Below are 115,343 nucleotides of genomic sequence, written 5' to 3'. Positions count from 1 at the left end.
CCAACCGGGTGAGGAAGGCCACCCGGACCCCGGTCTCCTCCTGGAGGCGGCTCACCTTGTGGCCCACCCACGCGGGCGAGGTGTGCACCTCCGCGAGCTGCACGCCGCCGCTCGGGTCGCGCCACAGCGTCTCGGCCCCCGACGGCAGCAGCCGGCGCAGCATCTGGTCGGCCGTCCAGCGGACGGTGGCCACGGTGGGGATGCCCAGGCGCTGGTAGACCTCGGCGCGGCGGGGGTCGTAGATGCGGGCGGCGACGTTCTCGACGCTGAACATCTCGCGGGCCACCCGGGCGGCGATGATGTTGGAGTTGTCACCGCTGCTGACCGCGGCGAACGCCCCGGCCTCCTCGATGCCCGCCTCGCGCAGCGTGTCCTGGTCGAAGCCCACGCCGGTCACCCGGCGCCCGCTGAAGCCCGCGCCGAGCCGCCGGAAGGCCGTCGGGTCCTGGTCCACGACGGCGACCGTGTGCCCCTGTCGCTCCAGGGTCTGGGCGAGCGCGGCCCCCACCCGACCGCAGCCCATGATGACGATGTGCATCGGCCCTTACCCCGCACTCCTGGTCGGCGCGCTGTCCTGCGTGAAAACCCTGCTCATATCTTCCTTCCAGGCATCCGGGGCGACAACGAGGCGGCTGGCCCCGGCGATGACGGTACGCGGCAGGAGCGAGTGTCGTCCGGCCAGGCGTCCGGCACAACGGTAGCCGCACCGCCGAGGGCCCCGGCGCTGCCCCCGCGCCCGGCCACCGCGCGCGCCCGCGCGGCGCGACCCGGCCCGCGCGGGCGCCGCCCGGCCGAGCCCGCCGCGCGCCGCCCCGTCTGCCGCGCGCCGCCCCGCCCGTACCGCCCCAGCCGCCGCCGCTCCCACCCGCCGGCGCGGGTCGCCCGCCACCTCGCGACGGGCGCCCCCGGCCGCCGCGGGCGGACGGGCCGGACGAGGGCGGGCGGCCCCGTCACCCGACGGGGGGCGCGGCCCGCTCCCGCGCCCGTGTCGAGGGCGGCCCAGCCGGGTACGCGATCCCAGCAATTCCCGTGCCCTATCCCGTCAGAAGGCCACCTTGCCGGAGATCGTTCTGGCTAGGATGATCGCCCGTATTCCGCTTCGGCGGACGCGTTACCCACCCCCGTCGCATGAGGACTTGATGACACAACACATATCGGAGGTGGTGTTCTGGTGTGTGGCCGCCGTGCTGCTGATCGTCGCCGTGCTGCTGCTCCGCCAGCGGCAGATCACGACCGGCCTGCGTAAGCACAACGCCGCCCTGGAAGCCAGCCTGCGGGCCCGGGACGAGGAGGCGCGCCACCTGGTCGAGGTCAGACTGCCGGCAGCCGAGGACTCGGGGCACCAGTCGCTGCCGGCGCCCGGCCTCCTGGACGAGCAGTTGACCGGCACCGCCTACGCCTGGCACCTCCAGCAGGCCACCGAGCAGTTCGCCGGGGCCGTGGAGAAGGCACAGACCCGCGCCGACCAGGCCGCGAAGGCCGCGCTCAAGGCGTCCATGCGGGCCCTGCAGGGCCTCGCGCACGAGCAGCAGCTCTCCATCTCCCGCATGCAGGACCGGCACGACAATCCCGACGTGCTGCGTGACCTACTGGAGATCGACCACGCCAACTCCCAGTTCGGCCGCCGGGCCCAGGCCATCGCCGTCCTGTGCGGCTCCTGGCCGGGCCGCCAGCGCGCGGCGTCGCCACTGCTCGACGTGGTGCGCGGAGCCACGTCGCGGATCAGGGACTACCGACGGGTGCGCGTGCACGCCCAGGTTGACATCGCTGTCGCCAGCCGGGCGGTCGAGCCCGTCGTGCTCGCCGTGGCCGAGCTCCTGGACAACGCGGCGCGCCACTCGCAGCCCAACACCGCCGTCGAGGTCAACCTCCAGCCCGCGCACAACGGCGCCTGCGTCGTCATCGACGACGCCGGGGTCGGCATGGACGGCCAGGACATCGAGCGCGCCACCCGGCTGCTGTCCGGCCGCCAGTCCGTGGACGTCTCCCGGCTCGGTGACCCGCCGCAGTTCGGCTTCGCCGCCATCGGCATCCTCGCCGCCCGCTACGGCTTCAACGTCTCGGTGGACACCCGTTCCCCGTACGGTGGCGTGCGCGCGGTGCTCTTCCTGCCGAGCGTGCTGCTCACCCACATCACCGAGGACGGGCCGAGCACGGTAGCGGCGGCCACCCCGCCCGCCGTCCCCTCGATCACCACCGGGGCGGCCCCCACCCACACCCGCACCCCCACCCAGGCCGGCCCGCAGACCGCCGCGGCGCGACCCGCCGCACCGCGTACGCCGACCGACCACGAGGACGGAGAGCCGGTCATCCACGGTTCGACGGCGGGCGGCCTCCCCAAGCGCCGCCGCCGACAGCCGGCCCCTGGCCGCGCGACCGCCGCCGCCACGCCCGCCGCCCCGCTGCCCCCAGCCGAGCAGGCACCGGCGCGCACGGCGGAGGAGACGGCGCGCCGCATGGGTGCCTTCGCCCGCGGTACCAGGTCAGGGCGCGCCACCAACCCCAACGACGAGGAAGGGAACTCCCCGGCATGACCAGCGTGAACGATCACATGACCAACGACCTGGGCTGGATGCTCGACGAGGCCGTGCGAATGCCGGAGGCGAGCCACGCGATCCTGCTCTCGTCCGACGGCATGCTGCGCGCGCACTCGCAGGGCATCGGCAGGGACGAGGCGGAGCGACAGGCCGCCGCGCTGTCCGGGCTCCAGTCGATCAGCCGCAGCACCGCCGAGTTCTGCGCCGAGGAGAACACCCCCTGGCAGCAGACCCTGGTCGAGTTCGCCGACGGCTACGTCTTCCTGGTGGCCGCCGGGCAGGGCGCCTACCTGGCGGTCTCGGCCACGGCCGAGGTCGACATGGAGGCCGTGACGTACCGCATGCAGAAGCTGGTGGACCGGCTCGGCAAGGAGCTCACCAGCCCGCCCCGGCTTGGTAGTTCGGCATGACCCCGCCTCGGCGCGAGCGGGGTTTAGTACGGCCCTACGTCGTCACCGGCGGCCGGGCCTACCCGACCCGCAACACCTTCGACCTGGTCACGCTCGTCATCGCGCAGCACGACCGGCCGCTCAGCGAGCTGAACCCGGAGCAGCGGCGGCTCGTGGAGCTGTGCCGGGGCGGCGCCCTGTCGGTGGCCGAGGTCGCGGGACACCTGGAGCTGGCGGTCAGCGTCACCAAGGTGCTCCTCGGCGATCTGGTCGACAGCGGGCACATCGTCACCCGGGCCCCCATCCCCAAGGCCCAACTCCCCGAATCCCAGCTCTTGCAGGAGGTGCTCGATGGGCTCCGCGCCAGCCTCTGACGACGTCTACTTGCGGCAGACGGTCCGTACCGCGGCCAAGCTCCTGGTCGTGGGCCACTTCGCGGTCGGCAAGACCACGTTCGTCGGGTCCCTCTCGGAGATCAAGCCGCTGCGCACCGAGGAGACCATGACGCAGGCCGGCGCCCTGGTGGACGACCTGGCCGGGATCGACGGCAAGTCCACGACCACCGTCGCCATGGACTTCGGCCGGCTGACCCTCAGCGACCAACTCGTGCTCTACCTGTTCGGCGCGCCCGGCCAGAAGCGGTTCACCCGCCTGTGGCAGGACATGACGCAGGGGGCGCTCGGCGCCCTGGTGCTCGCCGACACCCGCCGCCTCGACCAGTCCTTCGACGTCATGGGCCTGCTGGAGGAGCACGACCTGCCGTACGCGGTCGCCGTCAACCACTTCGACGGCGCGCCCAGCTACGCCGAGGAGGAGATACGCGAGGCGCTCGACCTGCTGCCCGACACGCCGCTGGTCACCTGCGACGCCCGGGACCGCATCTCCTCCACCCACGCGCTGATCGCCCTCGTGCAGTACCTCCAGGCCCGCAACGCGCACCAGATGCACGTCTGAACCCCGTAGCGGCGACCATCCGGCGCCGGGCCGCCCGGCGGACGCGCACCCCCACCGCGCGCCCACCGCGGCGACCCACACCGCCGGCCCCGCGCCGCGCCCACCCCCCCACTGCCGCCCGTACCCGACCGCTCACCCCCGCGTCCGCGCCGAGCGGTCGGCCGGCGCCGCCCACCGGGCCCCGCCCCGCCACCCCGCCCCCTTTCCGTTCCACCCGCCCCTCCCGTTCCGATCAGGAGCACGAGTGACCTCTCACCCCGATGTCGGCACCGGGCCGCCGCCAGGCTGCCCCGCGCACACCGGCCGGCCCAGCGGCGAGCCGATCTACGGACCCGACTTCGCCACCGACCCGTCCGCCGCCTACGAACGGATGCGCCGCTTCGGCTCGGCGGCCCCGGTTCAGCTCGCCCCCGGCGTGGACGCCACGCTGGTCATCGGCTACCAGGCGGCCCTGAGCGTGCTGCGCAGCCCGGAGACCTTCGTCAAGGACCCGCGCCGCTGGCGGGCCCTGGCCGACGGCACGGTGCCGATGGACAGCCCGGTCGTGCCGATGATGATGTACCGGCCCAACTGCCTGTTCGCCGACGGCGAGGAGCACCGTCGGCTGCGCCAGGCCGTCACCGACTCCCTGGAGCGCGTGGACCCCAACGCGCTGCGCGGCTACGTCGAGGAGAGCGCGGACACCCTCATCGACCGGTTCTGCGCGCGCGGCGAGGCGGACCTGCTGGTCGAGTACGCGCGGGTCATCCCGATGCTCGTCTCCAACCGCATGTTCGGCTGCCCGCCCGAGATCGGCGAGCGACTGCTCGCCGGCATGTCCGGCATCTTCGACGGGATCAACGCCGAGCAGGCCAACGCCCAGCTCACCGAGGCGCTCGTCGAGCTGGTGGCGCTCAAGCGCGCCAAGCCCGGCGCGGACGTCATCTCCTGGATGATGGCCCACCCCGCGCGGCTGACCGACGAGGAGATGCTCCACCAGTTGGTGGTGCTCATGGGCGCGGGCACCGAGCCGGAGCAGAACCTGATCGCCAACGGGTTGCGGCTGCTGCTGTCCGACGACCGGTTCGCGGGCAGCCTGGCCGGCGGCAGCCTGCCGGTGGACGACGCCCTGGACGAGGTCCTGTGGACCGACCCGCCGATGGCCAACTACGCCGTCCACTACCCGGTGCACGACGTGGACCTGGACGGGCTGCGGCTGCGCGAGGGCGAGCCGGTCGTCATCAGCTTCGCCGCCGCCAACACCGACTCCTCCCTCGCCTCCGACCAGCGCGCGGGCAACCGCGCGCACCTGGCCTGGAGCGCGGGCCCGCACGCCTGCCCGGCGCAGAGCAGCGCCCGACTGGCCGCCTCGGTCGCCGTCGAGAAGCTGCTCGACCGGCTGCCCGACATCGAACTCGCCGTTCCCGTCGAGGCTTTGGAGTGGCGGCCGGGGCCGTTCCACCGCGCGCTCAGCGCGCTGCCCGTCCGCTTCCCGCCGGTCCCCGTGGCCACCTCGCACGCACCTGTCAGTTCAGCGCCCGCCACATTCGACGCGACCTCTGGAGACACCTCATGGAAGCCCAGTCCTGCCCCGTCGCCATCGACCCCACCGGCCGCGACATCCACGGGGAGGGAGCCCGGCTCCGCGCCCGGGGGCCGGCGACGCTGGTGGAACTCCCTGGCGGGGTGGTGGCGTGGGCAGTAACGCAGCAGGCCATGCTCAAGGACCTGCTGGCCGACCCCCGCGTCTCCAAGGACCCGCGCCAGCACTGGCCCGCGTGGATCAACGGTGAGATATCCCAGGAGTGGCCGCTGTTCACCTGGGTCGCGGTGCAGAACATGTTCACCGCGTACGGCAGCGACCACACGCGGCTGCGCACACTGGTCTCCAAGGCGTTCACGCTGCGCCGCTCCAACGCGCTGCGCCCGCGCATCGAGCAGATCACCACGGACCTGCTCGACGGGTTCGCCGACACCCCGCCGGGCGGCGTCGTGAACCTGCGCGAGGGTTACGCGTACCCGATCCCGATCCAGGTCATCTGCGAGCTGTTCGGCGTCACGGACACCGGCATGCGCGATCGCCTGCACGCCTGCGTGGACTCCATCTTCCACACCTCGGCCGACCCCGAGGAGGTGACCCGCACCTACGGCGAGATCTACCAGTTGCTCGGCGAGCTGATCACCGCCAAGCGCGCCGCGCCCGCCGACGACATGACCAGCGGGCTGATCGCGGCCCGCGACGAGGACGGCGACTCGCGGCTGAGCGAGCAGGAACTGCTCGACACCCTGCTGCTGATGCTCAGCGCCGGGCACGAGACGACCGTCAACCTGCTCGACAACGCGTTGCACGCGCTGCTCACCCACCCCAAGCAGCTCGCCCTCGTCCGCTCCGGCGAGGTGAGCTGGGACGACATCATCGACGAGACGCTGCGCGTCCAGGCCCCGGTCGCCAACCTTCCGCTGCGCTACGCGGTGGAGGACATCGAGCTGGCCGGAGTGACCATCCGCAAGGGCGAGGCCATCCTCGTCTCGTACGCCGCCGCCGGGCGCGACCCGGAGGTGCACGGTCCGGACGCCGACCAGTTCGACGCGACCCGGCCCAACAAGGACCACGTCTCCTTCGGGCACGGCGTGCACTTCTGCGTGGGCATGTCGCTGGCCCGCCTGGAGGCGACCATCGCGCTGCCCGCGCTCTTCGAGCGCTACCCGGACGTGGAGCTGGCCGTGGCCCCGGAGGAGCTGCTCCCGGTGGACTCGTTCATCTCCAACGGCCACCGCAGCCTCCCGGTGCGACTGCGCCGCCACCCCTAGGAAAGTCAGGGGGACCGCTGTACGGGTGGCGGGTGGGCGGCCCGCGAGCCGACCGCCTACGATCCTCTGCGTGTCCAAACTGACCGACCTGCCAAAACGGATCCTGATCGGCAGGGCGCTGCGCAGCGACAAACTGGGGGAGACCCTTCTCCCCAAGCGCATCGCCCTGCCGGTCTTCGCCTCCGATCCGCTCTCCTCCGTCGCCTACGCGCCGGGCGAGGTCCTCCTCGTGCTGTCGGTGGCAGGCGTGTCGGCCTACCACTTCAGCCCGTGGATCGCCGCCGCCGTCGTCGTGCTGATGTTCACGGTGGTCGCCTCGTACCGCCAGAACGTGCGCGCCTACCCGAGCGGCGGTGGGGACTACGAGGTGGCCAACACCAACCTCGGTCCCAAGGCCGGCCTCACCGTGGCCAGCGCACTCCTGGTCGACTACGTCCTCACGGTCGCGGTGTCGATCTCCTCCGGCGTGGAGAACCTCGGCTCCGCGGTGCCGTTCGTCATCGAGCACAAGACGCTGTGCGCGGTGGGCACCATCGTGCTGCTGACGCTGATGAACCTGCGCGGCGTCAAGGAGTCGGGCAAGCTCTTCGCGATCCCCACCTACGTCTTCGTCGCGGGCGTCTTCCTGCTGATCGCCTGGGGCGCCTTCCGCGGCCTGGTGCTCGGCGACACCATGCACGCGCCCACCTCCGACTACGAGATCCACGCGGAGAAGACCGGCCTCGCCGGCTTCGCGCTGATCTTCCTGCTGCTGCGCGCGTTCTCCTCCGGCTGCGCGGCGCTCACCGGCGTCGAGGCCATCAGCAACGGCGTGCCCGCCTTCCGCAAGCCCAAGAGCAAGAACGCGGCCACCACGCTGCTGCTGATGGGCACCCTGGCGGTCACCATGTTCTGCGGCATCATCGGCCTGGCCATGGCCACCGACGTGAAAATGGCGGAGAACCCGGCCAAGGACCTGCTGCACAACGGCGAGCCGGTCGGCGCCGCCTTCACCCAGGACCCGGTCATCTCACAGGTCGCGGCGGCCGTCTTCGGCGACGGGTCGTTCCTGTTCGTGGTGCTCGCGGCGGCGACCGCGCTCGTGCTGTTCCTGGCCGCCAACACCGCGTACAACGGCTTCCCGCTGCTCGGCTCGATCCTGGCCCAGGACCGCTACCTGCCGCGCCAGCTCCACACCCGCGGCGACCGCCTCGCCTTCTCCAACGGCATCGTGCTGCTGGCGCTCGCGGCGGCGATACTCGTCTACATCTACGGGGCCGACTCCACCAAGCTCATCCAGCTCTACATCGTCGGCGTCTTCGTGTCCTTCACGCTCAGCCAGATCGGCATGGTCCGGCACTGGAACCGCCACCTGGCCAGCGAGAAGGACCCGGCCAAGCGCCGCCACATGATCCGCTCCCGCGCGATCAACACCTTCGGCGCCTCCTTCACCGGCCTGGTCCTGATCGTGGTGCTGGTCACCAAGTTCACCCACGGCGCCTGGGTCGCCCTGCTCGGCATGGTCATCTTCTACGTGACGATGAGCGCGATCCGCCGCCACTACGACCGGGTCGCCGAGGAGCTGGCCACCGACGAGGAGCCCGAGGACTCCGCGCGCCCCTCCCGGGTGCACTCCATCGTCCTCGTCTCCAAGATCCACAAGCCCACGCTGCGGGCCCTGGCCTACGCGAAGCTGATGCGTTCGGACCGGTTGGAGGCCCTGAGTATCAGCGTGGACCCGGCCGAGACCAAGGCGCTCCAGGCCGAGTGGAGCGAGCGCGGCATCGACGTACCACTGAAGATCCTCGACTCGCCCTACCGCGAGATCACCCGCCCGGTGATCGACTACGTCAAGGGCCTGCGCCGGGAGAGCCCGCGCGAGGTGATCAGCGTCTACATCCCCGAGTACGTGGTCGGCCGCTGGTACGAGCAACTGCTGCACAACCAGAGCGCCCTGCGCCTCAAGGGCCGCCTGCTGTTCACCCCCGGCGTCATGGTCACCTCGGTCCCCTGGCAGCTCGACTCCTCCGAGGCGGCCAAGCTGCGGGCCCGCAAGCGCGCCGAGTGGAACCCGCCGGGGGCGGTACGGCGCGGCCCCGCGCCCCGCGTCTCGCGCCGCGAGAAGGCGGGCAGCGAGAAGTAGCCACCCGGCGCCGGCGGACACCCGGCGCCGGCGCGGCGGTGCCGGGCCAGAGCCTGCCGGCACCGCCGCGCCGCGTGTGGGCGTGGCCTGGGTTCGGTGTGGGTGGGGCGTGGGTGTGGGTGGGGCGTGATGCGTGCGTGGCCTGGGCATGACGGGGGCCCGGCTCTGGCGGCGGGCGTCCGGAGCCGGCGCTGGCACGTAAACTGGTGAACTTGGCGTTCTTCCGCCGCCCCGCCAGCCGCTCCGGGCGGACCCGGAAACCGCCCCGGCGACCCGCTCGCCCCGCACCCGCCCACTCCGACCACCCCCATCCCCACCTCGCCCGACCACGAGCCCGCCCCCCGTATTCCTCTTCCGTCAGGAGCCCGTCCGCCGTGACACACCGCACGAACCGTACGCACCGGCCGAGCGCGAGCCACGCGCGGCAGCGAGCCGCCGGCGCCGACACCGGGCACGGGGGCGCCGCGGGCGCCGGCGAGCCCGCCTCGCTGGTCGGCGAGCGCTACGAGGTGGAGATCGGCCCCGTCGCGCACGGCGGGCACTGCGTCGCCCGGACCACCCTGGCCGGCGAGGAGCGCCCCCGGGTGCTGTTCGTCCGCCACACCCTGCCGGGGGAGCGGGTCGTGGCACAGGTCACCGAGGGCGACGCGGCCTCCCGCTTCCTGCGGGCCGACGCCGTCGAGGTGCTGGAGCCCTCACCGGACCGGGTGCCGGCGCCCTGTCCGTTCTCCGGCCCCGGCGCCTGCGGCGGCTGCGACTGGCAACACGTGGCGCCCGGCGCACAGCGCCGCCTGAAGGTCGAGGTGATCACCGAACAGCTCGCCAGGCTGGCCGGCCTCACCCCGCAGGAGGCGGGCTGGAACGGCACGGTCGAGCCGGCCCCCGGCGACAAACTGCCCAAGGGCGAGGTGCCCGCGTGGCGCACCCGGGTGCAGTACGCGGTGGACCAGGACGGCTACGCCGGCCTGCGCCGCCACCGCTCGCACGAGGTCCAGCGCATCGACCGCTGCCTGATCGCGGCGCCCGGCGTCAGCGAACTGGGCATCGAGTCCCGCGAGTGGCCCGGCGTGGCCGGCGTGCAGGCCATCGCCGCCACCGGCTCGTCGGACCGACAGGTCCTGGTGGAGCCGGAGCCGGGCGAGCGGCTGCCGATCGTGGAGCTGGACAAGCCGGTGTCGGTGCTGCGGATCGACGAGCACGACGGCGGGGTCCACCGCGTCCACGGCCGCGGCTTCGTCCGCGAACGCGCCGACGGCCGCACCTACCGCGTCGGCTCCGGCGGCTTCTGGCAGATCCACCCGAAGGCCCCCGACGTGCTGGTCGAGGCCGTGATGCAGGGCCTGACCCCGCGCAAGGGCGAGATGGCGCTCGACCTGTACTGCGGGGTCGGCCTCTTCGCCGGCGCGATCGCCGAACGGGTCGGGGAACGCGGCGCCGTGCTCGGCATCGAGTCGGGCAAGCGCGCGGTCGAGGACGCCCGCCACAACCTGCGCGACCTGGAGCGGGTCCGCGTCGAACACGGCAAGGTCGAGACCGTGCTGCCGCGCACCGGCATCACGGAGGTCGACATCGTCGTCCTCGACCCACCCCGCGCCGGCGCCGGCCAACAGACGGTGACCCACCTCGCCTCCCTGTCCCCCCGCCGCATCGCCTACGTCGCCTGCGACCCAGCCGCCCTGGCCCGCGACCTCGCCTACTTCAGGGAAGCGGGCTACCGCCCGCGGTTCCTGCGGGCGTTCGACCTGTTCCCGATGACGCAGCATGTGGAGTGCGTGGCGATTTTGGAGCCGGTGAAGCAGGGCGCCTGACCCGGGGAACGGTGATCGACGCATACCGTTCCCCCGCTCCCGTGATTTCCCGTAGCTCACGTCATTCAATGGGCCGAGCGGGCGGGCGACGGGGGCTCGTGCGAGGCGGCGTGCTCTGCGCGGCCATGGTGAGGATGCGCTCGGGCTGGCGATAGTGCACCGTGCGCTTCAGGAGGCTCGACACGCTCCGGCGGCCCCCGTCGGGCTGACGGCCAGGCAGCATGGTGTTCGTCGAGAGCGCATGAAACTGTGCGTTTCCTGCCCAAGTGAATCGACGCGTAGTTACAGTGCCTGCTGTGCGTGGTGAATTGGTTGAGTCATCCGTGAACATGCCGGATGACGGGCTCGTCCGCAGGGTGAAGGCACTGGCTTGCACGGCGCCGCTCCAGGCTCTGGAAGACAACAAGGGGAGCCTGGGGCGCGTCGACGCCCGCCCATACCACATGGTGGAGCTCGCGCTGCACACCATCGACCAGGTGGCGATGGCCATGGACTTCGACAGAGGGGCGGAGCACGCCAAGGTCATTGACCAAGTCAGTCATTTCGCCGCTGTCCAAGTGCCGGAGCAGCGGGGGCACGAGCATCGTGCTGTGGCCGAGTGGGTGCTTCACAAACTTATCAACATCGGCACCCTCGACCGGGGGTTCACCTGGACGTACGGACGGGTGGACGCGGAGGGGGACTACAGCCGCTATGACTTTGACTTCAAGTTGCTCGTGGAGCACTCCACCTCCGACGGGCAGGTGTACTTGCGGGTTACCGACGAAGCCATCAATGTCCTGGTCGGTGCACTTGACACGGACGTGGAGTCGGCGCAGGTAGCAGCCGAGTACAAGCTCGAACACCTCATCACTCGCGGGCGCCTGGAGGACGCGAAACTCGCTGCGGAGCAGGCTAGGTACCGGACCGTTCAATACGGGGAGTACCTGCGGCAGTATCTGGACGCGACCCGGCGGGATGTGCGGACAGTCGACTGGGAGCAGCAGGTCCCCACCCTCCTCGAGGAGGCGCTGGAGCATATCGAGGCTCGCTACCGGCACGAGAGCGCCATCCTGACCAACATCACCGAACATCGAGACGGCGCCCGTGATGCGCGGAAGAAGCAGCAGGCAGCGGGACTTGTCGACATCGTTCGGGACTGCATCCATCGGCACATGCAGTTGCAAACCCGGATACAGGGTGCGGGAGCGCTGTTCCGGGAAGAGCAGGATCGCCAGCAATTCTCCGGCCCACCCCAACGTGCGGCCGTCGATGTCTTCAATCAGGTTCTGGTGCCGCTTCTCGGCATGCCTATCGGTGCTGCCGTGGTACCGGTGGCCGACTTCTTCCGACTCGGGGTGGCGCCCGCGCCGCCAGCGGTGACCTCGTTGAACACGCTCGCGGCAAGGCTGTTGACGGTGCGTACGGAACACAGCGTGTACGCCGGGGCTGTGCCCGTGCCCGATGTGCGACAGGACGCGGACCCCCCGCGATTCAGCGAAGAAGACCAACGCATCGCAAGAAAACTCATCGACCTGGCTGTGGACGAGACCCGCGCCTTGAGCGCCTTGCTGAGCGAGGCGCGCGCTTACGGATCAGCGGTAGAGCGGCTGGTGTTGCGCGACGCCGTGCACGCGTTCAGCCCGGCACTCAGTGAAACCATGCTCCGCGGCGACAGCAGCGTGCTGCTCGCGGTGCCGGTGGCTGAGGAAATCGACAGTCCGTCGTTGGCTGGCGATGAACTACTCGTCTCTCGGGTGCGCTTGGCGGCGCCAGAGGGTGAGTGGGATGACGACGGTTCGGGAGACGAGGAGTTCGACGAGTGACGTCGACCATCACCATGGACGACGCCGAGGACGCCGCGAAGCTCATCGCCTTTGGCATGCGTCCGCGGCAGCGGCCTGCCAAGGATCGGGCCTACCGGGACCTGGTGATCAAGTATCGAACCGAGAGCGACTTCCAGAGGCTGGTGGAACGCACGGCGCGGGGCCTGGGGCTGAAGGTCCTTGGCGCGACCGAGGACATCGGTGTGGCCTTGGCAGCATTGCCGAACTCGGTTTTCGAAACGAAAATCGAGGACTATGTGCGGCTCGGCAAACAGCGTGGCGAGGGCGAGAGGCTGTTGCACGGCATCATCCACCTGGCCGTCGCCGCTCTGGCCTTTCCGCGCCCCGACGACTTGGCCAACGACGGCTACACGGGGCGGGTCAGCGTCGAGGCCGTGGACAGGGCCGTACGCGACACCTGCGACCGGCTGCGCGAGAAGGTGGCGGCAGCGGAGGCTGGCGAGGACACACCCACTGACTCGCCTGAGTTGGAGAAGGTGTGGAGCGCGTATACCCGCCGGCCGGAAGCGGCACTGACCAAGGACGGCAGGCTGGCGATGAACTCGACCAAGGGCATGATCGCCAGGGCGCTCAACTTCCTTACGGATCAGGGGTTTCTGGCGGTCGCGGGCGCGGGGGAGGACGGCTGGTACCGGACAACCCCGCGTTATCAACTCCAGGTCCGCGAGTTGGCAGCGACCAGCGCTTTCGAGGAGTTGCTCGCTCTCGGGATCGTACCGATCTCCTCGCGTGGCACTCTACGTACCGCCCGGCAGGACTCCGCGGACCGGGCCACCGATACAGCAGCCTCCGATGCGGCGGACGAAGGGCTCTTTCATGTATGAGCTGTCCCGTGTCCTGCTACGAGGGGTGGGGCCACAGTCCGCACGATACGAGGACGTCCTCCTCGATTTCAGTGGGGTCGGTGCACCAGTGGCCAACAGTCGGCAGGGTGACATCTTCGACATCGCGGAGCGACCACGCCGTCCCTCGCCGGCGAGTGTGCTGTTCCTGGAGAACGGTGGAGGCAAATCGGTACTGATCAAGCTCATATTCTCGGTTGTGCTTCCCGGGCGGCGAAACACCGTGGGTACCCGCAACCCCCGCACACTGGAGGGCTTCGTACGACGCGGGGATGTGGCGCACGTCGTGTTGGAGTGGACCCACGTGGCAAGCGGCAAACGGCTGGTGACCGGAAAGGTGAGCCAGTGGAAGGAACGCCGGACATCCGACGAATCCGATCTGGTCGAGCGCTGGTACCACTTCCGCCCGGGACTCACGCTCGACCTGGAAACCCTCCCGGTTGAGGAGGACGGCAACTACATAGGCCTCACCGAGTATTGCGAGCGGCTCAGGCTCGCCGACATCGAGGAACCCGCGCTTGGCTACCGCAACTTCCAACTCCACGGGGAGTGGACGGATCGCCTCATGGCCCTGGGCCTCGACCCTGAGCTTTTCCGCTACCAGCGGGCGATGAACGACGACGAGGGCGAGGCGGCGGACGCGTTCTCACTCGGCAGCGACCAGGCGTTCGTCAATTTCCTGCTGAGTGCGGTGTTGCCGCTCCAGCCAGCCCGGGACCTCGCCGAAGTGCTGGGTACGTACGCCGACAAACTGGCGGACCGCGGCGTCATGGAATTGGAGAAGACGTTCGTCGAGGAAGCCTTGGCGGTGTTGGTACCCCTGAGCGAGGCGCGTGAGAAAAGCATCGCTGCCGCTGCGAAACAGCGGGGAACTCGGGTCGCACTGGACCGCTTTATCCATCAGGTCAGGGCGCGTGCTACGCAGGAGAAGCAGGCGTTCGCAGATCGCGCCCAGGGTGTCGTGCAACTGAAAGACGAGGTCCGTCGGGCACAGGACCGTCACCAGCACGCCACGGCCGTCGCCGCGGAACTGTCGCGGTCGGTCGCCGAGTTGAGGCTGGCGGAGGCTGAGCGGGACCACCACGCGGCCGAGCGGGAGTGGGAGAAGGCTGTAGCGGTCGAGACAGGTTGGCAGGCCGTCCCCGCTGTGCTCCGGGACCTGGAGGCCGTGGCGGTGGCCCAGCGGCTGCGGGCCCGGGTTACCGAGACGGAGGCAGCGGCACGCCCCGCGCTCGATGCGCGCGACGAGGCCGCGCGTGTGCTGTGGCACGCACTACGCGGCATGGTGCGGAACCTGACCGATGAGGCGGATGGGCTCGGTGAGCGTGCCACCGAGTGCGACGGGGAAGCTCGTAGCGCGCAGTCGGAGTACGAAGCGGCTGTCGCCGCGGCAGCGGAGGGGGAAGCGAAGGCCGGGGCCCTGGATGGACGGGTCACCGAGGTGCAGGAGGCGGTCGCGGGCGCGGTTCGCGAAGGCTTGGTCCCCGACGGGCTGGAAGTGGCGGACGCCGCTGCCCAGGCCGAGTCCGAAGCCGCAGCGCACCGTGAGCGAGTAGGCGAAGGCGCGCGAGCGGTGGAGCGCCTGGAACGCGAGTACCAAGAGGCGGAGAAACAGGACGAGGTGACGCGCGGCGAGCTTGCCAGTGCCCACCACGCCCACGACATCGCTCGCCGCGAGTACAAGGCCGCTGACGACACCATGCGACGGCTCGCAGAGGACCTCCAACACGCGGGTATCTACAGCGGTGAGGTGGGCGAACTCGACATCGAGGCCGCCGGGCTCGCAGACCGGTTGGCCCACGCGCAGGGGGATGCCGAAACCGCCCGAATCGACGTCCGCATCGCCATGGTGGCCGATGAGCGTGCACTCACCTCGTTGGAGACGAACGACCTGCTGCCCTCGTCGCTGGAGGCGGTGCGGGTCTGTGAAATGTTGCACGAGCGGCAGATTCCCGCCTGTACTGGTTGGGAGTACCTCGCCTCCATCCCCGACGTGCAGCGTCGCGCGGAGCTTGTCGACCAGTTTCCCCAGTTGGCGACTGGTGTGCTTTGCAACGATGCCGAGCAGCTTGAGCTGGCTGCCGAGATCCTCGGGGACGCGGGCGTCACCGTGACCGGCTTCATCGCCCTGGGGACTACGACCTCGCTCCACGGAGAGGGCGGCCTGCCTCCGGGCGCCTCCTTCGTCGTGCCGCCTCATCCCGCGCTGTACGACGAGCGGGTCGGCGAATCGGAACGCCTTGTGCTGACGGCTCGACGGGACGATCACCGCCGGCGGCTAGCCGAGCTGGATGAGACACTCCGTACCCATGGGCGCTTCGCGGCCAGGCTTGCGCAGTGGAGGGACGCCTGTCCGCCGGGGCGCCTCGCCGCACTGCATGACGCGATGGTGAGTGCGGAAGAAGTGGCCCACACTGCCCGCGGCGCGGCAGCCGTCGCGAGGGGCCTCAAGGAGACCAAAGCCGAGGCGTTGCGGACGGCACGCGATGAGCTTTCCGGACTGCGGGACGGCCAGCCGCGTCTGGACCGCCGGGTGGAAGCACTGCGAGTGCTCGTTCGTTCGACGGCACGCGTGCCGGGCTGGCAAGCTGAAGCGCTGCGGATGCGGGGGTCGGCCCGCGAGCACCGGCAGGTCGCGGTCGCGGCCCGGGCACGCATGGAGGCCGCCCAGCAAGCCGCTGCGGACGCCCGGCGCGCGGCCGACGTCCTGCGGGGCACGGTGGTCCGTGCGGAGGAGGAACTGGCCGGGCTGCCGATTCGAGAATCCGAATACGATGCTGACGAGCCGCACACCACGCTGGACCAGCCGTTGGAAGTGCTGCGCCGCCTTTACCGCAGCGCCGCCGACGAGTACGAGCGACTGGCCGTGGGCGCGAGTCTCAAGGCCGACCTTGACCAGGCCGAACGGGAGGAAAGGGCCGCGGGAAAGGCCTTGGCCTCCATTGGCGAGAGCGAGCGCGCCATGGCGCGCGAGCTACTCACGGGGGCCGAGGGGGTAGACAGCGCTGCCTTGGATGCTGGCCGGTCGCGCGCCAAACGGCAGGTGGCCTCGGCGCGCGCGCGACTGGACGCGGTGTACGAGGTCGTGGTGCGATGCCGGACCGCGCTGGACGCCATCGGAGAGGCTCCCCCCGGCGCGGGAACCGTCGACCTGGCACCGTTCGAGTCACCGCGTGATGCCGCACACGGTGAACGCATGACCGCCGCGGCAGAGCAGGCACGGGACGAGGCTGCGGCGCTCGCCGACGAACTGCGTCATCTGCTGGACAAACTCGTTGAGGAGCAAGCCGAGGCTCGTCAGACCGCGCGCGCCTTCACGACCCTGGTCGATCTCCTCGGGAAACCGTCCGAGGAAGACGTCAAGCAGCGCACTGAAGTGATCGAGGCGGTTCCGGTGTACGAGGGCGACGCGGCTGGCGCTCGTGAACGTCACGACGCGTTGCTCGCCGACCACACCGATGCCCAGCGGGCCGCAGCGGATGCGGAGAGCGCCGAGCGGACACTCGCCGACCGTCTCGCCGCACGCGCGGCGGACTCCCGCTTCGAGGAACTCCAGTCGCCAAGCCGCCGCATCATGCTTAGTACGCCCCGGGAGGACCTGCCTGACCGAGCCGGGACATGGGCCGCGGACCTACGGCCTCGACTGCGGACGTTGGAGATCGACCTGGACTCCATCGACCGGCATCGTCAGCAGATAGTGCTCCAGTTCGTCCAACAGGTACGGGACGCGCTCCGCACCCTGAAACGGGCCCAGAGGTTGTCTCAACTGCCGGAAGGTCTCGGTAGCTGGTCCGGCCAGCAGTTCCTGCAAATCACCTTCCCCGAGGTCACCGACGAGGTGCTCGCGGAACTCCTGGGTCGGGTCGTCGACACCGCCGCGGTGGAAGGACTAGCCCGCCGGGGGAGCAGGGACGCTCGTCAACTCGTGTTGAAGGGCGTCGAGGCCGCGGTCGCGCCGAAAGGCTTCCGCGTGACCGTGCTCAAGCCGGACATCGGGCTGGCCGTGGAGCGGGTCCGGGTAGCGGAGAGCAAGGACATCTTCTCCGGGGGACAGATCCTTACCGCTGCCATCGTCCTGTACTGCACGATGGCAGCGCTCCGCGCCAACGATCGGGGACAGGCACGGCGCCAGTACTCCGGGGTGCTCTTCCTCGACAACCCGATCGGCCGCGCCTCGGCCCTCTACCTGCTCCGACTCCAGCAAGCGGTGGCCAAGGCGCTCGGCGTTCAGCTGGTGTACACCACGGGACTGTATGACAAGGTCGCTTTGGACGTCTTTCCGCTCGTCATCAGGATGCGCAACGACGCCGACCTCCGGGCACGGCGGCGATACCTCTCGGTGGCGGACCGGTCCGTGGGGCAGCACATCGACTCCCTGCGGGACGGTGCGGGAGGGGACATCACGGTCGTCCGCCACTTCCAGCGCCCGACCGACGAGGCGGTGGCCGGGTGACGCCGGGCATAGAGCGCCTGTCTACAGACCTCCTGGAGAGCCTGTACCGGTGGGCCGAGTCGAGAAGGTGGAACGGTTATCAGGCGAAGCAAGTCCGAGGGCCTGAACTGCTCGAAGCGTTTCGAGCTGTCTACCGGGCAGGCCCAGACAGCGACCCGGAGGAGGAGACGTTGCGTCGATGCCTGGCCACCCTCGCCTCCTCGGGTCGGGTTCGGCTCATGCGAGAGAAGGCGGGCGAGCCACCGGGGGCCCACCTGCTTCCCGTACGTGGGGCACCGGAGCCCAAGGCAAGGCGCCGGGGCCTCTACCACCCCGCCCTCCATGCGCTGATCAAGGAACAGAGAAGGGCCACTCCGCGCCAGGAACTCGCCTATACGGCCGTCAGTAACTGGCTGCACGCACTGCGTGGCCCGGTGCTCAAGGTTCCGCTGCGGGAGCGAGCCCTGGAGATCTTTGGGAGGCGCGAGTACACCGCGGAGTTCCCGGAGCCCGAGAAGTGCCTGGACCACAAAGGGTTCGGTGGTCCACTGTTCGAGAAACGCGCTGACTTCTATGACCTGATCAGAGCTTTTCCCACTGACCCACCTCTCCTCAACGCCCGTTTCTCCGAGTTCAGCCCTGTCGCTCAGAGCACCTCACTGAGCGACGGCGACCTTCTCCTCGTCGTCGAGAACTCGGCCACGTACACCTCCCTCGTACGTCGGCTGCGCGAGCTTGAGCACCACCACCGCATCGGTTGTGTGGCCTGGGGGGTGGGGCGTTCCTTCACGGCGTCGGTGCGCACCATCAGTGACCACCATGGCGCTGATGGGCAGGGCAGAGCGCGGTTCAGGGAGATCCGATACTTCGGTGACCTCGACGTCAGTGGTCTGGAGATCCCACTCAAGGCGCGGGATGCGGCTGCCGACCTAGGGCTGAGGGTGGTTCCCACGCCTGTGCTCTACCGGGACTTGGTCACCATGGGCACTCCCCTTCCGGGCAAGGAGCGCAGCCGCACGCGTGAGGAGGCGGAGACCTTGGCGAACTGGTTGGGCGGAGGCCATCACTTCGAACCTGTCGTGGACGTTCTTATGAAAGGAGAGCGCTGGGCTCAGGAAGGCGTGGGTTTGCGTCATCTGAGCACGACCAGCGACTGGTTGACTGACATGCGATGACGGCGGGGGCCCGAGTGAGCAACGAGACGGCTGCGCCGTGGGTGCGCGCGCCTGGAGCAGGGGCGCGGCCTGGGACGGGGGCCATACCGCCGCGCAACCCGCGCTTCCGGGGACGGCGACGCCAGTTGGACATGCTTGATCAGCGCCTGTCTCAGACTTCTTGGGGGACGACCGTCCTCGTTGGCCCCTTCGGTGTCGGTAAGCGCCACATCGCTGCTGAGTGGGTGCACCGCAATGCCTTGAGATTTGGTTCTGTCTGCTGGGTCAGGGCCGCGGACATCGACTTGGCCCAGGGGCATCCGGCGACGGAGCCAAAGTCCGCCGCAGCCCATGACGGCCGGCCCACTCTGATGGTGATCGACGGCTTACGCCACTGGTCCGACTACGAGCGATGGCACAGTCACTGCGCAACCGGGCACGTACTGATCACGTCCCCTGGATCGGCGGCCGAGTGGGGTGGGTGGGCGGAGGTCGTGCCCGTTCCTCCTTGGAACACACAGGAGGCAATCGACTACCTCCGTACGAACATCGACTCGCTCGGCGCTGAGGACGCCGCGCAGATCGCGGCTGCCTTGGGTAATCTCCCCCTGGCACTCGCCTATGCGGAAGCTTGGCTAAAGCGGGGTTACACGGCCGACGGATTTCTGAATGCGCTGCGCGCCAACCCCCGCGCGGTCCTCGGTGCGGGCGGCCCAGATCGCTACCCCGGGTCCCTTATCGACCGAATCGACGAGGCGCGCGAAACCCTTGCCGCCACGGACCGATGGATAGCCCACCTGCTGAACGGGGCAGCCTTACTCGGCCCCACCCCCCTGCCTGCCCGCTCTATCAGGCCGCGCCCCCTATATCGGCCCGTCGATGACACGTTGAGCACGGAGATCGTCCTCGGCCCTGGCGAGTTGAGCAAGGCGTTTCCCGTCTTGGGCAAGAGTGGTTTGAGTTCCTTCTGTGACGCTCGCCTGCGTGTGAGTCCGGTGTACTGCGCGACCGTACGTGGCCTGCTTTCCCAGGAGGAGATGCGCCAGGCCGCCCGCTCGGCCGATGTCTTGCTGATGGCGTTGGACCCCCGCGGCACTCGGCTGGACCGACGCGTGATGGTGGAGCGATGGAAGCCCGTACTGTCGTCCTTCCTCGCCCGTGACCCGCATGAGGCCACCACCGGCGAGGTTCTGGGCGCGCTGGCTGCGGCTTACGACCATATGACCGACCTCGGGCGCTGGCGAGAGGTTCTGGCGAGGATGGAGACGCTGTACCGGCGCGGGCTGGAACTGTTCACGCAGGACAATGCGGCCGTCCTGGGCGTTGGTGACGTCCTCCAGCGCGCATACACGTCCGCACGCCGCTATGCCGATGCGGTGCAATTGGGGACGGCGCTGCGAGAGTGTCGCCTGTCACTGCATGGGGCCGTGGGGATCGACACGCTGAGGTGCTCCTCCGCCCTGATCATCCCGCTGGGGAGTGGTGGACACATCGCGGACGCGGTGGAACTCGCCCAGGAAACCCTCCTGGCGCAGACCACTCGGCTGGGCGCCGACAATCCAGACACCTTGCTCACCCAGAGTCGTCGTGCTGTTGCCGAGCGCATGGCCGGGCGTTGGCGGGATGCCGTGGCGATTGGCGAAGCTGTCCGCATGGCTCAGCAGCGCGTCTTGGGGCGAGAGCACCCGGACGTTCTCTCCACCGGCTACGAGCTGGCGTGCGCTTATCGGAACTCGGTGGTGCATACCGAGGACGCCCTTCATTTGTTCACCGAGACACTCCATTCGCAAGGCCAGGTGCTCGGTGATGACCACCCTGCTACGGCACGTACGGCCGTGAGCTTGGAACTCATGCATGTCGATGTATACGGGACATTGCGGGACGCCGAGCGTTGCGGGGCCGCGTTGGAGCGGCTTCGGCGTGAGTTCGGGGCGGAGGACAGGGACGTGGACCGGCTTGAGCAGATACGCCAGGCCTGGCGGCTGAGCTGACGAAGAAGCGGTCCGCGAGTAGGGAGGGGCAGGTGCGCTGTCAAGGCGGGGCGTGCGTGCAAGGACCCGGGCCCCCGCCCGCCCCGAACCCCTATCTGGCTGAATCGCGCACTCCGCTACCCCGGCCGTCTCCGTCACACTTGGCCCGTACGACACGCGCGCCACCCCCGCCACCTTTCGCGGTGGCCCGTGATCGGGAGGCTCAGGCATGGTGCCGGATGTGAGGTCGGAAGGGGCCGAGGTCACCGCTTCGCGCGTACGTGATCGGCGGGCGGCCGATCGCGTCGGGTTGTGGGGGGATCTGAGGGCCGCCGTGCCCGATGCCGCCGCCGCGTTGGTGGTGACGGCGGGGGTGTTCGTCTTCCTCTACGTTCGCATGGACTCGGGGGCCTCGTCGACGGTCGCGGTCATGCCGTTCATGGACGATCCCCGCACCTACTGGATGTACCTGCTCAGCCAGGCGTTCGGCTGGTCGGGGCTGTTGTGGGCGTGGGGCACCGTCATGCTCGGGCTGCTGTTGTCAGGGCCCGGGGTGGCGCGGTTGCCGGTCTCCCGGCAGGTGTTGGAGCGGTGGCACCGCACCACGAGCCTGACCACGATGGCCCTCATGGCGGCGCACGCGATCATGTTCGCGGCGGAACTCGTGCGCTACGAGACCAAACTGGGGTGGATCGACCGGCTGTGGGCCGGGTTCGCCGACAGCTTCGTGCCCGGCTGGTACGACTCCGGGACCGGCCGGACGGCCATTCCGATCGGACAGGGCGCCCTCTACCTGGCCGTTCCGCTGGGTCTGCTGTTCTACGTGCGGCACCGCATCGGGCCGAACACCTGGCGGCGACTGCATCGCTTCGTGATCGTGGTGTACGTGCTGAGCGTGTGGCACACGCTGCTGTACGGCACCAACGTCTGGTACGACGAGTGGCCGCGCACCGTGCTGTGGCTGCTGCAACTGCCCATCGCCGCCCTGTTCCTGCTGCGGCTGGTGCGGCCCGCGCGGCGCGCCGAGCGGCTGGGCGTCGCTGAGCGGCGGGCGGCGGGATCGCCCCGGCAGGGTTGGGCGGGGCGGGCCGCGGGTCGGGTCGCCGTCGCGCTGGTCGGCGCCACCGTCGTCGGGGTGATCGCGGTGGTGGTCTCCGGGCACGACGGCGGGCGCGCCCGGCCAGCTGATCCGCCCGCGACGGTGCCCCACGAGCAGGAGGGGACGCCGTAGCCCGCACTGCCGGAGCGAACCCGCACCGCCCGGGCAAGCACGCACCCACGGAGCGAGCCCGGAGCAGCCGGCGCCCCCGGGCGGTGCGGGTCCTGGGCCCGCCGCTACTCCTCCCGGGTCGCCCGCAGGATGAGCCGTTGGGCGTCCTGGTCGTAGGGGCGGCCGTCGAAGTCGCCGAAGACCTCGACGCGGCCGAAGCCCGCCTCCCGTGCCATCCGCCGCAGCTCCACCGCGCTGTAGACGAACCACACCAGCGAGGCCCGGGTGACCCGGTCGCCGCGGACCAGTACCCAGTCGCTGCGCAGCCTGGCCCAGTCGTCGAGGACCGTGTCGGTCTGGACGAGCAGGTCGTCGCCGCGCCGCACCACCTTCGGTGGCGTGACCCGGCCGGCCAGCAACTCCTTGCCCGCCAGGTCCAGGAGCAGGGTGCCGCCGGGGACCAGGCTGTCGTGCATGGTGCGCAGGGCCCGCGCGTTGTCGGCGGGGTCCTCGAAGTAGCCGAACGAGGTGAACATGTTCAGCACCACGTCGAATGCGCCGGGTTGGGCGTACGCGCGTACGTCGGCCTCCACGTACGTGGCCGGCGCCGAGCGCTCGGCCGACAGCGCGCGGGCCCGTTCCAGCATGGCCGGGCTGCGGTCCACGCCGGTCACGGCGTAGCCGCGGCGGGCCAGCGGCACGGTGAACACGCCCGGCCCGCAGCACAGGTCGAGCACGCGTGCCCCGGCGGGCAGGTTCAGCAGCGGTGAGGTGTCCAGGAGGTCCTCGGCCTGGGTGAACCGCTGGTCGGAGAAGAGGAAGTCGTAGAACTCGGTCCAGAAGTCATCGTCCTGGAACCCGCCCGTGTGTGTCATGGGGCTTCGGTGCTCCTTCGGTGTCGCCGGGTTGGTCGGGGGACGTCGCCGTACGGCCGCGCAGCGCGAGCAGCAGCGGGGGGAGCAGCAGGCACTGGGCCGAGGCCAGGAGCCAGAACCAGCCGGTGTCGCCGGCGCGTTCGCCGAGGCCGTACAACTGGCCGCCCAGGACGCCGCTCGCGCAGGCGCCCAGGCCCGCGGCGAGCCGTTGCTGGCCGAAGACGACCGCGTCGGAGCGGTCGCCGCGGCGCAGGGCCTCCAGGTCGTTCTTGAGGAAGAGCACGATGTCGCCGAGGGTGATCAGCGCCCCGCCGGCCAGCAGCGCCGGCCGGGTGCCAACGGCCAGCACGGCCAGGCCCACGGCCAGGCCGGCGAAGCCGACGGCGAGCGCCAGGGCGTACGGCATGCGCCGGATGAGCCCGGAGGCGAGCGGCTGGACGACGATGACCAGCGCGAAACAGAGCAGCAGCACCAGGCTGTAGAACTCGCTCGAAGCCCGTTCGACCGCGTAGACGGCCAGATAGTGCTGGAAGTGGAAGTAGAGGTAGAAGGAGAGGGCGCACGCGGCGAACGGCAGGACGGGCAGGCCGGACAGCAGGCCACGCGGGGTGGCCTCGGTGGCCGGTCGCCGCTCGCCGTCGGGGGCGGGCAGCCGGGCGTGGCCCGCCGTGACCGCGACGAACAGCGCCGTGACGGCCAGGAAGAGCCACCCGGGCGAGGAGAGCACGAACGGCCCGGCGATCAGTGGGCCCACGGCCATGCCCGCGTTCAGCGCCGCGTTGCCCGCCGACAGGTACGCCGGGCGCCGCTCCTCGGCCACGCCGTGCACCAGGTACGCCTTGTTCGCCGGCAGGTAGAGCGCCGCGCCGCAGCAGGTGAGGATGAGCGCCGCGACGGCCAGCGGCGGCCACCGCAGCGCGAGCAGCAGGCCCACGAACCCGGCTGTGCGCACTACCAGCGCGCACAGCATGGTGCGCCGCAGCCCGATGCGCTCCGCGAGCGCCCCGCCCACGATCCCGCCGGAGAACTGCACGAGGGACGCCACGGCCAGCACAAGGCCGACGGCGCCAAGGCCCATGCCCAGCCGTTCGTGCAGGAACACCGACATGAACGGCAGCACCATGAAGCTGCCGAGGGGGATCAGGAAGGAGCTGAGCAGCAGGAAGCGCAGCGGGCCGTTGAGCGCGGCCAGCGCGGCGCGCGGGCCCTCGCGCGGGGGCTCAGCCATCGCCGGGCGGGTTCCCCGCCTGGTCGGGCAGGGGCGTCGTGCGTACGCGCAGGGTGTTGGCGGCGGCCACGGCCCGGTGCGTGGCGAGTTCGGCGGTCTCGGCCTCCGCGTAGACGATGCCCGCGTAGCCCCGGCTGTCCGTGAGGTGCTCGATCCGGTCGCCGGGACGCTTGGTCGGGTACCAGGCCGGCGCGCCCGGCATGTCCGCCAGCCGTTCCACGCCCGTGACCTCGGTGAACACGCCGGGCTCGGCCGGGTAGCCGAGGACGAAGGCGACGGCGGGCCCGCCGGGGAGTTCGGCGTCGAGCAGGCGGGGGCGACGGCCGACGGCCGCCTCGACCATCGCCTCGTACACGTTGGTGCCAAGCGCCCGGCACAGGCCCTCGCCGACCAGGGCGCCCCCGATGCGCGGGTTGACCTCCACCACCTCCGGGCCGTCGGTGGTGAGCACGAACTCCAGGTGGGCGAAGCGGTCGGTGTAGCCGATCGCGGCCAGCACCTGGTCCAGCCACCGTTCGAGGGCGTCCAGCTGCTCGGTGGGGAAGGCGACGGGGAACGCGGTGATCTCCTCGCGGAAGGACGGTTCCGCCGACATCAGCCGGCTGGAGACGCCGAGCAGTCGGGTGTGGCCGGCCCAGGTAAGGGTCTCGGCGCTGTAGACGGGGCCGCTGAAGTACGGTTCGGCGAACAGGCGGCCCATCAACTGACCGTCGGCGGCCCTGTCCAGCGCGGCCTGCCACTCGCTCTCGTCCCGGACCAGGTACACGTTCTGGCTGCCGGTGCCCGCCGTGTCCTTGAGCACGGCCGGCAGCCCCACCTCCTTCAGCAGCGCGGCCCGTAGCGCCCGGTCGCGCGCGGCCTCGCCGGCCTCCACGGCCCGCCCTCGGGTGAGGCCCGCCGCGTGCAGCCGGTTGCGCACGGCGGCCTTGTCGCGGGTCAGCCGCAACGCCGCGGCGTCGAGCCCCGGCAGGCCGAAGCGGGCGGTCAGCTCCGCGCCGACCAGCGTCCAGGTGTCGGTGGAGCTGATCAGGCCGCGCAGCCCGGGGGTGGCGGCCAACTCGGCGGCCACCCGCTCGGTGTCGAACGTGTCGACCTCCATGACGTCGAGCGCGCCGGCGGGTAGCCGGCCCAACTCGTACGCGTAGTACGACGGGTCGCGGGTCAGCAGCCGCAGCCGCTCGCCCAGCGCGTCGGCGGCGCGTACCAGGTGGCCCAGGCCGAAGGTGAGTGATTCCAGGCAGACCACGCTCATGCCGCCCGCTCCTTCCAGTGGGCCGGGCACGCGCCACGGTTCCAGGCCATCGCGGACCAGGGCATGGACATCTGCGCGGGGTCGGCGATCTCCACGGGTCCCAGCGAGGCGACGTCGAGGGCCTCGGCGTGCCGGGCGAAGACGCGCTCGACGTAGCGGTGTCCGGTGTCGGCGGCGATGATCAGGTGCAGCCGGTCCGGGTGGCGGCGGGCGTCGTCCGTGGCGGCCAGGTAGGCGGCGCCGGTGGACAGGCCGGCGAAGACGGCGTGTTCGCGCAGCAGGGCGACGGCGCCGGACAGGGCGTGTCGGAAGTCCATCCAGTGGATGGCGTCGTACAGGTCGTGCCGGACGTTGTCGAAGACGATCGAGGAGCCGATGCCCGCGATGATGGCCTCCGGGTCGTGGTGGTCCTGGCTGCCGAAGGTGACGCTGCCGAACGGCTGCACCCCCACCAGGCGCACCGACGGGTCCGTGCGCCGCAGGTGCGCCACGAGGCCGCCGGTCGAGGCACCCGAGCCGACGCCGCCGACCACGGTCAGCGGCTGGTCGGGGAAGGCCGCCGCGAGGGTGTCGGCGACCTCGCGGTAGCCGAGGTAGTGGATGGCGTCGTGGTACTGGCGCATCCAGTGCACGTCGGGGCGCTCGGCGATGATCTCGCGCACCCGCCGCACCCGCAGTTCCTGGTCGAGCTTGAGGTCGGCCGAGGGCCGCACCTGTTCCACGGTGGCGCCCAGTATTTCCAGTTGGGCGCGGGTGGTGGCGTCCACGGTGGTGGAGGCCACGATGTGGCAGCGCAGGTGGTAGCGGTGGCAGGCCAGCGCGAGGGCGTACGCGTAGATGCCGCTTGAGCTGTCGATGAGCGTCTGTCCCGGGCGCACCGTGCCCTGGTCCAGGAGGTGGCGGACGGCCGCGAGGGCCGAGTAGATCTTCATCGACTCGAAGCGGATGAGGACCGTGTCATCGGTGAGTCGGACGAGGTCGGGGACCTTCAGGGCGTCGGCGATGTGGGGGTGGATCACCCGTAGCCTCCTTGGGCGAATGAGCACTGGTGGCCGAGCGAGTGGAAGAAGGCGGACAGTTCGGACTTCGCTTCGGCGTGGGGACGGTGGGCGAAGAGGTAACCGATCAGGGAGCCGGTGTGGGCGACGAAGACCCCGTCGGCCCCGAAGCGCTCACGGTGGGCCAGCACGCGCTCGAACGTCCGCTTGGGCAGGACCTGTTGGGAGAGCGTGGCGCTGGTGGTCGCCGCCCGGGCGACGGCGGCCGGGTCGGCGGACTCGAATCCCTTGAGCAGGTCGGCCAGGCACCGCTCGTACTCGCTCGCCCGCCGCGCGTAGTGCCGCAGCAGCGGCGCGGTGACGGCGCTGGTGTCCACGGTGCCGGGCTCGGTGACGAACGCGGTGTGGAAGCCGATGTCGGTGCCCAGCGTGCGCACCACCTGGTGGCGGGCGCTGAGGTGGAGCGCGAACTCGTCGAGGAAGACGCTGTCGGCCCGCTCGATCGCCGCCAGCACGCCGGTCACCACGCCTTGGTCGTAGGGCAGGCCGAAGAGGCGGAACAGGCAGCGCAGCGTCGCCACGATGTCGGCGGTGGAGCTGGCCATCCCCACGCCGACGCGCAGTTCGGAGTGGGTGCGCCAGTGGCCGGGCGGCAGGCGCAGGCCGAAGTGGTCCAGGAAGAGACGGACCGCGCGCGCCGCTTTCTCGCCCGGCGGCAGCGCCCCCGGGCGACCGGCGCCCGGCGTGAAGTACGCCCAGGAGTGCCGGTCCACGGGGAACGAGACGAGGGCGATGTCCGGGGCGCCGCCGGCGCGCAGCGGCCCCTGGTACAACTCGCCCAGCGTGCCGTGACAGACGCCGGCGGCGGTGCGGGGGCCGGGAACGGCGCCGGGGCCGGGGACAGTGCCGGCGGCCGACGGGCCGCCCAGGGTGGCGGGGGGCGCCGACGGCGCGGGTCTGGGCGCGGCCGGGTGTGGCTCGGCCGGTGGCTGGCCCGGGCGCGGACTTCCGTGACCATGCACGCGTCCTCCCTCGTCGTCCCGCGCCCCGAGCGCCGACCGGAAGGGAGGGGGCGGTTCGGCGGGCGCGACGCCCGGTCAACCGCCTGTACCGCCGACCCAGTCCTCGAGGTCACCGTGCACAGCACGCGCGACAAGAGCGCGTGCGCAGTTGGCAGGTCTTCGGACTCGTGGAACACCTGCCGGACTTCCGACGGGCACCTACTGACCGCCGCGCACCGAGACCCTGGGGCCGGGCGCGCCGACGGCGTTCGCTCACACTCACCGTTGCGGGACAGTCCCGGACTCACACCGGGTTCCCTCTTGCGCCACGCCACTGGACGTGGCGCGAACCGACTGCGCGTATCAGCGTAGGGGCGCTCGCGCCACTTGCGACAGGGTGTGTTCCAGCCTTGTCCTGATGCGGCTGGGTGATGTGAGGCGAGTGGTGTGCGAGGTACGCGAGGGGGTTGGCCCGTCGGTGCCCTGGTCATCGGCGACCGCGTCGTGGCCGGTCAGCCGCGTCCGCCCGGGCGCGTACGGGACGTTGGCCGTACGCGCCGGGGGCGGGACGTGCCTCCTGGCGCGCGGCGCACGGCCTCGCAGGCGCCCGCCAACTGCGGTATCGCGCCGGGCCCGTGGGCACCCTGGGGCGCTCGGGCCCTGCGGGTCAAGCGGGTCGATTGAGCCGTGACCGAAAGGAAGCGGCCGCTGTGCCCGTGCGGGCACTCGCCGGACGGCCCTCGCGCTCGCGGTGCCCTCGATCCCGTGGCGGCTTCGCTCTCGCGGGAGCCGGCGCCGACCTCGCGGGCGGGCCGCCCGCGCCGCCTGGCGTCACCCCCTTGGCGCCGCGCCGTCCATGATCGATAGTTGCGCGGAACCGGTTGCCCCGCGACCGCCCCGCCACCCCTCGCCCTTCGGAGGCCCACCCATGGAAACGTCCACCCGCACGCGCGTGTCGGCCTACGCCATCGCCACCACGGCCGACCAACTGCTGTTGACGCGCCTCTCCGACGTCTCGCCCGTCTTCGCCCCCGGGCTGTGGCACCTGCCGGGCGGCGGCATCGACCCGGGCGAGCAGCCACAGCAGGCACTGGCGCGGGAGGTGTACGAGGAGACCGGCCTGGAACTGCTGGACGCACACCTGGTGGGCGCCCGGAGCTACGCGGCCGACCGACTCGGCGTGCGCTGGCACCTGGTGGGCCTCTTCTACGTCGTCACCCTGGCACCGGGCCCGTTGCGCGTCACGGAGCGGGACGGGGCGACCGGCGCGGTGCGCTGGCTGCCACGTTCCGGCCTCGCCCCCGCGACCCTGTCCCCGGCCGCGCGCGACGGCCTGGCCCTGCTCGCGACACCGGACGGGCCCGGTGGCCCGACCGGCCCGGCCGACCCGACGCCGGACGGGCACCCCGCGCCTCGGGACGCCTCAGCGCCGCGTCCCTGACCTCCGCCCCACGCCTCACGCCGCGCGTCCGCGCGCACCGCCCGGCCGGCCCGTCACTCAGGCCGCACCCTGGCCGGGCAGGTCGCTGTCGTCGATCCACGAGCCGTGGATGCCGCCCGGAACGCGGTGCGGGAGCTCGACGGTCGCCAGCGGGCGCGCCCCCAGGTCGGCGGCGTCGAGGACCAGGAGGCGCGAGGTGTCGTCGGCGAGGTCGCTGACGAGGGTCAGCAGATAGCCGTCGTCCTCACCGGTGCTCCCGTCGGCCGGTACGAACACCGCCTCGCCCGGCATCTGCCCCGGCCCCAGGCGCGCCAACTCCCGGGCGCCAGCGGCGTGGTCGTACTTGACGACGGCGTACCCGGTCAGCTCCGGCCCGGGGAACGCGACCCCGTACGTGAACCGGTTCGCGCTCCCGGCGAACTCCTCGTTGATCGTCGGGAACTCGCTGACCAACCCGTCCAGCGGCTGTTCCGTGGCGCGCCCGGTGGCCGGATCGAGGACCCAGCGGTGGGCGGTGGCGCCGACGACCGGATCGGGCGCGTGGCCGGGCGCCCCGGTCCACCACTTCCAGGACTGCTCCCACCCGGCGCGGTCGTAGCGCGGCCCCGTCAGGACGACGCGCCCCCGCTCGTCCTCGTACGCGTTGGCCACGTGCAGCAACGCCCCGGGCGCCACCTCGTACCACCGCACCACCGCCGGTCCTGAGCGGGGCATCACGCCGATGCGCGGCGGGTGGTCGTCGCTCCAGCGGTACGGGATGCCCGACGGCTCGGCGGGGTCGAAGACCACGGGGAGGTCGAGCCAGACGACGTGTCGCGCGGTGAGCCCGAAGTCGTGCATCAGGGTCGGACCGGCGCCGGGGACGACCTCGCTGCGCACGATCCGCCCCTGCGCGTCGGCGACGTGGTAGACGAGGTACGGCGGCACCGGGCCGTAGCCGAAGAAGTGCAGTTCGCCGGTGGCCGGGTCGGTCTTGGGGTGCGCGGTCATGGCCGTGGTCAGCGCGCCACCGAAGTCGAAGGCCCCGACCGTGTCGAGCTGGGGCGTGACCTCGTAAGGGAGGTTCGCCTCCTGGAGGGCGAGGATGCGGCCGGCGTGCTCGACCACGTGCGTGGCGGCGCTGCTGACCCGGGGGTCGGGGACGCCGTCCGGGCCCTTCTCGGGGGCGCCTTCGAGGGCGGGGGTGCGCACCCAGCGGTTGCGGTACCACTCCGCGCGCCCGTCGCGCAGCCGCAGCCCGTGGAGCATGCCACTGCCCCGGAACCAGTGTGTGGGCGTGTGGCCGGGCTTGGGGTTGTGACCGTTGCGGAAGTACCGGCCGTTCAGCTCGGGCGGCAGGGTGCCGTGCACGGTGAGGCCGTGCGCGGTGACCTCGTCGACCAACGGCGTGTAGTGCCCGCTGACGTACGGCCTGGGTGGTGTGGGGGTGGCTGGGGTGAACATGACGGTTCCCCTTCGCTGTGAGTGTGTGATTGATAAGTCACTGATGGAGGTGTGGTTGAGTGCTGGCAGTGGCGTGAGGCGGCGTTAAGTGCTCACCGGATCCGTGTGGTGCGGGGGTGGTCGTTCGCCGTGCTACGAGTCGGGCGGTCGGCTCTGCTCGCGGGTGTTGGCTGTGGCGAAGTGTGGCTAAATCGCCTGCGAAACTGCGGTGTTGAGTTCGTCCGCCGGGTGTGCTTCTGGTGGCGTGCCGTCTTGCGTAGGTGAGGGAGGTGCGGCGGTTGTCGACCTCCGTCGGCTCGGCCGTCCGTCACGAAGAGTGCGTGACGGGCCGGTCGAGATTATGAGAGTAATAAACCACTCACACTTTGCGTGGTCAAGCGTCATCTGCTGATCGGCGGGCGGAATGCGCGATCCGCCGTTGTGGGTTGGGGCTGACATGACTGTGGGACTCGCACTCAACGCGGCGGACGCCGCCAACCAGATCGACGCCACCGTGGAACTCGCCAGGGAGGCCGCCGCCGCGGGGCTGCGGTCGGCCTGGTTCGGCCAGACCTTCGGCGCCGACTCACCCCAACTGGCCGCCATCGTCGGGCGCGAGGTGCCGGAGTTGCAGGTCGGCACCTCGGCGATCCCCGTCTTCGGGCGACACCCGCTGCCGGTCGCGAGCCAGGCCCTCACGGCCCAGGCCGCCACCCACGGCCGCTACCACCTCGGGCTCGCGCTCGGCACCAAGCTGTTGGCCGAGGGCGGTTTCGGCATCCCCTTCGAGCGGCCGGTGGCCCGGCTGCGGGAGTTCCTGACTGCCATCCGCCCCCTGTTGGAGACCGGTAGCGCGGAGTTCCGCGGCGAGTTGCTCTCGGTCAGCAGCCCGATCCCGTCGCGGGTCGCGGGCGCCGAGAACGGCGTGCCGCTGCTGGTCGCGGCCATGGGCCCGCAGGCGCTGCGGGTCAGCGGCGAACTGGCGGACGGCATCCTGCCGTTCCTGGCCGGCCCGCGCGCGCTGGCCGAGCACATCGTTCCGGCCGTGACCAGGGCGGCGGAGGCGGCCGGCCGCCCGGCGCCACGGATCGTGGCGATCGCGCACGGCGTGGTCACCGACGACGTCGACGGCGTGCGTGAGACGGTCGCCGAGCAACTCGCCTTCTACGAGCAGATCCCGTCCTACGCGCGGGTGATCGAACTGTCCGGCGCGCGGCGCGCCGTGGACGTGTCGGTGATCGGCGACGAGTCGGCGCTCGCCGCCGAGGTGCGCCGCTACCGGGACGCGGGCGCGACGGAGGTGGTGTTCTCCGGTACGGAACTCGCGGGCCCGGCCAGCCGCCGCCGCACCTGGGCGGTGCTCGGGGAACTCGCGGGCTGACGGTCCCCGTACGGCTGTTTCGTCTGCTTCGCCGGGTTACCGCGCCCGCCTAAGCCCGTTGCGCCAGCCACCACGCGTCGTAGGCCCGGCTGCACCCGAGCCGGTCGTCGTAGGCGGCGGTGAGGTGGTGCAGGATCTCGTCGAGGTGCTGGTGGGCGATGCTGTGCCGCCGGTAGAGCAGGCGCAGCTCCAGGCGGAGCGGGTCGCCGGCGAGCGCGCGGATGGCGATGGTGCCGGGGTGGTCGGTGCTGGTGCTGAACGCCGGCGCGACGGCCCCCTGGTCGGTGATCAGCTCCAGGACGGTGAACAGGCTGACCGTGCTGTGCCGTTGGTCGAGCGAGACGGCCGCCTCGTGGCACACCCGCCGCAGGTAGCTGGTCCACATGGTGTGGCCGGGCGGCTCGTCGACCCAGGGGTGGCCGGCGAGCCGCTCCAGCGGCACCGGCCCGTCGCCTTCGGCGAGCGGGTGGTCGTGGGCGAGGGCGATGAAGACGGGCTCGCTGGCGTGCACCGTCACACCGGCCACGGGCTCGGGCACGGTGAGTTGTCCGGTCGGCGGTACGTAGACCAGGGCCAGGTCGCACGCCCCGACCGCCAGCCCGTCCACGGCGGTCTGGGCGTTGAGGTCCTCGCGGAGTTGGACCTCGGGGCACCACGGCAGGCCGCGCAGCCGGCGAGCGAGCGCGACGTGGGGGTAGCCGCAGTGGCCGCCGATGGTGAGCGGTTCCCGCGCCCCGCGCCGCGCGCCCCACGCCTGGGCCCGCTCGCGGATGCCGCTCATGCCCCGCAGCACGCTGTGCGCCTCGGCGAGCACGTCCGCGCCGAACGGGGTGGGCACCGACCCGTGCTTGCTCCGTACGAACAGCGTGTCGCCCACGCACCGCTCGATCCGCTGGAGCAGCTTGGACAGCGCCGGTTGGGACATGCCGAGCTGACGCGCGGCCAGGGTGAGGCTGCCGGTGTCGCTGATGGCGGCGATGACGCGCAAGTGCCGGACTTCCAGTTCCACGCGAACCTCCCGTGCGACCGCGGCCCGTCTGCCAGGCCCCGGCCCGTGGCCGACGTGGGGCCGGTCAGCCACTGTGCGCGACCGGGGGCCGCGCGGGGTAATCCCATGTCGCCATCAGGAATGCCTATACATCCCGTCGGCCGCCGTGACGCGACCCGCGGCGGCCGAGCTCGAACCCCCATCGCACTGTGCGCGGACCACGGCCTGCTCGGCGACGCGCGCTGCCACCGCCACGCGGGCCCGCCCCGACAGGTGGACGACGGAAGCCAGGGCGCGACGAAAGCCGGTGGACGACGAAAGCCGGGGCACGGACCGCGTGTGCGGTCGCGTGCCCCGGCGGGGGGATTGGGCCCTGCGCGCTTTTCAGGCGTGGCGCGAGGCGGTGGACGAGGAGTAGGACTCGCTGGGGGAGGAGCCCTCGGTGGTGCGGTCGCTGAGATCGCCGAGTGCCTCGGACTGGCTCAGCGCCTTGCCCCAATCGATGCCTGGCAGATCGCTGTGGACCAACGGAGCGCCCACAGCCGTGGCCGCACCCGCGACCACAGATGCCACGGTGAACAGATCGAGCATCTTCATGTCCGGACCAACGGTCGACGGCACGGCAAGGTCACGCCCATTTAGCACCCGATAGGACTGGTTTACCCACGTCGACATGTCCTCTTCGGCCGCTGTGTCCCACCCGTCCCACTCGCCCCAGCCTGTCGGTGGGCGGCCTGCGGCGCGGCGTACGACGCGCGGCGGGCACCCGGCCGGGGGAAGGTCGGGTGGCGGGCCCGGCCGGGTGTTTGGCCGGGGCCCGGTCGCGGTACTCGGCGCCCGTGTTGTCCTCTCCGTGTCACTCGCCCGTACGCCGCCCGTGCCCCCGACCCCGGTCGCGTGCCGCGCCCGCCCTCGCGGGTCCCTGCCTGTCGGGTGGTGGGCCGCGATGACGGGCGCGCCCGGGGGCGACGGCGAGGGGCGCGCCTCGCGCGGTGGGGCGCCGGCGACACCGCGCGCGGCAGCGTCCGCCGCCCCGACGGCCGACCGGTGCGGACCGCTCGGCGCGGGCACGTCGGATGAGGCGGTTGCCGCATCCGCCACCCCGCCCTCACCCGTGCGAGAGGCGTCCTCGCCCGGGCGGGAGGCGCGGCCGACGCGTGTCGTGGTCGTCCCGGAGGGGCCGCTGCTCGTTGACGGGCCGGTCGAGGTGGAGCTGGGTGACGGCCGTGTCGTGCGCTCGGACCGCCCGCAGGTGGCGCTGTGTGTCTGCCGGCGCAGCCGGTCCTACCCCTGGTGCGACACCAGCCACCGCCGGCGCGGCCCACACCGGCGGGCCACGCCCGAAGACTGACCGCCGGGCACGGACCCCACCGGAGCCGGAGCCGCCGCACCACCCTCGGCCTCGCGACGTGCGGACCGCCGCCCGCGCGACGCGGGGCGGCGGTCCGCCGGCCGGTGGCCCGTCAGCGCGCCCCGGAGGGCGTGAGGGGCCAGCGGAGTGAGGAGGCGCCGGCCTGCCAGCGGTCGCGTATCCACGCAGAGAACCGGCCGTCCACGAAGTTCGCCGCCTGGATGCCGAAGACGACCTCGCCGCGCAGTTCGGGCTCCTCGTCGAGCAGCCCGCCGATCACCTCGCGGCGCATGAGCTGCTCGTGCACGGCGTCGGCCTCGACGTGCTCGCTGTAGAAGGTGCGGCACGCCTGCGGGGCGCCCAGCCGGTCGAGCACCTGGAGCATCCGGCGCGCGCCGGGCGACGAGGCGATCTCGCCCGCCGCGAAGTGCCCGACCAGCGCGGCCCGGTGGGTGCGGTGCAGGCCGAAGTAGGACATCAGGTTGACCACGGCGAGCGTGCTGCCGGGCACGGCCTCCACGTACCCGCCGTACCGGGCGTCGAGACCGGCCGCCGCCAGCAGGTCGGCGAAGAGCCGGGAGTGCACGCGCTCGGCCCGGCCCGCGCCGAACTCGTCGTACTCGACCGCCACCAGCGCCGCCTTGGCCCGCCCCGTCAGCCGGGGGATCACCCACGCCTGCGGGTCGGACTCCTTGAGCTGGTAGATGGAGCGGTGCGCGAACAGCTCCCGCACCTGCTCCCAGGTGCCCTCGCGGCGCAGTTGGTGCGAGAGGCCCGAGCCGTCCACCGGCTCGACGAGCAGCGCCTCCAACTCCGCGTCGAGGTCCGTGCCGCCCGCCACCCCGTCCCGTACCCGGTCCAGGAAGACGCGCTCCAGCGCCCCGCGCAACCGCAACAGGTCCACCTGCCACTCCCAGTCCGGGTCCACGCCCGCGAAGCCCTGGTAGTGCAGCTCGTAGCAGGTGTGCAGCGCGAGCTGGAGGTCGTCGCCGAGCGGGTCGGCGCGGGAGACCACGCCGAGCGCCGCCGCCACCTGCCCCTGGCACCCCTGGTCCACGGGGCCGCGCAGCACCGTCGTCACCAGCTCGGACAGGGCGCCACGGGCCGCTGGCAGCGGGGCCGCCCGCGGCGTCGGGGTCGGGGGAGGCGTGGCGAGTTTGACGGGGATCATGGGCGTCCTCCAGGAGTGGCCAGGTTCGTTCCGAGTGCCCCGGTGCGCCCGGTCCACGCGTACGGGTCGCCCTGACCAGCCCGGGGCCCGCGCGTCGGCGCTCCGGGCGCGCCCGGGCCGTACCTGTCCCCGATCGCCGTGCGTGCCGCGACAGTGTGGGGACGGCGGGCAATGCTGGGGCGGTGAACGGTAGCGAGGAGGCCGGATGCGGGACGTGGGAGGCGACGGACGTGCCGACGGTGGGCGTGGAGGAGGAGTACTTCGTGGTGCACCCGGAGACCCGGGCCGTCGAGCCGGCCGGGCCGCGCGTGCTCGCCCGGGCCGCGGCGGATCTCGGCGACGCGGTCTCGGGTGAGTTCACCGCGTACCAGATCGAGGTGAAGACCGAGCCGTGCACGACGTCGGCCGAGGTGCACCGGGAGCTGACGCGGCTGCGGGCCGCCGTGGGGCGCGCCGCGGCGGCAGAGGGGCTGCGCGTGTGCCCGTCGGGCACGCCGGTGCTCGGCGGCGCGGACCCGGTCGTCGTCGGTGACCACCCGCGCTACCAGACCAGCGTGGACCTGTTCCGGTCGATGATGGACGACTACGCCATCAACGCGCTGCACGTCCACGTCCACCTGCCCGACCGCGAACTGGCCGCGCTGGTCGGCAACCACCTGCGGCCCTGGCTGCCGCTGCTGGTCGAGATGAGCGCGAACTCCCCCTTCCACGGCGGCCGGGACAGCGGTTACGCGAGTTGGCGTTCGGTGATCCGGGTCCGCTTCCCCTGCCTGGGGCCGCCGCCGTACGTCGACTCCTTCGCGCACTACGAGCACACCGCGCGGGCCATGGCCACGGCCGGCGCCATGCCCTTCGGCGAGCTGCCGTTCTGGGACGTGCGCCCGCACCCGACGCTGCCGACCCTGGAGGTGCGCTGCATGGACGTGCCGGCCGACCCCGCCGACTCCGCGGCCCTGGCCGCGATCGTGCGGGCGCTGGTGGTCACGGCGGCGGCGCGGGTGCGCGCCGGCGACCCGGGCCCGCGCGCGGGCGGGGAGCTGCTGCGCTCGGCCTACTGGTACGCGACCCGCGACGGCTGGCCCGGGCTCGGCACGGACGCCGTCACCGGCGACGTGCTGCCCGCACCCGAGCGCGGCCGGCGGCTGCTCGCGCACGTCGGCCCGGCCCTGGACGCGCACGGCGACCGGCAGGTGGTCGCGGACTTCCTGGACCGGCTGGGGCGCCACGGCTCCGGGGCCCACCGGCAGCGGGCCGCGGCCCGTCGGCCGGGCGGCCTGACCGCCGTGGTGGACGACCTGATGCCGGCGGCCCCCGGGGACGGGCGTTGACCGGGACACCGCGTTCGGCGCCAGGTTCACCGAGACGGTCGTACTGACCGGGCGTCTTCTGGGTACCCGTGTGAGCCTGCTAGGGGCGGTGCCCACCGGGGATCGGGCGGGACGACAGCGACCCACTTGGCGGCACTGGAGGAGTCGTATGGAGAACACACCGACCGTGCACAGCCCCGCTCCCACCGCCCCCGTGGCGGCCGGCGGCCCGGGTGACCTGCGACGGGACGGCTACGCCCGCTACCGCCCGGAGGACCTGGGCCTGTCACTGGCCGCGCACGCCGGGGACCTGGCACGGCTCACCGCGGCATACACGGACCTGCCGGCCGACCCGTACGCCCCGACGACGCACCGCTACCGTCGGTACTCGCACGCCGTCTACCTGCCCTGGACGCGGCAGCTCTCGTTCGCCCCCGGTGCCCCGGACGCCACGTACGGCACGGTTACCGAGTACTGGCAGGACGGCCACAACCCGGAGTACCCGGACCTGCGGCGCCGGCTGCCCGACATCCCCGCCGACCTCCAGGCCAACGCGCTGCTGCTGCACCTCATCCACGCCGACCTCGCGCAGGTCGACTGGGTGGCGGACCTGCGCCGGGTGCCGCTGTACGTCGGCGTGCACCTGATCAAGCTGGCGGTCACGGACCGGAGCCAGGTCGCCGTCTCGTCCCCCGACTGCCTGCACCAGGACGGCGGCTCCCGGGCCACGTTCACCTTCGCCCACCTGGTCAGCTGCGCCAACGTGGCCGGCGGCGAGAACGTCATCGCCCGCCCCGAGTGCGCCGGCAAACGCCCCGAAGAGGTGCCGCCCGAGGCCCTGCACGAGCGTTTCACGCTGCGCGAACCGCTGGACGGCTACGCCGTGCACGACCACCGGGTCAGCCACTATGTCGCCCCCGTACGGCTCGGCGCCGACTCGGGCCACGGCGATCGCCGCATCCTCATCATCGGCCTGGCCCCCTACGCGCCACGGCTGTGAGCCCCCGGCGTACCCCGATCAGTGACAGCACCGGCCACGCGGGCGGTGCACGACCCAAGGAACGGCAGGTGGGCACGGTGTTGGTGAAGGCATGGGGCGTGTACGGGCCGCAGGGGGACTCGCTGCTCCTGCAAGAGGCGCTGCACCGGGCGTCCGTGCCCAGCGGCGCGCACGCGTTGGACGTGTGCACCGGCACCGGGCTGATCGCGCTGACGGCGGCCAGACTGGGCGCGCTGCGCGTACGCGCCGTGGACACCTGCTACCGCGCCGTACTGACGGCCCGCTGCAACGCGTGGCTGAACAGGCTGCCCGTCCACGTCGAGCACGGCGACTTCCGCTCCTGCCTGACGCACCGCCAGCGCTACGACGTGATCACGGCCAACCCGCCGTACGTCCCCTGCCCGGCGGACGCCGACCACGAGCGGGGGCAGGCCCGGGCCTGGAACGCGGGCCTGGACGGCCGGCGCTACCTGGACCAACTCTGCGCCATGGCACCGCACCTGCTGACCGCGGAGGGCATGCTGCTCATCGTCCACTCCGCGCTGTGCGGGCCCGAGCGGACCCTCGACCTGCTCGGCCAGGCCGGTCTCAAGGCGTCCGTCGTGGCCCGCCGCCAGCAGCCCTTCGGCCCGGTGCTGCGTTCCCGCGCCGAGTGGCTGACCGAGCGCGGGCTGATCGAGCGGGGCCAGCGGGAGGAGGAGTTGGTGGTCATCCGCGCCGACCGGGTGCCACCCGCCCCCTGCCCCCACCCCCACCGGGGGCGCACGGGAGCATTTGGGAGCGCCCTGAACCCCGGCGGGCTCCGACCGGCCGCCTAGGCTGTTCGATATGAGCCTGCCAGCCGACCCGCCAACGACACCCCCCGCTGCCCCAACGGCAGCACCTCCCGTCGCCCCCGCGACAGCGCCCCCGCCGCTCCCGCGACAGCGCCCCCTGCCGCTATGCATCTCGATCTCAGCGGGCGCACCGCGCTGGTCACCGGCGCGGCCAGCGGCATCGGCCGCGCCTGTGCGCTGCGGCTGGCTGCGGCCGGCGCACGGGTCCGCGCGGTGGACCGGGACGCCGACGGCCTCGCCGCCCTGCACGCCGCGGCCACCGGGGCCGGAACCGGAGCCGAGGCCGCAGCCGCGACCGGGGGCGTCGTCGGGATCGGGGTCGGGGCCGGGCCGTTGGCCGGTGAGGTCGAGCCCTACCCACTCGACCTCACCGACCTCGACGCGGCCGAGCGGGCGGCCGACGGCGTCGACGTGCTGGTCAACAACGCCGGCATGCAACTCGTGCGTCCCCTGCACGAGTTCCCGCCCGAGGACTTCGCGACCATGCTGACGGTCATGCTGACCGCCCCGTTCCGGCTGATCAGGGGCGCCCTGCCGCACATGTACGCCCAGGGCTGGGGCCGTGTCGTCAACATCTCCTCCGTGCACGGCCTGCGGGCCTCCGCCTACAAGTCCGCCTACGTGGCGGCCAAGCACGGCCTGGAGGGCCTGTCGAAGGTCACCGCCCTCGAAGGCGCGCCGCACGGCGTCACCTCCAACTGCGTCAACCCCGGCTACGTGCGCACCCCGCTGGTGGAGCGTCAGGTCGCCGACCAGGCCGCGACGCACGACATCCCGGCCGACCGGGTGGTGACCGACGTGCTGCTCACGCGCCCCGCCGTCAAGCGCATGGTGGAGCCCGCCGAGGTCGCCGAGGCCGTGGCGTACCTGTGCGCCCCGCAGTCCTCGATGATCACCGGCAGCTCGCTCTCGCTCGACGGCGGCTGGACGGCGAGCTGACGGCCGGCCAGCGACCCGCGCGCCGGGCGTGGTCGTCCGCGCGCGGACGGGGCGCCGGGCCCCCGCGTGGGCCGGCGGCTACGTCTCGGCGCCCCGCGGCTCCGCTTCCGGCGGTACGGTCTCCTGCGGTTCGGCGGGTGGCTCGGGGAGCCCGAGGATGCGCCGGGCGCTGAGCACCATCGTGGTGCGCAGCGCGAGTTCCTCCGGCTTCGTGTGCTCGCGGCTGAAGAGCATGTAGCAGTTGCGCTCGACCATCCAGTGCGCCGCCACGGCCAGCGCCCGCGCGTCCCCGCCCGGTTTGACCAGCCCTCGGGCGCGGTCCCGTTCCAGCATGGCGGCCAGCTCGTCGGCGCCCGCCTCCAGCACGTCCCGCCACGCTATGCGCGCCTCCAGGTCCCGCCCCACGTAGTCGATCGCGGCACAGAACAGGGAGCCGTGCTCCACCCAGGTGTCGAGAACGTTGTTGATCAGCCCTTCGAGCGAGGCCTCCAACGTGATGTCCTCGTTGCCCGCGGCGGCCGCCGCGGTCGACAGCATGCTGCCCATGACGCGCTGCACGGCGGCGTCGATGATGGCCTGCTTGCTGTCGAAGTAGAAGTACACCGAGGGGCGGGACAGGCCCGCGCCCTTGGCGATCTCCTCGATGGTGATCTTCCTCGCCGGTCGGTCGCGCAAGAGGCGGACGACGCTGTCGAGGATGGCTGCCTCCCTGCGGTCCCCCCGGCTCAGGCGGGGGCGCCTGCGCCCCCGGACCCCGGCCGGGGGAGGCAGCGTTCTGTGCGCTGCTTCGTCCCCGTTGTCGTCCATGCGGCTCACCGTAGCTGTTCGAATGGCGCGTAACGCAGTTTCGACAAAACTCAACACGGCGTTGAGTTTTGCCCCACTGGCATGTGATGCTCGTAGGCAGAGGCGGTGGTGTCGGGGGAAGCACGCAAACGGGGGGCTCGCCGCCGCCTCTTCCAACTCGCGCTGCCCCGAGACCGTTTGGTCTCGGGAAGGCGCCCCGGGCGGAGTCGACGCGACGCGTCGGTGACTTTGGCGAACGGGGGGTCGGCGGGGGATTCTCCCGCGTCGACACGGCCGTTGAGTCACCCGACGGCCATCGCCGAGACAACGCGCCGGAGTGTCGGCGCGAGTTGGCCGCGCTGGTGGCTGGAGCGGTACGGGGGAGGCGCCGACGGGGGTCGGCCCTTCACGCTCCGGCCACATGGCGTCGGGTTCGGACGACGGGACCGCGGAGCCGGTCGCGCGCGGCGTCGGGGGACGCGAGCGCGGCGGCCACTCCGGTGCCGCGCGGGGCTCGTGCCCCGGCTCCCCGGTCCCGTCCCTTCCCGTTGCCTACGTCACTACCTGCGCCGATACCTGTGTCGGTGCGCGAACCGAACCCGAGCTTGTCCCTAGAATCGCCCGATGCACATATCCAGCGAGCACGCCAGCGGGGTGGACCGGTGAACAGCCACGACGTCACCGACGAACAGTGGGAGGGGCTCGCCGAAGTCGTCCCGCTGCGAAGCAACAACGCCTGGCCGTCCTGGCCGCACCACCGGGCCCTGCCCGAGGACGAGGCCGAGCAGGACCAGCGCCAGTTCGTCGTCATCCGCGTACAGACCTTCGCCGACGCGCGCGAGGTCGCCGAGTACCTGATGGCCCAGATCCCCGTCCTCCTCGACCTCACCAGCGCCGAGGTCGACGTGGCCAAGCGCATCCTCGACTTCTCCAGCGGAGTCGTCTTCGGCCTCGGCAGCGGCATGCACCGGGTCGACACCAACGTGTTCCTGCTCGCCCCCCTCGGCACCGAAGTGGACGAACCCGAACTGCGCCCCTCGTTCACAACCGTTACGGGCGCTTCCGTCCCCCGATCGTAGGAAAGCGACGACGAGCAAACGGTTCGGCGAAACGCGGCGGCGATACCTTCCGCGCCATGAACGCATCAGGCCAGCGGCCCGCCGTATCCGAACTGAGGCTCTCGGCCTACAAGACGCACCGGCGCGCGGTCTTCCCGCTGGGTCCGGTGACGCTGTTCACCGGACCCAGCGGCAGCGGCAAGACCAGCGCCCTGGAGGCGTACGCGGCCCTGGCCCGACTCGCGGCCGGCGAACCACTGGCCGACGTCTTCCCCGACCCCGCCGGCTGCGTACCGCACCAGGCCCGCCCCGACACGCAGGGGCGACGCGGCTTCCGCATCGGCTGCACCGTCGACGGGCCGGTCGGCCCCGTCCACCTCGACATCGCCGTCCAGGCCGAGCCCGAACTGCGGATCGTCGGCGAGCGCATGACCGGCGCCGGCGAGGTCCTCTTGGAGACGGCGCTGCGCGACCCGGGCCGCCGCACCGTGCAGGCGGCCTGGTACACCGCCGGAGCCGTGCCCGTCACCCGCGCCCCGCTCCCCGACGACCGACTGGCCACCGCGCTGCTGCCACTGCGCATCGCCGGCAAGACCGCGGGGCAGCGGCTCGCCCTCGCCGCGGCCGAACAGGTCGTCGTCGCGCTGCGCTCCGTCTTCCCCTGCGACCCGCGCCCCGAGGCCATGCGCGGCCCCGCCATGCGTTCCGACGGCCACCTGCGCAGCGCCTGCGACAACCTCGCCGCCGTCCTCTACCGCACCCGCAAGGAGTGCGGCACCCGGCACGCGGCCCTGGTCGCGGCCGTACGAGACGGCTGCGCCGGACCGGCCGTCACGGAGCTGACCGTCGAGGGCGCGGCCGGGCGCGACCACGCCCCGGACGTCCCCGCATCGGTGACCGTCGGCGGCACCCGACGCGGCGGCACCGCGCTCCGCGCCCCCGCCGACGAGCAGGCCCAGGTGGCGCGGCACCGCGCCACCACCCCGGCCCAACGCGGCCCGACCGGCGCGGTCAGCGCGCCACGCGGGCGCTCCGGCGCCGGGGTGCGCGCCGTGCTGGGCCTCGGCGAGTTCGGGCAGATGCCCGTGGACCGGCTCGGCGACGGCGAACTGCGCTACCTGGGCCTCGCGCTCGTGCTGCTCACCGGTCCCGGGGTGCTGGACGTGGACCCGGTGGCCGACGTGCTGCCCGCCCGCCAGACCCTGACGGTCCTCGCCGACGGCTTCGACCGGTGCCTGGACCGACGCCAGGCCCGTCTGCTGCTCGAACTGGCCGGCCGCATGTGCGAACGCGGCCACATCCGGCTGGTGGGCACCGTGCGCGAGGTGCCCGTCGCGCCGCCGCCGCGCGAGAGCGACGGCCATCCCGGGGGCCAGGCCGAGGACCACCGCCGCGACGGCCCCGCCGCGCCGCGCGCGGCGGCCCGTGCCGGCGCGGGGGCCGACGACCGGGCGGGGGCGGCCGGCGCCCCGGGGCGGCCCGGCACCGAGGAGGGCGACTTCGGGGTGCCCGGGCTGACGGTGGTAGACCTGGGGCGTGACCAAGGCACCCGAACCCGCCCCTGACCTGCCCGCCCTTCAGCGGCGGCTCGCCGACTTCGCGGCCGCGCGCGACTGGCAGCGTTTCCACACGCCGAAGAACCTGGCCTCGGCGCTGAGCGTCGAAGCGGCCGAACTCGTGGAGATCTTCCAGTGGCTGACGCCGGAACAGTCGGCCGCCGTGATGGCCGACCCCACGACGTCGGCGCGCGTCGAGGACGAGGTGGCCGACGTGCTCGCCTACCTCCTGCAGTTCTGCCTGGCGCTGGACATCGACCCGCTGCGGGCCCTCTCCGCCAAGATCGACCGCAACGAACTACGCTTCCCGGCCCGGCGAGCGGCGCCGCCCACCAACATAGACCATCACTCTCTGTAGTGAGAAAGTTATCCACAGCGTAACTGTTGTCCACAGATTCCTGAATTCCCCTAGCTTTCCCGCCTGTTATTCATCACTCTGGGTAGCGAACAGATAACCCACACGGCACGGGCGAAGAGGGGCATGGGACATGGAGGCGATGCGGCTCATCGAGGCCACCCGACTGGCGTTGACACGGGCTGACGCCGTGCAGGACGTCGTCGTCGAGGCATGGCAGGCACAGGCGCTCGCCGAAGTCATCGGAAGCTACTTCGCGGGCAGCGCCTCACCCACGGCGCGCTGGGAAGCGCAGGGCCTCAGCGAGGCGGGCGGCCGGGCGTGCGGCGCACTGGGGCGCCCCGCTCTCAACCACCCCACACTGCGCACCGGGGCGATACGCGCCGTGCAGTTGACGGAAGTGCGCGACCCCCGGCGCGTACTCCTCGCGCTGGGGGTGTTGCTCGGCGACGTCGGCATAGCCCTGGTGGAGGTGGCCTGCGTGGCGGAAGAGGGGCTGTACTGGCAGTGCGTGGAGGCCGTGGACGCCGCGGACGAGTCCAGAGACCGCGTCTTCGGCATGCTCCGGGAACTCACGGCGTACCGGGAAGGCGGCGCCGCCTGACCAGCGACCCCCACCCCACCCACGCTCGCGCCCCTCGACGCCTCCTCTCCGCGCCCCCACCACCGCGCCCACCGGGCCGGTGAGCCGCCCGGCGCCCGCCGCCCGGCGGCTCCGGCCACCGGTGGCGGACCACCACCGAACCAGACGAGCGACCAACCCGGACGAGCGACCGACGCCGCCCCGACACGGCGGACGCCGACCCCACTCCCGGCGCCCACCACCCGCGACCCCGTGCACCCGACGCCGCGACCGCGTGAGACAGCCCCGCGCGACCACGGGCCCGCGAGTCGCGGGGGCTGACACGGGCCGGGGGCACGTCGGTGCCATGCCCCGAAGCAGGCAGGATGGAGTCCATGGATCTACGCATCTTCACCGAGCCCCAGCAGGGGGCCAGCTACGACACCCTTCTCACCGTTGCCAAGGCCACCGAGGACCTGGGCTTCGACGCCTTCTTCCGCTCCGACCACTACCTGCGCATGGGCAGCGTCGACGGCCTGCCGGGCCCCACCGACGCCTGGATCACCCTGGCCGGTCTCGCCCGCGAGACCAGCCGCATCCGCCTCGGCACCCTGATGACCGCGGGCACCTTCCGACTCCCCGGCGTGCTGGCCATCCAGGTGGCACAGGTCGACCAGATGTCCGGCGGACGAATCGAGCTCGGCCTCGGCTCCGGATGGTTCGAGGAGGAACACCGCGCCTACGGCATCCCCTTCCCCAAGGAGAAGTTCGCGCGCCTTGAGGAACAACTGGAGATCGTCACCGGCCTGTGGAACACGCCGCTGGGCCAGACGTACACCCACAACGGAACGCACTACCAGCTCACCGACTCACCCGCCCTCCCCAAGCCCACCCAGTCGAAGGTGCCGGTCCTCATCGGCGGCCACGGGGCGGTGCGCACCCCGCGCCTGGCCGCGCGGTACGCCGACGAGTTCAACATCCCCTTCGCCTCCGTCGAGGACAGCGACCGGCAGTTCGGCCGCGTGCGAGCGGCGGCCGAGGCGGCCGGCCGCAAGGCCGACGACCTGGTGTACTCCAACGCCCTGGTGGCCTGCGTCGGCAAGGACGACAGCGAGGTGGCCCGGCGCGCCGCGGCCATCGGCCGGGACGTGACCGAACTCAAGGCGAACGGCCTGGCCGGCTCACCGGCCGAGGTGGTGGACAAGATCGGCCAGTACGCGGCGATCGGCGCCTCCCGGATCTACTTCCAGATCCTCGACCTCGACGACCTCGACCACCTGGAGCTGATCTCCTCCCAGGTGCAGTCGCAACTCGGCTGAGGAACGAGCCATGACATCCGCCGCCGAGCCGCCCCCCGAAGGGACACCGCCCCCCCTGGCCCCCGGCCCCGCCCGAGGGCCCCGCCCTTCCGTTGGCCGAGGCGCTGGCACACGGGACCGTCGTGCTCGACGGCGGGCTCTCCAACCAGTTGGAGGCACAGGGCTGCGACCTGTCGGACGACCTGTGGTCGGCGCGGCTCCTCGCGGACGACCCGGCGCAGATCGAGGCCGCGCACGCGGCGTACGTCAGGGCCGGGGCCCAGGTCCTGATCACCTCCAGCTACCAGGCCAGCTACGAGGGGTTCGCCCGCCGAGACCTGGGCCGGCGCCAGGTGGACGAACTGCTGCGGCGCAGCGTCCACCTGGCCCGCCGGGCGGCGGCCCAGCACGAGGCGGCGGGACGGGCGGATCAGGCAACGGGGGAGGCGCCCGGCGGGGGCGGTGGCATAGGCGCGGGGGGCGCCCCCGTGGGCCGCGAACCCGAGCGGCCGGGCGAGCGGCGGGCAGCGCCCGGCGAGTCCGCCGCCGCAGGGAACGGCACGGTGTGGGTGGCGGGCTCCGTCGGCCCGTACGGGGCGATGCTCGCCGACGGCAGCGAGTACCGGGGCGGGTACGGGCTGAGCGTGCGAGAACTCGTGGACTACCACCGCCCGCGCATCACGGCGTTGGCCGCGGCGCGACCGGACGTGCTGGCGCTGGAGACGGTGCCGGACATCGACGAGGCGGAGGCGATGCTCTGGGCAGCCGAGGACTGTGGAGTGCCGGTGTGGCTCTCGTACAGCATCCAAGGCCACCTCACCCGGGCTGGCCAGCCACTGGAGCGAGCGTTCGCGCTCGCGGCGGACAACGAGCAGGTCATCGCGGTCGGGGTGAACTGCTGCACGCCGGCCGACGCGGACGGCGCGGTGCGGCTGGCGGGGCTGGTCACCGGCAAACCGGTGGTCGTCTACCCGAACAGCGGCGAGGACTGGGACGCGACGGCCAGGGACTGGCGAGGTCGCGGCACCTTCGACCCGGCGCGGGTCGCGGCATGGCAGTCCGAGGGAGCCCGACTCATCGGCGGCTGCTGCCGAGTGGGCCCGGACAAGATCGCCGACTTGGCGGCGGAAATACGGGGGGTGAGGGGGAGGGGAGGGAGGGGGGAGCCCCCCCGCCCGGTCCGCAGCGAGGGGCCCGCTTCTCGCAGCGAGGTGAGCCCGCCCTCAGCGAGGAGGCCCGGCAACACGCCCGCGACAGCGGCTGGAGCCCCGCCCTCCCCACATAAGCCTCCGCAGGCGCCAACAGCCGCGAAGGCCCCAGGGCTCCGAAACCCAACACGCCCGACGCCCCATGCCCCGCGCTCCGTACAGAGCCCAAAGCCCAGAGCTCAGAGCCCAGGCGGCAAGCACCCGAACGCTGCCGCGCTGCCGCCCCGCGCTCCGTACAAGACACAGAGCCCAGAGCCCAGGCGCGCCAGCACACGAGCGCTGCCGCCCCACGCTCCGTACAGCACCCAGAGCCGAGGGCACCGAAGCAAGCCCCCGAACGCTCCCGCGCTGACCCGCCGCGCTACCGCGCCACCGACCCGCCGCGACCGCGCCACCGGTCCGCCGCGCTACCGCGCCACCGACCTGCCGCGCTACCGCGCGCTAGCTGTTCTGCCCTGGGCCGGGAAATCGGTGGGGGCGTGTGGGGTGGGCGGGCGATACTCGGGCGTGTGTTCTTAACCCTCACCATGACCGGTGATACCGAGCAGCCCGCTACCGACCTCGGGTTCCTGTTGCACAAGCATCCTGAGAAGGTGCAACGCTTCGCCACTTCGCACGGGGTGGCGCACGTCTTCTACCCGGAGGCGTCCCCCGAGCGGTGCACGGCCGCGTTGTTGCTGGAGGTGGACACGGTGGCCCTGGTGCGCGGCGGACGGGGGAAGCGTCCCGGTAAGGGCGCCGACGCCGCGACCGCTGTGCCGCTCGGCCAGTACGTCAACGACCGTCCGTACGCGGCCTCTTCGTTGCTCGCCGTGGCGTTGCGCGCGGTGTTCTCCAGTGCGCTCCAGGGTCGCTGCGCCGCGCGTCCCGAGTTGGTGGAGCGGCCGTTGCCGTTGCGGGTCGAGGTGCCGGTGTTGCCGTCGGAGGGCGGGGCGGACCTGGTGGAGCGCATGTTCGCGCCGTTGGGTTGGCGGGTGCGGGCGACGCCGGTGGCGTTGGACGAGCGGTTCCCCGAGTGGGGTGCGGCCCGCTACGTGCGGCTGGTGTTGACGGGCGAGGCGCGGCTCGTGGACGCGTTGCGGCAGCTCTACGTGTTGCTGCCGGTGCTCGACGACGCCAAGCACTACTGGGTCGCGCCCGACGAGGTGGAGAAGCTCCTGCGCTCCGGTGAAGGGTGGCTGGCGGGCCACCCGGAGCAGGAGTTGATCGCCCACCGGTATCTGGCCCGGAGCCGCGCGCTGACCCGGGACGCGTTGGATCGGCTCGAACTGGCCCGGCTCGCCGCCGCGGACGACACCCCGCCCGAGAGCGTGGACAACGCCGTGGACGAGCGCGCCGACACCACCCGGGCGCCGAGCCCGTTGGCCGTGCGGCGCCGGGAGGCGATCGTGGCCGTGCTGACCGAGGTGGGCGCCGCGCGGGTGCTCGACCTCGGCTGTGGCCAGGGGCAACTCCTCGCCCAGCTCATGATCGATGCCCGCTTCACGGAACTGGTGGGCGTCGACGTCTCGCAGCGCGCGCTGGGTTCGGCCGCGCGGCGGCTGCGCCTCGATCAGCTTCCGGAGCGCCAGGCGGCCCGCGTCAGGCTGATGCAGGGCTCGCTCGCGTACACCGACGGCAGGCTGCGGGGGTATGACGCGGCGGTGCTCAGTGAGGTGGTGGAGCACGTCGATCCGCCGCGGTTGCCGGCGCTGGCACACGCCGTGTTCGGGGCGGCACGCCCCCGTACGGTGGTGATCACGACGCCGAACGCGGAGTACAACGTGCGGTGGAGCGGGTTGGCGGCGGGGCAGATGCGCCATGCCGACCACCGCTTCGAGTGGACCCGCCAGGAGTTCGGCACCTGGGCCGAGGGGGTGGCGCGCCGGTACGGCTACGGCGTGGAGTTCCGGCCCGTCGGCCCGGACGACCCCGAGGTGGGCCCGCCGACCCAGCTCGCGCTGTTCACGCTGAACCCGCCCGCCCCGGCCCCGACCCCGGCGGGCGACCAGGCCCAGACGGGAACCACGCCCGACACCAAGGCCGACGCCACGCCCGGCACCAAGGCCGACGCCACGCCCCACACCACGCCCGCCACCCAGGCGGCCCACGCCACGCCCGTCCCCACACCCGACCGCACGCCCGCCCCCACGCCCGACCAGGAAATCGCCACTGTGACCGTGCCGCGCGACGAGGTGACCGCATGACCGACGAGATGACCGACGAGCGGGTTCTCGCGGTGCCCGACCTCGCTCTCGTGGTGCTGGTCGGGGCCACCGGCTCGGGCAAGTCGACCTTCGCCGCGCGGCACTTCAAGCCCACCGAGGTGATCTCGTCGGACGTGTGTCGCGGGCTGGTCAGCGACGACGAGAACGACCAGGGGGCCAGCGCCGACGCGTTCGAGTTGCTGCACTTCATCGCGGGCAAGCGGCTCGCGGCCGGGCGGCTGACCGTGGTGGACGCCACCAACGTGCAGTCGGGCAGCAGGAAGCAACTGATCGCGCTGGCGCGGCAGTACGACGTGCTGCCGGTCGCGATCGTGCTCGACGTGCCGGAGGGGGTGTGCGCCGAGCGCAACGCGGCCCGGCCGGACCGAGCCGCGCTGCCCCGGCACGTGATCCAGCGCCACCGGCGTGAGCTGCGGCGCTCGCTGCGCCACCTGGAGCGTGAGGGGTTCCGCGCGGTGCACGTGCTGCGCGGGGTGGCGGAGGTGGAGGCCGTCACCGTCACGCGGGAGCGGCGCTACAACGACCTGCGGCACCTGAGCGGGCCGTTCGACATCATCGGTGACGTGCACGGTTGTCGCGGCGAGCTGGAGAGCCTGCTCGGCGACCTCGGATACGAGCTGCGCCGGGACGACGAGGGGCGCGCAGTGGGGGCGGCGCACCCGAAGGGGCGTACGGCCGTGTTCGTCGGCGACCTCGTCGACCGTGGCCCGGACAGCCCGGGCGTGCTGCGCCTGGTCATGGGGATGGTGGCGGACGGCACGGCCCTGTGCGTGCCCGGCAACCACGAGAACAAGTTGGGCCGCTATCTCGCGGGCACCACCGTCAAGCTCGCGCACGGCCTGCCGGAGACGATCGAGCAGTTGGAGCGCGAGGACGCCCGCGACCCCGACTTCCGGGCCCGGGTCGCGGCGTTCATCCGCTCGCTGGTCAGCCACTACGTGTTGGACGGTGGCGCGCTGGTGGTCGCGCACGCCGGGCTGCTGGAGAAGTACCACGGCCGCCAGTCGGGCCGGGTCCGCTCGTTCGCGTTGTACGGGGAGACGACGGGGGAGACCGACGCGTTCGGGTTGCCGGTGCGCTATCCGTGGGCCGAGGACTACCGGGGCCGGGCCGCGGTGGTCTACGGGCACACCCCCGTGCCGCGGGCGACCTGGTTGAACAACACCATCTGCCTCGACACGGGGTGCGTCTTCGGTGGCGCGCTGACCGCGCTGCGCTGGCCGGAGCGGGAGTTGGTGAGCACGCCGGCCGAGAAGGTCTGGTACGAGCCGGTCAAACCGCTGGTCAGCGAGGCCCCGGGCGGCGCGGACGGCAGGCCGCTGGACCTGAACGACGTCGTCGGCCGGCGGGTGGTGGAGACGCGGGAGCTCGGCCGGATCGCGGTGAAGGAGGAGAACGCGGCGGCGGCGCTTGAGGTGATGAGCCGGTTCGCCGTGGACCCGAGCCTGCTGGCCTACCTGCCGCCGACGATGGCCCCGTGCCCGACCTCGTCGCGGGACGGCTACCTGGAGCATCCGGCCGAGGCGTTCGCCGCCTACCGGGCCGACGGCGTACGACAGGTGGTGTGCCAGGAGAAGCACATGGGCTCGCGGGCGGTTGCCCTGGTGTGCCGGGACGCGGGCGTGCCCCGCGAGCGCTTCGGGGCGACGACCGCCGAGGTCAGGGGCGTGTTGCACACGCGTACCGGGCGGCCGTTCTTCGCCGACCCCGCGCTGACCGAACGGGTGCTCGGCCGGCTGGCCGAGGCCGTCGACGGCGCTGGCCTGTGGGCGGAGTTCGACACGGACTGGCTGCTCGTCGACGCCGAGCTGATGCCGTGGTCGCTGAAGGCCGAGGGGCTGCTGCGCGGCCAGTACGCGGCCGTCGGGGCGGCCTCGCGGGCCGTGTTCCCCGGCGTGCTCGACGCCCTGGAGGCGGCGGCCGAGCGCGGCCTTGAGGTGACCGAACTGCTGGCGCGGCAGCGGGAGCGCGCGGCCGATGCCGAGGCGTTCACCGAGGCGTACCGGCGCTACTGCTGGCGCGTGGGCGCCCCGCCGGCGGAGCGCGCGGACCCGTCGTCGGGCCAACGCGCGGGTCGGCCGGCGGGCGGGCCCGTGGATGGCGTGCTGGACGCGCCGGCGCCGGGTGCCGACGGCCGTGAGGGCCTCGACGGCATTCGGCTGGCCCCGTTCCAGTTGCTGGCCGGGCAGGGCCGCAATCTCGCCCTGCTGCCGCACGATGCCCAACTGGCGCTGGTGGACCGGCTCATCGCCGCCGAGGCCGATCTCCTGGCGGCGGCGGCGGACGCGGACGCGAGGGCGGGCGCGGGCGAGGCGGCAGCCGGAGCCGGGGTCGGGGACGCGCACGGTGCCGCCGCCCCAGGGCGCGGGCACGGGCTGCTCGCGCCCACGCGCCGGCTCTACGTCGACACCGAGGACGAGGCGTCGGTGGCGGCCGGCATCCAGTGGTGGCTGGACCTGACGGCCGCCGGCGGTGAGGGCATGGTAATCAAGCCGGTGAAGGCCGGCGCGCGAACCGCGGGCGGCAAGCTCGTACAGCCCGGCCTCAAGTGCCGGGGGCCGGAGTACCTGCGCCTGGTGTACGGCCCGGAGTACGCGCGCCCGGAGAACCTGGAGCGGCTGCGCGAGCGGCACCTGCCGCACAAGCGTTCGCTGGCGCTGCGCGAGTACGCGCTCGGCCTGGAGGCCCTGGAGCGGCTGGCGGGCGCGGAGCCGCTGTGGCGGGTGCACGAGGCCGTGTTCGCGATCCTGGCCCTGGAGTCGGAGGCCGTCGACCCCAGGCTGTGACGCCGGCAGCGCTCCCGGTCGCGGTCCCGAGTGTCGCCGCCCGGTCGCTGGCGCCGCCTGCCGGCGGCCTCCCCGCGTGGCTGGGGGCGGTCGGGCGGGGACGGGGCGGCCTGGCGTACGGGTTTCCGACACCTGTCGGCATGTGCGCCGCGCCGGCCGTCGCCCGCCGTCCGGGGCGGCGGGGGCGCCGGGCCGGCGGTGTCGGCCCGGGGCGGCTTCCGTGGCGGTGTCGCACCGCCCGTCGGGGTGGCGCGCGGCGGTTCACGGCCGGCTCCGGGGTGCGCGCCGGCGTGGCGCGGCGCGCGCAGACGGCGTCGTGACCGATGTGCGCGGGGCCGGCTTGGGGTGAGGATAGGTGCATGGGATTCCATGTCGACTCCGAGGCCGGGCGGCTCCGTCGCGTCATCTTGCACCGTCCCGACCTGGAGCTGAAGCGACTCACACCGACCAACAAGGACGCGCTCCTCTTCGACGACGTGCTGTGGGTACGGCGGGCCCGGCAGGAGCACGACGGGTTCGCGGACGTGTTGCGCGACCGGGGCGTGGAGGTGCACCTCTTCGGCGACCTGCTGGCCGAGAGCCTGGCGGTGCCCGAGGCCCGGGCCCTGGTCCTCGACCGGGTCTTCGACGAGAAGGAGTACGGCCCGCTGGCCACCGACCACCTGCGGGCCGCCTTCGAGGAGTTGTCCGCGCCCGAGCTGGCCCAGGCCCTGGTGGGCGGGGAGACCAAGCGGGAGTTCCTGGAACGGCGCCCGGAGCCGGTCTCGGTGCGCTTCCACGCGATGGAGCCGGACGACTTCGTCGTCCACCCGCTGCCCAACCACCTGTTCACACGGGACGCTTCGGCGTGGGTGTACGACGGGGTGTCCATCAACGCGATGCGCTGGCCGGCGCGTTGGCACGAGACCGTGCACTACGAGGCCGTCTACCGGCACCACCCGCTCTTCGCCGACCAGGACTTCCACGTGTGGTCGGAGGGGCAGGCGGCGTACCCGTCGACCATCGAGGGCGGCGACGTGCTGGTGATCGGCAACGGCGCGGTGCTGATCGGGATGAGCGAGCGGACCACGCCGCAGGCGGTGGAGATGCTGGCGCGCGGCCTGTTCGCGGCGGGCTCGGCGCGCACGATCGTGGCCCTCGACATGCCGAAGGGGCGCGCGTTCATGCACCTGGACACGGTGATGACGATGGTGGACGGCGACACCTTCACGCAGTACGCGGGCCTGGGGATGCTGCGTTCGTACACGATCGAGCCGGGTGCGGAGGAGAGCGACCTCAAGGTCACCGACCACCCGCCCGAGCACATGCACCGGGCCATAGCCGCCGCGCTGGGCCTCGACTCGATCCGGGTGCTGACCGCGACGCAGGACGTGCACGCGGCGGAGCGGGAGCAGTGGGACGACGGGTGCAACGTGCTGGCCGTCGAGCCGGGCGTGGTGGTGGCGTACGAGCGCAACGCCACCACCAACACGTATCTGCGCAAGCGCGGCATCGAGGTGATCACCATCCCGGGCAGCGAGCTGGGCCGTGGCCGGGGCGGGCCGCGCTGTATGAGCTGTCCGGTGGAGCGCGACGCGGTCTGAGCGGGGCGCGGTAGGTACGGGGCGGGGCCTGGTACGGACAGGTCGCGGTGTGCGCGGGCGCGGGGTGGGCCCGGACGGGCGGGCCCCGTGCGGCGGACCGGTCTCCGGCCGGGCATCCTGGGCGTGGGTAGGGGCGCGGAGGTGCCGGCGCTCGGCGGCGGACGCGGTGCGGCCGGACGGGGCGCGGACCGTGGTTGCATATAAATGTTGCTGCTCGTATATGCTTCCGAAGTTCCCGAACGCTGTGACCTAGGAGCCTGCCATGGCGAGCGACCTCTTCGGCCGTCACTTCCTCAAGGAGCTGGACTTCACCGCGGACGAGTTCGCGCGCCTGGTGGAGCTGGCCGCCGAGCTGAAGGCCGCCAAGCGAGCCGGCGCCGAGGTGCGGCGGCTGGCCGGCAAGAACGTGGCGCTGATATTCGAGAAGACCTCGACCCGTACCCGTTGCGCTTTCGAGGTCGCCGCGGCCGACCAGGGCGCCTCGACCACCTACCTCGACCCGGCCGGCTCACAGCTCGGCCACAAGGAGTCCGTCAAGGACACCGCGCGGGTGCTGGGCCGGATGTACGACGCGATCCAGTACCGGGGCGCCGGCCAGGCGGTCGTCGAGGAGCTGGCCGCCCACGCCGGGGTGCCGGTCTACAACGGCCTGACCGACGAGTGGCACCCCACCCAGATGCTGGCCGACGTGCTGACCATGACCGAGCACGTGGCACGGCCGCTCGCCGAGGTGGCGTACGCCTACCTCGGCGACGCCCGGTCGAACATGGGGCACTCCTACCTGGTCACCGGCGCGCTGCTCGGCATGGACGTGCGTATCGTCGCCCCGCGCGCCCTGTGGCCCGCCGACGAGATCACGGCGCACGCCCACCGGCTCGCCGCCGCTTCGGGCGCCCGGATCACGCTCACCGAGGACGTCGGCGAGGGCGTGCGCGGCGCGGACTTCGTCGCCACCGACGTGTGGGTCTCGATGGGAGAGCCGCCGCAGGTGTGGGACGAGCGGATCGCGCTGCTGCGCCCGTACGCCGTGACCATGGACGTGCTGCGCGCCACCGGCAATCCCGAGGTGCGGTTCCTGCACTGCCTGCCCGCCTTCCACGACCTGGGCACGGGTGTCGGCCGGGACATCCACGCCCGGTACGGGCTGACCTCGCTCGAGGTCACCGACGAGGTCTTCGAGTCCGCGCACTCGGTGGTCTTCGACGAGGCGGAGAACCGGATGCACACGATCAAGGCGGTCCTGGTCGCCACGCTCGCGCGCTGAGGTCTCGCCCCCGCCGATGAGTGAATAGTCATACGCTGCAATGAGCGATCATGCAGTGAGGGCGACTAAAGTGGACGTATCGCGTACGCGATGAGCGTGTACGGAGTGGGGTTCGGGCGCACCGGCTCGGGCCCCACTTCGCTGCGCCGGCCCGATCGGCGCGGCCCGGGCGCGCCGGGTGCGCGCCCCGCCCGCGCCGTGGCTCCGGCCGCGCGCCGGGTCGCCTCGCCCCTCCTCACGCGCCCGACCGTGGGCGAGCGCGCTCCCCCCCCCACCGCACCGCCAGCCAGACCCAGAGAAGAGAACCACCCCATGCACGCCCCACAGCTCCGTATCAAGTCCCCCGACGCGCTGATAGCCGAGTCCGGCGCGGACCGCGCGGGACACGGCCTGCGGCGCACCATGGGCCTGTTCCAGCTCGTGTGCTTCGGCGTCGGCGCGATCGTGGGAACCGGCATCTTCGTGGGGCTCTCGGACACGGTCGCCGAGGCCGGCCCGGCCACCGTGCTCACCTTCGTGCTGGCGGCCGTGACCTGCGTGCTGACCGCGTTCTCCTTCGCCGAGCTGGGCGGCGCCATCCCGGTTTCCGGCAGCTCCTACTCGTACGCGTACGCCACCCTCGGCGAGAGCGCGGCGTTCATCACCGGCTGGTGCCTGCTCCTGGAGTACGGGGTGTCCGTGTCCGCCGTCGCGGTGGGCTGGGGGCAGTACCTGAACGAGCTGCTGCACAGCGTCTTCGGCTGGCAGTTGCCCGCCGCGCTGTCGAACCCGCCCGGCGAGGGCGGCGTCGTCAACGTCCCGGCCGTGGTGGTCATCGCGCTGGCCGCCTCGCTGCTGGTGCGCGGCGTGCGGGAGAGCGCCCGCGCGACCGCGGCGATGGCGGTGCTCAAGATCGGGGTGCTCGCGCTGTTCTGCGCCATCGCCTTCGCGGCCTTCGAGGGGGGCAACCTCACGCCGTTCGCGGCGCACGGGCTCGCCGGGGTGACCTCCGGAGCGTCGGTCGCCTTCTTCTCGTACATCGGCTTCGACGCGATCACCACCGCGGGCGAGGAGGTGAAGAACCCGCGCCGCACCGTGCCGCTGGCCATCATGGTCTGCATCGGCGTGGTCACGCTGCTGTACTGCCTGGTCGCGCTGGCCGCCATCGGCGCGCTGTCCGCGGACGAGGTGGCGGGCAAGCCGGCCGCCCTGTCGCTGATCGTCAACCACGTCACCGGCTCCACGGTGGGCGGCGGCGTCATCGCCTTCGGCGCGATCGTCGCCATCGCCTCGGTGGTGCTCACGGTGACCTACGGGCAGACCCGCATCCTGATGTCGATGTCCCGGGATGGCCTGATCCCGGGGGTCTTCGAGCGGATCTCGCCGAAGACCGCGACGCCGGTGGCCGGCACCTGGATCGTCGCCGCGGTCTTCGCGGTGCCCGCCGCGGTGGTGCCGCTCAAGGTGGTGCTCGACCTGACCACGATCGGCACGCTGTCCGCCATGGTGATCGTCAACGTCAGCGTGATCGTGCTGCGCCGCTCCCGCCCGGGCCTCGCCCGCCCCTTCCGCACCCCCCTCTTCCCACTGCCCCCGCTCCTCGGCATCGCCTGCTGCGGCTACCTGATCTACGGCACCGGCACTGCGACCTGGCTCCAGTTCGCCGTGTTCCTGCTGGTGGGGGCCGTGCTGTACGTGACGTACGGGCGACGCCACTCCCGGCTGCGCACCGCGCGCGCCGACGCCGCCGGTACCGAAGCCGACGGAGCGGCCAAAGCGGGCGAGGCGGCCGAGGCGGGCGGGACCACCGAACCGGCGGGGGAGCGCGCGCCGGTCGCCACTCGCGGCGGCTGACGGCGGGTCGCGCGCCGGCACGCCTCCCGCGCGGCGCCGGCGCACGTCTCCCGCGCGGCCAGCCTCGGGCCAGCCCCGGGCCTCGGCCTCGTATCGCGTACCCGTGACGGAAGTCACGAACGGGTGATAGCTTCAAAGGGCTGCGGGCACCTGCCGTACGGCTCGAGGAGGCCATGCGTATGAGTCCGTTCACCGGGTCGGCGCCGCGCACGCGGGAGTGGGAGCACCTGCGGCTCACCCTCGACGGCGCCGTGGCCACCGTCACCCTCGCCCGTCCCGACAAGCTCAACGCGCTGACCTTCGGCGCCTACGCCGACCTGCGGGACCTGCTGGCCGAGCTGTCCCGGACCCGCTCCGTGCGCGCCCTGGTGCTGGCCGGCGCGGGGCGCGGGTTCTGCTCCGGCGGCGACGTGGACGAGATCATCGGGGCGACGCTCGGCATGGCGACCGACGCGCTGCTCGACTTCAACCGGATGACCGGACAGGTGGTGCGGGCGGTGCGGGAGTGCCCGTTCCCCGTGATCGCGGCGGTGCACGGGGTGGCCGCGGGCGCCGGCGCGGTGCTCGCGCTGGCCGCCGACTTCCGCGTCGCGGACCCCAGCGCCCGGTTCGCGTTCCTGTTCACCAAGGTCGGCCTCTCCGGCGGCGACATGGGCGCCGCCTACCTGCTGCCCCGCGTCGTCGGCCTCGGGCACGCCACCCGGCTGCTGATGCTCGGCGAGCCGGTGCGCGCGCCCGAGGCCGAGCGGATCGGCCTGCTGAGCCAGCTCACCGAGGAGGGCCAGGCGGACGCCGAGGCCACCCGGCTCGCCCACCGCCTCGCCGCCGGCCCCGCGCTCGGCTACGCGCAGACCAAGGCGCTGCTGACCGCCGAACTCGACATGCCGCTCGCCGCCGCCATCGAACTCGACGCCGCCACCCAGGCGCTGCTGATGAACAGCGCCGACTACGCCGAGTTCCACGCGGCCTTCACCGGCAAGCGCCCGCCCGCCTGGCAGGGGCGGTGACGGTGCCGGCGCCGGCGTCTGCCGTGGCGTCGAGCGCGGTCTCGACCGCCGCGTCGCCAGGGCCGTCGGGCCGCACCGTCGCCGCGCGGGTCGCGGTCATCGGCGGCGGGCCCGGCGGCCTGTACGCCGCCGCGCTGCTCAAGCGGCTGCGCCCGGAGCGCGAGGTGAGCGTGTGGGAGCGGGGCGAACCGCGGACCACGTTCGGCTTCGGCGTGGTGTTCTCGGACGAGACGCTGGCCGGCATCGAGCACGCCGACCCCGTGGTCTACCGGGAGCTGAGCGCGGAGTTCGTCCGCTGGGACACCATCGACGTGGTGCGCGGCGGCCGGGTGCTGACCTGCGGCGGGCACGGCTTCGCCGCCCTCGGCCGACAGCGGCTCCTGGAGATCCTCCACCGACGCTGCCGCTCCCTGGGCGTACGCCTGCACCCGCGCACTCCCGCCCCGCCCGCCGCCGAACTGGCCCGCGACCACGACCTGGTCATCGCCGCCGACGGGGTGCGCAGCACCACCCGCGCCGCGCACGCCGACGTCTTCGCGCCCCGCGTCACCCCGCACCGCTGCCGCTACATCTGGCTGGCCGCCGACTTCGCCCTGGACGCGTTCCGCTTCGAGATCGCCGAAACCGAGCACGGAGCGCTGCAACTGCACGGCTACCCCTACGCACGCCCCCGCGACGGCGGCGCGCCCGGCGTCGGCCACGGGGCGGAGGGGGCCAGCACGATCATCGTCGAGGCCCGTGAGGAGGTGTGGCGCGCGGCCGGTCTCGACCGGTGCGACGAGGCCGACTCCGCGCGGGCGTGCGCCGGGTTGTTCGCCGACGCGCTCGGCGGCCGGCCGCTGCGCGGCAACGCCTCGCGCTGGACGGCCTTCCACACCGTCACCAACGAGCGCTGGTCACACGGGCCCATCGTGCTGCTCGGCGACGCCGCGCACACCGCGCACTTCTCCATCGGCTCCGGCACCAAGCTCGCCGTCGAGGACGCCCTCGCGCTCGCCGCCTGCCTGGAGGAGCACCCCACGGTCGCGCGAGCGCTGGCCGCCTACGAGGCCGAGCGGCGGCCCGTGGTGGCCTCCACCCAGCGCGCTGCCCGCGCCAGCCTGGGCTGGTTCGAGGACCTCGCCCACTACTTGCGCCAGCCGCCCCGCCAGTTCGCCTTCAACCTGCTCACCCGCAGCCGCCGGGTCACCCACGAGAACCTGCGGCTGCGCGACGACCGGTTCGTGGCCGCCGTCGAGCACGAGGCGGGGCTGCCGCCGCGCACCCCGCCGATGTTCGCCCCGCTCACGCTGCGCGGCCTGACCCTGCGCAACCGGGTCGTGGTCTCCCCGATGGACATGTACTCCGCCGAGGACGGCACCCCCGGCGACTTCCACGTCGCCCACCTCGGCGCCCGGGCCCTGGGCGGCGCGGGCCTGGTGATGACCGAGATGGTGTGCGTCAGCCCCACCGGCCGGATCACCCCCGGCTGCCCGGGCCTGTACGCGGCCGAGCACGAGGCGGCCTGGCGGCGGATCACCGCGTTCGCGCACGCCGCCTCGCCCGGCGTGGCCGTGGGCGTGCAACTCGGGCACAGCGGCCGCAAGGGCTCGACCCGGCTGATGTGGGAGGGCATCGACGACCCGCTGCCGAGCGGCAACTGGCCACTGGTGGCGGCCTCGCCGCTGCCGTACCGCCCCGGCGTGAGCCAGGTCCCCAGGGAGTTGGACGCCGCGGGCCTGGCCGAGATCCGCGAACAGTTCGTCTCGGCCGCGCGGAGCGCCGCTCGCGCCGGCTTCGACCTGCTCGAACTGCACTGCGCGCACGGCTACCTGCTCTCCGGCTTCCTCTCCCCGCTCACCAACCGGCGCACCGACGGCTACGGCGGCGACCTGGTCGGCCGGCTGCGCTACCCGCTGGAGGTCTTCGACGCGGTGCGCGCCGTGTGGCCCGCGGACGCGCCCATGACCGTGCGCATCTCCGCGACGGACTGGGCCGCCGGCGGCACCACGGCCGACGACGCGGTCGCCATCGCCGCGGCGTTCGCCGCCCACGGCGCCGACGCTATCGACGTCTCCACCGGCCAGGTCGTCGCCCACGAGGAGCCCGAGGTGGGCCGCTCGTACCAGACGCCGTTCGCCGACCGCGTCCGCAACGAACTGGGCGTGCCGGTCATCGCCGTCGGCGCCATCTCCTCCTGGGACGACGTCAACTCGCTGCTGCTCGCCGGCCGCGCCGACCTGTGCGCCCTGGCCAGGCCGCACCTGTACGACCCGCACTGGACGCTGCACGCGGCGGCGGAACAGGGCTACGAGGGCCCCGGCGCCCCGTGGCCCGCGCCCTACCGGGCCGGCAGCCGCAGGCCGCCCGCCGGGCGCGCCGACGAGCCCAGGCCACGGCTGACGTTGCACACCGCCGCGCCCGCCGCGCCGCGCGACCGGCCCCGTTAGGCGGTGTCCGGGGCCGGCCGTGGCGCGGCGTCGGGCGGGAGAGCGGGGGAGGGGAGGAGGTCAGCCGTCCGTGGACCGCACGGTGTTCATGACCTTCTTGATCTCGGCGTCGGTGAGCGCGTTCGGGACGCCCTGGTCCGCGTAGATCACCCAGCCGTGCATGGTGCCGTCCGGCAGCTTCTGCGCGATGCTGTGCACGACGGCGGTCGCGGGCACGCAGGCGCTCGGCCGGTGGGTGACGGTGACCTTGGCGGTCGCGGTGTACCCGTCGATGCCGCCCCGCTTCCACGGCTTGGCCTGGCTGACCTCGATCTTGGGCTTGTGGTCCGGGCCGCCGTACGCGGCGAAGCCCCAGTTGCCCGCCCAGTTGCGGGCGTTCTCCTGCAACGAGCCGTCCTTGCCGCCACCGGTGGTGCCGACGGTGGCGAGCTGCCCCTTGCCCGCCTCGCCCAGCGCCTTGGGGTTGGGGCTCGACGCGCAGCCACCCTCGCGGTAGTTGGCGGCGCCGGTCATCACGACGATCGGCTGACCGTCCTTGTCGAGGTAGGACAGCGCGGTGTCCTGGTCGATCACCTTCCACCGGTCCGCCTTGCCGGGGACGTCGTAGCGGAAGTGGTGCTCCGCGCGGCTCTGCGTCTGCCACCCCGCGACCAGCGGCTGGTCGCCGGAGGGGGCCGCCGTGGCGCCCGGGTCCGACGCGCCGGACGAGGCGGGCGCGGGCGAACCGGTCGCGGGCGCCGACTGGCTGGCCTTGGCACCGTCGTCCGTGCCCCCGTCGGCGTCGTCGTTACACCCGCTCAGCGCGAGGACCAGCCCGAGGCCGGCCGCGGCGAGCACGGCCTTGTTCCGACGCGGCAGCGGGGAACCGGGTCGCTGGTGCTGACGGTGCTGCTGGGGACTGTGTGACATAGGCATGATCAGTAGCCTAGGTGGTCCCCGACGCCGTTCGCGCAGGTGGTGGGGGTTCACTTCGGTACGGGCCGCGCGGCGGGCCCGAGTCGTTCCCCGGCCGCCGGCCTGAGCCGCCGCCGCGCCGACCGCCCGAGCCGGCGCCCCGGCGGCGGCTCCCGCGCAGCCGTCACTCCGGCCGCGCCGCCCTGGGCAGCAGCGTCATCAGCGCCGCCGCCGCGCAGTAGCACACGGCCTGCCAGGGCAACACCGCGACCAGGGCGTCACCGTACCCGGCCAACGGCCCCGCGCCCCGGTCGAGCCCCGTCTCCAACTCGGCGAAGAACACCGCCCCCAGCGCGGCCACACCCAGGGCGTTGCCCAGTTGGCCGACGGTGGTGAGCACGCCACCGGTGGCGCCGGCGTCCTTCGCCGGCACCCCGGCGAGGACCACGTTCACCAGCGAGGGCGCCGTCAGCCCGAGCCCGAGCCCGCCGAGGAACAGCGGCGCCGCCAACTCCACGTACGAGGGCGCCGCGCCGTCCCGTACGACCAGCAGCAGGTGCGCCTGGGACACGGCCAGCACGAGCGCGCCGGTCACGAGCAGCGCCCGCCCGGCGCGCGCCGCGAACCGCACGCCGACGCCGGAGGTGAGGATCGAGCCGACCGCGTACGGGAGGATGACCAGCCCCGTCTGCCAGGCCGAGCGCCCGGTGCCCCACTGGAGGTACAGGGACAGCAGGAGGAAGAACGAGCCGATCGCCCCGAAGAACAACGTGGCGACGGCAAGGCCCGCGGCCACCGCCCGCACCCGCAGCAGCGCCGGATCGAGCAGCGGCTGACCGCCCCGCGCGGCCACCGCCCGCTCCCGCGACCACAGCAGCGCGGCGACGGGCACGGCCGCGGCCAGCACCGCGAACCCCCACCACGGCCAGCCCCAGTCGCGGCCCTGCACCAGGGGCAGCAGCACCAGGACCGCCAGGGCCGCGGCCAGGGTCGCGCCGGGCAGGTCCAGCCGCGCCCGTCGCGGCGCGCTCGACTCGGGCAACACCCGGGCGCCGAGCATGAGCCCGCAGAGCCCGACCGGCACGTTGACCCAGAAGATCGCGCGCCAGCCCAGGCCGAACAGGTCCGCCTCCACGAGCAGCCCGCCGAGCAGCGGACCCGCGACCGAGGCGAGCCCGAGCACCGCCCCGTAGGCGCCGAACGCCCGGGCCCGCGCGGCCGGCGCGAAGGCCGAGCGGATGATGCCGAACACCTGGGGCACCATCAGCCCGCCCGCCAGGCCCTGCGCGACGCGGGTGATGACGAGCGCGCCGGGGTTGGGCGCGAAGGCGCAGGCGGCGGAGGCCGCGACGAACGCGGCCAGCCCCAGGAGGAAGGCCCGCCGCCGGCCGAACTGGTCACCCAGCCGGCCACCGGTGATCAGACCGGCACCCAGCGCGAGCGTGTACCCGGCCACCATCCACTGCACCGCGGCCTCGCTCGCCCCCAGGTCGCGCGCGATGGCCGGGGCCGCGACGCTGACGATCGTGGCGTCCAGCAGTTCCATGAACGCCGCGACCAACACCACGACCAACGCGACCACCGCCGACCCGCCGGCGGCGCCCGCCCCGTCGCGGTCGGCGGGCGGGACAGGCGGCGGGGGCGGGCTGGACGCGTCGGCGGACCGACCGCCCGGCGAGGGGAGTTGACTACTCATACGATCACCGTGGCAGCAGAAGTGGCCAGCTACCGGCCGCATCTCGTGCCAGGGTGGCCGCCATGGTCGAGACCACGGCGGCACGCCTGTTGCTCCTGCTGTCCCTGTTCCAGTCGCGTCGCGAGTGGCCGGGAGCGGCGCTGGCCCAGCGGCTCGCGGTGAGCCCGCGCACGGTACGCCGGGACGTGGAGCGGTTGCGCTCGCTCGGCTACCCGGTGCACGTCACCAAGGGCCCGGGCGGCGCCTACCGACTGGGAGCGGGGGCGCGGCTGCCGCCGTTGCTCTTCGACGACGACCAGGCGCTGGCCATCGCCGTCGCGCTCCAGACCGCCCCGGTGACGGTCGCCGGCATCGGGGAGGCCGCCGGCCGCGCCCTGGCCACCATCCGCCAGGTGCTGCCGACCCCGCTGCGCCACCGGATCGACGCGGTGCGCGTCACCGCGATCGACAACGCCTGGGACTTCGCCGCTCCCCCCGTCACCCCCGGCCTGCTGCTGGCCCTGGGCACCGCCATCCGCAACCACTCCGTGCTGGCCTTCGCCTACGCGAGCGCGACGCCCCCGCCCGAAGCGGCCCTCGCCGCCCCACCCGCCACCGATCCGACCCCGAGCCACCCGACGGCGCGGGAGCGGCGCGTGGAACCGCACCAACTGGCCGTGTGGTCCGGGCGCTGGTACCTCCTCGGGTGGGACCTCGGCCGTGGCGCGTGGGCCGCCTTCCGCGTGGACCGGATCGCCCTCGGCCCGGCCACCGCCGCCCGCTTCACGCCCCGCCCGCTGCCGAGCACCGACCCCGCGGCGTTCATCACCGGCGAACTCGACCGGGGCGACACCCCCGACCACTGGCCCTGCCGCGGCGAGGTGCTCCTCGACGCGCCGGCCGCCGTGATCGCCCGCTGGGCGCCGGGCGGCGCGCTGGTCGAGGAGGTCGGCCCGAACCGCTGCCGGCTCACCCTCGGCGCCTGGTCGTGGACCGGTCTCGCGGCCCTGTTCGGCACCTTCGGCAGCGACATCGAGGTGGTCGGGCCGCCCGAACTGGCCGCCGCCTGCGCCACCCTGGCCCGCCGCTACGCCGCCGCCAGCCGCTGCCTGCCCGACCCGGCGGCGGGCCGGATGCCGGACCCGGCGGCGCGCCGGACGCCCGACCCGGCGGCGGGCCGCGCGGCACCGGGGTAGCTTCGCGCGGGCCTCAGCCCGCCGCCGCCTCCCGCGCGAACGCGGCCCCCGCGTCCCGCAGCCGTTCGTGCAGGCCGGCGAAGACGCGGGCCGAGCGCTCACCGGGCCAGTCCCTCGGCAACAGCGCGGGCGGCAACCCCGGGTCGGCGTAGGGGAGCGCGCGCCAGGAGTCGAGGGCCAGCAGGTAGTCCCGGTAGGCGTCGGCCGGCGGCACGGTGGTCCGCCGTGACCAGCGCCGGAGCACCGGCTCGTGGGTGGCGAGGAACGCGTGGTGTCGGGCGGCCAGCGCTTCCAGGTCCCACCACCGGCGCACCGCGTCCGCCGTCGCCTCGAACCCGGCGTGTGCCCCTCGGAAGAGGTCCACGTACCCGTCCAGGCCGAGCCGGCGCAGGGTGTGCCGGGTCTCCTCGTACAGGTGGGCGGGGGCGATCCACACGCCGGGGGCGGCGGTGCCGAAACCGAGTCGGGCCAGCCGGGAGCGGAGCAGGTGTCGCTTGTTGCGCTCGTGTTCCGGCACCGAGAAGACCGCCAGCAGCCAGTCGCCGGCCGAGGCCACCTCACGGCCCCGCCCGCCGGCTCCGCCGGGCGCTTCCCGGACATCGGAGGCATCGGGGGCAGCAGTGGCACCAGCTGCATCAACGGTATCGGGAGCATCGGGGGCGCCGGTGGGGCGCGCGGTCAGCCGGTAGGCGCCCAGGCGGCCGTAGATGCGCCGGTCACCGTCGTCGAGGAGCTGGACGGCGTCCGGCGACGGCGCGTAACCGGCCGCGCCCCGCGCCGTCTTCGCGGCGACCAGCAGCCCGCGCCGCTTGAGCCGGGAGACCGCGGAGCGCACCGAGGGCGGGTCCACGCCCACCGCGCCGAGCAGCCGGATCAGCGCCGCGACCGGCACCGTCTCGGGTTCGCCGCCGGCGCCGCGGCCGTAGGCGCCGTAGTACGTCACGATCAGGGAGCGCGGGGTGTGCTGGGCGAGCGGATCGGTCACGCGGTCACTGTAGAGCGGTGCCCCGGTCGCCCTCAGCCGCCCTCGCGCAGCCGGTACCGCTGGAGCTTGCCGGTGGGGGTGCGCGGCAGCGCGGGCAGGAACCGGAACTCGCGGGGGCACTTGTACGGGGCCAGTTCGGCCCTGGCGAACTCCCTGAGCGCCGCCGCCGCGTCGGGCCCCGGCGACGCGCCCGGGCGCAACACCACGTGCGCGACGACCACGGCGCCGCGCGCCTCGTCGGGCCGGCCGGTGACGGCGGCCTCGACCACGTCGGGATGGCGCTGCAACGCCTCCTCCACCTCCGGGCCCGCGATGTTGTACCCGGCGGAGATGATCATGTCGTCCGTGCGGGCCACGAAGCGGAAGTAGCCGTCGGGCTCGCGGACGTAGGTGTCGCCGGTGAGGTTCCAGCCGTCGCGCACGTACTCCCGCTGCCGCTCGTCCGCGAGGTAGCGGCAGCCGGTGGGGCCGCGCACCGCGAGCGCGCCGGGTTCGCCGTCCGGCAGCGGCGCCCCGTCGCCGTCCACCACGCGCGCCTCGAAACCGGGCACCGGGACGCCGGTGGTGCCGGGGCGGATCGCGTCGTCGGCCGCCGCGATGAAGATGTGCAGCAGCTCGGTGGCGCCGATGCCGTTGATCAGCCGCAGCCCGGTCGCCGTGTGCCAGGCGTGCCACAGCGCGGCGGGCAGGTTCTCGCCCGCCGACACGCAGCGCCGCAGCGAGGAGACGTCGTGTTCCGCCAACTGTCCCAGCATCGCCCGGTAGGCGGTGGGCGCGGTGAACAACACCGAGACCCGGTGCGCGGCGATGTCACGCAACAGCTTGGCCGGCCCCGCCCACGCGTCCAGGAACGCCGACGCGCCGGCCCGCAGCGGGAAGATCACCAGGCCGCCGAGGCCGAAGGTGAAGCCCAGCGGCGGGCTGCCCGCGAAGACGTCGTCCGGACACGGCCGCAGCACCCGGGCCGAGAAGGTGTCCGCGACGGCCAGCACGTCCCGGTGGAAGTGCAGGCACCCCTTGGGCCGCCCGGTGGTGCCCGAGGTGAAGGCGATCAACGCCACGTCGTCGGCTGCCGTCGGCACCGCCTCGTACGCGGCGGGCCGGGCGGCGGCCAGGCGCAACAGGTCGTCGGGGGCGGACGACCCGTACGCGGCGATCCGCAGCCCCGGCACGCCGGCCCGCTCCAGGTGGTCGAGGCGGTCGGCGGCGCACACCGCGTGCCGTATCCGGGCCAACTCGCAGATGGTGGCCAACTCCTGGGGACGCTGGTTGGCCAGCACGGTCACCGCGACGGCGCCCGCCTTGAGCACCGCGAGCCAGCAGGCGGCCAGCCACGGCGAGGTGGGACCGCGCAACAGCACCCGGTTCCCGGGCCGCACCCCGAGGTCGTCGGTGAGCGCGTGCGCGAGCTGGTCGACCCGCGCCCGCAGTTCGCCGTACGTCCAACGCTGCCCGCCGGCACCACGCAGCGCGACCCGGTCGGCCCCGCGCCTGCCGTCGGACTCGGCGAGCAGTTCGACGGCGCAGTTGAGCCGGTCCGGATAGCCGGGCGCGGGCGGGTCGCGCAGCAGGGTGGGCCACGCGTCCGGGGGCGGCAGGTGGTCCCGGGTGAAGGTGTCGGTGTGCGCCGACGGCGTGAGCTCCATGGCGGATGCGCCCCCTTGGACCGATGGGGAAGTGCGGCAGTCCTGTCCCGAAGATGCCCCGTCAGCGTAACGTGTTGGTGACGGCAGTCAACATGTCGCGATAAAGGAGGGGTGCCGATGAGTGCCTTCGCCCTCGATCCGCAACAGCGCCGGTGGTGCGCCACGCTGCGCACCGTCGCCGCCGACCGGTTGCGCCCACTGGCCGAGCGCGGCGCGCCCGGACGGGTGAACCGACCGCTGGTGGCGGCCCTCGGCGAGCTGGGCCTGCTGCGCCGCCTCTTCCCCACCGCGACGGACGAACCGGGTGCCGGCCCGGGTGCCGACCCGGAGGGAGGCGCGGCCGGGGCGGGCGCCGAAGCGGACGCCGAGGCCAGGACCGGCGCTCGTGCCCGTGGTGGCGCCGACGATGGACCGAGCGCCGCACGCGCCCTCGACCTGTGCCTGCTGCGCGAATCGCTGGCCACCCAGTGCGCGGAGGCCGAGACCGCCCTGGCCCTCCAGGCCCTCGGCTGCTATCCGGTGGTCCAGTCCGGCACCGCCGAGCAGCGGGCCCGCTGGCTGCCCGAGGTCATCGCCGGGCGCGCGGTGGCCGCGTACGCGCTCAGCGAGCCAGGGGCCGGCTCCGACGCCGCGGCCCTCACCCTCGCGGCACGCCCGGTGGGCCCGGCACGCCCGGCGGGCGCGACCGATCCCGGGGCGGCGACCGGAACCGCGACCGGGGCCGGGAGTTGGGAGCTGACCGGTGAGAAGTGCTGGATCTCCAACGCCCCCGAGGCCGACTTCTACACCGTCTTCGCCCGCACCACACCCGGCGCCGGCAGCCGCGGCATCACGGCCTTCCTGGTACCCGCCGACCGCCCGGGGCTCGGCGGCGAACCGCTGGAGATGCTCAGCCCCCACCCCATCGGCCGGCTGACCTTCGACGCCGTGCCGGTCACCCGCGCCGACGTGCTCGGCGAGGTGGACGCCGGTTTCAAGGTCGCCATGCGCACCCTGAACCTGCTGCGCCCCAGCGTCGGCGCCTTCGCCGTCGGCATGGCCCAGCACGCGCTCGACCTCGCCCTGGCCCACGCGCGTCAGCGCACGGCGTTCGGCGGGCCGCTGCGCGACCTCCAGGCCGTCTCCCACCAGCTCGCGGAGATGGCCACCCGCACCGAGGCCGCCCGCCTCCTGGTCTACGCGGCGGCCTCGGCCTACGACACCGGCCAACCCGACATCGCCCGCCGCTCGGCCATGGCCAAGCTGCTGGCCACCGAGACCGCGCAGTACGTCGTCGACGCCGCCGTCCAGATCCACGGCGCCCGCGCGCTGGAGCGCGGCCACCCACTGGAGCACCTGTACCGCGAGGTCCGCGCGCCCAGGATCTACGAGGGCGCCACGGAGGTCCAGCGCACCATCATCGCCAAGGAGCTGTACCGATGACGCCCTCGCCCCCCACCCACCAGCCGCAGCCCCCCGAGCCGGAGCCCGACCCGCACCGCGCGAGCCCGCCCGACCAGCCCACCGCCCCACCGCTGCGCCGCGTCAACCCCGCCGAACTCGCCCCGCCCTCCGGCTTCTCGCACGCCGTCACCGCCACCGGCGGCCAACTGGTCCTCCTCGCCGGACAGACGGCGCTGGACGGCGCGGGCCACCTGGTGGACGGGCCGCTCCCCGACCAGTTCGAGCGTGCCCTGAGCAACCTCCTCACCGCGCTCCGGGCCGCCGGCGGCCGGCCCGAACACCTCGCGCGGGTCACGGTGTACGCCACCGACGTGGCCGACTACCGCGCCCACGCACCCGAACTCGGCCGCGTCTGGCGCCGCTTGGCGGGCCGCGACTACCCGGCGATGGCCGTCGTGGGCGTGGTCCGGCTGTGGGACGAGCGGGCACGCGTGGAACTGGACGGCATCGCGCTCCTGCCGTAGCGGGGCCGTGCTGGGACCAGGCCACCGGTGGGCGACGGGCGCCGGCGCCGCGCCGCAGGCCAGCGCCGTGCGATGCGCCGAGCGGAGCAGTCCGGCGTACGGCTCGGGGCGTACCGCCCCAGCTTGGGTCCACCCCAGGGTGTGCGCGGACGTAGCACCACCGTTGGATGTGCCACCGCCGCCCGGCGGCATAGCGTCGAAGACGTAGCACGGCCGGTGCGGGGGAGGGGCACAGGCACCGGCCGCCCGCACGGGGGTGCGTGGCGTGGCGGCGCGCGATCAGCGCCGCCCCGCCACGCGTGGCCCGCGCCCGCACACGAGGGCCCGGAGGGAACGCCCATGGCGAGGCCGAACGACAGCGAGCCGAAGGAGGAGAGGAGGAGCGAGGCAGCGCGTCCCCTGTTACGCAGGCTGCCGCCGCCACTCCCGTACCAACAGGTAGCCGAGATAGGCGCCGCCGACGGCCATGGTGTAGATCCCCACCGGCAGGTCGTCGAAGAGCGGCAGTTGCTGCGCGGCCAGGTCGGCCGCGACCAGCAACAGGGCGCCGAGCAGCGTGGACACGGCGAGTTGCGGACCGGTGCTGCGCGTGAGCCGCTTGGCGATCTGCGGAGCAGTGAGGGAGATGAACGCGATGGGGCCCGCGACGCTGACCGCGCCCGCGGAGAGCGCGATGGACAGCAGCACGGCCGCGGTCTTCGTACGGCCGGGGCTGGCGCCGAGTCCGGTGGAGAGGTCGTCGCCCATCTCCCCGATGGTCAGCGGCCGGGCCAGCAGCGCGGCCAGCGGGAGGCAGACGAGCAGGACGGTCCAGATGATCGTGGCGTCGTCCCACGAGCGGGCGGCGAGGCTGCCGTTGACGTACGCGGCCAGGGAGCTGGCCTTGTCCCGCTCCACGGCGTAGACGACGTACTGGGTGACGGCCGTCGCCATGGCCGCCACGCCGATGCCGGCGACGACCAGCCGGCCCGGGCTGCGGAAGCCGGTGCCGGTCGAGACGTAGACCAGCCCCATCGCCAGCAGCGCGCCGAGCAGCGCGCCCACGGACGCCGGCACGAGGTCGGGCAGGAACAGCGCGACGGTCGCCGCGCCTGCGCCGGCACCGGCGCCGAGCCCGATGACGTCCGGGCTGCCCAGCGGGTTGCGGGTGACGGACTGGAAGAGGGCGCCGGACAGGCCGAAGGCCGCGCCGGTGGCGATCGCGACGGCCAGCCGCGGGCCGCGCAGCCGGTCGAAGACGAACGCGTCCTTGCCCGTGGCCTCGCCGAACAGCACGCTCGGGATGTCGGCCAGTGCGATGCCGAGCCGGCCCATGGTCAGCGTCGCTGCCGCCGCGACGACCAGCAGGACCAGCGTCGCCAGGCCCACCACCACGGCCGAGACGTGGAAGGGCACGGCGACCCGGGGCCCGATCCGCAGCGTCCCGCGACGCGGCCCGGACCGCCGGGTCAGTGGCTGGGTGGTCGTCATCACGCCCCCCTCATCCGACGTACGGCCAACAGCAGCGCGGGCGCCCCGACGCAGGCGGTGACGACGCCCACCATGAGCTCCTGCGGGCGCAGCAGCACCCTGCCGATCACGTCGGCGAGCAGCAGCAGCGAGGGACCGGCCAGGGCGGAGAACAGCAACTGGAGCCGGAAGTCCGCGCCCACCAGGGCGCGTACGAGGTGCGGCACGGCCAGCCCGACGAACGCGATGGGGCCCACCGCCGCCGTCGCGGACGCGCTCAGCAGCGTCGCGGCGAGCAGGCCGGCGCCCTTGACGCGGGCGGGGCTGATACCCAGTGAGGTGGCCTTGTCGTCGCCCATGGCCATGGCGTTCAGGCTCGGCCCGAGGAGCAGCGCGACCGCGAGGCCGACACCGGCGAAGGGCAGGACCGACCAGAACACGTCCCAGCCGCGCCCGCCGAGCGCGCCCACCACCCAGTAGCGGTAGGTGTCGAAGACCTTGGGCCGGGAGAGGGTGACGGCCTGGATGAACGCGGAGAGCACGGCGCTGAGCACCGCGCCGGCCAGCACCAGACGCACCGGGTTGGTACGGCCGCCCGCCGTGCCGATCACGTGTACGGCGACGCCCGCGAGGAGCGCGCCGGGCAGCGCCCACCACATGGTCTCCCGCTGCCCGGTGGCGCCGAGGTAGGCGGTGGCCGCGACGATGCTCGCCGAGGCACCCGCGTTGATGCCGAGCAACCCGGGTTCGGCCAGCGGGTTGCGGGTCACGCCCTGCATGAGCGTGCCCGCGACGGCCAGGCAGACCCCGGCGAGCACGCCGATCGCGGTGCGCGGGTAGCGGCTCTCCACGACGGTGCGCACATAGCTGTCGCCGCCCCCGGTGAGCACGTCGAGCACGTCGGAGGCGGCGGTCGGCTTGCTGCCGTACATGACGCTGGCGAACAGGGCGATCGCCAACAGGAGCAGGCACCCGAACAGGGCGAGGGAGAGCCCGGCAGGGCCCCGACGCTGTGCGCCGGGGCCCTGCCGGGCAGCAGAGGCTGTGGTCACGCTCGCAGCTCCGCGGCTACTTGCCGGACTTGGCGACGGCCGCGTCGATCAAGGGCAGGTACCGCTCGATGCTGTACGGCACCGTCAGCGGGTTGAGCATCGAGGAGGCGGTGACGAAGGACTGGTCCTTGCTGTAGACCAGCGCGCCCTTCTTGACCGCGGGGATTGCGGCGTACAGCGGCTGCGCCTCGATCTCCTTGCGGGTCTTGTCGTCGGTGTAGAAGGTGAAGGCGACGTCGCTCTTCTTGAGCTTGTCGGCATTCTCCAGGCCGATCAGCGCGGAGTCGGTGCCCTCGGTCTCCTTGAAGGTGTTGACGACCGGGTCGACCTTCAGGCCCAGCTTGGAGACCATCTCCACGCGCTGCTCCTGCGGCTTGAAGACGCCGAGGGTGCCGGGGCCCGAGGTGTAGATGTAGGAGAACGTGACGTTCTTGTAGTTCGGCTTCTTCGCGGCGGCGTCGGCGAGCTGCTTGTCGATCTTCGCCGTCAGCTCCTTGGCCTTCTTCGGCTGGCCGAGCGCCTTGGCGATGAGGTCGATCTGCTGGTCCCAGTCGGTGCTCCACGCCTTGTCCGGGTAGGCGACGGTGGGAGCGATGTCCTTGAGGATGTCGTACTGCTTCTGCGTGATCCCCGACCACGGGGCCAGGATGACGTCGGGCTCCAGCTCCGTGATGGCCTCGATGTCGAGTTCCTCACCGCCGGTGAACTGCTTGGGCAGCTTCTTCCCGGACTTGGTGACCGCCTCGTGGATCCACGGCAGGTAGCCGGTCTTGTCGCTGCCCCACTCGTACTTCTCGATGCCCACCGGTACGTTGCCGAGCGCGATGGCCGTCTCCGCGGAGCCCTGGCCCAGGGTCACGACGCGCTGGGGCTTCTCCTTGATCTCGGTCTTGCCGAGCGCGCTCTTGATGGTGACCGGGAAGGCTCCGGCCTCGGCCGGGGCGCCCGCGTTCGCCGCGTCCTTCTTGCCGTCGTCGTCCTTGTCGTCCGAGCCGCAGCCCGTCACCAACAGGGTCAGCGAAACGGCTCCGGCCGCGGCCACGGCGGCCCGGCGGCGCAGGGAGGTCAGCAGAATGGGCATCGCGGAAGATCCTCGTTCTCAGGCACCAGGCGTCGGAACCGCCTCCCGCTGGCCCACCCCAGGGTCATGTTTCGGCCTGGGGCGAGGGCGCAACGACAGGCGGCCGACGACGATTTTAGGTGAGCCTAACCTACGTAGACCGCGACGAACATCGCCCCCCGCCTGCCCCGCTGCCGGCAGCCCGGACGTGAGGCGGACCCGAAGGGCGCGAAAATGCCGACTCGACCAAGAATTCCTTTGGCCGATAAGGGCGTTGTGAACGGGCGGCTAAGTGATCTAGGGGCAGTGGGTGCGAGCAGAGGCCGCCGACGCGGCACGCCGCCCCCGCCCCTCGCGGCCGCGGGCCGACGGGAGGGGCGGGGGCGGCGTCGTCTCGTCTCAGATGTCCCGGAAAGGATTCGCGGGTCCCCTGACCTGCGGTAGCGGTCCATCGTGCCCCGCTGACCTGCGCCAATGATCTTTCGGTTGTTTCATGCTCGTGCCTGTCGATGCGGGTGGAAGTCCCAGAAATGTCCCAGGCATCTCGGCCACCACCGCCTCGGCGCTGCCCCCCCCACGTGTAGGGGCCGGTTGTGAGGGGGGACTGGTTCCACTCGAGCGCCCGTACCGCTGGCTTCGGGGTGCCCAGAGGGGGGAAGATCAGCGACCGCGGGCCAGCCGGATCTTCTGGTTCCATGCGTTGGTACCGCCCTTCGGCGTGGTCTTGCAGGCGGCGGCGTAGCAGCGCCAGACCCAGTCGTCCTTCTTGTAGCGTCGGATCTCGATTTCGTCGCCCCCGCACCGTCCGCAGGAGGGCGGATCGGCGAACGTCGCCGCATGCTCGTGCTCCAGCAGCTTGCGGGCGAAGTGACCGCCCCGCATGGTCAGCATGATCTCCCGGGTTGACTTCTGGGAGAGCGAATTGAGGCTGCCGAGCAGAACCGTCTGCTCGTCGATGACGACAATCTTCTGGTGCATCTCGTACACGGGCACGACCGTATCGACGACCTGTCGCAGCTCGGCGATCAGGACCTGGTTCGTCTCCTGCTTCTGGAGCTTGTCGGTGTCGGCACGGATGAAGACGTTGATCCGCACACCGCGGTCGGCGGCGGCTCGAAGATCCGGCAGCAGCGAGTTCAGGCGCGTGGCGACCCAGGGGGACCAGAGCCACAGTGATCGCCGGGCTCTTCGGATCTCTTCCGAGAAGGCGCGGTAGAACCCCCGTTCGTCCTCGATCTCCGTCACTTCGACATGGCGGCCGAGGACTTCGGCGAGCGCGGAACCGAACTCGCCCCGGTAGGGGACCGAGGCCGTCGGAGGTGTGATCAGGTTCCGGGCGTGCAGCACCCGGACACCCGGCGTGTTGACCATGGCGGCCAGCTGGCCGAGAGCCGTCGCTCCGCCCGCGGCCCATAGGCGCTCCGGGCTGGCGATGACGTACAGCCTGGTTCTGACGCGTGTGACGGCGACGTTGAGCAGACGTACACCGTCACGGGGCCAGGGGTTCGTGGCGGGCTGGCGGTGGGCGTGGGCCATCCACAGGGGCCGGGTGGTCTTGTCGCCCTCCACGGTGTCGAAGACGACGATGTCGAACTCTCGCCCCTGGAAGCGGTGGGCGGTCCCCACTTCCGCCGGGTTGCTCCCTTCCGGTTCCTCGACATCACGCAGGGCCTCCAGCGTGGCTTCCGCCTGAACGCGGTACGGGGTCACCACGCCCGTGCTCTCGCCGAGTTCGCGGTGCACTTCCACCAGGGCGCGCGTGATCAGAGCACCGGCGGGCCACCAGCCGCGACGGCTACCGGGCAGGTGGGGTCTGGCCAGTTCGTGGAGACCGTCCGTGTCGATGAGTACGATCTCGGGGTCGTTCTCCATACGCGCCGACCGTGATCGGCTTCCCTCGCTCAGCGCGCCACCGTACGCGAGGTCGTTCGCCAGTCGCATCACGGCAGGACCGAACCGGTGCTGCTCGGTCAGAGTGATGCAGGCGGGATGGTGCCGAGCGTCGGTGGGTGAGTGGATACCGCAGTGTGCGAACACACCCGGGAGCAGCCAGCGCTGGATGTCCTGGTGTCTCTGCTCCTTGAGCTCAGGAGGCACGACGGCACCCAGCTGCATGAAGTCCCCCAGCAGAACGGCGGCCCTGCGGGACTTTCCGGTCGCCAGAAGCACCTCGGGCAGGGTGGCGGCACCCGCCTCGTCCACGAGCACCACGTCGTACGGTCCGTCCAGGACGGCCCGGTTCGTGCGGAACCGGGCCAGCGTGGTCGCGACGAGCCTGGCCCCCTTGATGATCTCTCCCTGGGCGTTGCGGGCCAGCCGCTCGTACTCCTCCTGGGTTTCCTGGTAGGCCTTCTCCAGTTCCGCGCGGTGTGCCACATCGGCAGTCACCGCGGGGCGGAGCCGACCCGCGCGCTCGAACATGGCGGGCCACCCCTTCTGCTCCGCCTGTTTCGCCACTTCGTAGGCATGAACGGCGCGCTTGGCCGCCTCTGCCGCCTGGGAGAAGTCGGCCGCACACCGGCTGAGGCGTTGTCGAGTCCGATCCGAAGCGGCCTGTGCCGCGGCGGCGTCGGCATGCAACGCGGCGATCTGATCTCGAGTGAGGGGGATGCCTTCGCTGAGTGCGGTGATCCGGGCTCCGAGGGCCGTGGCATGGGCTGTGGCAGTGGCCCGGGCCTCGCGGCGGCTTGCCGGGCCGTCGCGGCCGACCGTTCGGCCTCCTCCAGCCGTTGGCGGATCCCTGCGGTCTTGTTCTGGGCGCGGCGCTTCGACCACGTTCTTGTCGACTCGGCCTCACGCAGTTCTCTCCGCAGGGGATCACAACGGTCCTCAGCCAACAGGGCAGCCGCCTCCCGGAGCGCGACCGCTTCGCGTACCTTGGCCACCTCCGACGAGAGCTCGTCCACCTGGTGCCACTGGTGGCGGGCGGGGGCCGCGGCCTTGTCCCTGGCCACGGCCGTCCGGGCCACGGTGACCGCTTCCTCGTGTTCTCGGGAGGCCCGGTCGTGCCGCTGTTTCGCATCCTCGACCCGAAGCCTGACCGACGCCGGATCCTCTCCGGGAGTGCGCAGCAGCTCCAGAGCCGCGTAGTACGCGGACGAGTCGAAGCGGGTCAGCACGGCCTCCAGGCGGGCGAGTTCGGCTGCCCGCTCCTTGATCGCGACCAGTTCGGACTCCAGCGAGCCGCGCCGCTGCGCAGTCTCCGCGAGCCGTGCCCTGACCATCATCGGCAGGGAGACGGACGGATCCTCGGCCACTTCCTTCAAGTGCGGCGGGCCGACACGCACGATCTCTCCGGGCCCGTGCCGCCGTTCGCGCACCACCCCCAGCAGCGCGTTGTCCACAGCGATGTTGGTCGCGGAGACGAGGAGCAGCCGGTCGCCGCGCGCGAGGAGATCACCGATCGCCCTCTTCAGCACGGTGGTCTTGCCCGTCCCCGGAGGCCCCCAGACGAGGTGGACGCCTTCTCCGAGGCACGCGCGATGCGCGTCGGCCTGGGCGGGATGGAACCCCGGCGGGTCCTCCGCCGGCTGCCGCGGCCCGCCGATGGTGCCCGCCGCCAGTGCGGCAGCCAAGGGGTGTTCTCCGAGCCCCGTGATCCCTTGGCGCAGGGCCTCCACGAGGAACGTGGGAGGCTGCTTCTGCATCCACAGATGGGCGTCGGCGACCTCGGCGAACCGGGCCACCTTCACCGTGAGGAGACTGCCGTTCTGCACAGCCTCCGAGACGGTGAACCCCTCCGACTCGATGGTGTCGGCCTCCGGGCCGGCGAGCCGCAGACTGTCGAGCTGGTCCGGCCCGATGTCGGAACTCCGCACATCCACGACGTACTCGCCAGGACAACCCGCACGAGCCGCACGGCCGACCCGCTGCCATCGAGGCTGCCTCCCCGCGCCGCCCTCGATGGCGATCCACTCGCCGAGCGCAGCGGCGATCTCCTCCCGCCACCCCACCGGGGCCCCTCCCTGTCAGTTGTGCGGATCCATGGAGCGGAGCAGTTCGAGCAGCCCCTGAGCGGGGTGCAGCTGGTCGTCGGTTACGGGGTCGGGACTGAAGTGCATGAGGCCGTTGCGGAAGTTCCGGCAGTCCTCGAGTGCGGAGAGGAAGTGCTCCTTGTCGATGGCCCAGCCCAGGGCCGACCAGTTCTCGGGGACCTTGAACAGGTGGCCGTACGCGCCGAACGTCAGGTTGGCTGCGGAGTTCACTCGGGAAGCGCGGTGCCTGGGTACGACGGCACGAATCCGCTCGATCGGGATGCTGCGGTCGACGATGCGCCTCAGGCGCTGCTCGATCTCCTCGACGAGTACGAACGGACGGACACGAGTGCCGAACTGGACCGTGAGGTCCGAGTCGGTGATCAGACCGCACACCTTGTGGTCGTGATCCCGCACGAGGACGTAGCCCGACTTCTGGATGGTCCCGATCCAGTCGAGCAGATCATCGGACCGGTCCGCCTCCTGAGCCCGCACCGTGGCGGCCGCGAGGTCGGCTCCGGGATCGGCCATGCGGGCACGTCCGATCGACTCCCAGCTGACGACTCCGCGCAGCCGCCCGTCCGCATCGAGAACGGGCAGCTGACTGTAGTCGCGCAGCACCATGAGGGTCATCGCGGTCCCGAGGCTGTCCCCGACCCGTACGCACTCCGGCATGCGGTTGGCCGAATCGAGGTTGCTCACCCGGTACGCGACGGTCCGCGCCGTCGGGTCCTCGTCCGCCAGGTGTCCGGCTGCGTCTGCCGCGTTCTGGACCACGGCCGAGAGGCTCGTCGTGCCGGTGAGGCGGGTCATGGCGCTCGTACCCGCCTCGTCGGGCTCGGCACCGCCGGCCACGACCGCGATCTGGCTTTCGAGGCTGCCCTCCGTGAACGGAGGTACGGTGACGAGCCCGCGGACGTCCAGGTCGTTCTGGATCTGCTCGACGGCGGCCGGGTAGCGCCGCGGAAGGCTCCAGACGGCGAGGAAGTCCCGTACGGACAGGGTGAGGGGTTCGTCGGCGCTCCGCCGCCGGACCTCCTCGAAGAGTTTGGCCGGTTCGGTCAGGGTGGCGGCGAACTCGTCGGCGTCGGGACGGCCCGGATCGGGCTTTCCTTCGGAGAGAGCGGCTATGCGCTCCGCCGCCCCGAACCGGCTGAGCTCGAAGACCGTCAACAAGGACCCCATGCTGTCCTGGAGATCCGACTGGATCGACTGGCGATCGATGTCCTTGACGAGCCATTCGATGCGCCTGACGTGACGGAATCCGTCCGGTGCGTCCGCGCGGTACTCGTAGTCGCCCGAGACCCGGCCGATGGCCACGAGCAGCGACTTCTGCGGGAGGACGACAAGATCTCCCGGCTGTATCTCGTGGACGAAACGGAAGAGTTGTCCGGTCCAGTTCCCTACGGTGTAGGGCCCCTCGTCCGGATAGGCGGCAGCCACGGCCGCCTTGATGTCGTCCCGCGTGGCGGCGCCCGTCAGATCCCCGAGTTCCCACCAGCCGGCGATCAGGACGCCCTCCTCCAGGGCGGCCTTCTCCCGCTCGCCGTTCTCCCCCGCCCGTACGACCCAGGCCCGCATCCGGCCCCCTCCCCTGAGGAACTTGACAGACGACCGTCGTGATCGTGTGGCGCGACTTTAGGGCAGGCGGGGCGTGCCGCCCCTTGGCAAGGGCATATTTCCGTCACCTCGGTGGCCTGGTCGCCCACCGTGACCCGGCGGACGCGGAAGGGGAGCCGGGCGGTCGTAGACTGATCGACAGCCGTGGGCCGGGGCGAGGGCCGCGACGACCGTGTGGGGGAGAACGCCGGTGAAACCTTTGGACTTCGATATCGACCCCCAGGTGGTCGGGCCCTTCGAACTGCTCGCCCGGCTCGGCGCGGGCGGCATGGGCGTCGCCTACCTGGCTCGGCGGCTGCCTCTCGGTCTGACGGACGACCTCACCGCGGCCTACCGGCTGGCCGAGCCGGGCGGTGACGAGGAGGCCGTCGAAGGACGGCTCGTCGTGGTCAAGATGATCCAGCCCGGCCTTCTCGACGGTGAGCCGGACACCAGGGAACGGTTCGATCGTGAGATCGACGCCGTTCGGGCCGTGATCAGCGCCCGCGTCCCCGCCGTGATCGCGGCAGCCCCTCCGGGAGCGGCCCGGCCCTGGTTCGCCATGGACTACATCGCAGGCCCCGACCTGCACACGATGGTGAAGCTGTCCGGCACCTTCCCGGTCGGGGCGTACGCCGCGCTCGGGCTGGCACTCGTCGACGCGCTCCGGGCGATCCACGGGGCCAACCTGCTGCACCGCGACCTCAAACCCGGCAATGTCGTCCTGGGGCCGCACGGGCCCGTGGTGCTGGACTTCGGCCTGGCCGTGCTCGCGGAGAGGCAGGCCAGTCAGGCGCTCACCCAGACGGGAGCCGTCATGGGCACCCGTACGTTCATGCCGCTGGAGCAGTGGAAGGACACCAAGCGGGTCAAGGAGCCCGCGGACGTGTACGCGCTGGGCGCCACCCTGTTCTTCGCCGCGACCGGTCGGGCCCCGTATCCGTTTGCGCCGATGGAATCGCCGCCGAGCTTCAGCGGGGTCGACAAGGACTTCGTCCCCCTCCTCGCCCAGATCCTCGTCGCGACCCCGAGCCAGCGGCCGACCCTCAAGGCGGTGGAGACGGGACTGCTCTCCCTGCTGACCGACGCTGATCTCACACCACAGGACGCGGCGGACCAGCTCGCGGCGCTCGTCGCCGGTTCCGGCCTGATTCCGGAGCTTCCCGCGAAAGCCGGCACCGGCCACGCCGACCCTGCCATCCAGGAGCGCGCCCAGAAGGCGGTCGACGCGGGTGCCGCGCCGGACGCTCCGTGGGGGAGCGACGCCGACGACCTGTCGGAGATCGACCCCGGGTTCTACGGGCTCGTCGACACGGACGAGATCGAACTGGCGGCCGAGGCCCAGGGGGCGGCCGCGGAGGAGGCGGTCGCGCCTCCGGGCTACACACCCACACTCGTCGATCAGGCGCCGACCCCCGCGGAACCGGAGGCCGAGGTGGTCTCCGCCCACCTGCCCGCTCCCGGGGCGGAACCACTTCCCACCAGCTACTCCCTCGACCCTCCGCATCCCGTCCGGCCACCTCGGCCCTCGGCCCCGCCCCCGGTCGCCCTGCGGGTCGCCGCGGAACTGCGCGAGGCGTACGCGCACCGGGGCGACCTCTAGGAACGGGGCCTGCCCCGTGACGGTGGACCGTCCCCAGGCGTCCGGCGGACCGCCTACCCTTCAAGAACCCCCTTATGACCCGAAAGGCAGGACCGCCCCCGATGCCCGACGCAGTGCCCGGCACCTCCGAGGCCCGCACCGACACCCAGGTCACGACGGCGCCCGAGGGACCTCCGCCGGCCGGCACGGTGATCGAGGTGCGGGACGAGGAGTGGATGGTCCGCAGCAGCAGGCAGGTGAGGACCGGGGAGTACCTGATCGAGGCCGTCGGCGCCTCCGACCTCGTACGCGGGCAGGAAGCCAGGTTCCTCGCGCCCACGATGGACCGGCCCCGCGTGCTGTGTCCGGAGGACACCGAGCTCATCGCCGACGGGTCGCCGCACTTCCGGCGCAGCCGTCTCTTCCTGGAGGCGGTGCTCCGCAAGACTCCGCTGCCCCAGACGGAGCGTCGCCTCGCCCTGGCCGACGGCTTTCTCCTGGACCGCATGGACTACCAGCTCCGGCCCGCGGCGAAGGCCCTGGCCAATCCGCTGCGGCCACGGCTCCTGATCGGTGACGTGGTGGGCCTGGGTAAAACTCTGGAGATCGGGGTGCTGCTCGGCGAGCTCGTCCGCCGCGGTCGCGGCGAGCGCATCCTCGTCGTCACGCCCGCACCCGTCCTCGAGCAGTTCCAGCACGAGATGTGGACGCGGTTCTCCCTGCCGCTGGTCCGCCTGGACAGCGCCGGCATCGCCCGTATCGAGCGAAAGATCCCGGCGGGACGCAATCCGTTCACGTACTACAAGCGCGTGATCATCTCCATGGACACGCTGAAGAACCAGCGCCGCTACCGGCCGTGGCTGGAGCACATCCACTGGGACGCGGTCGTCATCGACGAGTCCCACAACCTCATCAACCAGGGCAGCGACCGTCGGGCTCTCGCCGACCTGCTCGCCGAGCGCACCGACGCGCTGATCCTCGCCAGCGCCACCCCGCACAACGGTGACATGGCGGCCTTCACCGGGCTGATCCGCCTCCTCGACCCCATGGCGGTCAAGGACCCCCGCGACCCGAAGGCCGCCGAACTGGAGCACCTGATGGTGCGCCGTACCAAGGTCAGCGACGAGGTGGCCGGCCAGCTCAAGGACTGGGCCCCGCGCGGTGACTCCCGGCCGGTCCGCCGCCAGGCCAACGAGCTGGAGGAGGCGGTCTTCCAGGAGCTCGCCGACCACTGGCTGAAGCGCCCCGCCGACGGCACCGCACCGAAGGCCGGTGCCGAGGACCACCTCTTCCCCTTTGTCCTGCTGAAGTCCTTCCTCTCCTCCCACCGGGCCCTCTTCGCCACCGCCCGCGACCGGCTCGCCAAGACCGGGCACCCCCTCCCCGACAAGCACAAGATCACCGATGGGGCCCCGGCCGGCATCGTGCCCGCCACCCCCGAGACGACCTCGCTCCTGCGCCTCATGGAGCTGGCCCGTGCCATTGAGCGCGCGACCGCCGAGGGCAGCGCGCCGGAAGCGGCCTCCAAGCTCGCGGGCCTGGTCGACGAGCTGCGCGAGATCGGCGTCAAGGCCGGCAGCCCCACCCGCGCGGTCGTCTTCTCCGAGCGCCGCGAGACCCTCGACTGGCTGGGCCAGGTCCTGCCGCCGCTGCTCGGCTGGACGGACCGGGACGACGCCAAGGCGGCGGTCAAGGTCCTGCACAGCACCGGCGTCTCGGACCGGGTGCAGATGGAGTATGTCGACGAGTTCGCCCGCGCGGGCGGCGACGTCCGCCTGCTGCTCTCCGGCGACGGTGCCTCCGAGGGCGTCAACCTGCACCGCCAGTGCCACCACCTCATCCACTGGGACCTGCCCTGGAGCCTCATCCGCGTCGAGCAGCGCAACGGCCGCATCGACCGCTACGGGCAGACGGAGCGGCCCGAGTTCCGCGCGATGATCCTCGAATCGGCGGTCGAGGGCGCGCTGGACGACACCCATGTCGCCGAGCGGGTTCTGGCCCGCGAGCAGAAGGTGCACGCGATCCTCGGCGCCGTGGAGGCGACGACCAAGGAGAACGACGGTGCCCAGGAGGAACGGCGCGTCATGGAGGCGTTGTTCCGGGGCGCGGCCCCGCAGGAAGCGGTGGCGGACCTGGAGGCCGTGGCCCTGACCGAGGGCGACGCGACGACGCCGGAGGACCTGCCGCTCGCACAGCGGCTCAACGCGGAGTTCGGCACCGGCGGAGACCCGTACGAGGACTCCAAGTTCGGTTTCGACTTCGACACGGACTTCGAGGACGAGATCGGCTTCGACTTCGACGACAGCGCGGACGACGGCTCCGAGACCGTCGGCGCCGAACCTTCCGGCGACGGAACGGCAGTCCGGGAACCGGCTCCGGACGCCCGTGGCGCCGCCGCCCCCCTCCGCTTCGTCGAAGAACTGCGGTTGTTCACCGACCGTCGCGACTACCTCCTCACCGGCCTGGAAGAACTCGCCGACCTGGAGTCCTTCCGCCTCGACACCACCGTCGACGGCACCGACCTCAGCTTCGACACCCCGGAGGACCTCGCCGACCGGTTCGACGTCCTGCCTCCTGGCTACCTGCGCGACCACGGCATCACCCGCCGCATGAAGCTCACCTTTAGTCCCAAGGACGCGGCCGACTCCCTCAGGCGTGCCCGAGAGGACGCCGACTCGCCCTCCCTCTGGCCGGACGCCCACTACGTCGGCGAACTCCACCCCGTCCTGGAGTGGATCACCGACAAGGTCCTCGTCCAGCTGGGTCGCCAGCAAGCGCCCGTGCTTCAGGTGGACTGTGCCCGCGTGCCGGAACCGGTGTTCCTCACCCAGGGCGTCTGGTCCAACCAGGACGGCCGCCCGACCGTTGTGGCGTTCCTCGCCGTCGACCGGCTCGGCCGCGAGGGCGAGGCACCCCGGGTCCGTGAGCTGTCCCGCGAGCTCCTCGCCGACCTCGGGGTCCGCCCCGACATGCCCGACCACTTCGCCCAGGGCGACCCCGCCGCCCTCCAGCAGTACGTGGCGGCAGCCGTCCATGCGACCCGTCGCACGATGACGGGGCTGCGAGCCAAGGCGGAGGAACTTGTCGACCAGCCGCTGCGGGAGTACGAGGAGCGGGTCGGACTGTGGCGCCAGCAGTCCCTTCCCGGCTTCAGCGGCGGCCGGACTGCCCGCGACCGGGCCGCGGAGAACCTGGAGAAGGCCGCCACCCGCCTCCGTACCGCCGGCGACCCGATGGTACGGGTCCTGGCCGTCCTGGAGCCGAGCTCATGACCGTCCCCACCGCGCACGGCGCGGCTCACGACCTCCATCCTACCCGTCACGTCATCCTGCAGGAGCGCCACGCGTGAAGTTCGACGCGCTGATCAACGAAGGCGAGTACTTTCCGCCCTTCTACCTGGACACGATCCTGCCCAAGCAGCTCAAGACCGGCCGCCTGAAGGGATGGGCGGCCGAGGAGCGGCACGGCCGGCCCACACCGCGGCAGGGTCTGCGCGACCTCTCCGGGCGCTACTTCGACGTACGGATCACGGTCGGCGGGGAGGCGGAGAAGTTCAACGTCCAGCCCGATCCCGACGCCGAAGCCGCCCAGCAGCTGGCCGCCGAAGAGCTGAAGGCGCATAGCGGCCCCGACGAGCTGCCCGCGTTCCGGCCCGCGACCGGCGCGCGTACGGACGACGGTCCGGAAGGGACCTGGCGGGCGGCGCTGGACACCTGGCACACGGACGTCCTGAAGGCCCTCGGTTTCACCCCGAAGCCCGGACACCTCACCGTCCACGGTGCCGCCGGACCGGTCGCCGTCCCCGTCGCCCACCACGAGCCCGGCATCGCGGTCCTGACCGGCGGCTTCGCCCACGACATCGCCGCCACCCGCGGCGACGGCCCGGCCAACCGGCTCCCCGCTCCCGTCCGCGTCGCCTCCGGCCGCACCCTCACCACGGTCACGGACCTCGCCGCCTGGCTGCTCGCCGCCGACGACGCCCCCCGCTACGCGCTCCTCCTCTTCGGCGGCATCATGGTCCTCGCCGACCGCGAGAACTACGCCCGCGGTCGGCACCTCGCCGTCAGCCTGGAGGTGGCGCTGCCCCGCAAGGGCACGAAGGGCGCGACGGCCGGTGAGATCGACGTGATCGCCGCCCTCTTCGGAGCCCAGGCGTTCCGTCCCGCCGAGGACGGCGGGGACGACGACATCGCCCGCCTGGTCGCCGAATCCCGCGACCACTCCGTCGGCGTCACCGAGACCCTGCGCGAGGGCCTGAAGGAATCCGTCCAGCTGATCGCCAACGAGGTCCTGGACCGCGCACGGCAGCAGGACGTCACCCCCGGCGACCTCCCCGCCTGGCTCCCCGACACCCTCGCCGAGCCCGGCTCGCTCCAGCGGGTCCTCACCAAGGAATCCCTGCGGTACCTGTACCGCATCCTCTTCCTGCTGTACGCCGAGGCCCGCCCCGAGCTCGACATCCTCCCGATGAAGAGCGCGGAGTACGCCTCCGGGTACAGCGTGGCCCGGCTCCGCGAACTCGTCGTCCAGGAGAAGCTGTCCAGCACCTCCCGCGACCGCTACCACTTCCACGACTCCCTGGACCTGCTCTTCAAGAAGGTCTTCACCGGCCACCCGGTCGCCGACACGCTCACCACCCGCGACACCGCCATGGTCGCCGAGCGGGCCTCCGAGGCGCTGGCGGAGGACGACGGCTACGAGGGCGTACGCATCGAGGCCCTGCGCTCCCGCCTCTTCGACCCCGCGTCGATAAAGCTCGTCGACGAGGTGATCGTCCACCCTGACGACCTCGACCCGGAGGGAAGGCCTCAGGACGGGGCCCGTGCCCTCGACCTGCGGCTCCGCAACAAGGTCCTGCACCAGGTGCTGCGCCACCTGACCATCGCCGAGGGCACCGGCCGCACCGGCCGGGGCGGCTTCATCTCGTACGCCAACCTCAGCATCAACCACCTCGGCGCCGTGTACGAGGGTCTGATGTCGTACACCGGCTTCATCGCCGACCAGCCTTTGTACGGGGTCGCCAAGGGCGGCAACCCCAGCGGCGGTTCCTGGCTGATCCGCCCTGAGCAGGTCGCCTCGGGGCGGTACCCGGACGGCCCGGAGGACAGCGTCTTCGTCAAGACGGACGTCAACCCGGAGACGGGGCAGCGGGTCGCGATCCCGCACAAGGTCGGCTCGTACGTCTACCGCCTCGCCGGCCGCGACCGCCAGACCAGCGCCTCCTACTACACGCCCGAGTCCCTCACCCAGGCGACGGTGGAGCAGACCCTCCGCTTCCGCCTCGACGAGAAGGGCGCGGTCGACCCCAAGGAGCCGGAGAAGGCGTGGGTCAACGCCGCCGACGTCCTGCGCTGGCGCGTCTGCGAACCGGCCCTCGGCTCCGGGGCGTTCCTCAACGAGGCCGTCAACCAGCTCGCCGAGCTCTACCTGCGCCTCGCGCAGCGCGAGCGGGGCGTGGAGATCGACCCCGAGGACTACCAGGCCGAACTCCAGAAGGCGAAGGCCTACATCGCGCTGCACAACGCGTACGGTGTCGACCTCAACGAGACGGCCGTCGAACTGGCCGAGATCTCGTTGTGGCTGAACACCATGTACCGGGGGATGAAGGCGCCTTGGTACGGACTGCACCTGCACCGGGGCAACTCGCTGGTCGGTGCGGCCAGGAAGGTCTACCCCGGCAACAGCCTGCGGGACGGTGGCTGGCTGACGTCCAAGGCCCCGCAGAAGCCCCGGCACGTGCCGCTGACGGAGAAGCTGAAGACGCGGGAGGTGCACCAGTTCCTGCTGCCGGCGATGGGGTGGGGCTCCATCGGTGAGAAGGTCTCCGTACGAACCCTGAAGAAGGGCACGCCGGAGGAGGTCGTCAAGGCTGTCGTCGACGGCGACGTCGTGGACTGGCTGGACCCGAAGCTCGTCGAGGCGCTGCGGAAGTGGCGGTCGGCGATGCGGCGGAACCCGAAGGGAGCCCCGAAGAAGAAGGGGGCCGGTGTTGCCTCTGGCAAGCGTACGTCGGCGGCAGCGCATCCCCTGGGGACGGACGAACTGACCCTGAACCTCGGCTTGGAGATCTGGGACCAGCCGGCGCTGATCGGCGGCCCTTCTGTTGCGACCGGTGCTCCGGGAACCGACGAAGACCGGGACTCCGGCGAGAAGTACGAGACGGGCCGCCTCATCCGCCTCGCCCGCCGCGTCGAGTTCCTCTGGGACCTGGTCGTCATGCGACTGAAGCTGTCGGAGCGGGAGATCTCCCGGCACGTGGACGTGTGGGGTGCGCCGGCGAGCGCCGAAGACGGGCCCCACCAGCCGATGGACCGCGACGCCGTTCTGGAGGCGCTGCACCGCAGGGGAACTCCGTACTGGCGGCTCAAGCAGCTGATGGACACCTGGTGCGCGCTGTGGTTCTGGCCGCTGGAGGACATCGGCCAGCTCGACGGCTCGGACGCCTCGTACTACCGGGGGCCGGGCGGCGAGGATTTGCGCGCCCTCCCGAAGGACAGCCGCCGGCGCCGCGTCGCCCTTGCGGAGCTCAAGGATTGGCTGGAGTTCGCCGAGGCGGTCGTGGGGCGCGTGGACGCGACGTCGGAGGAGGGGAAGCAGGGGGCGCTGCTGTCCTTCGACGGGGTCCAGAGCCTGGAGGAACTGGACGCGAAGGAGCTCGAACTCGACGCTCTGATGCAGGAGATGACGGCGTGGGACGACCCGTTGGAGCTGGGAGATACGTTCCCGTGGTACGAGACGGCGGCCCGGATCGCGCGGGATCGGGGGTTCTTCCACTGGGAGCTGGACTTCGCGCATGTGTTTGCGGAGGGCGGGTTCGACTTGATGGTGGGGAACCCGCCGTGGGTGCGGCAGGAGTGGTTCGAGAACATGGTCCTCGCGGAGCTTGAGCCGTGGTTCGTGCTGGGCGGGAAGGATGCGGAGGCCGATCGGCAAAGGCACGCGGCAGAAGTGTTGGCCAAGCCCGAGCACAGGTCGTTCTACCTGGACGAGCTAGGAACTGTTGCTGGCGTGTCGGAGTTCCTGTCGTCGGTCGACACGTACCCGGAGCTGGCAGGCACAAGGCCAGACATGTACCGAGCTTTCATGTTGCTTTCCTGGAGGGCCACGGGTGAGCGTGGCGTTGCCGGGCTGATTCATCCGTCGACGCATCTCACGGGGGCGAAGGAAGGAGCGTTGCGGAGAGCGACGTATCGGCACCTCCGGCTGCACGCCGACTTTGAGAACCAGCGTTCGTTGTTCGCGAAGCCAGTCGGGCACAGCCGGCACTTCAGCGTCAACGTGTACGGGCGGTCTCGGCAGGAGATCTGTTTCCAGCACCTGAGCTGGTTGTTTGCTCCCGAGGTGTTGAACGAATCCGTGCGCGACAAGAAGGAGCGCCCGCTTCCCGGAATCAAGTACAAGGGCAAGTGGGACATCCGCCCGCATAAGGACCGTGTTGTGACAGTGGATAAGGGCGTTCTCGCGAACTGGCGGAAGCTGGCCAGTGAGGACAATCCGGTGCCGCTGGAAGAGACCAGGCTCCTCTTCCCCGTGACCACGGCCGAGGAAGCGGCCATCGAGGCGCTAGCTAAGTGGCCCCACCGGCTCGGCGCATCCAACCCGCGCATCTCGATCGGCTTCTACGAAACGCAAGATCGTGCAGCAGGCTACTTCACGTGGAGGCCCGGCCCATCTGAGAGCTGGAGAGACGTCATCCTTCAAGGCCCGATGTTCGGTGTTGCGACGCCGTTCCTCCGCAGGGCGGTAGAGGGGGCGACAGCCGCCAACAAGCTAGAGGCATGGAACCCGAGAACACTGGATGACGGTGCTGTCCAGCACACGAACTATCGCCCTGCGGGAGATCGTGCCAAGTATGTGGCTGCACAGGATCAGTGGCCCGACGCGGGCCGACTGGCTCAACTGCGGGAAGATCCGGCAGCCGTAGCGGCTGCTGAGGCCGACGTCAGGGCTGCCGATCCTGAGTTGGAGGGTGATGCCCTCGAAGCAGCGGTTAAGGCGCTTCTGAGGGCGGCGAGCATGCGGCCGTACTCGGAGTTCTACCGGGTGGCCTGGCGCGAGATGATCGCCTCTGATACCGAACGGAGCCTCTACGCCGTGCTCGTCCCGCCTGGGGCGAACCACATTCACGCGGTGCGGAGCGCTGCTCTCCCGTCGTCGCGACACACAGCGCTCGCTGCGGGGTTCTTTGCGTCGCTGGCCCTTGACTACTTTCTCCGGAGTTCTGGCCGAGGTCACCTGGACATCTCCGACGCCAGAATCATGCCCGCCCCAACGCCAGGCCACCCCCTGGAACAGGCCCTCCTCCTACGCACCCTCCGGCTCAATGCCCAGACCAACGCCTACGCCCCCCTCTGGGAGGAGCTCTACGACTCGGCCTGGCAGCAGGACACCTGGGCTGCCTCGAAGGAATGGCCCGACGGCACCCCGCCGCTTTCCGCTGGCGTCGGGCCTACCTGGTCCCGCGACACACCCCTCCGTGCAGAGTTCGCGCGCCGCGCCGCGCTCGTGGAGATCGACGCACTCGTCGCCGTCTGGCTCGGGATCAGCGCCGATGAGCTGGTCGCCATGTACGACGCCCGGTTCCCCGTGCTTCAGCAGTACGAGGAGAACATGTGGTTCGACGCCAATGGCCGCCGCATCGCGAAGGCGCATCAGCAGTACGGGTACGGGCAGCCCAAGGACGCGTGGAAGCAGCTGAGCAAGCCCGAGGCGTTCCCCGAGGAGTACGAGGTGCCCGACGGGTACACCGCGCCGCTGTACCGGGCCAACCGTAAGGCCGAGATGCGGGCCGCGCACGCCGAGTTCACGCGGCGGATGTGGAACGTCGGGTGGGAGCCCGGTGACACGCGGGCCCCGGAGGACACCAAGGCCTGACCCCGTACACATACAGACGAGAGCCCTGCCGTCCGGCACAGACCGGCAGGGCTCTCGCGCGTACAAGCGCGGGCTGTACTACTCCGCCGAGGCGAGCCCGACGAACCCCGCCCATGCCTCGCGCGACACCTTGAGGGCCGGCCGGGACACGTCCTTGGAATCACGGACGTGCACGGCTCCCGCGCCAGTCGCGACCTCGACGCACTGGCCGCCTTCGGCGCCGCTGTAGCTGCTCTTGAACCAGGCGAGGGATTCGGTGTTGTTCATAGCCCTCCCAGCAACTTCTCGATGAACTCCAGCGACTCTCGCGGGGTGAGAGCCTGTGACCGGATGATCCCATAGCGGGCGGCGGCGAGAACGGCTGGCTTCGGGTCGGTCTCCAGGACACTGGCACCCTGGGCCTCGGCGTAGACGAACCCCTTGCCGTCCTCGCGCGTGATGACGGTGAACGGTCCGTCGACACCAGCGTTCTCATCGCAGCCGAGCGGCATGACCTGAATCTCGACGTTCTTCCGCTGGCCGATGAGGAGGAGTTGCTCCAGCTGCCCGCGCAGCACGATCTTCCCGCCGAACTTCCGTCGTAGCACCGACTTGCACATCACGAAGCTCAGCAAGGGCTCTGGCCGTCGGTCGAAGACGTCCTGCCGGGCCAGCCGGGCGGTCACCCGCTGCTCGATCGTCTCCGCGTCGAGCGGCGGACGGCGATTGCCGAGCAGGGCCCGCATGTACTCCTCGGTCTGGAGCAGACCGTTGACTACCAAGGTGTCGTACGCCAGCAGCTCTATCGCCCGCTTCTCCAGCTGCGCCATCCCCTGGAAAAACACCGGGTACTGCGCCTTCTCCACCTGCTCCTTCCACACCGACAGCAGGCCGCCCGCGTCCAGTACCTCATCCGCTCGGTCGATCGCCCTCGGCGGCGGGATCCGCCGCCCCTGCTCGAACGACGCGATGCTCGACGCCGAGTACCCCAGCCGCTTCCCGAGCTCCTCCCGCTCCATCCCCGCCCGCACTCGCAGCGTCTTCAGGCTCTGCCCGAACGCCGCGACCACGCCCTGACCCGACTTGTCCGCCGCCCGTCCGCCATCCGCCGCCTCGCCCTCGACCTCGGGTTCCGTCTGCTCCGCCGTCATCCCACCCTGCTTCCGCCGTACCCCACGTACCGGCGCCCGCACCTCGCGTACAAGCGGATCGCGTCAGTGCGTCACCACCGGTCACGCTACGCCACCACGAGGACCGTGGTGGCCATGACGAGCAACATCGACAGCCCCTGCCGCACCGCTCAACCCTCCAGCCTCTCCCCGTACTTGGGCACCCGCACCTTCGCCATGCGCTTCACCCCCACACCCCGGGGTGCCCGCCTCGCCCGCCGGCTCGTCGCCGTGCGGCTCGACGAGTGGGGCGTGCCGTACGGGACGGAGCCGCACGAAACGGTCGTGCTGATCGCCGGGGAACTGACCGCGAACGCGGTACGGCACGGACACGTCCCAGGGCGCGACTTCCACCTCCTTCTCCGCGTCACCATCCCGCCCCGGCCGACCGTCCGGGTAGAGGTGACCGACACCCGCGCCGAACGACTGCCTCCCCCGCCCCGGCGAGCTTCCCGCCCCCCCCCCGCACGGGGACGGTGGTCGCGGGCTGCTGCTCGTCGAAGGGCTCGCCGCCCGCTGGGACTGGCAGCCGAGGACCCCAGGGCCGGGGAAGACGGTCTGGGCCGAGTACGAGCTGCCGCGCGCGATGGTCGGCCCCTGACGTGCGCCGTCCGGCCGGATCCCGGCGAACGGGGCGGAGCTGTCGGTCCTCCCTCGTAGAGTGGAACGTGATCGATCCTGGTCATTCCTGATGAGCCACCGAGGGGCGGCCGGATCGCGCACCACCACGGGACGACAACGGGAAGACGGGGGCCACGCACGTCATGCGACCCACACTCGCCGCGCAGACGCTGCGCGACACCACGGTCGAGTACCTGACGACGACGTTCGCGCTGGCCGAGCCCGACACCCAGGAGGCCCTGGAGGACTTCCTCACCGACCCGGCCGACGGTCTCTTCCGGGGACCTTACCTGCGGATCAGGCGGCCCTTCCGGCCCGCGGCGGACAGCTGGCAGGAGCGGCTCGACTGGTATCCGGCGGACTTCCAGCCGTACGCCCACCAGGCCGAGTCCTTCGCGCGACTGAGTGGCAAGCACGGGCACCGGCCGGAGCCGACGCTGGTCACCACCGGCACCGGATCGGGAAAGACAGAGTCCTTCCTGATCCCCGTCCTCGACCACTGCCGGCGGCAGCGGGAGGCCGGGCGGGCCGGGATCAAGGCGATCCTGCTCTATCCGATGAACGCCCTCGCCGGTGACCAGGCGCAGCGTCTCGGCGACCTCCTGGACCGGGACGCCCGGCTGAGCGAGGTCACGGCCGGGCTGTACATCGGTGAGGCGTCCTCCCGGGGGACCTCGCCGTACGGGCGGGTGATGGTGGACCGGGCGGAAATCCGGCGCAACCCGCCGGACATCCTGATCACCAACTACAAGATGCTCGACCTGCTGCTCCAGCGGCAGAAGGACGCCCCGCTGTGGGCGGACGCCGACCTGACATACATCGTCATCGACGAGTTCCACACCTACGACGGCGCGCAGGGCACCGACGTGGCGATGCTGCTGAGGCGGCTCGCCGCCGTCGTCGGCGCGGCCGAGGACGGGCGCCCGCTGGGCGGGATCTGCCCGGTCGCGACCTCCGCGACGCTCGGCTCCGCCGGAGGCACGGACGGCGCGGGAGCCGGCCCGCGGGCCATGCTGGACGTGGCCTCGCAGGTGTTCGGCGTGCGGTTCCCCGACGACGCCGTGATCGGGGAGGACCGGCGGGACGCCGAGGAGTTCCTGCTCCCCGTCGACCGCTCGCTGCCGCTCCCGTCGCCCGGAGAGCTGGCCGGCTTGCCGGACCCGGCGCGCACCCCCGGCGGCATGGACGTCGTCGCGCGCGCCACCCTCGGCTGTGACACGGCCGACCCGCGTGAGCTGGGGCGGCGCCTGCTCGCCCACCCGCTCACCCACGAGCTGCTGCGGGCCAAGGACGCGCCGCTGACCGCCGTGGAGACGCTGGAGAACTTCCCCGACACCTCGGCCTGGCGCGCCGAGGCCGAGCGGGACCCCGAGACCGCCGCCCGCGCCCTCGCGCGCTTCGTGGCGCTGATCTCGGTCGCGCGCGATCCCAAGCCGGGCCCCGACGGACGGGACCGGCCGCTGCTGCTCGTGGAGAACCACCTGTGGCTGCGGGCGCTGTCGCGGGTGCTGCGGTTCGTCGCCCCCGAGCCGGTGTTCTCCTGGTCGGACGCCGACCAGGTCGCCCTCGCCGAGCAGGACCGCGCGGCGGCCGAGCGGCGGGCCCTCGCCATCGCGGCGCAGACGGAGCGGAGGCTGCGCGTGCGCGGGGCCGGGCGGTTGCCCGCCGCGTATTGCCGGCACTGCGGACGCTCCGGCTGGGCGGCGATCTGCCCCGACCGAGATCCGCAGAACCTGCACCACGCCCCGGACGAGATCTACCGCGCCGCCGCGGCGGGCGGCGCCGCGAAGGGCCGCGTGCGGGCCATGATCGCGGCGACCCCGGCCGAAGCGGCCGAGCAGGCGCGGGCCGTGCTCGCCCGACGGGCCGCCCACCGCGGCCGGAAGGGCGCCGCCCACGACGCGAGCCTGCTGGTCCTGGAGGACAACGGGCGGGCCCTGCGCGCGCTCGACCCGGACGAGGTGCTGCCCGAAGGGGAGGGGGGCAGGATCGCGTCGGCGCCGGAGAACGGCGTCTACGTGTGGGTGTGGTTCGGCAACCAGGAGATGGCCGACCACGCTCGGCAGGACCGCTGTCCCGCCTGCGGGCAGGGGCAGGGCATCCGCTTCCTCGGTGCTGGTGTCGCCCCGCTCGCCTCGGTCGTCGTCACCCAGCTCTTCACCGGCGGGGAGCTGCCGAAGGCGGACGAGCAGGGACGGGACCGCCGCAAGACACTGATCTTCAACGACTCCGTGCAGGACGCGGCCCATCGCGCCGGGTTCGTCGCCAGCCGCTCCTGGAAGTTCTCGCTGCGCTCGCTCCTCCACGACCAGCTGGTGGCCGGGATCGCGGCGAACCCGGAGTACGCGGCCGACGGAGTGCCGCTCAACGAGCTGATCGCCTCGCTCGTGACCCGGGCCGCCGAGCCGGGGGAGCGACTCCTCGCCGCCGTCGTACCGCCCGACCTGGACACCATCGACCCGGTCAGGCGACTCCTCGACGGCAAGAAGAACATCACCAAGGCCACGTGGAAGCTCGTCGGCGAGCGCCTCGCCTTCAACACGCTCCTGGAGTTCGGCCTCCACTCCCGGCTCGGTCGGACCCTGGAACTCACCCGCACGGTCGCGGCCGAAGTGCACCTGCCCCATCCCGAGAAGGCGGCCAAGGCTGCCGAGGCCCTGTTCGACGTCCAGCTGGGGGAACAGCTCCCCCTGGCGCCGGACGCACCGGGCGAGGGCCACGACACCCCGTCCGCCGGCCAGGGACGGCAGTCCGGACCGCCCGCCGAGGGCGACCCCGGGCGGCTGCGCTACTTCGAGGGATTCGTCCGCGGCCTGCTCGAACACCTCCGGCAGGTCGGCGGCATCCACCACCGATGGCTCGACGCCTTCATCGACGCGGACGGGCGCAACCGCTACCTCCTCTCGACCGCCCGGCCCCCGGGCATGCCGGCCTTCGGGCGTCAGTCCGAGTTCCCGGCGTTCGTCCTCGTCGGTGCCGGCGCCGGACGGACCGAGTTCGAACGGGTCGACACCCGGGACAGCTGGTATGTCGACTTCACCCGCCGCTGTCTCGGCCTGGACCGGGAAGCCGCGGGGAAGTACCTCGCAGCACTCTTCGAACAGCTCGCCGACGACGAGATCGGCGCGCTGGCCCGGCGGCGGACCACGTCCGGCGACGGTCGGCAGGGCCACGGCGTGTACGGGCTCACCCCTGGGCACATCCGCGTCCGCCCCCTGGGCGACGAGCAGACCGGGATCGCCGCTCTCACCTGCCCCGAGTGCGGCTGGACCCAGACCGTGCCCCCCGAGCGCGCCTCCGTCTGGCAGGGCACGCGCTGCCCGCTCAAGCGCTGCGACGGCACCCTGTCCAGGCCCTCCGCCGAGGCCGGCGGCCGGGCCGCCCGCGACTACCGCTCCGACTACTACCGGCGCCTCTACCGCGAGGCCGACCCGTACAGCGTGGTCGCCGCCGAGCACACCGGCGTGCTCACCCGCAAGGAACGGGAAGAGGTGGAGAAGGGCTTCCGGCACGGCGAGAAGCACACCGACCCGAACGTCCTCTCCTGCACACCGACGCTCGAACTCGGCATCGATATCGGTCAGCTGGAGGCGGTCGTCCTGGCCTCCCTGCCGCCGACGACGGCCGGGTACGTCCAGCGGGTGGGCCGTGCCGGCCGCTCCACCGGCAACGCCTTCATGGTCTCCCTCGCCGACACCAGCCCTCGCGCGCTGTACCACCTGGCCGAGCCCCGGCACCTCATCGCCGGACCGATCCTGCCGCCCGGCTGCTTCCTGTCCGCAGGCGAGCTGCTGTGCCGCCAGTACACCGCCTACCTCATCGACCGCGCGGCACGACGCCTTCTAGAGGGCGTTCCGCCGCTGCCGGACCGGGTCACCGCGCTCATGGGGCGCAACGGCTGGCTGAAGCGGTTCCGTGAGGCGGCGATCACCCACGCCGACCTCGTGGAGGACTTCCTCAAGCTGTTCCCCGCCATCGACGGCGTTCCCGACTCCGGGGTCTCCCGTGATGCCCGCGCCGCCGTGCGTCGGTACGCACGCACCAAGCTCGCCGAGGAACTGCGCGGCGCGGAGGCGACGTGGGAGGCGGAGCGCGCCGAACTCGCCCGCCGCCGCGACCTCATCAACGACGCCGTCGACTCACTCCAGGAGGCCGTGGAGGACGAGGCCCGGGAGAAGCGGAACCTGTCCCGTGAGGCGGCCGGGGTGACCTCGCGTCTCCAGGCGATGGCCATGGCCGACGCCCAGGGCTTCCTCGTGGAGTACGGGCTGCTGCCCAACTACAGCCTCGTCGAGGACGGGGTACGCCTGGAGGCCATGCTCAGCCGCAAGGAGCCGGTACGGAAGAAGCGTGGTGAGGGCGCGGCCGACGTGGTCGAACGCTGGCGCAGTGAACCACGCGTCTATGACCGGCCCGCCGCCGCCGCGCTCACCGAACTCGCCCCGGGCAACGCCTACTACGTTCGCGGCTACCGGCACGTCGTCGACGGTTTCGACCTCGGCTCCGCGCGCAAGGACACGCCCGACGGCACGCCGGCAGGCCTCGAACTGTGGCGGGTGTGCAAGGAGTGCGGCCACGTCCGCACCGGCGACCGGGCCGAGCAGGACACCTCCGCGTGCCCGCGCTGCGGTGGCGTCGACATCGGCGGCCGCACCGCCCTCCACCCGGTCATCGTGCCCCGCAAGGTCACCGCCCACGACAAGCGGGACGACGCACGGATCGTCGACGACAACGAGAGCCGCACGCACACGCCGTACACCACGGTCACCGCCGTCGACATCGATCCGGCCGACATCAAGGAGACCTGGCGGCACCAGAAGACCACCTTCGGCGTGGACCACGTTCGGGAGGCCGTCATCCGCCGCTTCAACCTCGGCAAGACCCGGCACGGGCGTCGCAACGACACCCTCTTCGCCGGCCAGGAGACGAACGTCACCGGGTTCACCGTCTGTCCGTTGTGCGGCGGCGCCACCGACCGCGAGCCGGGTCACGCGCCCACCCAGGATTCGCTCGGCCAGTCCCTCCTCGGCAGGGCCGAGCTGGCCCACCATCGTCCCTGGTGCGTGGTCCGCCGCCGCGACAAGCAGGCCAAGCCGCGAGACGTCCAGGTGATCACCGCCACCGAGCACCGGACGGAAGCCCTCCGCATCCTGCTGCCCGCTGCCACCCTCAACGTCCCCGAACGCCTCGCCTCCTTCTCCGCGGCCCTCCACCTCGGCCTCGCCCTGCGCTACGGCGGCGACCCCGCGCACATCCGCTCCGCCGCCGCCACCGAACCCGACCGGGAGACCGAACTCACCCGCAACTACCTGGTGCTCTACGACGCCCTGCCCGGCGGCACCGGCTATCTCCAGCGCCTCGCGGACCGCGAGGGCGAGGAATTCCGCGAGGTCCTCGCCGAGGCCCAGCGGCGGTTGCGCGACTGCCCCTGCAAGGACACACCACAACGCCGCGCCTGCCACCGCTGCCTGCTGCCCTACGCACCCGAAAGGGACTACAAGGACGTCGACCGGCAGGAAGCCCTGTGGATGCTGGACAACCTGCTCGGCCCCGACGGCCGCAGCGGCTGGGACGTCCGCAAGGAGGCCCCGGACGCCGAACTGCGCTTCGCCGACCAGGCGGAGAGCGACCTCGAACGCCGCTTCATCGAATGCCTCGACCGCTGGCTCGCCCTCCCCGGCAACGCCGTCGCGGCCGGCCACACGGAGACGCCCACCGGCCGACAGGGCAAACAGTTCACCCTGACCAGGCTGGACGGTCACGCTGTGCGCTGGGAGGTCGTCGCCCAGAAGGACCTCCACGGCTACCGCACCCGTCTCGACCTGCTCTTCCGGCCGGTCGCCGGAGACACCACCAGCGACGGGGCCCCGCCGCTGCCGGTCGCTGTCTACCTCGACGGCTACCGCTGGCACGCCTCGTCCCGTACCAATCGCATCGCCTCCGACGCCGCCAAACGGGCTCGGCTGCGTGCCGACGGGATACTCGTCTGGCAGATCACCTGGGACGACGTCGCCGCCTGGGACCACTCCCTCAAGGGAAGCCCGGAACCGGAGGCCGACGCCGCTCCCGACCCGCTCGCCGCGGTCGTCGCCGGACCGGCAGCCGATGCGGCCTGGCCCCCGTACGTGATGGAGGGCCCGACGGCGCCGGGAGCCAGGGTGCGTGCACTGTGGGAGCAGAAGCGTGACCCCGCGGACGTGGACGCGCTGTATGCCGGGGCCGTCCCCGCGCTGCTGGCGTTCCTGCGCGATCCCCGGCCGGGCAAGTGGCAGCAGCTGGCGACACTGGTCGTCAGCGCGCCCGCGGCGCTCCGACAGCGGGAACTCGTCGGCGCGGACCCTGCCTCCGCGACCGGCTGGATCGAAGCCGCGGTACGCGACGAACCCCTGCCGGATGCCACGGGGAAGGGGCTCAAACTGCTGCGCCTCCGGGACGGTTCCGGGCTGCCCCTCGTCCTCGTCGGCGCGTCGGGCGCCGACGGCAAGACGTACCGGTGGAGTGCCCTCGCCGTCCTCGACGACCGGGACGAGGCCGTCGCCGGCGACCGGGCCGACCACCGGCGACGGTGGAAGGCGTGGCTGTGCTGGGGCAACATCATCCAGTTCCTCGACCCCACCGGCACCGGCCGGGCCGACGGACTGGCCCTGGCCCGGACCACCCTCGACGGATTCGACGCCTCCCTCCTCGCGGCCACGGCCGGTCCGGTCACCGGTCTGCTGCCCGCCCTGCGCGCCGAAGCACCGGGAACGGGACTCGGACCTGTAGAGGACACGGCGTCCGACACAGAGGGGAAGGAGCCGGAGGACCACGCTGTCGTGCCGGCGGCGAAGGCCGAGCGGCAGGACCGGGTCTCCCCGGCACCCGCGGACGGCATGACCCCCCTCGAACAGAGCGCCTGGCAGATGGTGCTGACGGAGCTGGTCAAGTACGGCGACCCGGGCGTCGCGGAGTTCGCCGAACGGCTCGCGGGCCGTGGCGACGTCCCGGCCGGCTGGACGGGCTGGGACGTCGACGGAGTGCCACGTACGGTGGAACTCGCCTGGCCCGATCACCGCATCGGCGTCGTCCTCGTGGAGGACGCGGAGGACGCGGAATACATGGCGCGTTGTACTGCGGCCGGATGGCAGGTGCGCGCACCGCAGGAGTGGGACGCCGACGAGCTCGCCCGCATGCTGGGCGAAGAGGGGGGCACGCGATGACTCTGGCGGCAGGGGGCCCGGCTCGCCCGGCCAGGACACGTGTCCGGCCGAGCCGCCAGGCCGGAGCGGACATCGCCAGGTTGGGCGGGGCCGTGAAGGACGCGGTCGGCACGTTCGTCAGCCGCCTGCGGGCCGATCGGAACAACAAGGCACTGAGCCTGTCCTGCCTCCGCACCGTCGGCGACGGCGCGGACCTGTACCTCGGGCGGGTCGACGCCCGGTGCATGGTGCTGCTCCTCTCGACCGAGGGCGGGGACGAACTCCAGCTCCTAGCGGTCCGCGCCGGGTCCTTCGCCCGCAACGAACTCACCCGGCTCACCGTCGCCATCAACTCCGAGTCCGGTGCGGTCGAGGTCGTCGACCAGAGCGAGGTCGCCGCCAACGTCGTCGCCCTCTCCGAGCGCTCCGAGTCCGGTGCGGCGGCTTCCGGGCCCCCCGCCCCCGCAACCGAGGGCGACGCACCCACCGCGTCCACGAGCAGTCTGCGTCCGCCGCTCTTCGCCGCACACGACGAGCAGATCCTCGTCAAGCTCGGCGTGGTGCAGACCCTGTTGCCGACCATCCGGAAGATCACCACGGACGAGCAGCTGGGCGCACTGCTCGCCCACAACCTTCCGGAACTCACCCGGGACGTCCTCATCGCCCTCCGCGACCACATGGACCCCGCGGACGTCGAACGCCTGATCACGAGCACCTGGCGGCCCGAGGGCGAGGAGGTCGACGTCCGGGACTGGGCGGGCGCCGCCCGGCGCGCCGTCTCCCAGTCCGAGACCGACGACGACGCAGTCCTCGAAGCCCTGGGCAACGGATTCGACGCCTGGCGGCTCTTCCTCCACCCCGAGCAGCGACGGCTCGCCAAGGGTGACTTCAAGGGCTCGGCCAAGGTCACCGGCGGCCCCGGGACCGGCAAGACGGTCGTCGCCCTGCACCGCGTACGCCACCTCGTCGACCGGCTGCCGCCCGGCCACACCCGCCCGGTTCTCCTCACCACGTACAACACCAACCTCGCCCTGGAACTGCGCGAAAGGCTGCGGGACCTGGGAGGCGAGGAACTGCTGCGCAGGGTCGACGTCAAGTCGGTCGACGTGCTGGCCCGCGAAATCCTCCAGGAGCACCGCACGGAGATCGGCAGGCCGCTGGACGACGAGGCGGCGATGAACCTCTGGCACGACGTCCGCCTCGAGACCAACCTGCTCGACTACGACGCCGAATTCCTCGACAGCGAGTTCAAGCACGTCATCCTCGCGAAGCGGTGTGGATCCTGGGACCTCTACCGGCGCGTCGGCCGCACCGGCCGTCCCCGCATCACCACACCCCAGCGGCACGACGTGTGGCAGCTCGTCCAGGCGTACCGTGCCCGCCTGGACGCCGCCCCGCGCCGGACCACGTACGCGATCATCGCCGACCAGGCGGCCGGCCTAGAACAGCACCGCATGGCCCGGATCGAGGAACAGGCCCGCTATAAGGAGGAGCAGGGCGGCCTCGACCTCATCCACCGGGAAGCCGGCAGCGGTATGTGGCTCAAGCCCAGGTACCAGCATGTCGTGGTCGACGAGGCCCAGGACCTGTCGGGCTCGCACTGGAGGATGCTCCGCGCGATGGTCCGCAAGGGACCCAACGACATCTTCCTCGTCGGAGATGCCCACCAGCGGATCTACGGCGGCCGGGTCGTCCTCAGCGACCACGACATCGTGATCCGAGGCCGCGCCTCCCGACGCCTCACGCTCAACTACCGCACCACCCGCCAGATCCTGGGCAGCGCCAACGGGCTGATCGCCGGCACGTCCTTCGACGACCTGGACACCGCCACCGAAGCGCTCGACGGCTACCGCTCCGTGCTCACCGGACTCGCCCCGCAGTTCTGGCGCGCCCCCGACCGGGTGAGCGAGATGCGGGCGGTGGCCGTCCTCATCGAGGAGCGCCACGCCGGGCACGGCACGCCCTACTCGGCCATGGCCATCGCCGTACCCGACGGCAGCTCCGCCCAGCAGTTCGCGTATCGGCTCGCCACCGAGTTCCACATCCCGGTCGTCCCGCTCGGTAAGGAAGGAGTCCGCTCCGACGAGGACGCCGTACGCATCGGCACCATGCACCGCTTCAAGGGCCTCGAATTCCAGCGCGTCTTCCTCACCTCTGTCGGCGAGGGGCAGGTGCCGCGCCAGAGCATCGAGCAGTACCGCCTGGCGAACCCCGACCGCTACCGGCTGGAGGAACAGCGGGCCCGGTCCCTGGTGTTCGTCGCCGCCACCCGCGCCCGGGACGAACTCGTCGTCACCTGGAGCGGCAAGGCCAGCCGCTTCCTGCCGCCCGACGCGGACGCCACCGCCCTCCGGGCGACGGATCTGCTCCGCCCGGACGGGCCGTCCTCCGGATCGACATCGGCGTCCGTCGCCTGACAACCGGCCGGGGGAGAGGGGAGGGACGACGGACGTGCGCAGGATTCCACCGGACATGTTGCGCTTCACCACGGGCGAGAAGGCCGACCTCCACGGTGCGATCCTGGAGGCCTTCGGCGTGGCCGGAGAACACCTGGAGACCGCACTCGGCATCGACGACGTGCGAGCGCGGCTACGGGCCGTGGGGTGGCTGGACGCGCTCGAGGAGAAGGAGCTGTACAGCACCCTCAAGCAGCTCGTCGACTGGCGGCTGGTGGACAGGGTCCACAACCATGCCGAGAACTACCGCACGGCCGAGGAGTACGAGCGGCGCAACCTGCAGTTCTCGCTGACCCGCCTGGGGGAGGCCGCACTCGCCGGCGTACGGCACGCCATGGAGGTGCTCGCCTCCACCGGAGCCCTCCAGACGGCGGTGCTCGAGGCGATCGCCGACTGCCTCGACGAGCTCCTGCTGCTGTCCCACGAACCGGCCTCCGCCGACCGCCGGATCTACACGACCCTGCGTGAGCTGGAAGGGCACCTGGAGGCCCTCGTGGAGAACACCAAGGCGTTCCACGCCGAACTGCAGCGACTGCTGCGCACCGAGGGCGCCGACCTGGAGGCCTTCCGTGAAGTGAAGTCCGCCACTGTCGCCTATCTCCAGGAGTTCCTGGTCGATCTGGACCGGCGTGGGCAGGCGGTCACCGCGGCGGCCGTCCGGGTGGAGAAGCAGGGCGTCTTCCTGCTGCGACAGCGCGCCCTGCGCGGAGCCGAGTTGCCCCCGGTGGCCGGCGAGGACCCCGCGCCCGCCTGGCTGGAGGGCCGCCGCGCCCGCTGGGCGGGCCTGCGGGCGTGGTTCCTGCCCGAGGACGGAGCCCGGCCCCGCATCGAACAGCTCCATGACATCGCCCGGCGCGCCATCATCTCCCTCCTCCAGGTCCTGGAACGGATCAACGAGTCGCGGCGCCGCTCCTCCAGCGCCGTACAGGACCTCCGCGAGCTGGCACGCTGGTTCGCCGCGGCCCCGAGCGAGGAGGACCTTCACCGGCTCTGGTCTGCGGCGTTCGGCCTGGGCCCGGCACGCCACGCCCACCTCGCCCATCCCGACCCGGAACTGATCCCACCGGCGCTGTCCTGGTCCCAGGCCCCACCGGTCGAGGTCTCCACTCTGCTGCGGACCAGCGGAAGGACCGAACGGTTCACCCGCACGGCGAAGGTGCGCGACGTCGCCGCGGTCAAGGCGGCGCGAGCCGAACGAGCCCGCGCCGAACGGGCGGAGCTCGCCCTGGCATGGCGGGAGCTGGCAACGGACGGGCCTGTGCGCCTCTCGTCGTTCGGAGACCTCGACGGCAAGTGCACCCGCTACCGCGTCAAGGGCATCCCCGGCGTGAAGGACCGGTCCTTCGACGCCCTCCAGGATGCCAAGACCTGGCTCGCCCAGGCTCAGACCGACGCCCGCCGAGGCGAGTTCGTCGATCCTCGCAATGGGGCCATCTCCCTCGAGGACTACATCGCGACCCACTGGTGGCCCACCCAGAGCGGTGACCCGTCCACGATCGAGCGGATCGAGCAGAGGGTACGCCGGCACTTCGTTCCCCACCTGGGTGCTCAGCCGCTGAACGCCATAGGCACGGAAGTCCTGCGCCACTGGAAGAAGCGGTTGGAGAAGGACCTCGGTCCGACCTCGATCCGTCTGGTCTGGGCGACGCTCTCCAGTATCCTCCAGGCCGCCGTCGAGGACCGTCGCCTCGGACGCAACCCGTGCCGCTCCAGCACGGTCGGCCCGCCGGTAGCCACCGCCGGCAGGGTCGAGGCGTGGCCGCCCGAACGGGTGCTCGCGGTACGGGCGGCCATGCCGGACTGCTATCGGCTCCTCCTCGTGATCGGAGCAGATCTTGGGCTCCGCCAAGGGGAGGCGCTCGGGCTCTCAGCGGATGACATCGACTTCGAGAAGGAAGTCGTCCACGTCCGGCGGCAGGTCAAGATGGTGCGGACGAAGCTGTGTTTCGCGCTTCCCAAGGGGCGCAAGGTCAGGGACGTGCCGTTGCCTCCCAGCGTGGCCCGGGCCATCCTGCAGCACATGGAGCAGTTCGCGCCGGTGCCGGTCACGCTGCCCTGGGACGACCCGACTCCTGCCGAGACGCCGGTGGAAGCCAAACACCGGCGGCCAAGGACTTACAGCCTCTTGGTGACGGGACGCGAGCGGAAGGCCGTCAACCGGAACTACTTCAACTCCTACGTGTGGAAGCCCGCTCTGGCTGAGGCGGGCGTTATTGCTCCACTGGAGGAGGGCAGCGCCGACGGCGCTCGCGTGTGGGAGCCGTCCCGGGAGCACGGCTTCCACGCTCTGCGCCACTTCTTCGCCTCCGAGGAACTGGAGGCTGGCGAATCGGTTGTCTCCCTGGCCCGCTGGCTGGGGCACTCCGATCCCGGGTTCACGCTGCGGAAGTACTCCCACTTCCTGCCCCGCGCCGGCGCACGGGGCACCGCCGCCATCGATGCGATCTTCGCGTAGCTGCGGCCGGTCGGCAGAGCCTGTGGAGCTTGGCCCGTAGCCCGCCGCGGGCCCAAAGTCCCAGAGAAGTCCCAGAGATGCCGCCGCACCCCTCCCTGACCCGCTAAGTAGCAGGTCAGACGGGGCGCGGCGGCATCCGCTTATCAAATGTCCCGAAAGATCTCGATCTGGGCGCCGATCGAGTTCAGCCGCTCGGCCAGGTCCTCGTAGCCGCGGTTGATCACGTAGACGTTGCGCAGCACCGACGTGCCCTCGGCCGCCATCATCGCGAGCAGCACCACCACCGCGGGCCGCAGCGCGGGCGGGCACATCATCTCCGCGGAGCGCCACCGGGTGGGACCCTCGACCAGCACCCGGTGCGGGTCGAGCAGCTTGACGCTGGCGCCGAGCCGGGTCAGGTCGGTGAGGTAGATCGCGCGGTTGTCGTAGACCCAGTCGTGGATCAGCGTCGAGCCCTGGGCGCTGGCCGCGATCGCCGCGAAGAAGGGCACGTTGTCGATGTTGATGCCGGGGAACGGCATCGGGTGGATCTTGTCGAGCGGCGCGCTCAGCTTGGAGGGGCGGACCGTCAGGTCGATCAACCGGGTGCGGCCGTTGTCCGCCGGGTACTCCGCGCTGCGCTCGTGGTCCAGGCCCATCTCCTCGAGGACCGCGAGCTCGATCTCCAGGAACTCCACCGGGACGCGGCGGATCGTCAGCTCCGACTGGGTCACCACGGCCGCCGCGAGCAGGCTCATCGCCTCGACCGGGTCCTCGGACGGCGCGTAGTCCACGTCGCGGTCGATGTGCGCGACGCCGTGCACGGTGAGGGTCGTGGTGCCGACGCCCTCCACCCGTACGCCCAACTGCTCCAGGAAGAAGCACAGGTCCTGGACCATGTAGTTGGAGCTGGCGTTGCGGATGACGGTGACGCCGTCGTGTCGGGCGGCGGCCAGCAGGGCGTTCTCGGTCACGGTGTCGCCGCGCTCGGTCAGCACGATGGGCCGGGTGGGGGAGACCTCGCGGTTGACCTCGGCGTGGTACGTGCCCTCGGTCGCGGTGACCTCAAGGCCGAAGTGGCGCAGCGCCGTCATGTGCGGCTGGACGGTGCGGGTGCCGAGGTCGCAGCCGCCCGCGTACGGGATGCGGAACCGGTCGAGGCGGTGCAGCAGCGGGCCGAGGAACATGATGACGCTGCGGGTGCGCCGGGCGGCGTCGGTGTCCATGGCGGCGAGGTTGAGTTCGGCCGGCGGCACGATCTCCAGGTCGTTGCCGTCGTTGATCCAGCGGGCGCGTACGCCGATGCTGCCCAGCACCTCCAGGATGCGGTAGACCTCCTCGATCCGGGCGACGCGACGCAGCGTGGTGCGACCCGCGTTGAGCAGAGAGGCGCACAGCAGCGCCACGCACGCGTTCTTGCTGGTCTTGACGTCGATCGCACCGGAGAGTTGCCGGCCTCCGACGACCCGCAGGTGCATCGGGCCCGCGTAGCCGAGGGACACGATCTCGCTGTCCAGGGCCTCGCCGATGCGGGCGATCATCTCAAGACTGATGTTCTGGTTTCCCCGTTCGATGCGGTTGACGGCGCTCTGGCTGGTGCCGAGTGCCTCCGCTAGCTCCGTCTGGGTCCAGCCGCGGTGCTGACGGGCGTCGCGGATGAGCTTCCCGATGCGGGCGAGGTAGGCGTCTGTCATGAGATCGATATTATCTCAGATATGAGATGTGCTCATGTTGTGGTGGTGCACGGCGTGCCGCGCGGGACCCGCGATAAGCGGGGGGCGCGACGAGAGCACTGAGGCGACTGTGACACGGCCCGGCGGCCCTCGCCCGTGCTGCCGCGACTGGTTCCTCCCCGCCGCGGCGAGCACCGCGCGGGCCGGGGACGCGGCCGGTACGCCCCTGTCCAGAGTTGCAGCGCGGTCGGCACTTCGCGCAATGAATTGCCAAAACACTGTCATTGTTGCGCCGGTCGAGTGCCTCTTACGGTGCTGGTGGCTGGAACGCATACGCCACGCACAGGCGAGTCGCTGTCCGTACTTCCGTGAGTCGCCGTACTTCCCGTAAGTCGCCTGCACTTCCTGAAAGAGGTCTCACCATGCGCAATTCCCTTGCCCATCGTGCGCGATCCGTCGTCACCCGCCGCCCGCGGCGGACGCTCGGCGCGGCGATCGGCGCGGGTGCCGTGCTGTTCGGCGTGTTCGCGGTGCCGAGCGCCGGCGCCGCCGATGAGAAGAGTTCGCCCGAGACGGCCTCCTCGGTGCGGTTCCCGGCCAGCCCGCGCGCCGGGCACGCGGCCCCGGCCTCGGACGAGATCTCCAAGGTGCGGGTGACCCGGAACGAGGTGCCGGTCAAGCCCGGCAGCAAGACGAAGGTCACCGTCACGGTCGACTCGCCCGAGGCGGGCCACATCTGGGTCTACCTGGACCGCGTCCACGTCGGCGACATGGGCAAGCAGTGGGCCAACGGTCCGCACCCGGGCCTGACCGCCAAGCCCAACAAGAAGTGCGTCTTCTTCACCGACCCGGAGAAGATCGGCATCGGCACCGGCTTCAAGTGTCCGACGCCCAAGGGCCACTCGAAGGTCGTCTTCACCGCCAAGGTGCCCAAGAACCTCCCCTCCGGCTCGGTTGCGTTCTTCGACGCCTACCACCAGATCGGCTCGTCCATGTGGAACGCCGGCTCCTTCTCGGGCGGCTTCGGCGTCCAGTAGGACCGAGGTTCGTGCGCCGCCCCACCCACGCGGCGCACCCCGCGGCATCACCCCGCGTCCCCCGACGCGGCCCGAGCCCGGCGCGGACGGACTCCCGCTCGCGAGCCCCCTCGCGTCCGTCCGCGCCGGAACCCGGCACCACCGGAACCCGGCACCACCGGAACCCGGCACCACCGGAACCCGGCGCGCGCAGCGCCCGTACCGGAGCCGTAGCCTCTACGTCCCCCGCCGCCGCTCCGAGGCCCGGCGCGGCGAACACCAGCCGGCCGCGCCCCTTTCGACGCCCCGCCGGCACGATCCCCGACGCGCTCGCTCCACCGCGCCCTGCCCCGCCCCGCGCGGCAACGCGGCCAGAAGTCAGCCGCGCGCCAGCACGGCGACGTCATAGCGTTCGTACACGGCGCGCGCCGGCTCGTCCGCGCGTGCCGCGGCGTCCGCCCGCATGCGCTCGAGGCCCGCCGCGAACTCCGCCGGCGACAGGTGGCCGAACTTCGACTGCGGCCGATCGCTCAGCCGCGCCGCGTACTCACCCAGGCTCGCGGCCACGGGCTGCGCGAAGGAGGTGACCGTACGGGCGGTGAAGCCCGCCCGCGCGAAGTCGGCCAGCACCTCCGCCTGGCCGGGGAACCGCGCGCCGTCGGTGGCGCGCAGCCGTGGCCAGTAGTCGTAGACCAGCGCGTCCAGCCGCTCCCGGAAGGTCGTCCGGAGCACCACGACGCCGGCCGGCCGCAGCACGCGCGCCAACTCGCGCGCGGCCGCCGGCCGGTCGGGCAGGTGGTGGACGACGCGGGACAGGAGGGCGACGTCGAACGCCGCGTCGGCCAGTGGCAGCCGCTCGGCGGTGCCGGCGACGAGGCGGACCCGCCCGCCAGCCGTCGCCTCGCGGGCCGCGCGGAGCATGGCCAGCGAGGGTTCGACGCCCACCACGCGCGACGACCGCTGGTACCGGTCGAGCGCCGCGCAGAACATGCCCGTGCCCGCGCCGACATCGAGCCAGGCCGGCGCGGGACGGGGCGCGAACAAGCCCACGAACTCCGCCCACGCCCGAAGCGACGCCTCCGGCATCGCGTTCCCGCTGTGGTAGGCGCCCGCCAGGCGCGTGTCGTCATGGGCCCGGATCATCGCCCGATCCTCGCCGGCCACGCCGCACCACGGCAAGACCCCCGACGCCCGGTGCGGTACGCCGCCACGCGGGCGTCGCCGCGCCGACGAACCGGACGCGCCAACGAACCGCATGCGCAACGAACCGGACGCCCAGCGGCCCGGACGCCCGGCGGCCCCGGGCGGCCTCACGTGGCGTCGGGCGGGCCGATAATGACCTGCCGCCGGCCGCGCGCTTTGCGATGATGCGGCCATGCCAGCGACCAGGATGCACGCCGACGAGGTCCCGACCGACTCCGCCCTGGTGCGCCGACTGGTGCGCGGGCAGTTCCCGCGGTGGGCCGAACTGCCCGTCACCCCGGTCGACTCGTACGGCACCGACCACGCCATCTACCGCCTCGGCGACCACCTGTCCGTGCGACTGCCGCGCATCAGCGGGGCCACCCGACAGGCGGAGCGCGAGGCGCGGTGGCTGCCCAGGCTCGCGCCGCTGCTGCCGCTCGCGATCCCGGTCCAGGTGGCGACGGGCCGCCCCGCCGAGGGCTATCCGTACGCCTGGTCGGTCTACGAGTGGCTGCCCGGCGAGAACGCCAACGGCACGCTGACGGACCTGGAACAGGCGGCCGTGGACCTCGCCGCGTTCATCACCGCGCTGCGCCGCGCGGACCCGACCGGCGCCCACCGGCGCTCGACCGGCAGCCGGGGCGCGCCGCTGGCCGAGCTGGACGAGCAGGTGCGCCGCTCGATCGCCCAACTCGGCGACCGCGTCGACGGCGCCGCCGCCCTCGCCTCCTGGGAGGAGTCGCTGCACGCCCCCGCGTGGTCCGGGCCCGAGGTCTGGCTCCACGGCGACCTGCTGCCGGGCAACCTGCTGGTGACCGACGGGCGACTCTCGGCCGTCATCGACTTCGGCTGCCTGAACGTCGGCGACCCGGCCTGCGACCTCCAGCCCGCGTGGAACGTCTTCACCGGGGCCAGCCGGGAGCGGTTCCGGGCCGAACTCGCCGTCGACGACGCCACCTGGCTGCGCGGTCGCGGCTGGGCGCTCTTCCAGGCGGTGGCGGCGCTGCCCTACTACTGGGACACCAACCCCGGAATGATCCGCCAGGCCACGAACGCCCTGACCCAGGTGCTCGCCGACACCGACACCCGGTGACCGCACCGGCTGGTCGGCCAGCGGAATTCGTTCGCCGCCGGTGGTGATCGCTTCTAGCCTGCGGCGTATGAAGGTACTCGTGGTCGGTGCGACAGGGACGATCGGCAGCGCGGTCGTCGAGGCGTTGGGGTCCTCCCACGAGGTGGTCAGGGCCGCACGCGGCGGGCCGGTGCGGGTGGACCTGGAGGCCCCGGCGTCACTGGACCCGTTGTTCGAGGAGGTCTCCGGCCTGGACGCGGTGGTGTGCTGTGCCGCCAGCGGTCCGCTGGTGGACCTGGGGACCGTGACCGACGAGGTCGTCGCCGACGGCGTGCGCGGCAAGTTGCTGGGGCAGGTGGCGCTGGCCCGGCGAGCGGTGCGCCACCTGCGGGACGGCGGCTCCATCACGCTGACCGGCGGCACCTTCGCCACGCCGCTGGCCGGAGGATCGCTGGGAGCGCTGATCAACACGGGCCTTGAGGGCTTCGTCCGCAACACGGCCGCCGAGCTGCCCCGAGGGCTGCGGATCAACCTCATCAGCCCGGGCTGGATCAGCGAGACCCTGGCGGACCTGGGACGGGACGGGGCGGACGGCACGCCCGTCGCCCGGGTGGCCGAGGCGTACGTGGCGGCTGTCGAGGGCACCATGCAGGGTCAGGTCTGGCGTTCGTGAGGGGCCTCGGCCCCCAAGCTTCCCCCGCACGGCTCCCCGCCGCTCTCAGGCGCGGGCGCGCGAGAGCGGTGGGGAGCCGGGGCGGTCAGTGGAAGTGGCGGACGAAGACGTCCGGGGCGCCGTTGGTGTCGCCGGGCACGATGTCGTCGGCCGCCGACGTGAAGACCACGTCGGCGCCGTGGGCGCTGACCGCGTCGACGCCGGCGAAGGCGGGCTGTTGGGAGACGATCTCGTCGGTGCCCGTGCTCAGGTCGCGCAGCGTCAGCGACGGCTGGGCGGGGTCCGTGGCGTCGTTCGGGGCGTACAGCAGGTAGCGGCCGGTGGGGTCGATGGCCACGCCCCGGACGTTCGGCACCAGTTGGGTGGCGCCCGAGCGCACGTCGTGCACATGGGTGTCGGGCCCCGAACGGTAGACGACCTTGCCGCCGTCCTCGCTGAGCTGGACGAGCGTGGCCTCCCTGGACGGGCCCTCGATCGGGCCGTGGGTGACGCCGGCGGTCCGGTCCCGTACGAAGACGTCGCCCGCCCCGCCGTCCTGGTAGGCGACGTGGCGGCTGTCGCCGCTGAGGGACGGCCGGGACGGGCGCCGGTGGTCGAACTCGGCGATGGTCTCCTTGGCGCCGGTGAACACGTCCTGGAACTCGACGCGCTGCTGGGACGCCGGCGGCCTGGGGGCGACGACGTAGACGGCGTGGTGGCCGTCCCCGTTCAGTGAAAGCTGGCCGCAACTGGGCCCGCAGTCGAGGCCGCCGATGGCTCCCGTGCGCACCTGCCACAGGTAGATCTTCACATCCCGCATCCACGGCACCGGATAGCCGAGATAGGCGCCGTCACCGCTGATGACCGGCGGCTCGATCGGGTCGTAGTACCCGATCCGCCTGGTCTCGCCCGTTTCCCGGTCGCGGAGGTAGACCTCGTCGCCCTCCTGCGGACGGTCGGCCGTGAGGTTGTCCGCCGCCGACGCGAAGACGACGTGACGGCCGTCGGGTGTGATCGAGGCGTCGCCGGAGGCGCCGTCCGCCTGCGTCCCGTCAGCCGCGAGGCTGATCTTCGTGACGCCGCTCTCGCGGTCGCCCACGCCGCTCGCCCCGGCCGTGGTCTCCGCCGAGGCGGCCCCGGGTAACACCGCCGTGACCGCGCAGAGCGCGATCGCCGTGCCCAGGGCGGCTCTCACACGCCGAGTGGTGCCCCGGTTCGCGTTTCTCCTCATATTCCCCCCAAGTAAGGCGCAGAACCCCCTCCGGTTCCTCACCGAAGGGGCACAAGCATGCAACCGTGATGGCGCTGTGGGGTCAATGCGTCACATGGCGTACGAGAGTCGTGTTCCGGTCACGGTGCGCGGAACCGGCGCGCGCCGGTTCCTCGTGGTGACGGGGGTGGTGATGGCCGTGGAACGCGGCGTGACCCCGGCCGGCCGTGGGGGACACGGGCAACCAGCGCATGACCGTTCGCCAGCGATGTACTAGAGTTATCTCGACATCGAGATATCTGCCGAGAAGGCGTACCGCTGTCGCGCTAGTTAGGTGTGCCTAAGTTAGGCACACCTTAGCGGATCGGCAAGGTCCCGGGGCGGCAGGATGCGGTGGTACGCGCGAATTCATGCATGAAGGAGACTGTCGTGTCGGCGAACAGCTTCGACGCCCGCAGCACGCTGCGCGTGGGCGACGAGTCGTACGAGATCTTCAAGCTGGACAAGGTCGAGGGCTCCGCCCGCCTGCCCTACAGCCTGAAGGTGCTGCTGGAGAACCTGCTCCGTACCGAGGACGGCGCGAACATCACCGCCGACCACATCCGCGCCGTGGGCGGTTGGGACTCCCAGGCGCAGCCGAGCCAGGAGATCCAGTTCACCCCGGCTCGCGTGATCATGCAGGACTTCACCGGTGTGCCCTGCGTCGTGGACCTCGCCACCATGCGTGAGGCCGTCAAGGAACTGGGCGGCGACCCCGCGAAGATCAACCCGCTGGCCCCGGCCGAGCTGGTCATCGACCACTCCGTCATCGCCGACAAGTTCGGCACCCACGAGGCGTTCGCGCAGAACGTCGAGCTGGAGTACGGCCGCAACCGGGAGCGCTACCAGTTCCTGCGCTGGGGCCAGACCGCCTTCGACGAGTTCAAGGTCGTCCCGCCCGGCACCGGCATCGTGCACCAGGTCAACATCGAGCACCTGGCCCGCACCGTGATGGTGCGTAACGGACAGGCGTACCCCGACACCCTCGTCGGCACCGACTCGCACACCACCATGGTCAACGGCCTCGGCGTGCTCGGCTGGGGCGTCGGCGGCATCGAGGCCGAGGCCGCGATGCTCGGCCAGCCGGTCTCCATGCTCATCCCGCGCGTCGTCGGCTTCAAGCTGACCGGTGAGCTCAAGCCCGGCACCACCGCCACCGACCTGGTGCTGACCATCACCGAGATGCTCCGCAAGCACGGCGTGGTCGGCAAGTTCGTGGAGTTCTACGGCGAGGGCGTGGCCGCCACCTCGCTCGCCAACCGCGCCACCATCGGCAACATGTCGCCGGAGTTCGGCTCGACCGCCGCGATCTTCCCGATCGACTCCGAGACCATCAACTACCTCAAGCTCACCGGCCGCTCCGAGCAGCAGCTCGCGCTCGTCGAGGCGTACGCCAAGGAGCAGGGCCTGTGGCTGGACCCGGCCGCCGAGCCGGACTACTCCGAGAAGCTCGAACTGGACCTGGCCTCGGTCGTCCCGTCGATCGCCGGCCCCAAGCGGCCGCAGGACCGCATCGTCCTGGCCAACGCCGCCCAGCAGTTCGCCAAGGACGTCCTCAACTACGTCGAGGCGGGCGTCACCGGCGGCGACGACCGCAAGCCGGGCGTGCCGCAGCAGACCGCGCCGCACGGCGTGGCCTCCCCGGTGGACGAGGCGAGCGCCGAGTCGTTCCCGGCCAGTGACGCCCCGGCCTACGGCAGCGACGACAACGGCGCCGGCGCCCCGCAGCACGCGGACGGCACCGGCGAGCGCGTGCCGTCGAACCCCGTCACCGTCACCGCCCCCGACGGTTCCACGTACGAGATCGACCACGGCGCCGTCACCGTCGCCGCCATCACCTCGTGCACCAACACCTCCAACCCGTACGTCATGGTCGCCGCCGCGCTGGTGGCCAAGAAGGCGGTGGAGAAGGGCCTGACCCGCAAGCCGTGGGTCAAGACCACCCTGGCCCCCGGCTCCAAGGTCGTCACCGACTACTTCGACAAGGCGGGCCTGACCCCCTACCTCGACAAGGTCGGCTTCAACCTGGTCGGTTACGGCTGCACCACCTGCATCGGCAACTCCGGCCCGCTGCCGGACGAGGTCTCCAAGGCCGTCAACGAGAACGACCTCGCCGTCACCTCGGTGCTCTCCGGCAACCGCAACTTCGAGGGCCGGATCAACCCCGACGTCAAGATGAACTACCTGGCCTCCCCGCCGCTGGTGGTCGCGTACGCCATCGCCGGCTCCATGAAGGTGGACATCACCAAGGAGGCCCTGGGCGTCGACACCGAGGGCAAGCCGGTCTACCTCGCGGACATCTGGCCGACCGAGGCCGAGGTCAACGACGTGGTGGCGAACGCCATCGGCGAGGACATGTTCTCCAAGTCCTACAGCGACGTCTTCGCGGGCGACGCCCAGTGGCAGGCGCTGCCGATCCCGACCGGCAACACCTTCGAGTGGGACCCGGAGTCCACCTACGTCCGCAAGCCCCCCTACTTCGAGGGCATGGCGATGGACCCGGCGCCGGTTCAGGACATCGCCGGGGCGCGCGTCCTGGCCAAGCTGGGCGACTCGGTCACCACCGACCACATCTCCCCGGCCGGCGCCATCAAGGCCGACACCCCGGCGGGCAAGTACCTGACCGAGCACGGCGTCGAGCGGCGTGACTTCAACTCCTACGGCTCGCGCCGTGGCAACCACGAGGTCATGATCCGCGGCACGTTCGCCAACATCCGGTTGCGCAACCAGATCGCGCCCGGTACCGAGGGCGGCTTCACCCGTGACTTCACCGTCGCGGACGGCCCGGTCTCCTTCATCTACGACGCGTCGCAGAACTACCAGGCCGCCGGCATCCCGCTGGTCGTCCTCGCGGGCAAGGAGTACGGTTCCGGCTCTTCCCGCGACTGGGCCGCCAAGGGCACCGCGCTGCTGGGCGTCAAGGCCGTCATCGCCGAGTCCTACGAGCGCATCCACCGCTCGAACCTGATCGGCATGGGCGTCCTGCCGCTGCAGTTCCCCGAGGGCGCGACGGCCGAGACCCTCGGCCTGACCGGCGAGGAGACCTTCTCCATCACCGGCGTGACCGCGCTGAACGACGGCACCACGCCGCGCACGGTCAAGGTCACCACCGACAGCGGCGTGGAGTTCGACGCGGTCGTGCGCATCGACACCCCCGGCGAGGCGGACTACTACCGCAACGGCGGCATCATGCAGTACGTCCTGCGGTCGCTGATCCGCAAGTAAGTAATCGGCCGGGCGCGCCGGAGCGGAAATTCCGGCTCCGGCGCGCCTATTGGTCTGGACTAAGTCTGCGGAAGGTCGGTGGAAACCGGCCTTCCGTTTCGACTTTCCGGCCCGGACCGACCCGGTTCGCGCGTCGGCGCGAGCCCGGTTCCGCCCCGGCCCGGGTAAGCAGAAGCGGGCCGCATTCCCCCCGGAATGCGGCCCGCTTCCGTGTCTGCCGGCCGGGGCCGTCCACGGCCTCGCGGGGCCGGTGAGCTGCCCGAACGGGCAGCCCTGTTATGCCGTGTGGCCAGCCAAAAGCAGGGATCGCCCGGAGGTTCGCGGGGCGTGAGTGTCGGGCGCGCGAATAACCGCTCGGGCGCGCTGACGCCCCACCCGGACCATGACTCGCGCCCGTATGTCGCGAGGTCTCAACTCGGGAAAGACTGCTGTCAATTTCTGCTTTCGATCTTGCCCCCTGCGCGTTGAGTGGACTATACCTGTCGCGTCTGAGTCGCCGTAGTTCACGGCAAGTGGACCCGATGGTGGAGGAGTGCGCCTACCTGGCGTGCTGTCGTCATCGATGTCCTGCGCGTATGCAGCACATATCAGCTCCAACTGACCCGCGGTGTCGGGTCGTTCGCCATAGGCGGACGCGGTACGGGAGATCTGACACCGCCTGAGTCCTGTAGAAGGCGAGGACCCCAGATGGGATTCACCTCTGAATTCGGCCGTCGTGATCTGGTCAAGCGAACGGCCGCGATCGGGCTGATCTCCGTTCCCACCATGACGGCGTTGAGCGCGTGCGCAACGGGTGGCGGCGACGACGCCAAGCAGGTCGAAAGGGGCAAGAAAACAGCGAAGAATCCGCTGGGGGTCAACGAGAGCGCAGGCCTTGACGTCGTCATCTTCGACGGCGGCTTCGGCGACGAATACGCCAAGGCCGCGCAGGCGGAGTACGTGAAGGCGTATCCGAAGGCCGACGGGAAGATCAAGCATTCGGCGACGCAGAAGATCCAGGCGAAGCTGGCGCCGCGGTTCAACGGTGGTACGCCGCCGGATCTGATCGACAACTCGGGCGCGGAGCAGATGGATTTCGGCACGTTGGTGTCGAAGGACCAGCTCACGGATTTGCGGGAGTTGTTGGACGCGCCGTCGCTTGATGATCCGAACAAGAAGGTGCGGGACACGCTGCGTCCTGGCGTGTTGGAGATGGGGCAGTTCGAGGGGGACGAGGTCTGGGTCCTGTACTACGCCTACACCATCTACGGGGTGTGGTACTCGAAGTCGTTGCTGGCCAAGCACGGCTGGGAGTATCCGCAAACCTGGGACGAGATGCTGAAGCTGTGCGCGGACGCGAAGAAGCAGGGGATCGCGGGGTGGACGTACCCGGGGAAGTACCCGTACTACCTGCCGTTCAGCCTGTATCCGTTCATCGCGAAGATCGGTGGCCGCGAGACGCTGGACGCGATCGACAACCTGGAGCCGAACGCGTGGAAGCACGAGGCGGTAAAGGCCGCGTTCGAGGCGTATCACGAGTTGCAGGCCAAGGGGTACATCCTCAAGGGCACGCCGGGGCTGGATCATATTCAGTCGCAGGTGGCGTGGAACGAGGGGAAGGCGTTGTTCATCCCGAACGGTTCGTGGGTGGAGAACGAGACGAAGAAGACCACGCCGAAGAACTTCGACATGGGTGTGGGTGCGCCCTCGTCGTTGGATTCGGGTGACAAGCTGCCGTACGGGACGATCTGGGCTTCCGGCGGTGAGCCGTTCATCGTGCCGAAGAACGCCAAGCACCCGTGGGGCGGCATGGAGTTGCTGCGGATCATGTTGGGCACGAAGTCCACGCAGAACTTCATTCAGCAGGTGTCGTCGCTGTCTTCGTTGAACGGTGGTACGGAGGGTTTGCGGCTTCCGCCGGGGTTGGCGTCGGCGCAGGAGTTGTGGAAGAAGGCGGGGGATAACGTCGTCAATCCGCGGTTGCAGGATTGGTATGTGACGTTGCAGAAGGAGAAGATCGGGGTGGCGGCGTTGGGCGAGATGATGGCCGGGCGTATGTCGCCGAAGGAGTGCATGGCCAAGTGTCAGAAGTTCGCGGATGAGACGGCGAAGGATTCCGCGGTGAAGAAGTACCGGCACAAGTGAGGATGCGCTGGCAGTCGCGTCCTTCGTGGGCGAGGAGTGGGGTCGGTAGCAGTGCGGCACGGTAAGTACGGCTTCATCGTGGGGTTTTTGTCCCTGCCGTTGGCGATTTACGCGGTCTTTGTGATCTCGCCGTTCCTCCAGGCTATCTACTATTCGTTCACGAATTGGAGTGGTCTGAGCTCGGATCTCCAGATGGTGGGGTTCGACAATTATCGTAAGTTGCTGGATGACGATGTGTTCTGGCATGCGTTGCGGAACAATCTGGTGTTGTTGCTCGTGTTGCCGCTGGTGACGCTTGGCATGGGGCTGTTCTTCGCTTTCATGTTGAATGTGGGTGGGCGGCGTAGGGGGGCGGTGGTCTCGGGTGTGCGGGGGTCGTCGCTGTACAAGGTGGTGTACTTCTTCCCGCAGGTGTTGTCGATCGCGATCGTGGCGTTGGTCTTCCAGTTCGCGTACAACCCGAACAGTGGGGCGTTGAACTCGTTCCTGTCGGGGATCGGGTTGGATTCGGTGCAGCCCAACTGGTTGGGTGATCCGAGTCTGGCGTTGTGGTGTGTGATGGCGGTGATGGTGTGGAGCAACGTCGGGTTCTATGTGGTGTTGTTCTCGGCGGCGATGAGCACGATTCCTCGTGATTTCTACGAGGCGGCGTTGTTGGATGGCGCGAATCGGTTCACGACGTTCTTCCGGATCACGTTGCCGTTGTTGTGGGACACCGTGCAGACCGGTTGGGTGTACATGGGGATTCTTGCGCTGGACGCGTTCGCGGTGGTGCAGATCATGACGGTGGGTCCTGGTGGGCCTGACTACTCGACCGAGGTTCTGACGTGGTTCGTGTACACGAAGGGCATTCGGGACGGGCAGGCCGGTTACGCGACCGCGTTGGGTGTGGCGTTGCTGATCGTCACGATGATCTTCGCGACGGTCGTCATGCGACTCGGCCGCCGAGAAAGGCTGGAGTTCTGAGATGAGTCCGCTGTCTCACCCGCCTGCTCGCCCGAGCGAAATGCAGCAGGGCCCGAACGCCGACCGACGCCGTGAAGTGGGGAGCGAAGCACCGTGACCGGACTGCCACCGAGCCACGCCACGGGCGTGTCGGACGTGAGCAAGGAAGATCTCACCACGCCCGTGAAAGCGGTGCCGCCGACGGTGTCGGGTGCCGGGCGGCGGCGTGGGGACCGCGCGGGTGGGGTGCTCAACGTGTTCTCGCACGGGATTCTGGCCGTGTGGGGACTGTTGGTCACGCTGCCGTTGTTGTGGGCGGCGATGAGTTCGCTCAAGACCGACCGGGAGATCTTCACCTCGCCCTGGTCGCTGCCCTCGTCGCTGCGTTTCGAGAACTGGTCCGACGCGTGGAACACCGCCAACATGGGCCGGTACTTCCTGAACTCGGCCGTCGTCGTCGCCGGCTCCCTCTTCGGCACCATGCTGCTGGGCGCCATGGCCGCCTACGTCCTGGCGCGGTTCGAGTTCCGTGGGAACCGGTTCATCTACTACCTGTTCGTCGGCGGCATGAGCTTCCCCATCGTGCTGGCGTTGGTACCGCTGTACTTCGTGTTGCAGAACATGGAGATGCTCAACACCAAGCACGGCCTGATCCTGGTCTACATCGCGTACTCGCTGCCCTTCACGGTCTTCTTCCTGACCTCGTTCTTCAAAACCCTGCCCACCTCGGTGGCGGAGGCGGCGATGATCGACGGGGCCTCGCACACGCGCACGTTCTTCCAGGTCATGCTGCCCATGGCCAAACCAGGACTGATCAGCATCGGCATCTTCAACTTCCTGGGCCAGTGGAACCAGTACATGCTCCCCTACGTACTCAACCAGGGCGAGGAAAAGGACAAACTCCTGCCCCAGGGACTGGTCGAACTCGCCGTCTCCCAGGGATACAAAGGCAACTGGGCCGTCCTCTTCTCCGGCCTGCTCATCGCCATGATCCCCGTACTCGCGGTCTACATCATCTTCCAACGCCAGGTCCAAGCCGGCCTGACGGCGGGAGCCCTGAAGTAGTCGCACCCGGCTGACCGCGGCCCCGGCCCCGCCCCGTGGCGGGACCGGGGCCGCTGCCGTGCCACCCGGGCTCTCGTCGCGATCATGGGGCCGGGCGGCGGCACGCCCCCCTCTCGCGTTACGGTGTGCCGCTGCCGCTACGGTGTGCCGCCGCGCGCCGTCGTCGCCGTGATCGACGTCGCTGGCGCCACGGGACCGCCGTCACCCGACGGGTCGCTGTCCGACGGGTGGCGGTGGAGCGTCGAGGACTT

The 115,343-nt window shown here is 71.8% G+C and carries 75 protein-coding genes, 4 pseudogenes and 1 riboswitch (1 of these 80 running past the window's edge); of the genes and pseudogenes, 52 read left to right on the top strand and 27 right to left on the bottom strand.

The window, feature by feature from the left end:
• On the bottom strand, positions 1–538 hold the 5' portion of the coding sequence (locus OYE22_RS06715; RefSeq protein WP_277319554.1) for a TrkA family potassium uptake protein. Its footprint begins 128 nt before the window's first position; 538 of the gene's 666 nt are visible here — the first part of the coding sequence; its start codon is at positions 536–538; its stop codon lies off the left edge, out of view.
• A gap of 601 nt (positions 539–1,139) precedes the next feature.
• On the opposite strand from OYE22_RS06715, the gene OYE22_RS06710 reads away from it, so the two are divergent.
• From OYE22_RS06710 to OYE22_RS06645, 14 genes are all read left to right on the top strand, one after another.
• Positions 1,140–2,534 carry an ATP-binding protein gene (locus OYE22_RS06710; protein WP_277319553.1) on the top strand — a complete coding sequence of 465 codons (1,395 nt, stop codon included), beginning with the start codon at positions 1,140–1,142 and terminating at the stop codon, positions 2,532–2,534.
• Between the two features lie 5 nt (positions 2,535–2,539).
• Positions 2,540–2,947 carry a roadblock/LC7 domain-containing protein gene (locus OYE22_RS06705; RefSeq protein ID WP_232110254.1) on the top strand — a complete coding sequence of 136 codons (408 nt, stop codon included), beginning with the start codon at positions 2,540–2,542 and terminating at the stop codon, positions 2,945–2,947.
• The gene (locus OYE22_RS06700; protein WP_176164545.1) at positions 2,944–3,300 is read left to right on the top strand and encodes a DUF742 domain-containing protein; all 357 of its coding nucleotides are present in this window, start codon (positions 2,944–2,946) and stop codon (positions 3,298–3,300) included. The genes OYE22_RS06705 and OYE22_RS06700 overlap by 4 nt, the downstream gene beginning before the upstream one ends.
• Positions 3,278–3,880, top strand: coding sequence for an ATP/GTP-binding protein (locus OYE22_RS06695; protein ID WP_277319552.1), 603 nt, complete (start codon positions 3,278–3,280; stop codon positions 3,878–3,880). The genes OYE22_RS06700 and OYE22_RS06695 overlap by 23 nt, the downstream gene beginning before the upstream one ends.
• A 244-nt stretch (positions 3,881–4,124) precedes the next feature.
• Positions 4,125–5,564 carry a cytochrome P450 gene (locus OYE22_RS06690; protein WP_277319551.1) on the top strand — a complete coding sequence of 480 codons (1,440 nt, stop codon included), beginning with the start codon at positions 4,125–4,127 and terminating at the stop codon, positions 5,562–5,564.
• The gene (locus tag OYE22_RS06685; protein ID WP_277324018.1) at positions 5,546–6,670 is read left to right on the top strand and encodes a cytochrome P450; all 1,125 of its coding nucleotides are present in this window, start codon (positions 5,546–5,548) and stop codon (positions 6,668–6,670) included. The genes OYE22_RS06690 and OYE22_RS06685 overlap by 19 nt, the downstream gene beginning before the upstream one ends.
• A gap of 70 nt (positions 6,671–6,740) precedes the next feature.
• Entirely contained in the window at positions 6,741–8,792 is a 2,052-nt protein-coding gene (locus OYE22_RS06680) for an APC family permease (RefSeq protein ID WP_277319550.1), read from the top strand.
• Between the two features lie 488 nt (positions 8,793–9,280).
• Positions 9,281–10,600, top strand: a complete 1,320-nt coding sequence (locus OYE22_RS06675) for a TRAM domain-containing protein (RefSeq protein WP_277324017.1) — start codon at positions 9,281–9,283, stop codon at positions 10,598–10,600.
• A 296-nt stretch (positions 10,601–10,896) separates the two neighbouring features.
• A complete protein-coding gene (locus tag OYE22_RS06670; RefSeq protein ID WP_277319549.1) occupies positions 10,897–12,405 on the top strand; it encodes a hypothetical protein in 1,509 nt (502 codons plus the stop codon).
• Positions 12,402–13,250: a hypothetical protein gene (locus OYE22_RS06665; protein WP_277319548.1), complete on the top strand. Its 849-nt coding sequence runs from the start codon at positions 12,402–12,404 to the stop codon at positions 13,248–13,250. The genes OYE22_RS06670 and OYE22_RS06665 overlap by 4 nt, the downstream gene beginning before the upstream one ends.
• On the top strand, positions 13,243–17,721 hold the full coding sequence (locus OYE22_RS06660) for a hypothetical protein (RefSeq protein ID WP_277319547.1): 4,479 nt from the start codon (positions 13,243–13,245) through the stop codon (positions 17,719–17,721). Before OYE22_RS06665 ends, OYE22_RS06660 begins: the two co-directional genes overlap by 8 nt.
• 218 nt (positions 17,722–17,939) lie before the next feature.
• Positions 17,940–18,875 (top strand): hypothetical protein, encoded by a 936-nt coding sequence (locus tag OYE22_RS06655; RefSeq protein WP_277319546.1) that lies wholly within the window; start codon positions 17,940–17,942, stop codon positions 18,873–18,875.
• Between the two features lie 473 nt (positions 18,876–19,348).
• Positions 19,349–20,845, top strand: a complete 1,497-nt coding sequence (locus tag OYE22_RS06650) for a tetratricopeptide repeat protein (RefSeq protein ID WP_277319545.1) — start codon at positions 19,349–19,351, stop codon at positions 20,843–20,845.
• A 208-nt stretch (positions 20,846–21,053) separates the two neighbouring features.
• On the top strand, positions 21,054–22,055 hold the full coding sequence (locus tag OYE22_RS06645; protein WP_277319544.1) for a ferric reductase-like transmembrane domain-containing protein: 1,002 nt from the start codon (positions 21,054–21,056) through the stop codon (positions 22,053–22,055).
• 104 nt (positions 22,056–22,159) lie between these two features.
• On the opposite strand, the gene OYE22_RS06640 is transcribed toward OYE22_RS06645, so the two are convergent.
• The 5 genes from OYE22_RS06640 to OYE22_RS06620 are packed head-to-tail and all read right to left on the bottom strand — an operon-like array spanning position 22,160 to position 27,409.
• Entirely contained in the window at positions 22,160–22,909 is a 750-nt protein-coding gene (locus OYE22_RS06640; protein WP_277319543.1) for a class I SAM-dependent methyltransferase, read from the bottom strand.
• Positions 22,878–24,137, bottom strand: coding sequence for an MFS transporter (locus OYE22_RS06635; protein ID WP_277319542.1), 1,260 nt, complete (start codon positions 24,135–24,137; stop codon positions 22,878–22,880). The genes OYE22_RS06640 and OYE22_RS06635 overlap by 32 nt, the downstream gene beginning before the upstream one ends.
• On the bottom strand, positions 24,130–25,389 hold the full coding sequence (locus OYE22_RS06630; RefSeq protein WP_277319541.1) for an ATP-grasp domain-containing protein: 1,260 nt from the start codon (positions 25,387–25,389) through the stop codon (positions 24,130–24,132). Before OYE22_RS06630 ends, OYE22_RS06635 begins: the two co-directional genes overlap by 8 nt.
• Positions 25,386–26,408 carry a cysteine synthase family protein gene (locus OYE22_RS06625; RefSeq protein ID WP_277319540.1) on the bottom strand — a complete coding sequence of 341 codons (1,023 nt, stop codon included), beginning with the start codon at positions 26,406–26,408 and terminating at the stop codon, positions 25,386–25,388. The genes OYE22_RS06630 and OYE22_RS06625 overlap by 4 nt, the downstream gene beginning before the upstream one ends.
• Positions 26,405–27,409, bottom strand: coding sequence for a hypothetical protein (locus OYE22_RS06620; RefSeq protein WP_277319539.1), 1,005 nt, complete (start codon positions 27,407–27,409; stop codon positions 26,405–26,407). The genes OYE22_RS06625 and OYE22_RS06620 overlap by 4 nt, the downstream gene beginning before the upstream one ends.
• 132 nt (positions 27,410–27,541) lie before the next feature.
• A riboswitch (cobalamin riboswitch) is annotated at positions 27,542–27,758 on the bottom strand.
• Between the two features lie 558 nt (positions 27,759–28,316).
• Between OYE22_RS06620 and OYE22_RS06615 the strand changes: the two genes are divergently transcribed.
• Positions 28,317–28,829, top strand: a complete 513-nt coding sequence (locus tag OYE22_RS06615) for an NUDIX domain-containing protein (RefSeq protein ID WP_277319538.1) — start codon at positions 28,317–28,319, stop codon at positions 28,827–28,829.
• A gap of 57 nt (positions 28,830–28,886) precedes the next feature.
• On the opposite strand, the gene OYE22_RS06610 is transcribed toward OYE22_RS06615, so the two are convergent.
• Entirely contained in the window at positions 28,887–30,272 is a 1,386-nt protein-coding gene (locus OYE22_RS06610) for a carotenoid oxygenase family protein (protein ID WP_277319537.1), read from the bottom strand.
• Positions 30,273–30,708: 436 nt separating this feature from the next.
• Here OYE22_RS06610 and OYE22_RS06605 point away from each other — a divergent pair, with 436 nt between their 5' ends.
• Positions 30,709–31,632 carry an LLM class F420-dependent oxidoreductase gene (locus OYE22_RS06605; RefSeq protein ID WP_277319536.1) on the top strand — a complete coding sequence of 308 codons (924 nt, stop codon included), beginning with the start codon at positions 30,709–30,711 and terminating at the stop codon, positions 31,630–31,632.
• A 49-nt stretch (positions 31,633–31,681) separates the two neighbouring features.
• Here the strand turns inward: OYE22_RS06605 and OYE22_RS06600 are convergent, their stop codons facing one another.
• Positions 31,682–32,641, bottom strand: a complete 960-nt coding sequence (locus OYE22_RS06600; protein WP_277319535.1) for a LysR family transcriptional regulator — start codon at positions 32,639–32,641, stop codon at positions 31,682–31,684.
• A 363-nt stretch (positions 32,642–33,004) separates the two neighbouring features.
• A complete protein-coding gene (locus OYE22_RS06595) occupies positions 33,005–33,217 on the bottom strand; it encodes a hypothetical protein (protein WP_277319534.1) in 213 nt (70 codons plus the stop codon).
• A 565-nt stretch (positions 33,218–33,782) separates the two neighbouring features.
• Here OYE22_RS06595 and OYE22_RS06590 point away from each other — a divergent pair.
• Entirely contained in the window at positions 33,783–33,971 is a 189-nt protein-coding gene (locus OYE22_RS06590; protein ID WP_348652267.1) for a CDGSH iron-sulfur domain-containing protein, read from the top strand.
• A 112-nt stretch (positions 33,972–34,083) separates the two neighbouring features.
• Here the strand turns inward: OYE22_RS06590 and OYE22_RS06585 are convergent, their stop codons facing one another.
• Positions 34,084–35,142: an iron-containing redox enzyme family protein gene (locus OYE22_RS06585; RefSeq protein WP_277319532.1), complete on the bottom strand. Its 1,059-nt coding sequence runs from the start codon at positions 35,140–35,142 to the stop codon at positions 34,084–34,086.
• Between the two features lie 182 nt (positions 35,143–35,324).
• On the opposite strand from OYE22_RS06585, the gene OYE22_RS06580 reads away from it, so the two are divergent.
• The 4 genes from OYE22_RS06580 (at position 35,325) to OYE22_RS06565 (ending at position 39,224) form a co-directional block, all read left to right on the top strand.
• Complete coding sequence (locus OYE22_RS06580) at positions 35,325–36,470, top strand: YbdK family carboxylate-amine ligase (RefSeq protein ID WP_277319531.1); 1,146 nt, start codon at positions 35,325–35,327, stop codon at positions 36,468–36,470.
• A 148-nt stretch (positions 36,471–36,618) separates the two neighbouring features.
• Complete coding sequence (locus OYE22_RS06575; protein ID WP_277319530.1) at positions 36,619–37,449, top strand: 2OG-Fe dioxygenase family protein; 831 nt, start codon at positions 36,619–36,621, stop codon at positions 37,447–37,449.
• Positions 37,450–37,517: 68 nt separating this feature from the next.
• Complete coding sequence (locus OYE22_RS06570; protein ID WP_277319529.1) at positions 37,518–38,267, top strand: HemK2/MTQ2 family protein methyltransferase; 750 nt, start codon at positions 37,518–37,520, stop codon at positions 38,265–38,267.
• Between the two features lie 123 nt (positions 38,268–38,390).
• The gene (locus OYE22_RS06565) at positions 38,391–39,224 is read left to right on the top strand and encodes an SDR family NAD(P)-dependent oxidoreductase (RefSeq protein WP_277319528.1); all 834 of its coding nucleotides are present in this window, start codon (positions 38,391–38,393) and stop codon (positions 39,222–39,224) included.
• 78 nt (positions 39,225–39,302) lie between these two features.
• Here the strand turns inward: OYE22_RS06565 and OYE22_RS06560 are convergent, their stop codons facing one another.
• On the bottom strand, positions 39,303–40,031 hold the full coding sequence (locus OYE22_RS06560; protein WP_277319527.1) for a TetR/AcrR family transcriptional regulator: 729 nt from the start codon (positions 40,029–40,031) through the stop codon (positions 39,303–39,305).
• Between the two features lie 641 nt (positions 40,032–40,672).
• Here OYE22_RS06560 and OYE22_RS06555 point away from each other — a divergent pair.
• The 13 genes and pseudogenes from OYE22_RS06555 to OYE22_RS06495 all read left to right on the top strand — a co-directional run bounded on the left by OYE22_RS06555 (position 40,673) and on the right by OYE22_RS06495 (position 59,156).
• On the top strand, positions 40,673–41,089 hold the full coding sequence (locus OYE22_RS06555) for a cell division protein SepF (protein WP_277319526.1): 417 nt from the start codon (positions 40,673–40,675) through the stop codon (positions 41,087–41,089).
• Positions 41,090–41,145: 56 nt separating this feature from the next.
• Positions 41,146–42,633 (top strand): ATP-binding protein, encoded by a 1,488-nt coding sequence (locus tag OYE22_RS06550; protein ID WP_277319525.1) that lies wholly within the window; start codon positions 41,146–41,148, stop codon positions 42,631–42,633.
• Entirely contained in the window at positions 42,605–42,982 is a 378-nt protein-coding gene (locus OYE22_RS06545) for a nucleotide pyrophosphohydrolase (protein WP_277319524.1), read from the top strand. Before OYE22_RS06550 ends, OYE22_RS06545 begins: the two co-directional genes overlap by 29 nt.
• A gap of 130 nt (positions 42,983–43,112) precedes the next feature.
• Positions 43,113–43,583: a DUF6099 family protein gene (locus OYE22_RS06540; protein ID WP_176164570.1), complete on the top strand. Its 471-nt coding sequence runs from the start codon at positions 43,113–43,115 to the stop codon at positions 43,581–43,583.
• A gap of 353 nt (positions 43,584–43,936) precedes the next feature.
• Entirely contained in the window at positions 43,937–44,860 is a 924-nt protein-coding gene (locus OYE22_RS06535; protein WP_277319523.1) for an LLM class F420-dependent oxidoreductase, read from the top strand.
• Between the two features lie 92 nt (positions 44,861–44,952).
• Positions 44,953–45,966, top strand: a pseudogene (mmuM, locus tag OYE22_RS06530) (homocysteine S-methyltransferase); the annotation flags it as partial.
• Between the two features lie 590 nt (positions 45,967–46,556).
• The gene (locus OYE22_RS06525; protein WP_277319522.1) at positions 46,557–48,233 is read left to right on the top strand and encodes a 3' terminal RNA ribose 2'-O-methyltransferase Hen1; all 1,677 of its coding nucleotides are present in this window, start codon (positions 46,557–46,559) and stop codon (positions 48,231–48,233) included.
• Between the two features lie 8 nt (positions 48,234–48,241).
• Positions 48,242–51,040 carry a polynucleotide kinase-phosphatase gene (locus tag OYE22_RS06520; protein ID WP_277324016.1) on the top strand — a complete coding sequence of 933 codons (2,799 nt, stop codon included), beginning with the start codon at positions 48,242–48,244 and terminating at the stop codon, positions 51,038–51,040.
• Between the two features lie 359 nt (positions 51,041–51,399).
• Positions 51,400–52,623 carry an arginine deiminase gene (locus OYE22_RS06515; RefSeq protein ID WP_277319521.1) on the top strand — a complete coding sequence of 408 codons (1,224 nt, stop codon included), beginning with the start codon at positions 51,400–51,402 and terminating at the stop codon, positions 52,621–52,623.
• 262 nt (positions 52,624–52,885) lie between these two features.
• On the top strand, positions 52,886–53,887 hold the full coding sequence (gene argF, locus OYE22_RS06510; protein WP_277319520.1) for an ornithine carbamoyltransferase: 1,002 nt from the start codon (positions 52,886–52,888) through the stop codon (positions 53,885–53,887).
• A 312-nt stretch (positions 53,888–54,199) separates the two neighbouring features.
• Positions 54,200–55,720, top strand: a complete 1,521-nt coding sequence (locus OYE22_RS06505; RefSeq protein WP_277319519.1) for an amino acid permease — start codon at positions 54,200–54,202, stop codon at positions 55,718–55,720.
• Positions 55,721–55,899: 179 nt separating this feature from the next.
• Complete coding sequence (locus OYE22_RS06500; RefSeq protein WP_176164578.1) at positions 55,900–56,727, top strand: enoyl-CoA hydratase family protein; 828 nt, start codon at positions 55,900–55,902, stop codon at positions 56,725–56,727.
• A gap of 98 nt (positions 56,728–56,825) precedes the next feature.
• Positions 56,826–59,156, top strand: a complete 2,331-nt coding sequence (locus OYE22_RS06495; RefSeq protein ID WP_277324015.1) for a bifunctional salicylyl-CoA 5-hydroxylase/oxidoreductase — start codon at positions 56,826–56,828, stop codon at positions 59,154–59,156.
• Between the two features lie 60 nt (positions 59,157–59,216).
• On the opposite strand, the gene OYE22_RS06490 is transcribed toward OYE22_RS06495, so the two are convergent.
• Positions 59,217–60,071 carry a hypothetical protein gene (locus OYE22_RS06490; protein WP_277319518.1) on the bottom strand — a complete coding sequence of 285 codons (855 nt, stop codon included), beginning with the start codon at positions 60,069–60,071 and terminating at the stop codon, positions 59,217–59,219.
• Between the two features lie 163 nt (positions 60,072–60,234).
• Positions 60,235–61,746 carry an MFS transporter gene (locus OYE22_RS06485; protein WP_277319517.1) on the bottom strand — a complete coding sequence of 504 codons (1,512 nt, stop codon included), beginning with the start codon at positions 61,744–61,746 and terminating at the stop codon, positions 60,235–60,237.
• A 62-nt stretch (positions 61,747–61,808) separates the two neighbouring features.
• Here OYE22_RS06485 and OYE22_RS06480 point away from each other — a divergent pair, with 62 nt between their 5' ends.
• Positions 61,809–62,921, top strand: coding sequence for a WYL domain-containing protein (locus OYE22_RS06480; protein WP_277319516.1), 1,113 nt, complete (start codon positions 61,809–61,811; stop codon positions 62,919–62,921).
• A 13-nt stretch (positions 62,922–62,934) separates the two neighbouring features.
• On the opposite strand, the gene OYE22_RS06475 is transcribed toward OYE22_RS06480, so the two are convergent.
• Together OYE22_RS06475 and OYE22_RS06470 are read right to left on the bottom strand one after the other, a co-directional pair.
• Positions 62,935–63,906 (bottom strand): PaaX family transcriptional regulator C-terminal domain-containing protein, encoded by a 972-nt coding sequence (locus OYE22_RS06475; protein ID WP_277319515.1) that lies wholly within the window; start codon positions 63,904–63,906, stop codon positions 62,935–62,937.
• A 32-nt stretch (positions 63,907–63,938) separates the two neighbouring features.
• The gene (locus OYE22_RS06470; protein ID WP_277319514.1) at positions 63,939–65,552 is read right to left on the bottom strand and encodes an AMP-binding protein; all 1,614 of its coding nucleotides are present in this window, start codon (positions 65,550–65,552) and stop codon (positions 63,939–63,941) included.
• Positions 65,553–65,669: 117 nt separating this feature from the next.
• Between OYE22_RS06470 and OYE22_RS06465 the strand changes: the two genes are divergently transcribed.
• Both OYE22_RS06465 and OYE22_RS06460 read left to right on the top strand, forming a co-directional pair.
• The gene (locus tag OYE22_RS06465; protein WP_277319513.1) at positions 65,670–66,974 is read left to right on the top strand and encodes an acyl-CoA dehydrogenase family protein; all 1,305 of its coding nucleotides are present in this window, start codon (positions 65,670–65,672) and stop codon (positions 66,972–66,974) included.
• Positions 66,971–67,459: a RidA family protein gene (locus tag OYE22_RS06460; protein WP_277319512.1), complete on the top strand. Its 489-nt coding sequence runs from the start codon at positions 66,971–66,973 to the stop codon at positions 67,457–67,459. Before OYE22_RS06465 ends, OYE22_RS06460 begins: the two co-directional genes overlap by 4 nt.
• Positions 67,460–67,861: 402 nt before the next feature.
• Here OYE22_RS06460 and OYE22_RS06455 read toward each other — a convergent pair whose 3' ends face one another.
• From OYE22_RS06455 to OYE22_RS06430, 7 genes and pseudogenes are all read right to left on the bottom strand, one after another.
• A complete protein-coding gene (locus OYE22_RS06455) occupies positions 67,862–68,929 on the bottom strand; it encodes an iron chelate uptake ABC transporter family permease subunit (protein WP_277319511.1) in 1,068 nt (355 codons plus the stop codon).
• Complete coding sequence (locus tag OYE22_RS06450; RefSeq protein ID WP_277324014.1) at positions 68,929–69,888, bottom strand: iron ABC transporter permease; 960 nt, start codon at positions 69,886–69,888, stop codon at positions 68,929–68,931. Before OYE22_RS06450 ends, OYE22_RS06455 begins: the two co-directional genes overlap by 1 nt.
• 88 nt (positions 69,889–69,976) lie before the next feature.
• Positions 69,977–71,041, bottom strand: coding sequence for an iron-siderophore ABC transporter substrate-binding protein (locus OYE22_RS06445; RefSeq protein ID WP_277319510.1), 1,065 nt, complete (start codon positions 71,039–71,041; stop codon positions 69,977–69,979).
• 639 nt (positions 71,042–71,680) lie between these two features.
• Positions 71,681–72,391 (bottom strand): phospholipase D-like domain-containing protein, encoded by a 711-nt coding sequence (locus OYE22_RS33390; RefSeq protein ID WP_348652266.1) that lies wholly within the window; start codon positions 72,389–72,391, stop codon positions 71,681–71,683.
• A 114-nt stretch (positions 72,392–72,505) separates the two neighbouring features.
• Positions 72,506–73,480, bottom strand: a pseudogene (locus tag OYE22_RS33385) (AAA domain-containing protein); the annotation flags it as partial.
• Positions 73,405–74,667 (bottom strand): AAA domain-containing protein, encoded by a 1,263-nt coding sequence (locus tag OYE22_RS06435; protein ID WP_348652265.1) that lies wholly within the window; start codon positions 74,665–74,667, stop codon positions 73,405–73,407. The pseudogene OYE22_RS33385 and the gene OYE22_RS06435, both read right to left, overlap by 76 nt.
• 321 nt (positions 74,668–74,988) lie before the next feature.
• On the bottom strand, positions 74,989–76,575 hold the full coding sequence (locus OYE22_RS06430) for a CBS domain-containing protein (protein WP_277319507.1): 1,587 nt from the start codon (positions 76,573–76,575) through the stop codon (positions 74,989–74,991).
• A 229-nt stretch (positions 76,576–76,804) separates the two neighbouring features.
• Here OYE22_RS06430 and OYE22_RS06425 point away from each other — a divergent pair, with 229 nt between their 5' ends.
• The 3 genes from OYE22_RS06425 to OYE22_RS06415 all read left to right on the top strand — a co-directional run bounded on the left by OYE22_RS06425 (position 76,805) and on the right by OYE22_RS06415 (position 87,049).
• Positions 76,805–78,196, top strand: a complete 1,392-nt coding sequence (locus OYE22_RS06425) for a serine/threonine-protein kinase (RefSeq protein ID WP_277319506.1) — start codon at positions 76,805–76,807, stop codon at positions 78,194–78,196.
• A 101-nt stretch (positions 78,197–78,297) separates the two neighbouring features.
• A complete protein-coding gene (locus OYE22_RS06420; protein WP_277319505.1) occupies positions 78,298–81,447 on the top strand; it encodes a DEAD/DEAH box helicase in 3,150 nt (1,049 codons plus the stop codon).
• A 73-nt stretch (positions 81,448–81,520) separates the two neighbouring features.
• Entirely contained in the window at positions 81,521–87,049 is a 5,529-nt protein-coding gene (locus OYE22_RS06415) for a DNA methyltransferase (protein ID WP_277319504.1), read from the top strand.
• Positions 87,050–87,127: 78 nt separating this feature from the next.
• Here the strand turns inward: OYE22_RS06415 and OYE22_RS06410 are convergent, their stop codons facing one another.
• Both OYE22_RS06410 and OYE22_RS06405 read right to left on the bottom strand, forming a co-directional pair.
• Positions 87,128–87,316, bottom strand: a complete 189-nt coding sequence (locus OYE22_RS06410) for a DUF397 domain-containing protein (RefSeq protein ID WP_277319503.1) — start codon at positions 87,314–87,316, stop codon at positions 87,128–87,130.
• Complete coding sequence (locus OYE22_RS06405) at positions 87,313–88,179, bottom strand: helix-turn-helix transcriptional regulator (protein WP_277319502.1); 867 nt, start codon at positions 88,177–88,179, stop codon at positions 87,313–87,315. Before OYE22_RS06405 ends, OYE22_RS06410 begins: the two co-directional genes overlap by 4 nt.
• Before the next feature lie 114 nt (positions 88,180–88,293).
• Between OYE22_RS06405 and OYE22_RS06400 the strand changes: the two are divergent.
• From OYE22_RS06400 to OYE22_RS06380, 5 genes and pseudogenes are all read left to right on the top strand, one after another.
• Positions 88,294–88,798, top strand: a pseudogene (locus tag OYE22_RS06400) (ATP-binding protein).
• 163 nt (positions 88,799–88,961) lie between these two features.
• Positions 88,962–96,017 (top strand): DEAD/DEAH box helicase, encoded by a 7,056-nt coding sequence (locus OYE22_RS06395; RefSeq protein ID WP_277319501.1) that lies wholly within the window; start codon positions 88,962–88,964, stop codon positions 96,015–96,017.
• A gap of 92 nt (positions 96,018–96,109) precedes the next feature.
• Complete coding sequence (locus tag OYE22_RS06390) at positions 96,110–98,413, top strand: UvrD-helicase domain-containing protein (protein ID WP_277319500.1); 2,304 nt, start codon at positions 96,110–96,112, stop codon at positions 98,411–98,413.
• Between the two features lie 55 nt (positions 98,414–98,468).
• A pseudogene (locus OYE22_RS06385) lies at positions 98,469–99,740 on the top strand (TIGR02677 family protein); the annotation flags it as partial.
• 504 nt (positions 99,741–100,244) lie between these two features.
• Complete coding sequence (locus OYE22_RS06380; protein WP_277324013.1) at positions 100,245–100,907, top strand: site-specific integrase; 663 nt, start codon at positions 100,245–100,247, stop codon at positions 100,905–100,907.
• Between the two features lie 143 nt (positions 100,908–101,050).
• On the opposite strand, the gene OYE22_RS06375 is transcribed toward OYE22_RS06380, so the two are convergent.
• A complete protein-coding gene (locus OYE22_RS06375) occupies positions 101,051–102,580 on the bottom strand; it encodes a UDP-N-acetylglucosamine 1-carboxyvinyltransferase (protein WP_277319499.1) in 1,530 nt (509 codons plus the stop codon).
• A 401-nt stretch (positions 102,581–102,981) separates the two neighbouring features.
• Here OYE22_RS06375 and OYE22_RS06370 point away from each other — a divergent pair, with 401 nt between their 5' ends.
• Positions 102,982–103,596 (top strand): ML domain-containing protein, encoded by a 615-nt coding sequence (locus OYE22_RS06370; protein ID WP_277319498.1) that lies wholly within the window; start codon positions 102,982–102,984, stop codon positions 103,594–103,596.
• Positions 103,597–103,953: 357 nt separating this feature from the next.
• On the opposite strand, the gene OYE22_RS06365 is transcribed toward OYE22_RS06370, so the two are convergent.
• Positions 103,954–104,718, bottom strand: a complete 765-nt coding sequence (locus OYE22_RS06365; RefSeq protein ID WP_277319497.1) for a class I SAM-dependent methyltransferase — start codon at positions 104,716–104,718, stop codon at positions 103,954–103,956.
• A gap of 232 nt (positions 104,719–104,950) precedes the next feature.
• Here OYE22_RS06365 and OYE22_RS06360 point away from each other — a divergent pair, with 232 nt between their 5' ends.
• Positions 104,951–105,853 carry an aminoglycoside phosphotransferase family protein gene (locus OYE22_RS06360; protein ID WP_277319496.1) on the top strand — a complete coding sequence of 301 codons (903 nt, stop codon included), beginning with the start codon at positions 104,951–104,953 and terminating at the stop codon, positions 105,851–105,853.
• Between the two features lie 67 nt (positions 105,854–105,920).
• On the top strand, positions 105,921–106,505 hold the full coding sequence (locus OYE22_RS06355) for a short chain dehydrogenase (RefSeq protein ID WP_277319495.1): 585 nt from the start codon (positions 105,921–105,923) through the stop codon (positions 106,503–106,505).
• 85 nt (positions 106,506–106,590) lie between these two features.
• On the opposite strand, the gene OYE22_RS06350 is transcribed toward OYE22_RS06355, so the two are convergent.
• Positions 106,591–107,679, bottom strand: coding sequence for a hypothetical protein (locus tag OYE22_RS06350; protein ID WP_277319494.1), 1,089 nt, complete (start codon positions 107,677–107,679; stop codon positions 106,591–106,593).
• 444 nt (positions 107,680–108,123) lie between these two features.
• On the opposite strand from OYE22_RS06350, the gene OYE22_RS06345 reads away from it, so the two are divergent.
• The 4 genes from OYE22_RS06345 (at position 108,124) to OYE22_RS06330 (ending at position 115,092) form a co-directional block, all read left to right on the top strand.
• The gene (locus OYE22_RS06345; protein WP_277319493.1) at positions 108,124–110,958 is read left to right on the top strand and encodes an aconitate hydratase; all 2,835 of its coding nucleotides are present in this window, start codon (positions 108,124–108,126) and stop codon (positions 110,956–110,958) included.
• 687 nt (positions 110,959–111,645) lie between these two features.
• Positions 111,646–113,082 carry an N-acetylglucosamine/diacetylchitobiose ABC transporter substrate-binding protein gene (gene ngcE, locus OYE22_RS06340; protein WP_277319492.1) on the top strand — a complete coding sequence of 479 codons (1,437 nt, stop codon included), beginning with the start codon at positions 111,646–111,648 and terminating at the stop codon, positions 113,080–113,082.
• 51 nt (positions 113,083–113,133) lie between these two features.
• On the top strand, positions 113,134–114,048 hold the full coding sequence (locus tag OYE22_RS06335; protein ID WP_277319491.1) for a sugar ABC transporter permease: 915 nt from the start codon (positions 113,134–113,136) through the stop codon (positions 114,046–114,048).
• Between the two features lie 171 nt (positions 114,049–114,219).
• Positions 114,220–115,092, top strand: a complete 873-nt coding sequence (locus OYE22_RS06330) for a carbohydrate ABC transporter permease (protein WP_277324012.1) — start codon at positions 114,220–114,222, stop codon at positions 115,090–115,092.
• The last annotated feature ends 251 nt before the right edge of the window (positions 115,093–115,343 follow it).

Source organism: Streptomyces sp. 71268 (assembly GCF_029392895.1).
Classification (GTDB): domain Bacteria; phylum Actinomycetota; class Actinomycetes; order Streptomycetales; family Streptomycetaceae; genus Streptomyces.
Note: the sequence above shows the minus strand (reverse complement) of the source record. Positions and strands in the feature narration are given on the sequence as shown.

Bases quoted from the DNA above. Each gene is read 5' to 3' on its own strand.
- OYE22_RS06710 (WP_277319553.1), top strand. From the start codon at position 1,140: ATGACACAACACATATCGGAGGTGGTGTTCTGGTGTGTGGCCGCCGTG.
- OYE22_RS06700 (WP_176164545.1), top strand. From the start codon at position 2,944: ATGACCCCGCCTCGGCGCGAGCGGGGTTTAGTACGGCCCTACGTCGTC.
- OYE22_RS06695 (WP_277319552.1), top strand. From the start codon at position 3,278: ATGGGCTCCGCGCCAGCCTCTGACGACGTCTACTTGCGGCAGACGGTC.
- OYE22_RS06660 (WP_277319547.1), top strand. From the start codon at position 13,243: ATGTATGAGCTGTCCCGTGTCCTGCTACGAGGGGTGGGGCCACAGTCC.
- OYE22_RS06655 (WP_277319546.1), top strand. From the start codon at position 17,940: ATGCGAGAGAAGGCGGGCGAGCCACCGGGGGCCCACCTGCTTCCCGTA.
- OYE22_RS06645 (WP_277319544.1), top strand. From the start codon at position 21,054: ATGGTGCCGGATGTGAGGTCGGAAGGGGCCGAGGTCACCGCTTCGCGC.
- OYE22_RS06640 (WP_277319543.1), bottom strand. From the start codon at position 22,909: ATGACACACACGGGCGGGTTCCAGGACGATGACTTCTGGACCGAGTTC.
- OYE22_RS06635 (WP_277319542.1), bottom strand. From the start codon at position 24,137: ATGGCTGAGCCCCCGCGCGAGGGCCCGCGCGCCGCGCTGGCCGCGCTC.
- OYE22_RS06630 (WP_277319541.1), bottom strand. From the start codon at position 25,389: ATGAGCGTGGTCTGCCTGGAATCACTCACCTTCGGCCTGGGCCACCTG.
- OYE22_RS06615 (WP_277319538.1), top strand. From the start codon at position 28,317: ATGGAAACGTCCACCCGCACGCGCGTGTCGGCCTACGCCATCGCCACC.
- OYE22_RS06610 (WP_277319537.1), bottom strand. From the start codon at position 30,272: ATGTTCACCCCAGCCACCCCCACACCACCCAGGCCGTACGTCAGCGGG.
- OYE22_RS06605 (WP_277319536.1), top strand. From the start codon at position 30,709: ATGACTGTGGGACTCGCACTCAACGCGGCGGACGCCGCCAACCAGATC.
- OYE22_RS06595 (WP_277319534.1), bottom strand. From the start codon at position 33,217: ATGAAGATGCTCGATCTGTTCACCGTGGCATCTGTGGTCGCGGGTGCG.
- OYE22_RS06585 (WP_277319532.1), bottom strand. From the start codon at position 35,142: ATGATCCCCGTCAAACTCGCCACGCCTCCCCCGACCCCGACGCCGCGG.
- OYE22_RS06575 (WP_277319530.1), top strand. From the start codon at position 36,619: ATGGAGAACACACCGACCGTGCACAGCCCCGCTCCCACCGCCCCCGTG.
- OYE22_RS06565 (WP_277319528.1), top strand. From the start codon at position 38,391: ATGCATCTCGATCTCAGCGGGCGCACCGCGCTGGTCACCGGCGCGGCC.
- OYE22_RS06560 (WP_277319527.1), bottom strand. From the start codon at position 40,031: ATGGACGACAACGGGGACGAAGCAGCGCACAGAACGCTGCCTCCCCCG.
- OYE22_RS06550 (WP_277319525.1), top strand. From the start codon at position 41,146: ATGAACGCATCAGGCCAGCGGCCCGCCGTATCCGAACTGAGGCTCTCG.
- OYE22_RS06540 (WP_176164570.1), top strand. From the start codon at position 43,113: ATGGAGGCGATGCGGCTCATCGAGGCCACCCGACTGGCGTTGACACGG.
- OYE22_RS06535 (WP_277319523.1), top strand. From the start codon at position 43,937: ATGGATCTACGCATCTTCACCGAGCCCCAGCAGGGGGCCAGCTACGAC.
- OYE22_RS06520 (WP_277324016.1), top strand. From the start codon at position 48,242: ATGACCGACGAGCGGGTTCTCGCGGTGCCCGACCTCGCTCTCGTGGTG.
- OYE22_RS06515 (WP_277319521.1), top strand. From the start codon at position 51,400: ATGGGATTCCATGTCGACTCCGAGGCCGGGCGGCTCCGTCGCGTCATC.
- argF (WP_277319520.1), top strand. From the start codon at position 52,886: ATGGCGAGCGACCTCTTCGGCCGTCACTTCCTCAAGGAGCTGGACTTC.
- OYE22_RS06505 (WP_277319519.1), top strand. From the start codon at position 54,200: ATGCACGCCCCACAGCTCCGTATCAAGTCCCCCGACGCGCTGATAGCC.
- OYE22_RS06500 (WP_176164578.1), top strand. From the start codon at position 55,900: ATGAGTCCGTTCACCGGGTCGGCGCCGCGCACGCGGGAGTGGGAGCAC.
- OYE22_RS06490 (WP_277319518.1), bottom strand. From the start codon at position 60,071: ATGCCTATGTCACACAGTCCCCAGCAGCACCGTCAGCACCAGCGACCC.
- OYE22_RS06485 (WP_277319517.1), bottom strand. From the start codon at position 61,746: ATGAGTAGTCAACTCCCCTCGCCGGGCGGTCGGTCCGCCGACGCGTCC.
- OYE22_RS06480 (WP_277319516.1), top strand. From the start codon at position 61,809: ATGGTCGAGACCACGGCGGCACGCCTGTTGCTCCTGCTGTCCCTGTTC.
- OYE22_RS06470 (WP_277319514.1), bottom strand. From the start codon at position 65,552: ATGGAGCTCACGCCGTCGGCGCACACCGACACCTTCACCCGGGACCAC.
- OYE22_RS06465 (WP_277319513.1), top strand. From the start codon at position 65,670: ATGAGTGCCTTCGCCCTCGATCCGCAACAGCGCCGGTGGTGCGCCACG.
- OYE22_RS06460 (WP_277319512.1), top strand. From the start codon at position 66,971: ATGACGCCCTCGCCCCCCACCCACCAGCCGCAGCCCCCCGAGCCGGAG.
- OYE22_RS06455 (WP_277319511.1), bottom strand. From the start codon at position 68,929: ATGACGACCACCCAGCCACTGACCCGGCGGTCCGGGCCGCGTCGCGGG.
- OYE22_RS06445 (WP_277319510.1), bottom strand. From the start codon at position 71,041: ATGCCCATTCTGCTGACCTCCCTGCGCCGCCGGGCCGCCGTGGCCGCG.
- OYE22_RS33390 (WP_348652266.1), bottom strand. From the start codon at position 72,391: ATGGTCAACACGCCGGGTGTCCGGGTGCTGCACGCCCGGAACCTGATC.
- OYE22_RS06435 (WP_348652265.1), bottom strand. From the start codon at position 74,667: ATGCAGAAGCAGCCTCCCACGTTCCTCGTGGAGGCCCTGCGCCAAGGG.
- OYE22_RS06430 (WP_277319507.1), bottom strand. From the start codon at position 76,575: ATGCGGGCCTGGGTCGTACGGGCGGGGGAGAACGGCGAGCGGGAGAAG.
- OYE22_RS06420 (WP_277319505.1), top strand. From the start codon at position 78,298: ATGCCCGACGCAGTGCCCGGCACCTCCGAGGCCCGCACCGACACCCAG.
- OYE22_RS06410 (WP_277319503.1), bottom strand. From the start codon at position 87,316: ATGAACAACACCGAATCCCTCGCCTGGTTCAAGAGCAGCTACAGCGGC.
- OYE22_RS06405 (WP_277319502.1), bottom strand. From the start codon at position 88,179: ATGACGGCGGAGCAGACGGAACCCGAGGTCGAGGGCGAGGCGGCGGAT.
- OYE22_RS06395 (WP_277319501.1), top strand. From the start codon at position 88,962: ATGCGACCCACACTCGCCGCGCAGACGCTGCGCGACACCACGGTCGAG.
- OYE22_RS06380 (WP_277324013.1), top strand. From the start codon at position 100,245: ATGCCGGACTGCTATCGGCTCCTCCTCGTGATCGGAGCAGATCTTGGG.
- OYE22_RS06375 (WP_277319499.1), bottom strand. From the start codon at position 102,580: ATGACAGACGCCTACCTCGCCCGCATCGGGAAGCTCATCCGCGACGCC.
- OYE22_RS06370 (WP_277319498.1), top strand. From the start codon at position 102,982: ATGCGCAATTCCCTTGCCCATCGTGCGCGATCCGTCGTCACCCGCCGC.
- OYE22_RS06365 (WP_277319497.1), bottom strand. From the start codon at position 104,718: ATGATCCGGGCCCATGACGACACGCGCCTGGCGGGCGCCTACCACAGC.
- OYE22_RS06360 (WP_277319496.1), top strand. From the start codon at position 104,951: ATGCCAGCGACCAGGATGCACGCCGACGAGGTCCCGACCGACTCCGCC.
- OYE22_RS06355 (WP_277319495.1), top strand. From the start codon at position 105,921: ATGAAGGTACTCGTGGTCGGTGCGACAGGGACGATCGGCAGCGCGGTC.
- ngcE (WP_277319492.1), top strand. From the start codon at position 111,646: ATGGGATTCACCTCTGAATTCGGCCGTCGTGATCTGGTCAAGCGAACG.